This is a genomic window from Iodobacter sp. CM08 (assembly GCF_033446605.1).
In the GTDB taxonomy this organism is placed as follows: domain Bacteria; phylum Pseudomonadota; class Gammaproteobacteria; order Burkholderiales; family Chitinibacteraceae; genus Iodobacter.
In genome coordinates, this window is the sequence record NZ_JAWQUO010000017.1 from 1 (window position 1) to 112,612 (window position 112,612).

Annotated in this window: 91 protein-coding genes and 1 pseudogene; 46 read left to right on the forward strand and 46 right to left on the reverse strand. The window is 48.0% G+C overall.

Features of this window, described 5'->3' with window-relative positions; translation table 11 throughout:
• Positions 1–281: 281 nt before the first annotated feature.
• From asd (R6242_RS11295) to R6242_RS11310, 4 genes are all read left to right on the forward strand, one after another.
• The gene (gene asd / locus R6242_RS11295; protein ID WP_318426833.1) at positions 282–1,385 is read left to right on the forward strand and encodes an aspartate-semialdehyde dehydrogenase; all 1,104 of its coding nucleotides are present in this window, start codon (positions 282–284) and stop codon (positions 1,383–1,385) included.
• 296 nt (positions 1,386–1,681) lie between these two features.
• Positions 1,682–2,446: a sulfite exporter TauE/SafE family protein gene (locus tag R6242_RS11300; RefSeq protein ID WP_318426835.1), complete on the forward strand. Its 765-nt coding sequence runs from the start codon at positions 1,682–1,684 to the stop codon at positions 2,444–2,446.
• Between the two features lie 42 nt (positions 2,447–2,488).
• Entirely contained in the window at positions 2,489–2,950 is a 462-nt protein-coding gene (locus tag R6242_RS11305; RefSeq protein WP_318426837.1) for an EVE domain-containing protein, read from the forward strand.
• Entirely contained in the window at positions 2,944–3,744 is an 801-nt protein-coding gene (locus tag R6242_RS11310; protein WP_318426839.1) for a sulfite exporter TauE/SafE family protein, read from the forward strand. The genes R6242_RS11305 and R6242_RS11310 overlap by 7 nt, the downstream gene beginning before the upstream one ends.
• 145 nt (positions 3,745–3,889) lie before the next feature.
• Here R6242_RS11310 and trhA read toward each other — a convergent pair whose 3' ends face one another.
• Complete coding sequence (gene trhA, locus R6242_RS11315) at positions 3,890–4,507, reverse strand: PAQR family membrane homeostasis protein TrhA (protein ID WP_318426841.1); 618 nt, start codon at positions 4,505–4,507, stop codon at positions 3,890–3,892.
• A gap of 253 nt (positions 4,508–4,760) precedes the next feature.
• On the opposite strand from trhA, the gene R6242_RS11320 reads away from it, so the two are divergent.
• On the forward strand, positions 4,761–6,428 hold the full coding sequence (locus R6242_RS11320) for an LTA synthase family protein (protein ID WP_318426843.1): 1,668 nt from the start codon (positions 4,761–4,763) through the stop codon (positions 6,426–6,428).
• A gap of 251 nt (positions 6,429–6,679) precedes the next feature.
• Here the strand turns inward: R6242_RS11320 and R6242_RS11325 are convergent, their stop codons facing one another.
• The 5 genes from R6242_RS11325 to R6242_RS11345 all read right to left on the reverse strand — a co-directional run bounded on the left by R6242_RS11325 (position 6,680) and on the right by R6242_RS11345 (position 13,725).
• Positions 6,680–7,960, reverse strand: coding sequence for an EAL and HDOD domain-containing protein (locus tag R6242_RS11325; RefSeq protein WP_293933575.1), 1,281 nt, complete (start codon positions 7,958–7,960; stop codon positions 6,680–6,682).
• Between the two features lie 182 nt (positions 7,961–8,142).
• On the reverse strand, positions 8,143–9,021 hold the full coding sequence (locus R6242_RS11330) for a phosphoribosylaminoimidazolesuccinocarboxamide synthase (RefSeq protein WP_318426847.1): 879 nt from the start codon (positions 9,019–9,021) through the stop codon (positions 8,143–8,145).
• 218 nt (positions 9,022–9,239) lie between these two features.
• Positions 9,240–9,860, reverse strand: coding sequence for an FMN-binding negative transcriptional regulator (locus tag R6242_RS11335; protein ID WP_318426849.1), 621 nt, complete (start codon positions 9,858–9,860; stop codon positions 9,240–9,242).
• A 187-nt stretch (positions 9,861–10,047) separates the two neighbouring features.
• Positions 10,048–11,787 (reverse strand): ABC transporter ATP-binding protein, encoded by a 1,740-nt coding sequence (locus R6242_RS11340; RefSeq protein WP_318426851.1) that lies wholly within the window; start codon positions 11,785–11,787, stop codon positions 10,048–10,050.
• A gap of 198 nt (positions 11,788–11,985) precedes the next feature.
• Positions 11,986–13,725: an ABC transporter ATP-binding protein gene (locus tag R6242_RS11345; RefSeq protein WP_318426854.1), complete on the reverse strand. Its 1,740-nt coding sequence runs from the start codon at positions 13,723–13,725 to the stop codon at positions 11,986–11,988.
• A gap of 211 nt (positions 13,726–13,936) precedes the next feature.
• Here R6242_RS11345 and R6242_RS11350 point away from each other — a divergent pair, with 211 nt between their 5' ends.
• A complete protein-coding gene (locus tag R6242_RS11350) occupies positions 13,937–14,938 on the forward strand; it encodes an NAD(P)/FAD-dependent oxidoreductase (protein WP_318426856.1) in 1,002 nt (333 codons plus the stop codon).
• Between the two features lie 226 nt (positions 14,939–15,164).
• Here R6242_RS11350 and R6242_RS11355 read toward each other — a convergent pair whose 3' ends face one another.
• The 3 genes from R6242_RS11355 to R6242_RS11365 form a co-directional block, all read right to left on the reverse strand.
• Entirely contained in the window at positions 15,165–15,662 is a 498-nt protein-coding gene (locus tag R6242_RS11355; protein WP_293933587.1) for a hypothetical protein, read from the reverse strand.
• 303 nt (positions 15,663–15,965) lie between these two features.
• A complete protein-coding gene (gene fdhD / locus R6242_RS11360; protein WP_318426859.1) occupies positions 15,966–16,754 on the reverse strand; it encodes a formate dehydrogenase accessory sulfurtransferase FdhD in 789 nt (262 codons plus the stop codon).
• Complete coding sequence (locus R6242_RS11365; RefSeq protein ID WP_318426862.1) at positions 16,751–18,973, reverse strand: FdhF/YdeP family oxidoreductase; 2,223 nt, start codon at positions 18,971–18,973, stop codon at positions 16,751–16,753. The genes fdhD and R6242_RS11365 overlap by 4 nt, the downstream gene beginning before the upstream one ends.
• Positions 18,974–20,294: 1,321 nt before the next feature.
• Between R6242_RS11365 and R6242_RS11370 the strand changes: the two genes are divergently transcribed.
• Positions 20,295–21,653 carry a hypothetical protein gene (locus R6242_RS11370; protein ID WP_318426864.1) on the forward strand — a complete coding sequence of 453 codons (1,359 nt, stop codon included), beginning with the start codon at positions 20,295–20,297 and terminating at the stop codon, positions 21,651–21,653.
• Between the two features lie 566 nt (positions 21,654–22,219).
• On the opposite strand, the gene mnmE is transcribed toward R6242_RS11370, so the two are convergent.
• From mnmE to rpmH, 6 genes are all read right to left on the reverse strand, one after another.
• Positions 22,220–23,554 (reverse strand): tRNA uridine-5-carboxymethylaminomethyl(34) synthesis GTPase MnmE, encoded by a 1,335-nt coding sequence (gene mnmE / locus R6242_RS11375; RefSeq protein ID WP_293933610.1) that lies wholly within the window; start codon positions 23,552–23,554, stop codon positions 22,220–22,222.
• Between the two features lie 19 nt (positions 23,555–23,573).
• Positions 23,574–23,972 carry a hypothetical protein gene (locus R6242_RS11380; protein WP_293933591.1) on the reverse strand — a complete coding sequence of 133 codons (399 nt, stop codon included), beginning with the start codon at positions 23,970–23,972 and terminating at the stop codon, positions 23,574–23,576.
• A 68-nt stretch (positions 23,973–24,040) separates the two neighbouring features.
• Positions 24,041–25,708: a membrane protein insertase YidC gene (gene yidC / locus R6242_RS11385; protein WP_318426866.1), complete on the reverse strand. Its 1,668-nt coding sequence runs from the start codon at positions 25,706–25,708 to the stop codon at positions 24,041–24,043.
• Positions 25,709–25,732: 24 nt separating this feature from the next.
• A complete protein-coding gene (yidD, locus tag R6242_RS11390) occupies positions 25,733–25,942 on the reverse strand; it encodes a membrane protein insertion efficiency factor YidD (RefSeq protein ID WP_318426868.1) in 210 nt (69 codons plus the stop codon).
• Entirely contained in the window at positions 25,930–26,256 is a 327-nt protein-coding gene (gene rnpA, locus R6242_RS11395) for a ribonuclease P protein component (RefSeq protein WP_293933598.1), read from the reverse strand. The genes yidD and rnpA overlap by 13 nt, the downstream gene beginning before the upstream one ends.
• Positions 26,257–26,319: 63 nt before the next feature.
• Positions 26,320–26,454: a 50S ribosomal protein L34 gene (gene rpmH / locus R6242_RS11400; protein WP_293933600.1), complete on the reverse strand. Its 135-nt coding sequence runs from the start codon at positions 26,452–26,454 to the stop codon at positions 26,320–26,322.
• A 231-nt stretch (positions 26,455–26,685) separates the two neighbouring features.
• Between rpmH and dnaA the strand changes: the two genes are divergently transcribed.
• The 9 genes and pseudogenes from dnaA to R6242_RS11445 all read left to right on the forward strand — a co-directional run bounded on the left by dnaA (position 26,686) and on the right by R6242_RS11445 (position 38,797).
• The gene (dnaA, locus tag R6242_RS11405) at positions 26,686–28,059 is read left to right on the forward strand and encodes a chromosomal replication initiator protein DnaA (RefSeq protein ID WP_293933602.1); all 1,374 of its coding nucleotides are present in this window, start codon (positions 26,686–26,688) and stop codon (positions 28,057–28,059) included.
• 210 nt (positions 28,060–28,269) lie between these two features.
• Entirely contained in the window at positions 28,270–29,376 is a 1,107-nt protein-coding gene (gene dnaN, locus R6242_RS11410; protein ID WP_293933604.1) for a DNA polymerase III subunit beta, read from the forward strand.
• A gap of 218 nt (positions 29,377–29,594) precedes the next feature.
• Positions 29,595–32,006, forward strand: coding sequence for a DNA topoisomerase (ATP-hydrolyzing) subunit B (gene gyrB / locus R6242_RS11415; RefSeq protein WP_318426874.1), 2,412 nt, complete (start codon positions 29,595–29,597; stop codon positions 32,004–32,006).
• A gap of 227 nt (positions 32,007–32,233) precedes the next feature.
• A complete protein-coding gene (locus R6242_RS11420) occupies positions 32,234–33,049 on the forward strand; it encodes a helix-turn-helix domain-containing protein (RefSeq protein ID WP_318426876.1) in 816 nt (271 codons plus the stop codon).
• A gap of 35 nt (positions 33,050–33,084) precedes the next feature.
• Positions 33,085–33,693, forward strand: a complete 609-nt coding sequence (locus tag R6242_RS11425) for an ATP-binding protein (protein WP_318426878.1) — start codon at positions 33,085–33,087, stop codon at positions 33,691–33,693.
• 164 nt (positions 33,694–33,857) lie between these two features.
• Positions 33,858–34,205: pseudogene (gene gyrB / locus R6242_RS11430) on the forward strand (DNA gyrase subunit B); the annotation flags it as partial.
• A 152-nt stretch (positions 34,206–34,357) separates the two neighbouring features.
• Positions 34,358–35,944, forward strand: a complete 1,587-nt coding sequence (locus R6242_RS11435) for a site-specific DNA-methyltransferase (protein ID WP_318426880.1) — start codon at positions 34,358–34,360, stop codon at positions 35,942–35,944.
• A complete protein-coding gene (locus tag R6242_RS11440; RefSeq protein ID WP_318426882.1) occupies positions 35,898–37,865 on the forward strand; it encodes a hypothetical protein in 1,968 nt (655 codons plus the stop codon). Before R6242_RS11435 ends, R6242_RS11440 begins: the two co-directional genes overlap by 47 nt.
• A gap of 38 nt (positions 37,866–37,903) precedes the next feature.
• A complete protein-coding gene (locus R6242_RS11445) occupies positions 37,904–38,797 on the forward strand; it encodes a DUF5655 domain-containing protein (protein ID WP_318426884.1) in 894 nt (297 codons plus the stop codon).
• Between the two features lie 303 nt (positions 38,798–39,100).
• Here R6242_RS11445 and R6242_RS11450 read toward each other — a convergent pair whose 3' ends face one another.
• Both R6242_RS11450 and R6242_RS11455 read right to left on the reverse strand, forming a co-directional pair.
• Positions 39,101–40,171 carry a methylated-DNA--[protein]-cysteine S-methyltransferase gene (locus R6242_RS11450; RefSeq protein ID WP_318426886.1) on the reverse strand — a complete coding sequence of 357 codons (1,071 nt, stop codon included), beginning with the start codon at positions 40,169–40,171 and terminating at the stop codon, positions 39,101–39,103.
• On the reverse strand, positions 40,155–41,342 hold the full coding sequence (locus R6242_RS11455; protein ID WP_318426889.1) for an isocitrate lyase/phosphoenolpyruvate mutase family protein: 1,188 nt from the start codon (positions 41,340–41,342) through the stop codon (positions 40,155–40,157). The genes R6242_RS11450 and R6242_RS11455 overlap by 17 nt, the downstream gene beginning before the upstream one ends.
• 151 nt (positions 41,343–41,493) lie before the next feature.
• Here R6242_RS11455 and R6242_RS11460 point away from each other — a divergent pair, with 151 nt between their 5' ends.
• The gene (locus R6242_RS11460) at positions 41,494–42,279 is read left to right on the forward strand and encodes an MFS transporter (RefSeq protein WP_318426890.1); all 786 of its coding nucleotides are present in this window, start codon (positions 41,494–41,496) and stop codon (positions 42,277–42,279) included.
• A 6-nt stretch (positions 42,280–42,285) separates the two neighbouring features.
• Positions 42,286–42,741: an MFS transporter gene (locus tag R6242_RS11465; protein ID WP_318427001.1), complete on the forward strand. Its 456-nt coding sequence runs from the start codon at positions 42,286–42,288 to the stop codon at positions 42,739–42,741.
• A gap of 6 nt (positions 42,742–42,747) precedes the next feature.
• Here R6242_RS11465 and R6242_RS11470 read toward each other — a convergent pair whose 3' ends face one another.
• The gene (locus R6242_RS11470) at positions 42,748–44,040 is read right to left on the reverse strand and encodes a methyl-accepting chemotaxis protein (RefSeq protein ID WP_318426892.1); all 1,293 of its coding nucleotides are present in this window, start codon (positions 44,038–44,040) and stop codon (positions 42,748–42,750) included.
• Positions 44,041–44,319: 279 nt separating this feature from the next.
• Here R6242_RS11470 and R6242_RS11475 point away from each other — a divergent pair, with 279 nt between their 5' ends.
• On the forward strand, positions 44,320–45,264 hold the full coding sequence (locus tag R6242_RS11475) for a rhodanese-related sulfurtransferase (protein WP_318426894.1): 945 nt from the start codon (positions 44,320–44,322) through the stop codon (positions 45,262–45,264).
• A gap of 279 nt (positions 45,265–45,543) precedes the next feature.
• Here R6242_RS11475 and R6242_RS11480 read toward each other — a convergent pair whose 3' ends face one another.
• From R6242_RS11480 to R6242_RS11495, 4 genes are all read right to left on the reverse strand, one after another.
• Positions 45,544–45,894 (reverse strand): 5-carboxymethyl-2-hydroxymuconate Delta-isomerase, encoded by a 351-nt coding sequence (locus R6242_RS11480; protein WP_318426896.1) that lies wholly within the window; start codon positions 45,892–45,894, stop codon positions 45,544–45,546.
• 57 nt (positions 45,895–45,951) lie between these two features.
• Positions 45,952–46,809, reverse strand: coding sequence for a mechanosensitive ion channel family protein (locus R6242_RS11485; protein WP_318426898.1), 858 nt, complete (start codon positions 46,807–46,809; stop codon positions 45,952–45,954).
• 110 nt (positions 46,810–46,919) lie between these two features.
• Positions 46,920–48,317 carry an aspartate aminotransferase family protein gene (locus tag R6242_RS11490; protein WP_318426900.1) on the reverse strand — a complete coding sequence of 466 codons (1,398 nt, stop codon included), beginning with the start codon at positions 48,315–48,317 and terminating at the stop codon, positions 46,920–46,922.
• Positions 48,318–48,819: 502 nt separating this feature from the next.
• Entirely contained in the window at positions 48,820–50,148 is a 1,329-nt protein-coding gene (locus R6242_RS11495; protein WP_318426902.1) for a glutamine synthetase family protein, read from the reverse strand.
• A gap of 140 nt (positions 50,149–50,288) precedes the next feature.
• Between R6242_RS11495 and R6242_RS11500 the strand changes: the two genes are divergently transcribed.
• Complete coding sequence (locus tag R6242_RS11500; protein WP_318426904.1) at positions 50,289–51,065, forward strand: type 1 glutamine amidotransferase; 777 nt, start codon at positions 50,289–50,291, stop codon at positions 51,063–51,065.
• 22 nt (positions 51,066–51,087) lie between these two features.
• Here the strand turns inward: R6242_RS11500 and R6242_RS11505 are convergent, their stop codons facing one another.
• A complete protein-coding gene (locus tag R6242_RS11505) occupies positions 51,088–51,843 on the reverse strand; it encodes a gamma-glutamyl-gamma-aminobutyrate hydrolase family protein (protein ID WP_318426906.1) in 756 nt (251 codons plus the stop codon).
• Between the two features lie 440 nt (positions 51,844–52,283).
• Here R6242_RS11505 and R6242_RS11510 point away from each other — a divergent pair, with 440 nt between their 5' ends.
• Positions 52,284–52,829, forward strand: coding sequence for a cupin domain-containing protein (locus R6242_RS11510; protein WP_318426908.1), 546 nt, complete (start codon positions 52,284–52,286; stop codon positions 52,827–52,829).
• Here the strand turns inward: R6242_RS11510 and thrH are convergent.
• The 3 genes from thrH to R6242_RS11525 all read right to left on the reverse strand — a co-directional run bounded on the left by thrH (position 52,826) and on the right by R6242_RS11525 (position 54,948).
• Positions 52,826–53,449 (reverse strand): bifunctional phosphoserine phosphatase/homoserine phosphotransferase ThrH, encoded by a 624-nt coding sequence (gene thrH, locus R6242_RS11515; RefSeq protein WP_318426910.1) that lies wholly within the window; start codon positions 53,447–53,449, stop codon positions 52,826–52,828. The genes R6242_RS11510 and thrH overlap by 4 nt on opposite strands.
• Before the next feature lie 81 nt (positions 53,450–53,530).
• Positions 53,531–54,148, reverse strand: coding sequence for a LysE family translocator (locus R6242_RS11520; RefSeq protein ID WP_293931980.1), 618 nt, complete (start codon positions 54,146–54,148; stop codon positions 53,531–53,533).
• A 17-nt stretch (positions 54,149–54,165) separates the two neighbouring features.
• Positions 54,166–54,948, reverse strand: coding sequence for a 2OG-Fe dioxygenase family protein (locus R6242_RS11525; RefSeq protein WP_318426912.1), 783 nt, complete (start codon positions 54,946–54,948; stop codon positions 54,166–54,168).
• Between the two features lie 140 nt (positions 54,949–55,088).
• Here R6242_RS11525 and R6242_RS11530 point away from each other — a divergent pair, with 140 nt between their 5' ends.
• A complete protein-coding gene (locus R6242_RS11530) occupies positions 55,089–55,991 on the forward strand; it encodes a LysR substrate-binding domain-containing protein (RefSeq protein ID WP_318426914.1) in 903 nt (300 codons plus the stop codon).
• A gap of 47 nt (positions 55,992–56,038) precedes the next feature.
• On the opposite strand, the gene arcC is transcribed toward R6242_RS11530, so the two are convergent.
• From arcC to arcD, 4 genes are all read right to left on the reverse strand, one after another.
• Positions 56,039–56,968: a carbamate kinase gene (gene arcC / locus R6242_RS11535; protein ID WP_318426916.1), complete on the reverse strand. Its 930-nt coding sequence runs from the start codon at positions 56,966–56,968 to the stop codon at positions 56,039–56,041.
• 569 nt (positions 56,969–57,537) lie between these two features.
• Entirely contained in the window at positions 57,538–58,548 is a 1,011-nt protein-coding gene (locus tag R6242_RS11540; RefSeq protein WP_318426918.1) for an ornithine carbamoyltransferase, read from the reverse strand.
• 413 nt (positions 58,549–58,961) lie between these two features.
• Positions 58,962–60,218, reverse strand: a complete 1,257-nt coding sequence (gene arcA, locus R6242_RS11545; RefSeq protein ID WP_318426920.1) for an arginine deiminase — start codon at positions 60,216–60,218, stop codon at positions 58,962–58,964.
• A 13-nt stretch (positions 60,219–60,231) separates the two neighbouring features.
• A complete protein-coding gene (gene arcD / locus R6242_RS11550; protein ID WP_318426922.1) occupies positions 60,232–61,659 on the reverse strand; it encodes an arginine-ornithine antiporter in 1,428 nt (475 codons plus the stop codon).
• 1,531 nt (positions 61,660–63,190) lie between these two features.
• On the opposite strand from arcD, the gene R6242_RS11555 reads away from it, so the two are divergent.
• Genes R6242_RS11555 through vioE form a run of 5 tightly spaced genes read left to right on the forward strand, consistent with a single transcriptional unit; the run spans position 63,191 to position 70,560 of the window.
• Positions 63,191–64,471 carry a flavin monoamine oxidase family protein gene (locus R6242_RS11555; RefSeq protein ID WP_318426924.1) on the forward strand — a complete coding sequence of 427 codons (1,281 nt, stop codon included), beginning with the start codon at positions 63,191–63,193 and terminating at the stop codon, positions 64,469–64,471.
• A gap of 57 nt (positions 64,472–64,528) precedes the next feature.
• Complete coding sequence (gene vioB, locus R6242_RS11560) at positions 64,529–67,555, forward strand: iminophenyl-pyruvate dimer synthase VioB (RefSeq protein WP_318426925.1); 3,027 nt, start codon at positions 64,529–64,531, stop codon at positions 67,553–67,555.
• Positions 67,556–67,558: 3 nt separating this feature from the next.
• Positions 67,559–68,848, forward strand: a complete 1,290-nt coding sequence (locus tag R6242_RS11565; RefSeq protein WP_318426926.1) for an NAD(P)/FAD-dependent oxidoreductase — start codon at positions 67,559–67,561, stop codon at positions 68,846–68,848.
• Positions 68,848–69,978: a tryptophan hydroxylase gene (locus R6242_RS11570; protein WP_318426929.1), complete on the forward strand. Its 1,131-nt coding sequence runs from the start codon at positions 68,848–68,850 to the stop codon at positions 69,976–69,978. The genes R6242_RS11565 and R6242_RS11570 overlap by 1 nt, the downstream gene beginning before the upstream one ends.
• On the forward strand, positions 69,979–70,560 hold the full coding sequence (gene vioE, locus R6242_RS11575; protein WP_318426931.1) for a violacein biosynthesis enzyme VioE: 582 nt from the start codon (positions 69,979–69,981) through the stop codon (positions 70,558–70,560). It abuts the gene before it with no gap.
• A gap of 116 nt (positions 70,561–70,676) precedes the next feature.
• On the opposite strand, the gene R6242_RS11580 is transcribed toward vioE, so the two are convergent.
• Positions 70,677–72,071 carry an MATE family efflux transporter gene (locus R6242_RS11580; protein WP_318426933.1) on the reverse strand — a complete coding sequence of 465 codons (1,395 nt, stop codon included), beginning with the start codon at positions 72,069–72,071 and terminating at the stop codon, positions 70,677–70,679.
• A gap of 467 nt (positions 72,072–72,538) precedes the next feature.
• On the opposite strand from R6242_RS11580, the gene R6242_RS11585 reads away from it, so the two are divergent.
• Together R6242_RS11585 and R6242_RS11590 are read left to right on the forward strand one after the other, a co-directional pair.
• A complete protein-coding gene (locus tag R6242_RS11585; RefSeq protein WP_293932002.1) occupies positions 72,539–72,922 on the forward strand; it encodes a DUF6394 family protein in 384 nt (127 codons plus the stop codon).
• Positions 72,923–72,932: 10 nt separating this feature from the next.
• The gene (locus R6242_RS11590; RefSeq protein ID WP_318426937.1) at positions 72,933–74,633 is read left to right on the forward strand and encodes a potassium channel family protein; all 1,701 of its coding nucleotides are present in this window, start codon (positions 72,933–72,935) and stop codon (positions 74,631–74,633) included.
• A gap of 130 nt (positions 74,634–74,763) precedes the next feature.
• Here R6242_RS11590 and yaaA read toward each other — a convergent pair whose 3' ends face one another.
• The 7 genes from yaaA to R6242_RS11625 form a co-directional block, all read right to left on the reverse strand.
• Complete coding sequence (yaaA, locus tag R6242_RS11595) at positions 74,764–75,525, reverse strand: peroxide stress protein YaaA (protein WP_318426940.1); 762 nt, start codon at positions 75,523–75,525, stop codon at positions 74,764–74,766.
• Positions 75,526–75,691: 166 nt separating this feature from the next.
• The gene (locus tag R6242_RS11600) at positions 75,692–76,306 is read right to left on the reverse strand and encodes a response regulator transcription factor (protein ID WP_130106433.1); all 615 of its coding nucleotides are present in this window, start codon (positions 76,304–76,306) and stop codon (positions 75,692–75,694) included.
• Positions 76,307–76,421: 115 nt separating this feature from the next.
• Entirely contained in the window at positions 76,422–78,668 is a 2,247-nt protein-coding gene (locus R6242_RS11605; protein ID WP_318426943.1) for a PAS domain S-box protein, read from the reverse strand.
• 151 nt (positions 78,669–78,819) lie between these two features.
• The gene (locus R6242_RS11610; protein WP_318426945.1) at positions 78,820–79,815 is read right to left on the reverse strand and encodes a 2-hydroxyacid dehydrogenase; all 996 of its coding nucleotides are present in this window, start codon (positions 79,813–79,815) and stop codon (positions 78,820–78,822) included.
• Between the two features lie 57 nt (positions 79,816–79,872).
• Positions 79,873–80,130, reverse strand: coding sequence for a hypothetical protein (locus tag R6242_RS11615; protein WP_318426947.1), 258 nt, complete (start codon positions 80,128–80,130; stop codon positions 79,873–79,875).
• 36 nt (positions 80,131–80,166) lie between these two features.
• A complete protein-coding gene (locus R6242_RS11620; RefSeq protein WP_318426949.1) occupies positions 80,167–81,102 on the reverse strand; it encodes a complex I NDUFA9 subunit family protein in 936 nt (311 codons plus the stop codon).
• Between the two features lie 12 nt (positions 81,103–81,114).
• Positions 81,115–83,013: a lytic transglycosylase domain-containing protein gene (locus tag R6242_RS11625; protein ID WP_318426951.1), complete on the reverse strand. Its 1,899-nt coding sequence runs from the start codon at positions 83,011–83,013 to the stop codon at positions 81,115–81,117.
• 334 nt (positions 83,014–83,347) lie between these two features.
• Here R6242_RS11625 and R6242_RS11630 point away from each other — a divergent pair, with 334 nt between their 5' ends.
• The 7 genes from R6242_RS11630 (at position 83,348) to R6242_RS11660 (ending at position 92,950) form a co-directional block, all read left to right on the forward strand.
• Positions 83,348–86,986, forward strand: a complete 3,639-nt coding sequence (locus R6242_RS11630; RefSeq protein ID WP_318426954.1) for a response regulator — start codon at positions 83,348–83,350, stop codon at positions 86,984–86,986.
• 121 nt (positions 86,987–87,107) lie between these two features.
• Positions 87,108–87,998: a glycine--tRNA ligase subunit alpha gene (glyQ, locus tag R6242_RS11635; RefSeq protein WP_130106439.1), complete on the forward strand. Its 891-nt coding sequence runs from the start codon at positions 87,108–87,110 to the stop codon at positions 87,996–87,998.
• Positions 87,999–88,007: 9 nt separating this feature from the next.
• Positions 88,008–88,487, forward strand: a complete 480-nt coding sequence (locus R6242_RS11640) for a hypothetical protein (protein ID WP_293932018.1) — start codon at positions 88,008–88,010, stop codon at positions 88,485–88,487.
• 180 nt (positions 88,488–88,667) lie between these two features.
• Positions 88,668–90,740, forward strand: coding sequence for a glycine--tRNA ligase subunit beta (gene glyS / locus R6242_RS11645; protein WP_318426959.1), 2,073 nt, complete (start codon positions 88,668–88,670; stop codon positions 90,738–90,740).
• 256 nt (positions 90,741–90,996) lie between these two features.
• A complete protein-coding gene (gene gmhB / locus R6242_RS11650) occupies positions 90,997–91,545 on the forward strand; it encodes a D-glycero-beta-D-manno-heptose 1,7-bisphosphate 7-phosphatase (protein WP_293932021.1) in 549 nt (182 codons plus the stop codon).
• Between the two features lie 96 nt (positions 91,546–91,641).
• Positions 91,642–92,280: a lysophospholipid acyltransferase family protein gene (locus R6242_RS11655; protein ID WP_318426961.1), complete on the forward strand. Its 639-nt coding sequence runs from the start codon at positions 91,642–91,644 to the stop codon at positions 92,278–92,280.
• Positions 92,228–92,950 (forward strand): SprT family zinc-dependent metalloprotease, encoded by a 723-nt coding sequence (locus tag R6242_RS11660; protein WP_318426964.1) that lies wholly within the window; start codon positions 92,228–92,230, stop codon positions 92,948–92,950. Before R6242_RS11655 ends, R6242_RS11660 begins: the two co-directional genes overlap by 53 nt.
• Positions 92,951–93,294: 344 nt before the next feature.
• Here the strand turns inward: R6242_RS11660 and R6242_RS11665 are convergent, their stop codons facing one another.
• From R6242_RS11665 to R6242_RS11680, 4 genes are all read right to left on the reverse strand, one after another.
• Positions 93,295–94,749 carry an NAD(P)H-hydrate dehydratase gene (locus tag R6242_RS11665; protein WP_318426966.1) on the reverse strand — a complete coding sequence of 485 codons (1,455 nt, stop codon included), beginning with the start codon at positions 94,747–94,749 and terminating at the stop codon, positions 93,295–93,297.
• Positions 94,746–95,519, reverse strand: a complete 774-nt coding sequence (locus R6242_RS11670; protein ID WP_318426969.1) for a flagellar brake protein — start codon at positions 95,517–95,519, stop codon at positions 94,746–94,748. Before R6242_RS11670 ends, R6242_RS11665 begins: the two co-directional genes overlap by 4 nt.
• 103 nt (positions 95,520–95,622) lie before the next feature.
• Positions 95,623–96,213 carry a hypothetical protein gene (locus R6242_RS11675; RefSeq protein WP_293932028.1) on the reverse strand — a complete coding sequence of 197 codons (591 nt, stop codon included), beginning with the start codon at positions 96,211–96,213 and terminating at the stop codon, positions 95,623–95,625.
• A gap of 91 nt (positions 96,214–96,304) precedes the next feature.
• Entirely contained in the window at positions 96,305–98,608 is a 2,304-nt protein-coding gene (locus R6242_RS11680) for a penicillin-binding protein 1A (protein ID WP_318426972.1), read from the reverse strand.
• A 233-nt stretch (positions 98,609–98,841) separates the two neighbouring features.
• On the opposite strand from R6242_RS11680, the gene R6242_RS11685 reads away from it, so the two are divergent.
• From R6242_RS11685 to aroB, 7 genes are all read left to right on the forward strand, one after another.
• The gene (locus R6242_RS11685) at positions 98,842–99,915 is read left to right on the forward strand and encodes a pilus assembly protein PilM (protein WP_293932032.1); all 1,074 of its coding nucleotides are present in this window, start codon (positions 98,842–98,844) and stop codon (positions 99,913–99,915) included.
• A complete protein-coding gene (locus R6242_RS11690; RefSeq protein ID WP_318426974.1) occupies positions 99,912–100,508 on the forward strand; it encodes a PilN domain-containing protein in 597 nt (198 codons plus the stop codon). Before R6242_RS11685 ends, R6242_RS11690 begins: the two co-directional genes overlap by 4 nt.
• 1 nt (position 100,509) lies before the next feature.
• On the forward strand, positions 100,510–101,142 hold the full coding sequence (locus R6242_RS11695) for a type 4a pilus biogenesis protein PilO (RefSeq protein ID WP_318426976.1): 633 nt from the start codon (positions 100,510–100,512) through the stop codon (positions 101,140–101,142).
• Positions 101,139–101,684 (forward strand): pilus assembly protein PilP, encoded by a 546-nt coding sequence (locus R6242_RS11700; protein WP_318426978.1) that lies wholly within the window; start codon positions 101,139–101,141, stop codon positions 101,682–101,684. Before R6242_RS11695 ends, R6242_RS11700 begins: the two co-directional genes overlap by 4 nt.
• Entirely contained in the window at positions 101,681–103,801 is a 2,121-nt protein-coding gene (gene pilQ, locus R6242_RS11705; protein ID WP_318426980.1) for a type IV pilus secretin PilQ, read from the forward strand. Before R6242_RS11700 ends, pilQ begins: the two co-directional genes overlap by 4 nt.
• A 64-nt stretch (positions 103,802–103,865) precedes the next feature.
• The gene (locus tag R6242_RS11710; RefSeq protein ID WP_130106453.1) at positions 103,866–104,402 is read left to right on the forward strand and encodes a shikimate kinase; all 537 of its coding nucleotides are present in this window, start codon (positions 103,866–103,868) and stop codon (positions 104,400–104,402) included.
• Between the two features lie 96 nt (positions 104,403–104,498).
• Positions 104,499–105,581, forward strand: coding sequence for a 3-dehydroquinate synthase (aroB, locus tag R6242_RS11715; protein ID WP_318426983.1), 1,083 nt, complete (start codon positions 104,499–104,501; stop codon positions 105,579–105,581).
• 52 nt (positions 105,582–105,633) lie between these two features.
• Here aroB and R6242_RS11720 read toward each other — a convergent pair whose 3' ends face one another.
• Positions 105,634–106,845 (reverse strand): YihY family inner membrane protein, encoded by a 1,212-nt coding sequence (locus R6242_RS11720; protein WP_318426986.1) that lies wholly within the window; start codon positions 106,843–106,845, stop codon positions 105,634–105,636.
• A 62-nt stretch (positions 106,846–106,907) separates the two neighbouring features.
• On the opposite strand from R6242_RS11720, the gene wrbA reads away from it, so the two are divergent.
• Positions 106,908–107,507, forward strand: a complete 600-nt coding sequence (gene wrbA, locus R6242_RS11725; protein WP_318426988.1) for an NAD(P)H:quinone oxidoreductase — start codon at positions 106,908–106,910, stop codon at positions 107,505–107,507.
• Positions 107,504–107,878 (forward strand): DUF2069 domain-containing protein, encoded by a 375-nt coding sequence (locus tag R6242_RS11730; protein WP_318426991.1) that lies wholly within the window; start codon positions 107,504–107,506, stop codon positions 107,876–107,878. Before wrbA ends, R6242_RS11730 begins: the two co-directional genes overlap by 4 nt.
• 260 nt (positions 107,879–108,138) lie before the next feature.
• Here R6242_RS11730 and R6242_RS11735 read toward each other — a convergent pair whose 3' ends face one another.
• Both R6242_RS11735 and pssA read right to left on the reverse strand, forming a co-directional pair.
• A complete protein-coding gene (locus tag R6242_RS11735) occupies positions 108,139–109,932 on the reverse strand; it encodes a 2-isopropylmalate synthase (protein WP_318426993.1) in 1,794 nt (597 codons plus the stop codon).
• Between the two features lie 310 nt (positions 109,933–110,242).
• The gene (gene pssA, locus R6242_RS11740; protein ID WP_318426995.1) at positions 110,243–110,989 is read right to left on the reverse strand and encodes a CDP-diacylglycerol--serine O-phosphatidyltransferase; all 747 of its coding nucleotides are present in this window, start codon (positions 110,987–110,989) and stop codon (positions 110,243–110,245) included.
• 73 nt (positions 110,990–111,062) lie between these two features.
• Here pssA and asd (R6242_RS11745) point away from each other — a divergent pair, with 73 nt between their 5' ends.
• Positions 111,063–111,944 (forward strand): archaetidylserine decarboxylase, encoded by an 882-nt coding sequence (asd, locus tag R6242_RS11745; RefSeq protein ID WP_318426997.1) that lies wholly within the window; start codon positions 111,063–111,065, stop codon positions 111,942–111,944.
• Positions 111,945–112,047: 103 nt separating this feature from the next.
• Here the strand turns inward: asd (R6242_RS11745) and R6242_RS11750 are convergent, their stop codons facing one another.
• Complete coding sequence (locus R6242_RS11750) at positions 112,048–112,518, reverse strand: hypothetical protein (protein WP_318426999.1); 471 nt, start codon at positions 112,516–112,518, stop codon at positions 112,048–112,050.
• Positions 112,519–112,612 lie beyond the last annotated feature (94 nt).

Genomic DNA, 112,612 nt, shown 5'->3' on the forward strand with positions numbered 1-112,612 from the left:
CGTTTCAATCGTCGAGCAGACCTGTGCGCTCTGATTCCTCGATTACTCAAAGCCGTGATGCAGGCTAAACCTTGTCCAAGAGGGGTATTTCAAGCCTCAATTGAGCAAGAGACATAATCAGGTAGATTTATGAGCATGATTGCAATATCGTGAAAGTATTGTGTAATTATATACTGTTGTTTAATTGAGGAAAACATCTATTTACAGGTAAGAAACAGAAGGTCTGGCAAAGGGGCTAAATATTCAGTATTCTGGATCATTTTACCGCTAGGGATATGGCCATGAAAAAAGTAGGTCTGGTTGGCTGGCGCGGCATGGTGGGTTCTGTCCTCATGCAACGCATGCAGGAAGAAAAAGATTTTGACGTGATTGATCCAGTATTTTTTACCACTTCGCAAGCAGGCCTTGCCGCTCCGAACTTTGGTAAAGACGCAGGTACACTGAAAAACGCCAATGACATCGCCGAGTTATCTGCGATGGATGTGATTATTTCGTGCCAAGGCGGTGATTACACTTCAGATATTTTTCCTAAGCTGCGCGCTGCGGGCTGGGATGGTTATTGGATTGACGCGGCTTCAACTCTGCGCATGGAAGACAACGCAGTGATTGTGCTAGATCCAGTTAATGACGATCTGATTCGCGCATCGCTGGCAAAAGGCGTTAAAAACTATATCGGCGGCAACTGTACCAATTCCATCATGCTGATGGGGATGAGCGGCTTGTTTAAAGCAGGTCTGGTGGATTGGGTGAGCTCCATGACTTACCAAGCGGCATCCGGCGGCGGCGCAAATCATATGCGCGAGCTAATTAAGGGCATGGGCGTGGTTTATGGCTCGGTAGCGGATGAATTGGCAACGCCTGCTTCGGCGATTTTAGAAATCGATCGTAAGGTTGCAGAAACAATTCGCAGCGATGTGCCAACTGAATTCTTTGGCGCGCCATTGGCTGGTGGCTTGATCCCTTGGATTGATGCGCAGCTCGATAACGGCCAGACTAAGGAAGAATGGAAAGGTCAAGCTGAGGTGAATAAAATCCTTGGTAATGAAGCAGCCATTCCTGTTGATGGCCTCTGTGTGCGGATTGGCGCAATGCGCTGCCATAGTCTTGCCTTAACCATTAAACTGAATAAAGACCTGCCGCTAAGCGAAATTGAAGCGCTGATTCAGTCTGGCAATCAGTGGGTTAAATGGGTGCCAAATGATCGTGCAGTTACGGTTAAAGAGCTAACTCCCGCTGCAATCACCGGCAAAATGGATATTGGCGTAGGCCGTGTGCGTAAGCTGAATATGGGCCCTGAATATATCAGTGCCTTTGTGATTGGTGATCAACTGCTCTGGGGCGCTGCCGAGCCATTGCGCCGTATGTTGCGGATTTTGTTAGGCTAAAAGCTTGGCTGTATTTACATGCATGAATAATGTGGGGCGGGCGTAACCCGCAGCAATGCTGAAAAATACGTGGGTTTTACTAGGATAATAATGTAGGGTGGGCATGGGGTTGTGCCTACACGTTGGAATAGTGAAGTGGCTACTCGCGTGGGTATAAAGGCATGCCGACCTTAAGAAATAGAGCACAACGGTGCTCTATTTTTTTGCCTGTTACGGTGGATGTTAAAGAAATCTGCCTCTGTTACTTATCCAAAGCTTGCACGATAATAGTCCGCTATCTGCATCTGCGAGTCTCTATGCTTACTGATTTAATTCTTCTGCTTCCGCTCGCTTTTACTGCCGGTTTAATTGATGCCGCCGTGGGGGGCGGTGGGCTGGTGATGATTCCTGGTCTATTTGCTATTTTGCCGCGTGAAATCCCAGCGGCATTGTTTGGCACCAATAAACTAGCATCAATGATGGGTACGGCTTCTGCCGCCGTTCGCTATGCGCGGCGGGTTAAGCTGCCGTGGAATATCTTATTGCCAACCGCTGCTGCTGCCTTTGTTGGCTCCTATCTGGGGGCGCGCTCCTTACATCTTTTGCCGCTGGAATGGGTGCGCCCGTTGGTGATTGGCCTGCTGGCAGTTATGTTGGTCTACACCTGGCTTAAGCCTTCTTTTGGGCACGAAGACGCTGAGCGTGAGCTGACCCGCCGCGATTTATACATCGGCCTACTGATTGGCGTAGTGATTGGGTTTTACGATGGCTTTTTTGGCCCCGGCACTGGCTCATTTCTGATTTTCTTATTTGTACGGCTGTTTCATTTTGATTTTTTACGTGCTTCGGCATCGGCCAAAGTGGTCAACCTAGCCACCAATCTGGCCGCGCTGATGTTTTTTATCCCCGCACAAATGGTGATCTGGGGCTACGCCATTCCTATGGGCCTTGCTAATATCGCTGGAGCGCAAGTGGGGAGTAAAATGGCATTAAAAGGCGGCAACGTCTGGGTACGGCGGTTATTTTTGATTTTGTCAGTTACGCTGATTTCTAAGTTGGTATGGGATACGGTTAGGGTTTAGCTCAATAAACCACTCGGGAGTGCTTACAAGTTGGGGCTAATTATGAATTATTGGTTAATGAAATCTGAGCCGGATGAGGTGTCGATTGATGATCTGGCGGCTTGCCCAGAGCAGACGGTGGGCTGGTATGGGGTGCGTAATTATCAGGCGCGTAATTTTATGCGGGATAAGATGCAGCTAGGTGATCGAGTGTTTTTTTATCACTCCAGCTGCAAAGAGCCGGGTATTGCAGGCCTTGCCAAGGTTGATAGCTGCGCCTATCCAGACCCAACTCAGTTTGATACCCGCTCTGAGTATTTTGATAGCAAATCGACGCAAGAATCCCCACGTTGGCAGCAAGTTGACGTGCGTTTCATACAAAAAACCCGCTTGCTCAGTTTGAACGAGCTACGAGGCTACCCGGAGCTGGCTGAAATGCTGTTGCTGAAAAAAGGCTCGCGCTTATCGATTACCCCTGTGGCTGCACAAGATGCCGCATTTATCTTGGAAAAACTAGCATGCTAACTGCAATTTTGGCCTATCTCTGCGTAGGACTGGTGGCGGGATTCTTAGCGGGCTTGCTGGGTGTGGGCGGTGGCCTCGTGATTGTGCCTGCGCTGCTGTATGTTTTTGTTTTGCTGGGCCTGCCTCCCGAGCATCATCAGCATTTGGCGCTAGGCACATCAATGGCGACGATTGTCTTTACCGGCATTGCCAGCTTGAAAGCACATCATGGGCGTGGAGCGGTGCGCTGGCCCGTGGTGAAGATGATTACTCCAGGGATCTTATTTGGCACTTTTGCGGGCGCGCAGCTGGCGGCGTTTGTGCCTGGGCTAGGCTTGCAGTGGTTTTTTGTGGTGTTTGCTTATTTGGTGGCGGCGCAAATGTTGCTAGATTTCAAGCCTAAGCCATCCAGAGCATTACCTGCCGTGGGCGGCATGAGCGTGGTGGGGACGACTATTGGCCTTGTTTCCAGCTGGGTGGGCATTGGCGGCGGTTCTTTGTCAGTGCCGTTTATGACGCTTTGCAATGTGCCGGTGAAAGAAGCGATCGGCACATCGGCAGCGATAGGCTTGCCGATTGCGCTGGCCGGTGCGCTGGGTTATATCGTCAGTGGCTGGTCTGCAGGTGGCTTGCCACAAGGGGCGCTAGGGTTTGTTTACTTACCCGCACTGGCGGGCATTGTGCTGGCGAGTTTCCCCATGGCAAAAGTGGGTGCTGCAGCAGCACACCGCCTGCCAGTGCCGGTGCTGAAGAAATGCTTTGCAGCATTATTAATTGTGCTGGCAAGTAAGATGCTGTGGAGCTTATTGCAGTAGCTCGTCAGCGACAAAACTTAAACCTTGAACCACAGAGGGCACAGAGGACACGCAGCTCCACGGAGAGAAGTCATATAGGGTGGGCAAGTTTTTATGCCCACGCGTCTGTGCTACCCGCGTGGGTACGATAAGGCGTGTACCCACCCTACACTACATAAAACAAGATGCTGATAAATTGGCATAAGCTGCCACCTAGCACAAATAAATGCCAGATGCCGTGCCCGTGCGGGATGCGGGTGTCGAGCACATAAAAAACAATTCCTAGCGTATAGACTACTCCGCCAGCTGCCAGCCAAGTCATGCCCGCTGCAGGCAGGGCAGCTGCTAAGGGCTTGATGGCAAAAATAATTAACCAGCCCATCACTACGTAAATCACGAGCGACAAGGCGCGGGTGCGTTTGCCTAGAATATTTTCTTGCACGATGCCGATGATTGCCAGTGCCCAAATCACACCAAATAGCGTCCAGCCTAAAGGGCCGCGCAGGGTGACCAGTGCAAATGGCGTATAGCTGCCTGCAATGAGCAAATAAATGGCGCAGTGATCCAGCCGTTGGAAAACCGCCTTAGCTCTACCTGTCAGCGAGTGATAGAGAGTGGAGATCACATACAGCAGCACCAGCGTACTGCCATAAACGGTGACGCTAGCAATTTTCCACGGGTCGCCGGTCATGGCTGCAAAGGTGATTAGCAGAATCAGCCCACTGATCGCGAGGGCCGAGCCGATCAGATGGCTCCAGCTATTAAAGCGCTCTCCCTGATACATCTTTATCCTTTATGTGTATATCGCTTATGCCCGAGGATAACGGCTATATGGATAGCGTGTCTGGTATAAATGCCAGATGAATGATGTAGGTTTTTATTGCCAGAATAGGAAGGCGGGCGCTTATAAAGTGTGGAATACACTGTAAATATTGTTCTTCATGACAATTTTAAGACGCTAATCTCTTGATTTTATGCTAGATTTGCCGCCCTTCTGGATGATGTGTACTCGTTTATTTATGACTATGTCGTACTCTGTGAGTCTTAATTCTTTTAAAAAAATCAGCGGCCAGTTGGTTTTGATTGCTGGGCCGCTTGCCCTGCTTTTGCTCGGGCGTTATTTGGTGGATAGCAACTGGAGCCCACAGCGCCTCTTGTTTTCTGCTTTGCTATTTGCGTTGCTTGCGCTGCCCTTGAATCGCTGGGCTGCCGCTGTGGCCGCCATCAGCTTTGAAGGCTTGCTGTGTCACGCTAGCTGGTTAAAAGAAGGCCAGACAGGCGAGCCGCTGTTAGCCAGAGATTTATTTGAAGTCTCGCAAGGCGCGTCACTGGCTAGCTATTTAAACTGGGAAATGATTGTTTTTGCTCTGCTTGCCATGCTGGCAATTGGCCTTGGTATTTGGAAAAGGCCGCGCTTTGCTTGGTGGCGTTTGGTGCTGGCCTTGCTGCTGCCCGTACTGTTATTGGTACGTATTTTTGATCACGGTATTTTAACTAAGACCATCTCAAACAATCTAGTTGATCATTTTAATGCACCTTACCTTTCCTATAATTTTATCCAAAATACCCGCCAGAATGGGCTTTTAGTCCATCTTTACCAAACCGCTGAAAGCGTTAAGCTACCTGCCGCAGGGCCACACACTTTTTATCAGCTGGGCGCGCTTAAAACACAGGAAGTAATAGAGCCTGATGTGGCGTTAATTTTGTGTGAGGCTTGTTTTACCAGCCTGAATGACGAGCGTTTTACTACCCCAATCGCCCGCTTAAAAGAAAAGGGCTTTAGCGCCAGTATGATGCTCAGCCCCGTGTATGGCGGTGGTACTGCCGAGGCCGAGTTTGAAATGCTGACCGGTTTATCCTCGGCAGTTCTGCCAGGAATTGATTATCAAAATTACGCCAGCAGCTATCGCAGCAACGCGGCAACCTTGGTATCCCGATACAAAGATGCCGGATACCGAACGATAGGTATGCATAACTTTCATGGTAATTTTTGGAAGCGGCGTGATATTTATCCAAGCTTTGGCTTTGATTCGACGCGCTTTGTAGAAGAAATGTCATGGAAAACCAGAACCTGGCCGGACGATGGTCTTTTGTACGGTGCTGCACTGAAGGCTTACGCGGAAGGCCCCGCCAAAGGCAAAACTATGTTGTCGCTGGTGACGGTGATGACACACGGTAATTACACCGACAGAGATTTTGACGGCGGCCTTGGAGATTACAATCAGCGCTTGGATGCGGCAGTGACGCATCTGGAGAAATTTGTAAAACAGCTGGAAGCGCAGGCAAAAAAACGCAAACGCCCGCTAGTGATTGCTCTGATTGGTGATCACAAACCCTCATTAACGGCCGTGTTTTACCGCAAGGGTGTGTTTGATGACGGTTTCTTCCGGGAAAAAGGTGAGCGCAATGACAAATTTAGATTTGCCTACAATCTGACTCCGGCGCAGTGGCGTAAACGCGCCGAAGTGCCGCTGTTTATCAAGGCCAGCACGCCAGAGCTGGCAGCCAGTATGGCGAGTAATCTAGCGGAGAAACCGATGTTTTGCTTACCAGGGGAGCTGGCTCAGCTGGTGTCTGGGGATGACCCGTTCTGGGGGGCCTTATCTAGCCTATGCAGCCGTGCGCCTGATAAGCTTGTTCCAGCGCACCAGCCAGAGTGGCGCAAGGTATTTGAACCCGCATTGTTTGCTGAGCGATTGTTTTAGTTACTGACTGATATTGCGCACAAAAACTATTTATCCACGAAAAACACTAAATACACGAAAAAAAACGGATCAAATAGGGGTAATCTCCCTCTACTTTTTTATCATAATGCGTAGATGAGTTGCTTAATAAGCACTTGATCTTAAATACAATGATCTAAATCAATCAGAAAGTAATGGTCATGCGGTATCTGTTCGTGCTTTTTGTGTTTTTAGTGGACTGCGTATTTTTTGATCTTGCTGCGTAACATCAGTTACTGGTGTTCTTCACAAGCTGCCTCAACGCTAAGCAGGGCTTCATAGTAAAGGGTGAAGTAGTGATTGGCGTTGATACCGCACTCAACCAAGAGTTTTCCATCTGGGCACTGTGCTGATTCGCTGGCGATGGCTAAGTTGAGAAAAGGGGCGTAGGGGCCTGTGCCTTTGAGTAGGGCTGCACAAATGGCCTCTGGTAGCTTGAGTAGCCCAACAATTTGGGATAAGGGCCGGTGTATTAATTGCTCTAGCACTGAAAATAGGCCGAGTAGATATAAATGATCTTTTTCCTGTGGCCAGCGCTGGCTACCTAAGCGCTCAGTGAGCTCGGCACGTAATAGGGCGTGTTCTAAGAGAGAAGGATTGGGTTTTTCTTGGCCAGGTAAAGAAAACAGCAATAAAGATAACCAGCGATAAAGCCGCTCCCGGCCTAGTGCTACTAAAGCTTGATCTAGCGTATCAATTTTTTTATTTCTAGCTTCGGCGGCAGAATTGGCTTGCGCCAATACTCGGAAAGAGAGCAGTGGATCAGTTTTAAGTGAAAGGGCAATATCACTATTGCTGGCATCTTGGCGTAGTAGATTAAGTAAATCCATCACACGTAAAAACCCTGCCTCAATTGGCCCTTCTTGCCAGGTGTTTTGATGAAATAAGCGCCCTGCGGCATAGCTGATTTCTAGTTGTTGGCAGAGTTGAAACTCATCATGCCATGCTAGATCAAGCATCAACACAGGCTTGTTTGGGCCCTGTGCCTTGATACGGCGCACCAGCCTTTCTATGTCAGGGGCAAGTTTGCCATTTACAGAAAAAGCGAGCCATTGCGCTTGGGCGATGATTTCGGAAGACCAAGTGGCAGGAAGCTGCAGGGCTACTCCTAGGCCTGCTTTTTGTAGCTTTTGTAAGGTAATTAAGCCGCCCTCTGGTAGCGCGGTATTGGTATTGAGCAGCAGCATGCCGTTTTGTGTAGCAAATTGAGTGAGCTCAGGCTGAAGCAGGCTACCCGCAGAAATTTCCAATAGTCGTAGACGTTTTTTCCCCATGACCGTCCCTAGGCGTACCGTATGGCAAATTAATGCAGCCTCTTCGGCTAAAATTTGGGCAATGCTTTCTTTATTTTGCTGCCGTCTGCGTAGCAGGCTGCCAACAATTCTGCTGCTGCCATCAATAATATTGACATGCTGTAGTTGCAGCGCAATGGCTGGCGTTGCTTGAATGGGTTTACTTGGAGGGGCGGGAGCTGGAGTGGGCTTAGCAAATAATTTTTGTAAGAATTTAAGCATATTGGCTTAACACTAGACACGGGAATGCCTAAGTTTAGCAGCCGCGCAGGCTTTATACCGTCTTACTATTGCAAGGCATGTTTGGCGTAGTGAATCGCTTAAATTTTAGGCAGAATTTAGCTTTATGCCAAGAGTATGGCGTGGAGGAGCCGCCCCAGCATAGCTAGGGCGGCTAATACGGCTTATTTAGTCAGCTTATCCAGTGCTTCGCGATATTTAGCTGCGGTTTTTTCCGCTACTTCTAAAGGCAGGGCAGGGGCTGGCGGGGTTTTATCCCAGCCGGTGGTTTCCAGCCAATCACGTACAAATTGCTTATCGTAGCTAGGTGGGTTGCTGCCCGGCACGTATTGATCAGCAGGCCAGAAGCGGCTGGAATCTGGCGTTAGTGCCTCGTCCATCAGGCACAGCGTGCCATCGGTATCTAGACCAAATTCAAACTTGGTATCGGCGATGATAATGCCGCGCGTTGCAGCGTATACGCTGGCGGCTTTATACAGGGCAATGGCGGTATCGCGCACCTTGGCGGCAAGCTCTACGCCGATTACTTCTTCGCAACGCGCGTAGCTAATGTTTTCATCGTGATCACCCAATTCTGCCTTGGTTGATGGCGTGAAAATAGGCTCAGGTAATTGATCGGCTTCGCGTAGGCCAGCGGGTAAAGCCATGCCGCAAATGGTGCCGTGCTGCTGATATTCTTTCCAGCCCGATCCTGCGATATAGCCACGAACAATTGCTTCAACCGCAACGGGTTTCAGGCGTTTTACCACCACGGCACGGCCTTCAACTTGGGGCAGATCTGCTGCGCTGACCACGTCTTCTGCACGCTCGCCGGTGAAATGGCTAGGTACTACGTCTTTTAGTTTATCAAACCAAAAGTTAGAAATAGCGGTGAGGATTTTGCCTTTTTCTGGAATTGGCTCGGCCAGAATCACGTCAAAAGCGGAAAGCCGGTCGGTAGCGATCATCAGCATGCGTGCATCATCAATCGCATACAAATCGCGCACTTTGCCCGAGTAAATCTTAGTCAGGCTGGTCAGGTTGGTTGTGGTAAGGCCGGTCATTGCAAATCCTCAAGGCTTTTATGGCAATAAGCCGCTATTTTGCCCGATTATTGATGGCTTTGCATAAAGCTTGGTTGGATGGTTGGGTATCAAAACCCAAACCTTGAACCACGGAGGACACCGAGAGCACGGAGTTACACGGAGAAAATCTGAGCAGGCAGCATTATTTAACTATTAGCATTGATTGTTTTTCTCCGCCCCCTCCTTAGTTCCGTGGTTCAAGCTTTGGCTTTGTCCAGAAGGGATGAGCAAGAGTATTTTTGCATAAAGCGGGCTAATTCTTGGTCGGATAGGCTGCCGCTGGCCAGTGCTTGGATCACGCTATCTTGCACCTGTGTGGGTTTATTTTGCGAGAGTTTGAATTGTCCTTCCAGCGATTCGATCTGTATTTCAAAACCAATAATCGCAGCTTGTAAGCGCTGAATAAATTCGGCGGGCATGATATCGGGGCTAGCATAGGGCTCGCCCTCGTACTGGGCGATCAGGCTGGCCAGTGCCAAGCTGGGGCTATCCGTAATCTGAATACAGCCTTGCACATGCACTGCAGTGTAATTCCAAGTGGGCACTTGCGGGCCGCTGGGATAGTAGCGGTGTGAAATATAAGCATGTGGCCCCTGAAAAATCACCAACACCTGCGAATCATTTTGCCATGCCTGCCAGTGTGGATTAGCCCGTGCAATGTGGCCGACTAGCGTGCCCTCATCAACCAGCGTTAATGGTAGGTGGGAGGCAAAAGCCTTGCCATTGACTTGGCTAATCAGCGTGGCAAAACCGTAGTCACGGATAAAACCATGCAAGCTGCTAGCATCGTTTACGGCAAAGGCAGAGGGGGAGAACATGTGGATTCCTCTCAGAAAATTTAGGGTGGGTGTGCCCAACAACGATCGTTGTTGGCTCGCGTGGGCACGTTTTTGTGCCCACGCATCAAGTATGAAATATCCGCGTGGGCACGATAAAACGCTGTGCCCACCCTACATAAAATTTGTGTTCTCTGTAGTTCAAGATTTGGGTTTTGATGGGATGGGTTTAAGCCCCGCCATCCAGCTGCTGCAATAGATACAGCCGCTGATAGATGCCGCGATCGATCAGCATGAGCTCGTCGTGATGGCCTTTTTCTGCGATGCGGCCGTGGTTCAGTACGATGATCTGGTCGGCGTCGCGGATGGTGGAGAGGCGGTGGGCGATCGAGATCATAGTGACTTTGCCGTGCAGGCGGGTCAGTGCCTGCTGGACGATTTGCTCGGTTTCGCTGTCGATATGCGATGTCGCTTCGTCTAGCAGTAGGATACGTGGCTTGCCTGCCAATGCACGGGCGATGGCGATGAGCTGCTTTTGGCCGGTAGATAGCCGCGTGCCGCTCTCGCCCATATCGGTGTCGTAACCGTTTTCTAGGCTTAAAATCAGCTCGTGAACATTGGCTGCGATGGCCGCGGTTTGGATTTCTTCAAAGCTGAGGTTGCGGCCCATATCGATATTGTCGCGGGCGCTGGCGGCCAGCAGGAAAGGGTCTTGCGGCACTAAGCCCACACCAGCCCTAAACGCTGCGTCGCCAATTTCTAATAGCGGGAAACCATCGATTTCAATTTTGCCAGCCTGCGGCGTATAAAAGCGCAGCAGCAAAGAGAGCAGGGTGGATTTACCGCTGCCCGTGTGGCCCACAATGCCGTAGAACGCGCCGGCTGGAATATTCAGCGATAGGTCGTGCAGCACTGGGTGCTTGGCGTCATAGCCAAAGGCCACGTCTTTAAACTGCACCGCACCTAGGCGAACTGAGCCTGCACCTTCCCCGTTGCTGGCTGGTTTTTCACTTAGCAGCACATTCACGCGGGCGGCAGACACCACGGCTTGTTGAATCTGGCTAAATTGCATGGTGATCTGAATCAGCGGCTCCACCACGCGGGCGATATAGCTCACAAAGGCATACAGCACACCAATTTCTAGGCCGCTAAAGCTTTGCCGGCCAAACATCCAGATAACGGTGACAAGCAGAGCCACGTTTAAGAAATCTAGCGCAGGGCGCAGCAGCCAAGCGTTGGCGCGCAGCTCAGCCATGCGGGCGGCGTAGAGGCTGTGGTTGGTTTTTTCAAAGCGTGCGCTAAAGCGTTGCTCAGAGTTCGTTGCTTGCACCACGCTCATTCCAGCGATGGATTCGGCCATTTGCGCATTGATATCGCTGCGTAATTGGCGCGCCCTAGTGACCGAAGGCGCACTCCAGCGCTGATACAGCCACACAATTAGAACCACGGCAGGAATCAGGATCAGCACGATCAGCATTAAGCGCCAGTTTAGCCACGCCATAGCCGCCAAGGTGCCGAGCACCACAATCAGGCTGTCTAGCATCACAAACAGCACCTGCACATAGAGTGCTTTTACGGATTCGGTATCGTTGGTCACGCGGCTAACCAGTTGGCCGGTGATGGCTTTATCAAAAAACGCCATCGGCAGGGCTAAAACATGGCTGTAAACCTGTTCACGTAAGCGTTTGACCGAGCGCATCGCCACACCGGCAAGGCGCAGCAACTGCCAGTAGCGCAAGATAGATGCCGCCCAGCCGCAGGCCAAGCCGCCACCTAGCAACATAAAAATCTGCGGCCAGTTTAAAACCTTGGGCAATAAGTGCTGGTCGATAAATGCCTTACCAAGCAGCGGCCCTGCGGCTTCTAAGAGCGCAGCACAGATCAAAAAAAACAACCCCAACCACAAATGGCGTCGCTCCGGCAGGGCAGCTTGGTTAAGAAGCGAAATGGCCTGTTTACGTTCGGACATTCAATAAACCTTTTTGGTTAATGCCAATATCAAATCTTTGGGGGCAAATTTAGTGTAAGGCTTAAAAACCCAAATCTTGAAACACAGAGGACACTGAGAACACGGAGTTTCACGGAGAAAACCTTTTATCGAATGTTTTTCCTCCGTGGCCCTCCGTGTTCTCCTTTACTCCGTGGTTTAAGGTTTGGGTTTATTCAATTACTCTTCCAAGCTTGCTTCCAGTTGTTGATAGCGCCATTGGCTGGCGTACCAGCCGTCTTTTTCGACTAATTCCTGATGGCTGCCGCTTTCTACTACCTTGCCGTGTTTCAGTACCGCAATATGGTTGGCGTTGACTACGGCGGAGAGGCGGTGGCTGACGATGATCATGCTACGCCCAGCCTTCGCGTCATTCAGATGATCCAGAATTTGCGTTTCAGTCTGGGTATCCACCGCCGATAATGCATCGTCAAGTAGCAGCAGCGGCGCGTCAGATAGCAGGGCGCGGGCGATGGCGACGCGCTGGCGCTGGCCGCCAGAAAGCGACACGCCTTTTTCACCGACAGGGGTGGCATAGCCATCCGGCAAGCGCAGAATATCGTCGTGCACCGCCGCTAGCTTGGCTACGTGTTCGATCTCTGCCTGCGTGGCGTCTGGCTTAATCAGGGCAATGTTTTCTGCCACGGATGCCGAGAATAAAAACGACTCCTGCGGCACCCAGCTCATACTGCTGCGTAATTGCTGCAGCTTATAGTCTTCAACATTAATGCCGTTCCAGCGGACCGCACCGCTTTGTGGGTGGTACTGGCGCAGCAGCATACGCAGCAGGGTAGATTTGCCCGCGCCAGTTGGCCCAACCAGTGCCAGTGTTTGCCCTGCGGCAAGGGTGAGAGAAATACCTGCTAGCGCTGCGCTGTTTTGTTCTGGATAAGTAAACTCAATGGCATCAAAATGGAGCAAACCACTGGGGGGCGCTGTAACGTTGCCATGATCGTCTACGGTCAGTGGCTGGCTTAACAGCGGATCAAGCCGCTCCCATGCCGCCTTACCGCGCTCTAAGAGGGAAAGCACCCAACCTGCGGCAAACATTGGCCAGATCAGTTGGCCTAAATACATACTAAAGCTGGTTAGCTCACCAATGGTGAGCTCGCTATGCCAAACCAGATAGCCGCCTAAAGACAGCGTGAATACGCTGGCGGCGGTTAGTGTCATGCCGACTACCGGCTCAAAGGCCGCTTCCCAGCGCTGCGCATCTAAGCTGGCTTTGGCTGCGTTGGCGGCTAAATCAGACAGCACCTTGCTATTGCGCCCTTCTAAGCCCAGCGCGCGCAGTGTTCTTATCCCTGCCAGTGTTTCTTGTACATGATCGTTCAGTGCCGAAAAACGTTGCAGGGAATCGGTTGATGCCTGATGCACCTGGCGGGATAGCCGCCAGAAACCAAAGGCCATTAGCGGGAAAGGCAGTAACGCTACGGCGGCCAAGCGCCAGTCTATGCCCAGAGTCATCATGGCTAGCACCAGGATCAGCGTCATCGAGCCATCAAAACCGGCCAGCATGGCCTCGCCTGCGGCCATTTCTACTGCGTCGATATCATTAGTGCCACGCGCCATTAAATCGCCAGTGCGCTGGCGGTGATAAAACGCTGGGCCTTGAGCCGCTAATTTTTGGTAAAGCTGCACCCGCAGCTCAATACCTAGTTGGTAGGCCGCAGTAAATAATTGCAAGCGCCAGCCAACGCGCAGGAAATAAATGGCGAGGCCCATCAGCAGCAGTTCAGCCAGTTGCCATAGCATGGCGTTATTGCTCATCGATTTACTGACTAGGCCATCGATGAGAAACCCCACCTTGCGCGGAATCCATACCGTGAGCACCGCCACGGCAAACAGCATTAACGCCGCCAAAATATAGGCACGCCAGTGGCGGCGGACAAAATCGCCCAATAATTTAAACAGCGTCATGTGTGTGATCTCGAAATGGCTAAGTGATATTTTTGCTTTAAGTGCAAGAGTTTATCTGGGAAACAGTAAGCTGAGAAGCCAGTAATTACGCTGGTTTGTGGCTTAAATGTACATAGGCTTAAGCTATGTTTATTGTGGTTGGCGCGGTTTTTTAGGTGCAGGCTGTTAAGATTCGCCTGATCAGTAAATCATTTAATTTAAGAGAGAATTCATGTCTTCCCATTACGACGTCCTTATTCTTGGTGCTGGCATGGCGGGCTTAAGCTGTGCACGACGTTTGCACAACGAAGGCAAAAAAGTATTACTGCTCGAAAAAGCCCGCGGCCTTGGTGGTCGTATGGCTTGCAGGCGCACAGAAAAAGGCGCTTGGGATCATGGTGCTCAGTACTTTACCGCCAGTGATGCTGATTTTGCGGCGCAAGTAGCGGCTTGGCAGCAGGTAGGCTGTGTTGCGGAGTGGGACGCTAAGATTCAGGCTTGGGATGGCCAACGTTTCACCAAGCCTAGCAAGATGCAGCGCTGGGTAGGTGTGCCTGCGATGAATTCGCCGTTACATGCTCTGGCTGATGGGCTGGATATATTGTTTGATGTAAAAGCTGAATCACTGGCACAGCAGGATGGCCTGTGGCAACTGAAGGCTGGGGATCAAAGCTGGCAGGCTAAGCAGGTGGTGCTGACCACGCCGCCAGAGCAACTTAGCAGCTTACTACCTGCAGAGCACGCACTCACTACCTTGGCGGCATCGTGCCAGATGGAGCCATGCTGGGCGCTGCTGATTCATTCTGCTAGAGCTATAGATTTGCCTTTTGATGGCTTGTTTATTAATCAGGGGCCGTTTACTTGGCTGGCCAAAAATACCAGCAAGCCAGGCCGTGGCAGTGAAGAAAACTGGGTAGCGCATGCTTCACCAGCATGGTCGCGCGAGCACCTTGATTTAACGCCAGATAAAGCCTGTGCCATGTTGACCCGTGCTTTTGGCGATGTGTTCCACGATATGCCGCTCGAGCATTTACCGGTGTTTAAGCTGCTAAAAATGAGCGCCCACCGCTGGCGCTTTGCAAGTGGAGCCTTGGCAGAAGGCACAATGCCGTATGCAGTGAGTGCAGATGGCTTAGCGCTAGCTGGGGATTGGCTGGCTGGGGGCAAAGTGGAGGGCGCTTACCGCTCAGGCTTTGCACTGGCTGGCGCTTTGCTAGCGGCCTGTCGGACTTAGGACTGACCTACTGCAAAAACGCCGGATTCGGCCATATTCCACGCATTTTTTCGTTACACGCTAGCTATTTGCCTCAAAAATGCGTGTTGCTGTCTCGAACCGGTCATTCTTTCGCTACGGTCGCCAAAGTCCGACAGACTGCTAGCGGCGTAATACCGGTTTTGTGGGGTGGGCAAAAGCTTTATCTTGCCCACGCGCACATCCAATCAACTCAGCATGTTTAAATCTAAAACGGCATATCGCCGGTTCTGAATTCCACACCGAGCTCTTCTGAAAGGCTAAGCATTTCTTCGTCATCCGTGCTTTTGGCTAGCCAACCGCCGTAGCAATCGCCTTCGGTGGCCCAGTTCCAAAGTGTATAGCCTTGCGATCTAAGCTGCCCGTAAGCGGCTTCCATCAGATCTGGCACGCTGGTGTTGTCTAGAAAATCATCATCGTCGGTGTCTTCAACGCCCCAATCAATGCTGATCTCTACCCGCTCTGCCAGTGCGTCTATGCTGGCAATAAATGACTCGGTGTCTTTCCAATCGACAAAGAAACCAGATTCCCAATCGATCACATCTTTGATAATCCAGATGACTTCGGTTTCCTCATCATCTTCACTATCGTCTAAGTTAGCGACTTCTTCCTCAAAGGCGGCCCATTGAGCTTCTACAGCGGCAAGGTCATCAAGGTTAATGAGTTCAAAAAGTCGCTTAACGGATTGTTCCTTTGTAGTGCTCATGGAGGGCTCCTTTGCTGCAGTCGCTGAAATAAAAAGAAGGTATGGATTGCGTTATACGTTGAATGACAAGTAAATACAGTGATAGTTTCTGCTGTATTGATACTTACTGTTAGCATAATAATACGTTCAAGGCATAGCTTGCACTTTGCTTGTATATATCTGTCAGCGAGATGCTACATTGCTTTGTTTAAGCCTATGTTAATCGTTTTTTGCTTTTCTGATGGGCTTAGGGCTGGCAAGCATCATCATGGGGTTTCGCCATAAAAAACAGAGCAAATACCTGGCTGAATTAACTTACAGAGCTCAAGTCAACACTCTTTCCGGATGCGTATAAACCGTAAAACGCTGCTCGCGCACAAAGCCTAGTAGGGTGATATTAGCCAGCCTGGCCTGTTCAATAGCCAGATGGCTGGGGGCCGATATCGCGGCGATGATGGGCATTTGGGCACGGGCGGCTTTTTGGATCAGATCGTAAGAAAGGCGCGAAGTCATCAGCAATACGCCATCCGGCCTTTGCCGCTGGCTGGCCAAATGGCCGATCAATTTATCTAAGGCATTATGGCGGCCCAAGTCTTCAAAAACTGTTAACTGCCCCGCCGTCCACCAGCCTGCAGCATGTACGCCGCCTGTTTGCTGATTCATGGTTTGCAGCTCACTTAAAGCTCGCATGCCTGCCAAAATAGCCTGCGACTCAATTTGAAAACCTGACGCAAATGGCTGCGGCGCACGCATCACCTCGGCCAGCTGCTCACTGCCGCACAAGCCACAAGCGGTACGGCTTTGCAAATTGCGGCGACGGCTGCGCAGCTTGGCGGCAAATTCATTGGGGATTTGCAAATGCGCTTCATAACCATCGTGGCTGGCTCTGATTTCTACGGCCAGTATTTGGTAATAGGCAGCAACAATGCCCTCGCTTAGGCTAAAGCCAATCGCCAGTTGTTCCAGATGAAGCGGGCTACACAGCATCACCAGATAGGCCACGCCGTTGTAGACCAGGAGCAGCGGCACTTCTTCTGCCACCTGCTGCTCCAGCTCTTGTAAGGCATCATCGACATAAAAATGCGCTGTTACGGTTTGAATACCCTTGCTCATGCTTGCAGATACACCACTAAGGCTTTGCTGGCGGGTGTCATCGCGCCAACAGCGTAGTAATCCAAGGGCACTAGCGGATTGGTTTCTGGAAAATAAGCGGCCATACAGCCCCGTGGAATATCAAAAGGCTGCAGGCGGAAATCATTCACTTGCCGCTCGCGATCAAACCACACCGAAACGATATTTACATATTGATCGGCTTGCAAACCCTGCTCGGCCATATCCTCTGCATTGATAAACAATACTTTTCGCTCATTTTGAATACCGCGATAGCGATCATTTCTGCGGTAAACCGTGGTGTTGTACTGATCGTGGCTGCGGATCGTGGTGAGTGTCAGCAGCGGTTGCGTGGTTAAGCCTTGCAGCTGATCACGAATAGATGCTTGCAAGGCATGGACTTTAAAACGCGCCTTGCCCACCACCCAACGCCGCTCTCTTGCCGTATTGCCCAGATAAAAACCACCAGGCACGCGCACGCGCTGATTAAACTCGGTAAAGCCTGGAATTGCGACAGAGATTAAGTCGCGGATCAAATCGTAATCCTGAATCAAGGCTATAAAATCTACGGGGCTATTGCTCAGCGTGGCGGCCGCCATGCGTGCCACTATTTCTGGCTCGGACAATAAATGCGGGGACGCAGGCGTTTTAATGCCGTGCGTCAGGTGCACCATACTCATCGAATCTTCAACAGAAATGCTTTGCGGCTGCTCATTTTGCAGATCGATTTCTGTGCGGCCAAGACAGGGCAAAATCAGCGCATCCAGCCCCGGCACAAGGTGAGAACGATTAAGCGTGGTGGTGATATGCACCGTTAGGTTTTGCTTACGTAATGCAGCATGCGTGCGTTCAGTATCCGGCGTGGCAGCAGCAAAGTTACCGCCCATGGCGATAAACACCTTGCCAGCACCTGACTCCATCGCGGCAATGCTTTCCACCACATTGCGGCCCTGTTGGGCTGGTGGCGTAAAGCCACAGGCCTTGCCTAACTGCTGCAAAAAGGCAGCGCTGGGGCGCTCATTAATCCCCATGGTGCGGTCGCCCTGCACATTGGAATGCCCGCGCACTGGGCAAACACCCGCACCAGCTTTGCCGATATTGCCTTTCACCAGCAGCACATTGCAAAGCATTTGGATGGTGGCCACCGCATGCTGATGCTGGGTAATGCCCATGCCCCAAGTAATAATCGTGGCTTTGCTCTGGATATACACATCGCCAAGTTGCTTTAATTCGGCGAGTGTTAAGCCGCTATGGCTGACCAGATCTTCCCAAGAAGTGGCGGTAATATCGGCCACCAGCTCGGCAAAACCATCGGTATGCTCAGCAATAAAAGCTTGATCCGCAGCGCCTGCCTCCAGCACCGATTTAAGCAGTGCTTTTGCAATCGCCAGATCGCCGCCCAGCTGCGGCTGCACATACAGCGAAGCAATCGGCGAGGCCGAATTACTCAACATCTGCAGCGGATTTTGCGGGTCCTGAAACAAGACCAAACCACGCTCTTTCAGCGGGTTAATCACCACAATCTGGCAGCCCCGCTGCGCCGCTTCATGCAAAGTGCCCAGCATGCGCGGATGATTTGTGCCGGGGTTTTGCCCAAAAATAAAAATCGCCTCGGCGTGATCAAAGTCTTCCAGCGTCACCGTGCCCTTGCCCACGCCAATGCTGGCGTTCAGCGCCAAGCCGCTGGGCTCGTGGCACATATTTGAGCAATCGGGCATATTATTCGTGCCATAAAGACGCACAAATAACTGATATAGAAATGCCGTTTCATTGCCAGTCCGGCCCGAAGTATAAAAATGTGCTTCGTCTGGCTTGATCTCTTTCAAATGCCTTGCAATCAGCTGAAATGCATCATCCCAGCTAATCGGCAAATAGCGGTCGCTTGTTGCATCAAAGCGCATCGGCGCGGTTAGCCTGCCCTGCTGCTCCAGCGAATAATCATCCCATAGCTGCAAATCGCTGACGGTATGCTCTGCAAAAAAATCAGCCTCAACCCGCTTAGATGTAATCTCGTGACCAATCGCCTTGGCACCGTTCTCACAGAATTGCACACGGGTATTAGGCTTGTCCGGCCAGGCACAGCCAGGGCAATCAAAGCCATCGGGCTGATTGGCGTTAGCCAGTGCAATCACGGATTTGCCCGCATGATTTGGCTCGATGGTGGCAAGCGTCGCTTTAAGTGCGCCCCAGCCGCCCGCTGGCGATGGATTTTTCTGTGACATTCTGGCGTTCCTAAGCTCAATTGCATATTGAGAACAAAACACAGCCCCGATGTGGATAGCGTGATCTGCACTGGGCCATCCCTTGTGTAATCTTACGTAAGCCAGACATTTCAATACAGCTATATTTCAGCCAATATTCACGTAAGCATTTAAACAGCAGCAAACCGCCTTCTTTGATTGTAACAACTTGATCAGCTTGGCCTCTCAAATCCGCTTCATTCAAATAACTGTGTTCGCCCACAAACGATGGCATTAGAAATAGCGCCCATAAAAATGATTCTTAATTAAGGTTAACAATATGAGTTTGGCTGCAAGCTTCTTTCGCTGGCATCGCTGGATAGGCTATCGGTGGCATTTCAAGTTTTGGCGTGGATGCTTGGCTGCTTTTTCAAGAATGGATTAAACGCGGCGAAGTGATGGGTAATCCCCTCATTTTTAAGCTCACTTCAAAGTAGAGGCTAGGCATGTAATGCCAGTTATTCTTGAAAATCACGGCTTGGAAATCTGCCCCGACTTATGACATGACGCGTTTCAAACGTTACGTAGCTGCTGGCTTAGTGGCTAAGATCGATGCTGTGGCAGAAAGATGAGCAATGAGCACCTCACTTCGGCCTAAGCGCCGAAAAAGGTGGCAATTAACGCCAAATTGAATCAAATAGAGGCAAACGCTTGTCCAAAACAGGGTAACCCTAGTGTAAATATGCTTTTGGTATCTTAATTTGGATCGATATAAATATGCAAAAGTGTTGGAAATAAATCGTGGAATCAATAATTTATTGATTCCAGGTGTGCTTAATGTTAATTTGCATCTTTCTTTTTTGGAAAGTATTTTGTAAGACTTTTTAAGCTATTGTTGCGCTGTTGATGCACCGATATGGGCTGTGAAACTCGTCATTTGGCGGGTTTCGGGTAATCGTTTCCCTGTTCGTGGCGGGCCCTTTTTTCTTGCAAGAGGCATCATGCATGATCGGATTTTGTCACGTTTACCTTGCATCCACATGAGCAAGACTCACTCTCAAGCCCGCACAACCCCATGTGTTCGTGCTGAAATGCAGTCCTCCCCGCTCTCTGCTCATGCCTTGAATAACCGATGCAACGCGATTGTCGGGTTTCAGATCATTCTATTTATGTACGTATCTACATCGTGGGAGCGGCTTTAGCCGCGAAAGCGCCAGTTGTAAATCTGTGCGGCCCAAGCTGCGTTTACGAAAAACGTGATGTTTTTGTATTTTTTTAAGTGAATAGAATTGCTTTCGAGGCGGCCCAGCAATAAACATCCGGCTTTGTCGGAGGCAGTTTAACTTTAGCAAAGGAAAAAGTAATGAATATCATTAAACATGTATTTGAATTTATGCTTATTGAATCCATATATTTTCTTGGTTTTTTTAATAACAAACTAAAAGTTCATCTAATAAAAAAAATAAAAACAAGAAAAATGAGAGCAATGTGTACTTATGCTTTTCACAACTCGTTATTTTATAGAAAATCATTCTTTGCTCATGGTATTTTAGAAAAAGATCTTCGAAGTTTGACCTTTGAGCAACTTCCTGTAGTTAAAAAAAGTGATATTGTAGAAAATATTCAGGATGTTTTTACAGACAAGACACTGAATAAAGATGAGGTGTTTGATTATATTTATAATGGCAGCACAGAAAAAGCGTATCAGAATAAATATATTTGCTTTACAACATCAGGCACATTAGGTTTAAAAATGCCTGTTTTACTGGCCATTAATGATTTTAAGACGCTTGTATTTAATACTTTTTTATATAATTCTAAACCATTTAAAATACTTTTAGGGAGAAAGACAAAAATAGCAATGCTGGGTGCGGTGGAAGGCCGTAGTGCAGGTGTCGCATTTATTAAAAATCTGCCTAAATCAATTTTTGAAACTAAAGAAATTTCTCTTTTGTTGCCAATAGATAAAATAATTCATGAGTTGAATGAATTTAGTCCTGAACAGCTTATTTCATATCCCGGTGTGTTTTGTTCCTTGATTCCATATAAAGAATCAGGTGTGCTTACTATTTCTCCTAAAAAAATAGTGTTGTCGGGTGAGATATTAACAGAGGAAAATGCTGAAAGAATTAACAAAGCATTTAATTGTGAAGTTAGTAATTCTTATGGTGCTTCTGAATGTTTAATTATGGGGGTGAAAAAAAATAAAAATCCCTATCGTTTATATCATAATATTTGTAATGTTGAAATTTTGGATAAGAATAATGAGCCTGCTAAAGATGGCGAGTTAGGGCGGATTGTGGTTACTAATTTTATTAATTATAGCCAGCCTATTATTCGGTATGATATTGGCGATCTTGCTGTCAGTAAAATGAATAAGTATGGAGAAATGACGTTTGATGGTGTTTCTGGAAGAAATAATAAACCTATCTTTTTCAAAGGAAATAAAGGCGAGCAGGTAGAGCTATTTTATTTGGCTCTGTACTCGTTGTTTTTATTTTCTTCCGGAATATATAAATCTCAAATGCTTATCGGAGAAAATTCGATAAGGGCATTGATTGTGGGAACGAATGAATGCATTGCTAAGTGTGAAATTAACATGGAAAAACTACTACGAAGCAATGGTGTTGATCAGACGGTTAATTTCTTCATCGAAAAAGTTGAAGACATCCAGCCAGATTCCAATGGAAAAATTCCATTTATTAAATTCCAGCCCAGTTAATTAGCGCGAATCAATAACTGGCAAGTTTGCATACTCCGTCGAGACTCCGGTTATGGCAGGTTTAGCGAGGAACTCACATCAGGCGTAATGTTTGTTTAGTTCACTATGCTTGAATTAATCCACCAAATATTCCGATTAGCCCAGCAATTTTGATTAGCGAATGGGCGGCTCTAAAAAAGTCAATGATTTGGCCGAGGCCAATTGCTAGCCCTTCGCTATCGCCAGCACCGCCGCTAAAAAGCCAGCGTCTTCTATTTGGGCAAACAGAAACACTTTATCTTCATGTGAGCATGCTAAAAAGTCCGCAATAATATTCAGCACTTGCCGCCACACCAGCCGCACCTCTCGGCTGAGGACCGGAAGTAGGAAGGCTAGTTTTAATTAAGCAGGTGGCAGGGCCTTTGCAGGCGCAGACAGGAACGCAGCCACAGCGCCCGCTGGTGGAGTTTCGCTTAAGCCGCATTCTGGCTGGGCAAAGAGGGCGAACGGTCTTGAACGATGAGGTGGCGTAAATACTGGATTTTTCAGGGATTTATGAACGGTGGCGAACCCCCGAAAACCTCTTTCTATTTTCCAATGCAAAAGCGGCTAAAAATCACACCAAGTAAATCGTCGGAAGTGAATTGCCCTGTGATTTCGCTGAGTGCGTTTTGGGCGAGGCGTAGCTCTTCGGCAAAGATTTCAATTTGCAAATAAGCGATATCAGCGGTAGCAAGGTGGGCTGCCGCGCGGCGAATGGCGTTGAGATGGCGCTCACGGGCGATAAACACGCTGTCGTCATTGCCGTGCCAGCCAACCAAGGTGAGTAGCTTGCTACGCAGCTCAGTTAAGCCAATGCCGGCTTTGGCCGAAACGTGGATTTCATTATCGGCCACGATGCCTGGCACATCACCGGTTAGATCAATTTTGTTGAATACCCGTAGCACCGGTAGTTGTGGCGGCAGTTTATCCAAGATGGCTTGATCGTCTGCAGTGATGCCTTCGCGGCTGTCGATCAGCAGCAGGGCGAGTTCGGCCTTGGCAATGGCTGCCCAAGTGCGCTCAATGCCGATTTTCTCAACGGTATCGGTGGTGTCACGTAAGCCTGCGGTATCAATAATATGTGCAGGAACGCCATCAAGCTGGATCAGCTCTCGCACCGTATCGCGGGTGGTGCCAGCAATGGCGGTAACAATGGCGATTTCTTCGCCTGCTAGCGCATTCATTAGGCTGCTTTTACCTACATTTGGCTGGCCAATGAGCACAACATGCACGCCTTCACGCAGCATTTTGCCTTGGGTGGCGGTGCCAAGTACCCGTTGTAGCTGGCTTTGTAGCTCTAGCAATTTGCCGTGGGCATTGGCGGCTTCCAGAAAATCGATATCTTCTTCAGGGAAGTCTAGCGTGGCTTCAACTAGCATGCGCAGGGTGATGAGCTCGTCAACCAGTACATGAATCTCACGCGAGAATGCACCATCCAGTGATTTAAGCGCTGATTTTGCCGCTGCGGTAGATTGGGCGTCGATCAGATCGGCAACGGCTTCGGCTTGGGCCAAATCCATTTTATCGTTTAAGAAGGCACGTTTACTGAACTCCCCTGCTTCGGCAAAGCGTGCACCCAGCTCAATGCAACGTGCTAACAGCATTTGCATCACAATCGGCCCGCCGTGGCCTTGTAGCTCGATCACGTCTTCGCCGGTAAAAGAGTTGGGGCCAGGAAAGTACAGCGCAATCCCTTCATCCACTACGCTGCCATCTGCTGCTTTAAAGCGGGCAAAGTGGGCGTAGCGGGGTTTAAGTGGCTTGCCGATCAGTTGATCGGCGATATCGCCCAGATTGCGGCCAGAAATACGAATAACGCCCACACCACCTCGACCGGGGGCGGTGGCAATAGCTGCGATGATATCGGGGGTGTAGAGCATGGCGAACTCGGTGTGGGGATTAAGTGAAACTTTCTTCATAAGCGGTACAAAGCAGGATGCGCCAGCCTTGTGGTGTCTGAATCAGATTATACGTGGTATGGAACTGCCACGGCGCTGGCTGTTTGCGCTCAATTTGCCAATCGATATCTACAATGGCGTGTTGAGTGCCCTGCAAAAATAGCTGATTAATTTTAAAGCTAGCCTTTAAAAAGCCTTGCTCTGTATACCACTGGCAAAGTTCTTGCATATTGTTTGCCGTGGCATCTGGGCTAGAAAAATGTGTGTATTGCCCATGCTGAGCAATCCCTGAAGGCATGGCAAATAGCGCCGCAATGCTCAGGCTATTCTGCTGATTGTAAGCAAGGCAGTAGCTATTAAAAAATTGCTCAATTTCGGCATGGATGTGCTGTGTTGTCATCACAAAAACTCGACTGCTCTGAAATGAAAACGCCGCCCGAAGGCGGCGTTATTGAGGCGAATGGCTTATTAAGTTTTAGCTAGCTTAACAGGCTTATCGTTATCTGCTTTTTCAATCTGGCGCGTGATAAACCATTGCTGAGTAATGGAAATCACGTTATTAACGACCCAGTACAGTACCAAACCGGCAGGGAAGAAGAAGAAGAACACACTGAACATCAGCGGCATAATCTTCATCATCTTAGCTTGCATCGGATCCGGCGGTGGTGGCGATAACGATGTTTGGATATACATCGAGATCGTCATCAATACTGGCAGTACGTAGTAAGGATCTTTCACTGATAAGTCAGTGATCCAGAACATCCACGGCGCTTGGCGTAATTCAACCGATGCCAGCAGTGCCCAATAGAGTGCAATAAACACAGGAATTTGCACCAGCATCGGCAGACAACCACCTAGCGGGTTCACTTTCTCGGTTTTATACATTTCCATCACGGCTTGCTGGAACTTCATCTTATCGTCGCCGTGCTTAGCTTTAAGCTGTTCCATGCGCGGTGCAAGCTTGCGCATTTTAGCCATTGAGCGGTAGCTGGCGGCGGCGAGTGGGAAGAACATCGCTTTGATCAGCATGGTCAGTAGAATAATCGACCAACCCCAGTTGCCTACTATCTTGTGAATGAAATCCATCACGGCGAAGATAGGTTTAGAGAAAATGGTGAAAATCCCATAATCTTTAATCAGATCAAAGCCTTGCGATACGGTTTCAAGTACGCGTGTTTCTTCTGGGCCAACAAACAATGGCACGGTTGTTTCGTACTTGGCATTGGCCGCAACCGCTGGCAAATCGACAATTACACCCGCAGAGTACAAGCCATCTGGCAGCTTTTTCAGCTCGTAGCGAACGCCATTTGCACCGCCTACAGCAGGTGCACCCACTGGGGATACAATCCATGCAGTAGCAAAGTAATGTTGCAGCATGGCAACCCAGCCGTCTTTGGCAGTTTGCTCATAATCGCCTTCACCCTTATCTAGCTTGCTGAAGTCCACCTTTTGGAATTTCTTCTTATCGGTGTAAACAGCGGGGCCGGTAAAGGTGGTTGCGCCCATATGGCCGCCGCTACCTTCAGGTGTTTTACCATCACGAAGCAGACGGAAGTAAGCCGATGCGGTTAAAGGCTTGCTTGTGCCGTTAACGATTTCGTACTTCACATCAATCAGATAGCTATTACGCTTAAAGGTGTACACCTTAGCGATTTTTACGCCATCTGGGCCCGCAGCTTCCAAACGAACCGCAACTTCATTTTGACCATCGGCCAATTGGTAAGCGCTTTGGGTACTGGTGAAGGTGCTTTTATGCGTAGGCAGGCCAGCACCGATCAAGCCGGTTTGGGCTACATAGATATGCTCGCCTTCGTCTTGTAGTAGTGCAAATGGCTTTTTAGCATTATCAATCATGCCATGCTTAAGCAGCTCTACACGGCGAAGATCGGCACCAGTGGTGTCGATTTCAGCATTGAAGAGGTCGGTTTTTACCGTAATGCGCTGACCGCGTTGCAGTCTGCCAGCATCTTGAGGTGCTTGGCCTGGGGCAGCTTGGGGTGTAGAGCCATTGGTGGCGCTTGCTGTAGCAGCAGGCGTGGTTTTTATTTGAGGGTAACGCTGTTCCATCCACTTCTGCCAGAAGAAGAGGATGCCGAATGACAACGCGATAAAGAGGATGAGTCTCTTGGTATCCATTGGTGCTCGAAATGGTATGCGGATTTATGGTACCGGATCATGGCCGCATCCACCCCAAGGGTGGCAACGGCACAGCCGGCGAATAGTTAGCCAGCTCCCTTTTATCACACCGTAGCGTGTAACAGCTTCAATGCCGTATTGGGAGCAAGTTGGCGTGTAGCGACAGCGGGGCCCAAGGAGCGGGCTAATAGTAAACCGATAAAGTGTCAGTAGTGCGACGATTATTTTCGACATTTGTGAATCTTGCCGAGCAGTGAAATAAGTGCTTCACGTGCTGCAGCGCCTTCTTTTCGCCCAAATGGTCGACGTGCACGTACCACCAGATCGATGCCGGTTACTTTATTTGCGTTCAGGCGAAATGTTTCTCGCACTGTGCGTTTGATGTAATTGCGGCCAACTGCCCGTTTGTCTGTTTTTTTTCCGACGACAACGCCAAGCCTAGCGTGATCTAGCCCGTTGGGCTTGCCAAGTACTTGAAAGAAATCGTTGGAAGAAGAACAGCGCAAACTAAAAACGGATGAAAATTCATCCGCTTTTAGCAGGCGCATATTGCGCGCAAAACCAGTTTGGGAGTGTCCCAACAAAGCTTAGCATCAAGGTTATGCCCGCAATTAAGCGGTCAAAACCTTGCGGCCCTTTGCGCGGCGAGCGTTAACAACGCGAACGCCGCCAACTGTTTTCATGCGGGCACGAAAACCGTGAGTGCGTTTGCGTTTGATAACTGAAGGTTGAAATGTACGTTTCATAATATTGGATCCCTGCCAAACAAAATCGAAGTAAACCGCCGTTTATATGCCTTCTATGGCCTTGTGTCAATGTATTTTATTAAGCGGCATCATAATCGGGCTGTGGATAAGTCGTGGGTGAAGCGGTACAATCGCCCCTCGTTCTCTTTTGAAAACATCACCGCTTTCGTCGTGAGCCCCAGTGTGGGGCTGTTTTGTATCTTTGCAGATCACGGCGAACAGGATACCCCTATGTCTGTGCTGGAAAATTGCTGGCCCCACTGCCTTGCTGAGTTGGAGCGTCGTTTGGGCGCGGACCAGTTTCGTATTTGGATTAAACCGCTTACGGTAGAAATGACCGATGAGGGTTTAAACCTGATCGTGCCGAATCAGATCTTTTTACAATTTATCCGTGATCGTTATCTTGGAATGATTGAAGAAGCCGCGGCAACTTTTGCCATAGGTGGCGATGCGCCAGTTATTGCTTTGCGTGTTGGTGTAATGCCAAGGCCGGTGGCTGCCTTACAAGCCAGCAGCCAAGAGGGCGGTGTTGCTAAGCCTGCGCCCGCCAAGGCCGTGATCAGCGCTTCGGCGGCTAATCATGAAACCACGCGGCTTAATCCTAATTTTACTTTTGAAACGCTGGTTACCGGTAAGGCCAACCAGTTGGCACGCGCTGCGGCCATTCAAGTGGCAGAAAACCCAGGCGTAAGCTACAACCCGCTGTTTGTATACGGTGGCGTAGGCTTGGGTAAGACTCACTTGATTCAATCGATTGGTAACTATGTGCATCAGCGCAATCCTGGTGCAAAGATTCGTTATATTCACGCCGAAAAATACGTGCAAGACGTGGTGCGTGCCTACCAGCACAAAGCGTTTGACGAATTTAAGCGCTACTACCATTCGCTAGATTTACTGCTGATCGACGATATTCAGTTTTTTGTGGGCAAAGATAAAACCCAAGAAGAATTCTTCTACGCCTTTAACGCCCTTGTTGAAGCGCACAAGCAAATTATTATTACCTCGGATCGCTATCCAAAAGAAATTGACGGCTTGCAAGAGCGTTTAACCTCGCGTTTTTCATGGGGCTTAACGGTGGCGATTGAGCCGCCAGAGCTAGAAATGCGCGTGGCGATTTTGATGAAAAAGGCCGAGCGTGAAAACTTTAAGCTCGATGCCAATGTGGCGTTTTTTGTGGCCAAACATATCCGCTCTAATGTGCGAGAGCTAGAAGGTGCGCTGAAACGGGTATTGGCTTATTCGCGCTTTACCAATCAGCCGATTACACTAGATGCAGCTAAAGAGGCGCTGAAAGATATTTTGGCGTCTGGCAGCCGTCAGGTATCGGTCGAAAATATTCAGAAAACGGTCGCAGATTTTTATAAAATCAAGATTGCAGATATGCACTCTAAAAAGCGCACTCGGGATATTGCAAGGCCAAGGCAAATTGCCATGGCCTTGACTAAAGAGCTTACCCAAATGTCTTTACCGGCAATTGGTGAAGCTTTTGGCGGGCGCGATCACACCACTGTGCTGCATGCCTGCCGTACCATTGAAGAAATGCGCGGTAGCGATAGCGAAATTGCTCACCAGTACGGTGTGCTGCTGCAAATGCTGCGTAGTTAATCCTTAGCGTGGCGGCTGATGCTGCCACTGCTGCACTACCGCTTGTTTAAATACAATGTGCGTTTATGCGTTTTGTATAAAAAACGGCGGGTTTTGTAAGTTTGGATGTTGCTGTGCTTATTTAACATGGCGAAGCGCCATTCATTCCCTACACATGCTGTAAATCGGTTAGAATCCTGCGGTTAAACCCATTTTTCGGAACGAGGCGCCATGCAACTCTTGCAAGCCGAACGCGATGCGCTCCTGAAGCCGCTGGCCACGGTCACCGGTATTGTTGAGCGCAGGCACACCCTGCCCATCCTCTCGAACGTGTTGATCAGGAAGGATGGTGACGCCCTGTCTTTTACCGGCACCGATCTTGAAATTCAGATCAGTAGCCGTCAGGCGGAAGGCTTTTCTGGCGATGATTTCGCCATTACAGTTGCGGCTAAAAAGCTGTCTGATATCTTGCGTGCTATTGCGGATAAAACCGTGGTTAGTATGGAAGAGGCTGATGGCCGTCTGACGATTAAGGCAGGCAAAAGCCGCTTTAATCTACAAACGCTGCCCGCGGCTGATTTCCCGCAGCTTGCGGTAGATACCAATTTGCGCGCCACGATCCGTATGCCACAGGGCCAGTTAAAAGCCTTGCTTGGGCGTACGCAATTTACGATGGCGCACCAAGACATCCGTTATTACTTGAACGGCTTGTTTATGGTTACCGAAGGCAATCTGCTGAAACTGGTTGCCACTGATGGCCACCGTTTAGCCTTTGCCTCAGCTGAAATCCTTGGTGATTTTGCTAAGAACGAAGTGATCTTGCCGCGCAAAACCATTTTAGAGCTGTACAAATTACTGGCCGATTCGGATGACGAAGTCACCATCGATATCGCCAGCAATCAAGTGCGCTTTGCTTTTGGCAATATTGTGATTCACAGCAAGGTAGTGGACGGTAAATTCCCCGACTATAACCGCGTGATTCCACAAAACAATGATAAAGGCCTGTTGATTGAGCGCCAGATGTTATTGGCCTCTATGCAACGCGCTGCGATTTTATCGAATGAAAAATTCCGTGGTGTGCGCTTAGTGCTTACCGACGGCCTGCTTAAGATCATGTGTAATAACAATGAGCAGGAAGAAGCCCAAGAAGAAGTTGAAGTGGCTTACAGCGGTGCGCCACTCGATATTGGTTTTAACATCCAATATCTGCTGGACGTACTGACCAATACATCGGTTGAAACGCTGCATTTCTCCTTTGGCGATGTCACTTCTTCGGTACTGGTTACTATTCCAGATAACGAGCATTTCAAATACATTGTGATGCCAATGCGTATCTAGCTTCGGTAAGTTTACGAGTAAGGTCGGGGTTGCCCCGGCCTTTTGCATTTGTAAGATGTTAGATTTAGGCCTGTTGCGAAGAATAATTCGCACTGTTTTTATGATTTTGATTGGCTTTGCTTCAAGCTTTTGGGCTTGAACACACTGCGTACATCTTTATAAAAATTTAGCTTGGCCAAAAATGGGCCAAGCTCGTATGTTGATTTAAGGAATTAGCAATGTCTGAGCAACAAGAATATGGCGCCGATAGCATTAAAATTCTGAAAGGTCTTGAAGCCGTTCGGAAACGTCCGGGCATGTATATTGGTGATACACAGGACGGCAGCGGCCTGCACCATATGGTGTTCGAAGTGCTGGATAACGCCATTGACGAGTCGTTAGCAGGGCATTGCGACACTATTAAAGTGATTATTCATGCCGATAACTCCATTAGCGTGGAAGACAACGGCCGTGGTATCCCAACGGATATCAAAGAAGACGACGAATTTAAGCGCTCTGCCGCCGAAATCGTCATGACAGAGCTGCACGCCGGTGGTAAGTTTGACCAGAATAGCTACAAGGTATCTGGCGGGCTGCACGGTGTGGGTGTATCGGTGGTGAATGCACTATCTGACTGGCTGAAGCTGACTATTCGCCGCAATGGCAAAGCGCATAGCATGGAGTTTCGTCAAGGTGAAGCGGTTGCGCCGCTGGCCGTGATTGGCGACACCGAGCGTCGTGGTACCGAAGTACACTTTATGGCTTCGATCGAGACTTTTGGCCTGGTTGAATACCACTTCGAGATTCTGGCAAAGCGTATTCGCGAGCTGTCTTTCCTGAATAATGGTGTAAAAATCCAACTGCTAGATCGCAGCCACGGTAAAGAAGAAAACTTTGCCTATGAAGGCGGTGTAAGCGGTTTTGTGCAGTATATGAACCGCAATAAATCCGTATTGCACCCACATATTTTCCATGCGGTTGGCGAAAAAGACGGCATGATTGTGGAAGTAGCGATGCAATGGAATGATTCTTACCAAGAATCCGTGCAATGCTTTACCAATAATATCCCGCAAAGGGACGGCGGCAGCCATATGACGGCGCTGCGCCAGGTGATGACGCGTACCCTCAATCAATATATTGAGCAAAACGATCACGCCAAAAAAGCCAAGGTAGAAACCTCAGGCGACGATATGCGCGAAGGCTTGACCTGCGTGCTATCGGTGAAAATGCCTGATCCAAAATTCAGCAGCCAGACTAAAGATAAGTTAGTTTCTAGCGAAATTGGCCCAGTTGTCAGCGAAGTCATCAGCCAAGCCTTGGCCGATTTCCTCTTAGAAAACCCAAGTGACGCCAAAATTATTTGCGGCAAAATTGTGGATGCCGCCCGCGCCCGCGATGCAGCCCGCCGTGCCCGTGAGCTAACTCGCCGTAAAGGCGTATTAGATGGCCTAGGCCTGCCGGGTAAACTGGCGGATTGCCAAGAAAAAGACCCCGCAAAATCTGAAATTTACCTCGTTGAGGGTGATTCTGCGGGTGGCTCGGCCAAACAAGGCCGCGATCGTAAGTTTCAAGCGATTTTGCCTTTGAAAGGTAAAATCCTAAACGTAGAACGCGCACGTTTCGATAAAATGATCTCTAGCCAAGAAGTAGGCACACTGATCACCGCCCTTGGCTGCGGGATTGGTAAAGACGATTTTAATATCGATAAACTGCGCTATCACCGCATCATTATCATGACCGATGCGGACGTGGATGGCTCGCACATCCGCACCCTGCTGCTCACCTTCTTCTATCGCCAACTGCCAGAGCTGGTAGAGCGCGGCTATATCTATATTGCCCAGCCGCCACTATTCAAAATCAAGCATGGCAAGAGCGAATCGTATCTAAAAGACGAAGCCGAGTTAAAACAATACCTGCTGCGCCAAGCCTTAAACGGCGCATCGCTATTGCCAGGCTCAGACAAGGAAGCGATTGCCGGGGAAGTGCTAGAAAAACTGGCCCGTCAATACTTTGCCTCTGAAGCCGTTATTGATAGGCATAGCCGCTTTATCGATGCCGCAGTACTGCAAGCCATGATCTCGCTGCCAGTCTTAATGCTAAGCACCGAAGCCGATGCACAGCGCAGCGTTGATTTATTGACGGCGGCACTGGATAAAGTGGCCACGCCAAACAGCCCACGTTACACCTTTAGCTTTAATCGCTCGGAAGAAGCGTTTGTAGTGAAAGTATCGCGCCGCCAACACGGCGTAAGCACCATTCAATACCTAGACGAAGCCTTTCTGCTCTCTGGCGACTACGCGCAAATGCGCAAAACCGCCGACCTGCTCGAGGGCCTCTTGGGTGACGACGCTAAAGTAAAACGTGGCGAGCAAATCCAAGCAGTAACTAACTTTAAAGACGCCATCGAATGGCTACTGGGCCTCATCCGCCGCAACGTAGCCATCCAGCGCTATAAAGGTCTGGGCGAAATGAACCCAGAACAACTCTGGGAAACCACCATGGACGTCACCGTCCGCCGCCTGCTGAAAGTAAACGTAGAAGACGCGCTAGGTGCGGATGCGGTATTCACTACCCTGATGGGCGATCAGGTAGAACCACGACGTCAATTTATCGAACAGAATGCGCTGATTGCGCGGAATGTGGATATTTGATGGGGGAGAGGCAATTGCCTCTGAGATAAGTAAGGCCACAAAGACTCCATTTGGGGTCTTTGTGCATATAGGGCTTCTGAATAATTAATGCTTCCGTGATAGGGGGTATTTTTTAGTAACTAATATAAGCAGTTTTTGGGCTAGGTCGGGGTATGCGTGTTTTATCTCGATAGCGTAATCATGTTGATGATATTCGCTGAGTAATTATGCAAGGATATGGTGCTGATATGACTCGGGATGAGCAGTATTTACAGAGCTTGGTTCGTGAGCTGATTGGTTTACCAAGTGAAACAGGCTGGTTAGAGTTTAAGCATAATGATGCTGAGCCTCAGCGCATTGGTGAATATATTTCCGCATTAGCTAATTCAGCGGCCCTTGATGGAAAGGCATGCGCCTATATGTTGTGGGGCATCGATGATGTTAGTCATGCTTTGCTGGGTACTACCTTTAACCCGAAGACTAAGCGCAAAGGAAATGAAGAGTTAGAAAGCTGGCTGTTGCGCCAACTTTCACCAAAAATTGGCTTTCGTTTTTATCAGGTCCATCTGGATGAGGTGGATATCGTGATTCTTGAGATTGACCGAGCGTTTCGGCATCCCGTGCAATTTGAGGGCTCATCGTTTGTGCGGATTGGCTCTTATATGAAGCGCTTGAAAGATTTTGCTGAAAAAGAGCGTGAATTATGGCGAATACTGGATGCAACTCCTTTTGAGATGCTGCCAGCTGTAGAGAAAGTAAGTGCTGATGAAGTGCTTAAACTGCTGGATTACTCTGCTTATTTTGATTTGCTTGATAAGCCATTACCAAATGGCCGAGATGTCATTCTTAATGCTTTGGCTGCTGATCGATTGATTGAGTCAATGGGCGGAGGGTATTGGCGGATTTTTAATTTGGGGGCGGTGCTGTTTGCTAAAAAGCTCTCTGAGTTTGGTCGTTTGCAGCGCAAGGCTGTTCGGGTCATCGTTTATCAGGGTATGGGGCGTATTACCACTTTACGAGAGCAAGAAGGAACAAAGGGTACGCTGCCGGTTTTGAAGGCTTAATTGAGTATATTAATGGCTTACTAGCTGTTAATGAGGTGATAGGGCAAGCTTTACGTAAAGCGGTGCCGGTTTATCCTGAACTGGCGATTCGTGAGTTGGTGGCAAATGCGATTATTCATCAGGATTTCAGTATTTCTGGTAGTGGCCCCATGGTAGAGATTTTTGATGATCGTATGGAAATCACCAACCCTGGCATTCCATTGCTCGATCCAACGCGCTTGTTAGATAGCCCGCCTCGGTCACGGAACGAAAGCCTTGCTTCATTGATGCGAAGAATTGGGATTTGTGAAGAGCGTGGCAGTGGTGTTGATAAAGTTGTGTTTCAAACCGAGTTTTATCAATTGCCTGCTCCGGCCTTTGAAATTACGGGTGATTCAATGCGTAGTACCCTATTTGCGCCGAGGGCGCTAACCAAGATGGATAGTGAGGATCGTATTCGTGCAGTCTATCTTCACGCCTGTCTGCGCTATGTTAGGCGTGAATTTATGACGAATACCTCGCTGCGTGAGCGGTTTGGGATTGAGGCAAAAAATAGTGCAACTGCTTCGCGCTTACTTAAAGAGGCGCTTAGTGCTCAAGTCATTAAGCTGCATGATGAATTGGCCCCGCCTAAGCTACGTAAGTATGTTCCATGCTGGGCTTGATTTACTTGATGGGTATTTGATAGGCAGAGCGTTAATGGCGGGTTAAATATTAAAAGTTATTTAAAATCAATTGGTTGCATTTTATTTTGTACTTGATGGGTATTTGATTATTTACTTCATCCACTGGTAGCCATTGGTGGGGCTGTTCGAGTTATCTGGCGGTTTTGCGCAAAACCGCCTACCTGCTTGATGGTCTGTTGGGTGACGGCGCTAAAGTAAAACGCGGCGAGCAAATCTAAGCTGTGAGCAACTTTAAAGACGCTATCGAATGGCTACTCGGCCTAATCCGCCGCAATGTAGCCATCCAGCGCTATAAAGGGCTAGGGGAAATGAACCCAGAACAACTCTGGGAAACCACCATGGACGTCAGCGTCCGCCGCCTGCTGAAAGTAAACGTAGAAGACGCTCTTGGTGCGGATGCGGTGTTTACCACCCTAATGGGTGATCAAGTAGAACCGCGACGTCAATTTATCGAACAGAATGCGATGATTGCGCGGAATGTGGATATTTGATGGGGTAGTTTGCTAAACCTATGATTTTAAAAAGGGGCGCATATTGCGCCCCTTTTTGTTGGCGCTAAGAATGCCAAAATCCATATAGAGCTTGGGTTGGCGGGGCTTTTCGATTAGCATTGCTCATCGTTTTTCAATGCAAGTAAGCCAAAATGAGCAAGCAGTCCCTGTTAGAGCAACTCGATCAATTTAATGAACAACAATTACGCCGATTGCTGGTTGAGCATCTTACCGAGCGCAAGCTAGGCTTGCGCTGGGAGGCTAATTTGATCGAGCGCGATGCCGCAATGAATGCCGATCTGGTTTTTCCGCGACTGCTGCCCGAACACTCGCACGCCTTGCCTGAAGCAGGCGTGGTGCCCCACTTGATTATTGAAGGCGATAATTTCGACGCGCTGCGGCTATTGCGCGCCACGCACCGTGGGCAAGTCCGAGTGATCTATATCGACCCGCCCTATAACACGGGCAATAAAGACTGGGTTTACAACGATCATTATGTGGGCGCGAATGATCGCTACCGCCATTCGCAATGGCTGGAATTCCTCTATCAACGCCTGTGTTTGGCCCGTGATTTGTTGACGAGCGATGGCGTCATCATGCTGTCGATCAATGACGAAAACCGTTCGCGCTTGGAATTGTTGATGGAAGAGGTGATGCCAGGTCGGAGAGTAGGTTCTTTCGTTTGGAAAATACGCCAAGGGTCAAATGATGCTAAAGGCGCATTTATTTCAGTAGATCATGAGCATGTCCTCATTTATGCGAATAGTGGCTTTGCTTTTGCGGGAGCCCAACGTAGTTATGCAACATATTATAATGAGGATAATGATCCAAATGGTGATTGGTCATCCGACACATTGTCTTGTGCAAAAGATTTTATTGAAAGGCCTAATCTTTACTATCCGATACAAGATCCTGCAACGGGGATATGGTATCCCTGCAACCCCGAGCGAGTTTGGGTTTATAGCTCGGAATTGAAAAAAAAAGCAGCGGAATTACGTTCAAAAACAATGGAGGAATTTATTCTTGATAAAAGGGTTTTGTTCCCAAAAAAACAGCAAGTGGAAGAGTGGCACTCAATAGAGGATTTATTAGAAGCAATCGACTCTGGAAATGTACCAGGAACAGGGGCGACAAAAATGCTCCGCCGAGATTTGCCCGATCTTTCATTTTGGGTAGGTAAAAAAATTGGCTTTGGAAGACCAAGATTCAAACGCTACAAAAAAGACCTAGCTGGTGAGACAAAACCAATCTCCAGTTGGATCCAACCATCTTCTGAAAAAGATAATGATGAAGCAGATAGTCTTATTGTGGGCAGCAACCAAGAGGGGGCACGCGATATTCTGAGTTTCTTTGGAACTAAAGTATTCAACTACGCCAAACCACTTTCGTTAATCAAAAATCTATTGCAGCAAGCTACCCGCCCCAATGACATCGTGCTGGATTTCTTTGCCGGTTCCGGTACGACTGCGCAGGCGGTATTGGAGTTGAATGCCGAGGATGAGGGCAAGCGGCGGTTTATTCTGTGTTCCAGTACTGAAGCTACGACTAAAGAGCCAAACAAAAACCTCTGCCGCGATGTGTGCGCGGAGCGCGTGCGCCGCGTAATGCAGGGCTATGGTAATAAACCTGCTCTTGGCGGTAGCTTTGCTTATTTGCAGCTGGATAAATATCAGGAAGCCGATATTCAGTTCGGTGGCCGATTTAAAGCAAACCGTGGTGCGGCAGGCTTGGGCGCGTAATCAATGGTTAAAAGCTGAGCTGGCCAAAGCGGGGATTCCGCTCACGCCGTTGCTGTTGATTCAGGTTGCTAACGGTGAAAAAACCATCGACGACGTTGAGCGTGAATTGATTGAGCTGTGCAAAGTGCCGCCCGCTGCCATTGGTAAGCACTCTGCCGACGCGCCAGACCCTGTATTAATGGCGGCGATTGCTGCTGATGCAAGCAAGGAAGTGCTGATCTTTAAGCAATCTGCTGGGACAGGATTTGATGCACCGCGCGCGTTTGTTTTGGCATCGACTAAAGCCGTGAATGACCCTGATTTTGCAATGCAATTTATTGGCCGTGTTATGCGGGTTGCATCTGCCATCCGTAATCGTTATGCCAAGCTGGAAGATATTCCGTCATGGTTTAATACCGCGTTTGTGTATTTAGCTAATGCCGATGCACAACAAGGCTTTGCTGCTGCTGTTGCAACGGCTGGCTTGGTGAAAAGTCAGTTGGAAGGGGAAACCACGAAGCTGGTTGAGCGTAGAACGAGTTCTGGTGCGATTGTATTGACTAATACGCCAAGCTCTCAATTGCCGATCAGCTATGACATTACTCCGGTTCGAGATTTTCCTTCAGCAGAGCCTGTTGGGCCATTAAGCACGCCAGCCACCCCGCAATTAGATTTGTTCTTAGATACAGAGCTGCCAGAGCTGGATCTGGTGATTGTTGCGCCTGACAGTAAACCTACAGTTCAAGCTGCGATGCCAGTGAACCCCGTTGAGTTGATGGCGCATTTTGCAGGGCATGAGATTAAGGCTTATCACCGGCGTGAAGATGTAAGAAATTTACCCGCAGCTCTGAAGCGTGAGGGCCGCCCACAGTTTTTGGCAATGAGCGAGTTAAGCCGATTGGTGGCTCAAGATATTGTTTTGAGTGACAAGGTGGTGGCTACTGCTATACGTGCATCATTGAATCAATTGCAGGCGCAGGAGCTGCATACTGAATTGATATCCGGTGTGAAGAACTCGGAAAGCATTGAAGTCATTACCGATCGTGCGGCGCTGGCAAGGGAAGCGCGTAGCAAGTTGCTTAATATGTTGCCGCAGACCGAAGAAGCGGATGTCGTCATTATTTTGCAAACGTTTGTGCAGCGTATTACACCTGCATTGCTGGATGCTCTGTCCGCTCAACATTTAGTGCTGGATGAGCAAAACCTAAAGCGAGTGATTCGAGATGCTGCTAATTGGGTTGCGCGCAGCGAGGCTGATCGACTTGCCGTGGATTTGCATAAAATTGTTAGCCAGCAAGCTCAGTTAGAAGAAGCTGGCCGATTGCCTGATGCAATGCTCTTTCCGATTGCACTGCCGCTACAGGCATCCCCTAGAAATATCTATGGGGTGCTGCCCCCTAGCATTGACGAGCTAAGCAAAATTGATCAGTTGTTGTTGCCTGATGCGATGCGCTTACTGCGTGATCAAGAATGGCCGCTTACTGAAGATGCTTATATTACTGGCAAATATGACCAGAGCTTTTCGCTGAATACAGAAGAACTCGCATTCGCTAAATCTTTAGATCGAAGCGATTTTGTAGCGTGGTGGCATCGTAATCCTCCTGGCGAGGGTAAGCGGTATGCAGTTCGTGTTGTGCGTGCGGAGCATAAGCACTTTTTCTACCCAGATTTTATCGTTTGCTTAGAACATGATCCGGGTGATGAGCCACTGATTCGCTTGGTAGAAACCAAGGAAAGTTTGAAAGATGCCGAGCGCAAAGCACGTCGCATTCCTTTGTATTACGGCAAAGTGCTTTTCTTAACCAAAGACGATCAGCGACTGAAGTGGGTTAAGGATGACGGCACGATGGGCGATGAGGTTGATCTTGCCGATCTACAGGAATTGCGTGATTGGCTGAAGAAGCACTCCCCTGAGGATCAAAAATATAGCTGCCATTCGTGATTTAAATAAACAGCATTCAAGCACAATAGGAAACAAGCATGAGTGATATCCAGCTTTTTCAACTTTCCCAGCATAAAGCGCTGCCTTTAAAAGGCCATGCTTCAGATTTGGAAAAGCCGCTACAAACACTGATAGAGCGTAATTTAGAGGTTTTATTGGGGGTGCGTTTTATTGCTTCTGAATATGCAACGGGTAAAACGCATGGTGGGCGGATTGATACGCTGGGGCTGGATGAAAATAATTGCCCGGTGATTATTGAATACAAGCGTTCGCAATCTGAAAGCGTGATTAATCAGGGTTTATTTTATTTAAATTGGCTGATGGATCATCAGGCTGAATTTAAGTTACTGGTCATGGAGCGCTATGACAAACCGTTGGCTGATGCTATTGATTGGAGTGGGCCACGGGTGATTTGTATTGCTGCGGATTTTACTAAGTACGACGCCCATGCAGTGCAGCAAATGAATCGGCAGATTGAGTTGGTGCGCTATCGCTTGTTTGGTGAGGATTTATTGCTGCTGGAGGCGGCGAATACGCCCAATGTGCAGGCTGCCCCAATGGTGAGTTTGGCGAAAATTCGGGGCAGCGATAAAAGTGTTGCGGAGCTGTTACCAGAGCTAAGCGATGAGATGCGCGAGCTGTTGGCTTCTTTAGAAGACTATATTCTGTCGCTAGGGGATGATGTGCAGCGCAGGGAATTAAAGCTGTATTACGCATTTAAACGGCTAAAAAACTTTGCTTCCATTGTTTTGCAAAAGGGCCGTTTGTTATTGTTTTTGCATTTAGACCCTACTTTGCATTCCATGCCTGCTAATGGCCGAGATGTGAGCGCTATTGGCCATTGGGGGACGGGTAATCTAGAGCTGGGTATTGCAAATCAGCAAGATTTTGAGATAGCCAAGCCCCTTATTTTGAAGGCTTATGAGCAGTAAATGCTGCTGATAAATACTCCGTAATAAGTTCTCTAATAATGCAAACCTTGGGCGTCATGCCCGCGCAGGCTAGAATCCTGCGGCACTGCTGGATCCCCGATAAAGCCACTCGGGGATGACGCTTTTTTAGCCGGATTAAAATACAAGAAAACTTATGTTCAGCGAGTGCCAAGCCAGCATCGTTTCACAAAGCATCGTTGCCCGCTTTGCTAAGCGCTGTACCGTGCCACTCAGCATCAGCGCAAACCCAATCCCCAATTTCTATATACCACCTCCCCCATATGCTCCGCCGCCCAAATTCACTTAAGACGTGGCAGTGGGCGCTGCGTGTTGCTGCTCGTGTGCGATCAACCAGCGCTTGCGCTCTAGCCCACCGCCATAGCCGGTGAGCGATCCATCTTTGCCGATAATGCGGTGGCAAGGAATAATAATTGCGATGCGATTGTGGCCATTGGCTGATGCCACCGCCCGCACGGCCTGTGGATTGCCAATGGCATTGGCTTGCACTTGATATGATGCCGTTTGCCCAAAGGGTACGGTGAGTAATGCTTGCCACACTGCTTGTTGAAAATCCGTGCCTGGCGTATGGAGCGCCACCGAGAAAGTCTGCCGTGTGCCGGTAAAATACTCGGCCATTTCACGCTCGGCTTGCTGGGTATGGTGATTTTCTCCTGCAATAATTTTGGCTTTGAGTCGGCGCTGTAAATCTTTGAATTCGGTTTCCAACATACGCCTATCTACAAACTCAAGCAGGCATACCCCTTGCTGGCTGGCGCACACAAACATTGGCCCCAATGGCGTGGTGAAGCGGTGAATCAAGATCACCGCGGAATCGGTGTTTTGCATGGGGCTGGTTCCGATGAGTTTTTTATAGGTATAGGCAAAGCCGCTCAGTGATTCGTAGCCCGATTCATACGCGGTTTCCAGCGCTCTTTTGCCGATTTTTAATTCTTCCAGCGCGGTGTTGATGCGCAACATGCGTTGAAAGGCCTGAAAAGTCATGCCGTAGTGTTTGCCAAACCAGCGGCGCAATATTTCGGGGCCAATCCCCAGTTCGCGCAGCTGATCGTCACTTATTTTTTTCTTTGGATTTTGCCTTAGCAGCTGCAAAGCTTGCTGTACTTGCGGTGGCGCGGAATGCGCATTTTCGGTGGGGCGACAAATTTTGCACGGACGATAACCCGCATCAAGCGCGTCTTTAAATCCAGTGTAAAACTCAACATTTTCGCGCTTGGGTTTGCGGGCGCGGCAGGTGGCAATGCAAAACACCAGCGTGGTTTTTACACCAACAAAAAAGCTGCCCACATACTCGGGCGAGCGATCGAGCAAGGCTTGGTAGTAGCGGTCGATTTGCTGCTCATCCGCAATGCGCATTTTCAAACACCTGCGTAAAAGATTGAGTTGAATTGATCTGGCTAAATAGATGGCTAAGTTGTTGCTGCGCTTGGGCAAAAACAAAATTACCCATGCTAATCCGCTTCACGCCTAAAGCTTGCAGTGTTGCAAAATCGGGCAATTCTGGCATGCACATTACATTGAGCGGCAAACTTACCGCCGCCGTGATGGCCGCAATATCGGCGGCGCTGCTAATACAAGGTACAAACAAACCATCGGCTCCCGCCGCCTGATACGCAAGGCCGCGTTGTATTGTTTCCTGCAAGGCCTGCTTTTTGCCCAGCAAAAAAGTATCGGTACGAATATTAATAAACAGGGAGCAGTTTTTAAGCTGCAAAATGCGGCGTATTTGGCTTAAATTGGCGCAAAATTCATCAATAGAGAGCAAATGTCGTTGATCTGATACGATGCTGTCTTCCAGATTAATTCCTACCACGCCGCGAGCTGCCAGCGCGAGAATATGCTCGGCAATCTGCGCCGGATTACGGCTATATCCTGCTTCGATGTCCACTGTAAGTGGTAAATCGCAAGCCGCAATCATTCGATCGACGATATAACACAATTCAGCGAAAGTCAGAGCCTCGCCATCTGGATAGCCGAGCATTGCCGCGATCGCCGCGCTGGATGTGCCTATCGCTTGATAATTAGCTCGCTGCGCCGCTTGGGCGCTGGCTGCATCCCATACATTGCATAATAAAAGTGGCGTGGCTTGCTGGTGTAAAGTATCAAAATTCATCTGCATCTCCATGTATGCCGCATACAGTACGGAAATCGAACGCAGAGCACCAACCGAAAACTGAACAAGTATTTTTTTTGTCTGAAGCTGGGCGTTTACGCTATACCCCCCCCCGATATGCACCGCCAGCCAAATTGCGCCGTCGCTGACTTCCAGCACGGTATGTGGGGTAAGGGCTGGGATAAACAGGTAATCGCCGCTTTGCAGTGCGATGGTTTCGCCCGCTACATCCAGCTTGGCCTCGCCTTGTAGCAGCAGTACCCATTCGTCTTGGGGCTGGCTGTATTCGGTGTGGGCGATGCGGGGCGAGCTGATGATGCGCTCTATCGTTAGGCCGGGCTGGCTGTGTAATGGCTCAAAGCGCTCGCCCGTTGGCGGTGGGCTGCTGTGGTCAAAGATGTTTTTAATCTGCATGGTGTTTGCTCTGCTATAGGGATGAAATGCTGTGTTTCTGCTGGCTCTAATCTGAATCCTCCCCCTGTATTTCCTGATAACACCTGAATTGTATATTTATATGCCGTAAGCATCGGCGTAGTATGCAGGTCTATCTTGGAGGGCCTGCCTTATGCTGCTTGCTTCATTTAATTCGTTTAAAAACCGCTTATCGGGCTTGCCGGTGATGGCTTGGGGCTTGGCGGGGGCGATGTTTGTGAATCGGCTTGGGGTGATGGTTAAGCTGTTTATGGCCTTGTATTTGCGAGAATCGCTGGGGTTTTCGATTGATACTATAGGCTGGTTGTTGGCGTGTAGTGGGGCGGGTTTATTGCTGGGTTCTTACGCGATTGGTGTGCTGAGCGATCATTTTTCAACGGGTAAGCTGGCCGTGCGGGTTATGTTAGCCAGTGGTGTGGCGCTGCTTTGCCTTACATTGATTCATTCGGTGTGGCTGTTGGCGCTGGTGTTGTTTTTGGGCGGGGTGTTTGATGGCGGGGCGCGGCCGCTGTATCAACGGCTGGTGATGGAAAACTGCGCTGTAGAAGAGCGGCCACGGGCGCAAGCTTTAAACCGAGTGGCGGTGAATTTGGCGGTGGCGATTGCTGGGGTGTTGGGTGGGGTTCTGGCGCATTGGGATTATCGCTTGGTGTTTGTGGCCAGCGCCATGATGTCGTTTTCTGCCGCAGCGTGGCTGCTATGGGCCTTGCGCCACTGGGGCAGCTTGCCTTTGCCAAGCGTGGGCGGGGCAGAGGCCGCGCAAGATACGGCGCAGCAATCACCCTATGCCGATGGGCCATTTATGGCGTTTTTGCTGGCGGGTATGATGCTGGGGCTGGCTTATGAAACGGTTAACAGCATGTTGGGTAATTATCTGCTGGATTTTTACCACATGGGCGCGGGGGCTTTGGGCTGGTAGTTTACGATTAATGGCTTGCTGGTGGTGACTTTACAGATTCCGCTCACCAGCGCCACCCAGCACTGGGGCGAGCGTGGGCAATTGGCGGTTGGGGCCATTTTGCTGGCGTTGGGTTTGGGCATGTTGCCGTTTGGCTCTGGCTTGGCATACGTTTGCATCTCTACGGTGATTTGGACAATAGGCGAGATTCTATTTATGCCCACCATGAGCGTGTTGGTGATGCAGCGTGCCGAGGGGCGCAAAAGCGGGCATTACTTTGGGCTGTATGGTGTGTGCTGGAGCAGCAGCATGCTGATTTCACCGGTGTTTGGCAGCCAGCTTTACAGCCATTTTGGCGGGCATAGTGTGTGGTTTGGCTGTGCGGCGCTGGCAATTTTGGCCGTGCCAATGATGGATAGGGCGGCCATTAAAATGATGGAAATCCCAGTGCCTGAGCTGGTGTTGTGTGCTCAGCTGAAATAGCGGGCTTTATTTCATCTTAAAAAATCCAATCACATCCTCCAGCTTTTGCGCGTGTAAGGATAGCTCGTCCGACGTGGTGGATAAACTCTCTGCGGCCATGGCGGTGGCTTGGGTGACGATATTTAATTTGGTGGCGGATTGGTTAATTTGCTCGATACCAATAAATTGCTCACTGGATGCGGCGGCGATTTCTTGGACTAAGTCAGCGGTTTTTCTAATGGATGGCACGATTTCATTCAATAGCTTACCGGCACATTCGGCTTGCTCTACGCTGTTGCTCGCTAAAATACTGATTTCTTGCGCGGCAGTTTGGCTGCGTTCGGCCAGTTTGCGTACCTCGGCAGCCACCACGGCAAAGCCTTTGCCTTGCTCGCCTGCGCGGGCGGCCTCGATGGCGGCGTTCAGTGCCAGCAAATTGGTTTGATAGGCAATATCATCAATAATACGGATTTTGCTAGCAATCTCTCGCATCGCTTGCACGGTTTTTTTAACCGCCTCACCACCGGCAATGGCATTTTTGGATGAATGAGTGGAGATATCTTCGGTAATGCGGGTGTTTTCATTGTTTTGTGCCACGGTGGCGGTCAGCTGCTCTAAATAAGCACTGGTGGCTTCGATACTGGTGGCTTGCTCCATTGCGTTATAAGTTAAGTCTTTGGCCGATAAATTAATGATATGCGCTGTTTTTGCTAGCAAATGCGATGTTGCCGAGATATCTATCAGCACTTCATTGAGCTTTTCAACCATGCTATGCAGGGCAAATAGCAGGCTGTTTTCATGTGAGGATGAAAATTGACCACGCAAATCACCCGCTACCACATCCAATATCAAGCGCCGCGCTTCGCCAGGGCCACAGCCAATTCTATTAATAATTCCCAGATAGGTTTGTGAAATAAGTATTAATGAAAAAACACCAGTAAGTAGCGTGGCTAGGCTAACAATATAAAATAAATTTTGTTTTTTGCTATGTAATTGGGCAATGTTAGGTCTATTTTGAGCATTTTTTATTAATTGCTCAGATAAATTGGCTAATCCTTTAATATCTGATTTACTTATCGTTTGAATTAAATTTATTTCTTGTGCGCTAAAGCCCGTTTGTTGAATAAAATTGTCCCCTCTGCTTTTTTCTATTTGCTGTGGATCTATACGTAATTGCTGGCTAAAAAGAATTGCTGAATTTTGCTGCTGCTGGGCAATAAAAAGCTGCTCGCCCGCTTGGTTAAAAATATAGATACACACATAAAGCAACAGCATAAGCAGTACAAAAAATAATGCTCTAGAAACAAAGATCTTTTTCATGCTTGGCATGGCCATTTTTATCCCCCCAGATTATAGACGCCAAGCCATCTATCACAGCTCACCTGCTTAATTTGCAGTGTCACTCTATAAAGTTAGCTCCTGTGCATGGCTTATAGCAAGGCCAGATTGCGCTTGTTGCTTGTTTTGCCTGCCCCACTTAGCCGCCGCTTGGCAAGTAAAAAGCGTTATAGAGGGTGAGATCAAACCCTGCATCGGGTAAACTCCGCCCTCAAATTGACGGTCCATCCTTTACGCGGATGACCACCTGGAGATAAAGCAATGACCCAAACCCATACTCAGCCGATTGTGGTGGCTGCGCTGTATAAATTTGTAACGCTGGCTGATTTTGAAGCGCTAAAAGAGCCTTTACTGCAATCCATGCTAGATAACGAGGTTAAAGGCACTTTGCTGCTGGCGTTGGAAGGGATTAATGGCACGGTGGCGGGTACGCGTGCCGGTATTGATGGCCTGTTGGCGTGGTTAAAAAGCGATGCGCGCTTTATCGATATTGATCATAAAGAATCGTATTGCGATGAGCAGCCGTTTTACCGCAGCAAGGTAAAGCTAAAAAAAGAAATCGTTACCCTAGGCGTGCCAGGTGTGGATCCAAATCTAGCCGTTGGCACCTATGTAGAGCCGGAGGATTGGAATGCGCTGATTAGCGATCCGACCGTACTGCTGATCGATACGCGTAATGATTATGAAGTGGCAATTGGCACGTTTGAAGGCGCTATTGATCCTAAAACGGCGAGTTTCCGCGAATTTCCAGATTATATTAAGCAGCATTTCGACCCCGCTAAGCACAAGAAAGTCGCCATGTTTTGCACCGGCGGTATTCGCTGCGAAAAAGCCTCTAGCTATATGCTGGGTGAGGGTTTTGAAGAAGTATTCCACCTAAAAGGCGGCATTCTTAAATACTTGGAAACGGTTAAGCAAGAAGAAACCAAGTGGAATGGCGATTGCTTTGTATTTGATAACCGCGTCACCGTTCGCCACGATTTAAGCGAGGGCGATTTTGACCTCTGCCACGCCTGCCGCCAGCCAGTATCAGAGCAAGAGCGCCAATCGCCACATTATGTCGCGGGAATTAGCTGCCCACATTGCTGGAATTCACTCAGCGAGAAAACCCGCAATGGCGCGCGTGAAAGACAAAAACAGATTGAGCTGGCAAAACAGCGCAATCAGCCTAATCCGCTTGGCCGAGTAATAAAGAAGGGTGAATAAAGATCTGGCCGTGATTTGATCGTTATTTTGGGATTTACTTCGAGTCCCTCCCTAAATATATTATGCAATTTGGGTATTTCACGAGTTCTATTAACGTAAGCAATATGCCATTCGTAGGGCGGGTGAAACCCGCGTTTTTTCAACGTCGCTCGCGGGTTTTACCCGCCCTACGATGTTTCAAGGCTTGCAATAGAAAGATTAAATCTAAAGCCAGTTTGATGATCAATATCATGCCCTTAGCTTGCTAGGGCTGGGTATTTCCCCCACCTTATGCTTAGCTTAATTTATATCCTTTTTGCCATACGATTCGCGGTCGATATCGATAATTTCGGTGCGAATCTGAATGCTAAGCTGGTTTGGATGATCAATTTGAATGGCATTGAGTAGTGCGTCTGAAAGAGATTTTTTAATCTCGGCAGAGCGGCCACTCAGCATACGCAGCTTAATATGAATAAAGGCACGGCCCTCACCCACATTGCCTATTAAAAAGTCATCAAAGCCTATGGCACGGCTTTGGATTTCGTCTTCAATAAAATGGCCAGATTCAATGAGCGCAGTATTTAATTGCAATAGAGCAGCTTGGGCGTTTAATGAAAGATTATTGCTGTATTCAAGATTAAGGTGGGGCATGAGCTGGCCTATATCAGGGCAGGCTAGAAACTAGCCAAACCCTGATCATATCGCTATTTATTCAATGTGCTCAAGTTGGGATGTTGGCAATGGCTTGCCGCTAGTATTCGCCGTATGTTGAATATGGTGCACTGTGCGCTGCGGAAATGGAATAGAGATTTTTGCCACATCAAAAGCTTTTTTGATGTTTTCAGTGGTATCAAAAAAGATAGGCCAGTAATGTTCGCTATTGCTCCAAACGCGTACTGTGAAATTAACCGAACTTTCGGCTAAGGATGACACCACCACCATTGGCGCTGGGTCTTGATGAATGCGGCGGTCTTTATTGAGCACCGATAAAATAACTTGGCGGGCGTGATCTATATCATCGTCATAGCCAATACCAAATACAAAATCTACACGGCGAGTTGGCATGGCTGAATAATTGGTTAGATTGCCGTTGGCTAATGGGCCATTGGGCACCACAATTAATTTATTGTCACCGGTGCGCAAGCGTGTGGTGAAGATTTGAATCCCTTCTACCGTACCTGCTTGCCCCTGCGCTTCAATATAGTCGCCCGCTTTAAATGGCTTAAACATTAAGATTAATACCCCTCCAGCAAAATTAGAGAGGCTACCTTGTAATGCCAAGCCAATGGCCAAACTGGCCGCACCTAAAATAGCGATAAATGAAGTGGTTTCAATACCTATCATTGAAGCGGCACTAATCAGCAGCAGCGCTTTTAATGCCACATTGGCAAGGCTGCCTAAGAAGTGGCGCAAAGTGGATTCAACATTGCTGCGAGCCAGCATTTTTTCTAGTAATTGCGTGGCAATGCCAATGAGTTTCCAGCCGATAAAAAGTGTGAGCAGGGCAGAAAATAATTTTGGCGCGTAGCTGATTGCTTGTGCTTGCAGTATTTCAATCCAATTCATTCGATACTCATCTATTTGGGTGACAGTTCCTTTTAGTGTCACAGAAATGGCGCTCTATTCGAAGTGAATAAATTACGCTTTGAATAGGAAATGCTGCACACATTATCTTGTTACCTGCCAATTTCCCGCGCATATTCATCCACGCATTGCAGTGCTAGCGCTACAAATTCGGCGGCTTGTGCACGGCTCATAATCAACGGTGGGGCGGCGATCATGCTATCGCCGGTGGCGCGCATAATCAGTTTGTTTTTTAGGCAGATATCGCGGCAGCGCAGTGCCATTTCGCTGCCGTTGCTAAAGCGCTTGCGGCTGGCTTTGTCTTCTACCAAGGTGAGCGCAAAGAAAAATCCTAGGCTGCGCACATCGGACACCAGTGGGTGATTGTCGAAAGCGTCGTGCCAGAGCTGGGCGGCATAGGGGGCGACGTCTGCGTGCATGCGCTCGATGATCTGTTCATTTTGCAGGATATGAATATTGGCGACGGCAACGGCGCAGGCAACAGGATGGCCAGAATAAGTAAACCCGTGGTTAAAATCGCCGCCTGCTATCAGCACATCGGCCACTTTATCGTGCACAAGCACGCCGCCAATGGGGATATAGCCCGAGCTTAAGCCCTTGGCGATGGTCATCAGATGGGGGCGAATGCCGTAGTGCTGGCTACCAAACCATGAGCCGGTGCGGCCAAAGCCGCAGATCACTTCATCTGCAATCAGCAAAATTCCATAATGATCGCAAATGCGCTGGATTTCTGGCCAGTAAGTGGAGGGCGGAATAATAATCCCTCCCGCGCCCTGCACTGGTTCGCCAATAAAGGCGGCAACGTTTTCAACGCCTAGCTCTAAGATTTTATCTTCTAGCGCTCTGGCGGCTTTCAGCCCGTATTCCTTGGGGCTAAGCTCGTCGCCATTGGCGAACCACCAAGGCTGCTCAATATGGGCAATGCCTGGGATGGGCAGATCGCCCTGCTCGTGCATATAGTGCATGCCACCTAAGCTGGCCCCGCCTATGGTGGAGCCGTGATAGCCGTTGATGCGGGCGATGATGGTTTTTTTGTTAGGCTGGCCGAGTGTGGCCCAGTAATGGCGAACCATGCGAATAATGGTGTCGTTGCCTTCGGAGCCTGAGTTGGTATAAAAAACGTGCTTAAAGCCATCGGGGGCGACTTGCGCCAAGAGGCTGGATAGCTCGATCACCGGTGGGTGGGTGGTTTTAAAAAAGGTATTGTAAAAGGGGAGTTGCAGCATTTGCTGGTAAGCCGCATCCGCCAGCTCACGTCTGCCATAGCCGATATTGACGCACCACAGCCCGCTCATGGCATCAAAAATTTTATTTCCGTCCGAGTCATATATATAAACCCCTTCACCACGAACAATCACCCGCGAGCCGTGGGCATTGAGCGCGGCGGTATCCGAGAAGGGGTGGATGTGGTGGGCGGCATCGAGTGACTGATATTCCGCCGTGCTGCGGCCAAGCTTAGAGTGGCTTGGGCCGATGGGATTCGGATTCATCGAGTGTCTCCTGATGCTGCATAAATTGTGTAGGGTGGGCAGGTTTTTATGCCCACGCGATGGTTTGAATAGGGTGTGTTGCTTGCAAATCAAAGCAGAAGCAGAAGCAGAAGCAGAAGACATTTAGTTAGTGCCTTCGGCACGGTGTTTTGGTGCGGGAATCCCCCGCGTGGGACTTACTTTCTTGCTTCGCCAAGAAAGTAAGCAAAGAAGGCGACCCCGACCAGCACGAAGGCCCCTCACTGCGGATAATCGGCTCGGCGAAAAAGGCTGCGCGCTCGCTGCCTCGCTACCCCTTTTCCGAAACCCCGATCCGCTTATTCCTCGCTTCGGCGTGCTTCAAGGGGGATTGAAGCCCCGTGCCATGAGTAGCGATAAAAATTGCTGAGTTTGAAACATACTAAAAAACTCAAAAAACAGGCCTAAATTCAAAAAAGGTTTTCCTCCGTGAAACTCCGTGTTCTCTGTGCTCTCCGTGGTTCAAGGTTTGGGTTTTGCAACATCAAACATGCAGCAGCAAATGCTTCCTTTCCCATGGGCTGATGACTCTTGCGTATTCGACGTATTCGGCTTCTTTTACTGCGCAATAGGCTTTGATAAATTGCTCACCCAATACGGCGGCTATAGGGTGGCAGTCGCTGAGTATTTGTGTGGCGGCATCTAGCCCTCTGGGGAAGGCGAAGGGTAGGGTGTAGGCGTCGCCGGTGAGGGGTTCGGTGGGGGTAAGTTGTTCTTCTATGCCTAGATAGGCGCAGGCGAGTGTGGCGGCGAGGGCCAGATAGGGGTTGCAATCCACGCCGGGCAGGCGGTTTTCTATGCGGCGGGCGATGGGGTCGGAGTGCGGCACGCGGATGCCGCAGGTGCGGTTATCAAAACCCCACTGCACATTGATGGGCGCAGCGTAGTAGCGAGTTAGGCGGCGGTAGCTGTTTACAAAGGGGGCGAATAGCGCGATCACTTGCGGGAAGTATTTTTGCATGCCGGCTACCGATTGATAAAACACCTCGCTGGGCGTGCCATCCACATTAGAAAATACATTCTGGCCGCTGATTTCATCTACCACGCTCATATGAATATGCATGGCTGAGCCTGGCTCGTTTTCCATCGGCTTAGCCATAAAGGTGGCGTACATTCTGTGGCGAATCGCCGCTTCCCGCACCGTGCGTTTAAATAGGAATACCTGATCGGCTAACTCCAAGGCATCGCCGTGCAGAAAGTTGATTTCCATCTGGCAAGCGCCCACTTCGTGGATTAGCGTATCGATCTGCAAGCCCTGCGCATCGCAGTAATCGTAAACATCTTCAAATAGATCGTCGTATTCATTGACCGCGTCAATTGAATACGCTTTGCGGCCGGTTTCTGGCCGACCCGTGCGGCCTAAGGGCGGCTGCAGTGGCAGATCGGGATCGCGGTTGATATCAACCAGATAAAATTCCATTTCTGGCGCAACAACCGGTTTCCAGCCTCTATCTTCATAGAGTTTGAGCACGCGGCGTAATACATAGCGGGGGGACAGCTCAACTGGGCTGCCATCAAAGTAAAAGCAATCGTGAATTACCTGCGCCACTGGGTCTTTGGCCCATGGCACGATGCGGATAGTGTTGGGGTCTGGAATCAGAATCATGTCCGGATCGGTGATCGGCGTGATGTGTTGCGCGTATTCGCCGGTCACGGTTTGCACCAGCACGGTAATAGGCAGGCGCATGCCTTCTTCTTCACTGAATTTTTCTTTAGGCACAATTTTACCGCGGGCTATGCCGGTGAAATCGGGCGTGACACATTCCACTTCAGTGATTCGACGTTCTCGCAGCCAGTCGCTGATTAAGCTCATGGTGCCTCCCTTTTTGATTTGTTAAGACGGGGCGGGCCTACATCTTTATATAAATTTAATACTGGCCTGCTGTGTTTTTACAGTTTCTTTCCTTTGGAATGCTTAGGCTTAATACGTCGATTACGCCTAGGAGCTTGCCGGTGAAACCCATTGCCATTTGTCGTCATGAGGCCACTCAGGGGCCAGGCTATTTACAATCTTTTTTAGATAAACACGGCGTGCCTTATCGGATTTTTGCCATTGATGCGGGGGATACACCTCCTCGTTGTGCTGCTGAATTTAGTGGTGTGGTGGTTCTGGGCTCTAATGCCGGTGTGAACGATGGCCTAGCTTGGATTAAGCGGGAAGAGGCGCTACTTAAAGATGCTTTACGGCTGGAGCGCCCCATTCTTGGCCATTGTTTTGGCGGGCAATTGCTATCCAAAAGCCTGGGGGGCAAGGTACGTCGTAATAGCGTGCCGCAAATCGGCTGGGGCAAGGTGCTGGTGACCAAGTTTGATGAGGCGCGCCACTGGCTGGGCGATAAGCGCGAGCTGGATCTGTTTCATTGGCATTTCGATACCTTTGAAGTGCCACGCGGTGCCAAGCGCACGTTGTTTGGCTATTACTGCATGAATAAGGGCTTTGCGCTTGGCCCGCATTTGGGCTTGCAATCGCATTTGGAGGTGACGGCGCAGAGTATTCGCCAGTGGTGCGCTGAGGATAGACAGGTGTTGCAGCAGTGGCAGGCGCAAAGCTCGGTGCAGAGCGAGGCGCAGATTCTGCATCGCTTGGATGAAAAAGTAGCCGCCCTGCACCAAGTGGCCGATCATGTTTACCGGCAGTGGCTGGGCGGGGTATCGGGTGCACTGCACGCACATTTGACCAAAACACAGCGTCCACATGGTGGTGCTGGCTGGTTGGAGGCGCTGAAATAGGGGCTGGATAGGGCGCATAGGCTTACCTTTTTTTAGCGCTAAGTTGGTGCTGCGTACAAGCCGCCGCAAATGCAGTCAGCATGGCCATAGAGAGTGGATTATCTTGGAATCTCCACTCTGGGTGCCATTGCACCGCCAGTGCAAAGCGGGCGGCATGGCTAACGCTAAAGGCTTCGATCAGCCCATCGGGGGCCAGCGCTTCTATCTGCAAGCCCGCCCCTAATTTGGCAACGCCTTGATGATGTAAAGAGTTAACTCTGGCGCTAGTCTGGCCGTATAACTGGTGTAGTAGCCCGCCGGTGACCAGCTCAATTTCATGCGCTGGGCCGTACATTTCATCAAGGCTGCTGCCCTGCTCACGATGATCGAGCTTGCCTGCTTGCTGATGCACGGCTTGCTCTAGTGTGCCGCCAAACGCCACATTGACTTCTTGTGCGCCTCGGCAAATACCTAAAACCGGTACACCCAACTCAACCGCCGCTCTAATCAAGGGCAGGGTGGTGTCGTCTCTTTGCGGATCATTAAAATCGTTCGCGAGCACTTGGCCTTGGTAGTGCTGTGGCTCGATATTGGATTGGCTGCCGGTGAGTAGCAGGCCATCGATGCTGCTTAAAATTTGCTCAAGCTGGCTGGCGTCCCCCAGCGCGGGGATCAGCAGCGGTAATCCGCCAGCGGCTACGGCCGCCTGAATATATTTCTCCCCTACTAGATGAAAGAAATGGCCATCTTCTTTTAAGCGCCAACGGCAGCAAGTGATTCCAATAATGGGCTGAGCCATGATACGTCTCTGCTGATATGGGGCGAGATAGTGGAGTTACAGGCTCCGCTCTGAGTACTAAGCTGGCTGGCGGGTTTTACCCCAGTCCTATCAACTTAGATCTATCTAATTGCAAGTATTGAAACATCGTAGGGCGGGTGCAACCCGCGTTTTTTAGCATCGCTCGCGGGTTTAACCCACGCTACAAAACCAAGTCTTTGCTCTAAAGAAGGGCGCTGCGCCTTATTTTTTGTGTTGTTTGAGGGGGATGCTTGCAGATATGCACGCATGTCACCTTATGTATTAAGACTAGCCTGTTAAATATATTTGACAAGGTGAGGCTTTGCGCTTGGGCTAAGTAAATTCCTGTAGCGCAAAAAAATGCAGCATTGGCCCGCTGGCTTATTCTTCCTGCATGACATAGTTTAAGTGGGTGTTGATTATTTTGAACGGGGCTGGCTATGGACGTTGGCGCAAGGCTAAAACGGGTGCGGCAGCGCTTTGGCTTATCGCAGCGGGAGCTGGCAAAAAGGGCCGGCGTTACCAATGCTACCGTTTCATTGATTGAGCAAAATCGGGTTAGCCCATCGATTAGCTCCTTAAAAAAACTGCTGGAAGGCTTTCCGATGTCTTTGGCGGAGTTCTTTACCTTTGAGCAAGATAGTATTGTGCCTAGCTATATTTTCCCCGCTGGCGAGCAACCCAATCTGGGCAATGCCGCTTTGCAAATGCATTTGGTTGGATCTGGGTTCCAGGACCGGCACATCGGCTTATTGCGGGAGCAATACCAGCCGGGGGCGGATACCGGCAGTGAAATGCTGCAACATGAGGGGCAGGAGTGCGGTGTGCTGGTGAGCGGGCAGATGGAGCTGACTATTGCTGGGCAGGTGCATCATTTACAGGCAGGGGATGGTTATTACTTTCCAAGCAATTTGCCACATCGTTTTCGGAATATCGGCGCTGGCGCTGCCGAAGTGATTAGCGCCAATACGCCGAGCTCTTTTTAATTCACCGAGCTTAATACGGCGTTATGCTCGAGGATGATGTCATCCAAAATCTCTTGGTAACTTAGCGCCACACGTAAGTCAGGTGCGGCTTGCCTTGTTTCTACAGAGGGGCAAAATAAATAGCTCTGCGTGGCTTTGCGCAGCATGCTGAGATCATTAAATGCATCGCCTACGGCTAAGGTGCGAGCGCCCATCGCTGCAAATTCTTCGATCACTTCATGCTTACCATGAGCGCGGCTATAGCGGGCGAAGCGAATTTGGCCGTTTGGTTTGCAAACAAAGCGATGGCAGCGTAGCTCTGGCTGGCCCAGCGTATGCCATAGCGGCGTGAGCATTTCTTGAAAAGCATCAGAAACCAGTACAACGCGGTAGTGTTTTTGTAGCTGATTTATAAAATTAATCGCGCCAGGTAAGGGCGCAAGTTTGGCAATCATATGTTCAATATCGGCAATACCTAAGCGGTTTTCATTCAAAATGCAGATGCGTTTTGAAACCAACTGTACATAGTCAGGCTCTTCACGCGTGGTAATCGCCAGCGATTTAATCCCAGTATATTGGGCAATATGTGGCCACATTTCTGGAATCAACACGCCTTCCATATCGATGCATGCAATTTTCATTTGCTTAGCCCCTTGGGATAAAAGTGTGGATAGAGTAAAGCCGGAAGATGCACTCCATCAGAGCAAAGTGCATTCTTTGGCTTAATGTGTGAGCGGTGCAAAGGCAAGCGATACACCCAGCCCAAGCAGGGCGCTACCAATGATTTTATTGAGCACACTTTGCCCATTAATCATGGCGGATCTTAAGGTTTGGTGAGAGAAAAACAGCGCCACAAGCGAAAACCAAATACCGTGCGCTAATGACATAAATAAGCCATAGCCAATTTGCTGCGTTAGCGGGGTGCTTGGGTTAACCACTTGGGTGTAGGTGCTCACCACGAAAAGTGTGGTTTTAGGGTTAAGCACATTGGTTAAAAAGCCGTTTCTTAGTGCAGATAAAGGGCTTAAAGCTGAATCAGCGCTTAAATCTATATCGAGCTTACTTTTACTGGTAAAGGTTTTGTAGCCGATATAAATTAAGTAAATCGCCCCCGCTATTTTGATCACGGTAAACAGCGCTGGCGATTGCGAAATGATCAGCCCTACACCCAACATGGTGTACATCACATGGATTTGCACACCCAAGGCAATCCCCAGTGCGGCCAATAAACCGGCTTTGCGGCCATAGAGGTAGCTATTGCGGGTAACCATTGCAAAATCAGCGCCGGGGCTGATAACGGCCAGAATGGTGATGAGCGCGACGGCAAAAATTTCGTTCATTGGATTTATCCTTTAAATCAATCGGCAGTCGTTGGAGATTGCGTTTTGCGGCGGAAGGTAATAACCAGCACATCACGAGCAGCTAGCCGATCACTATCGAGCTGCATGATGGGGGTGACGCCATGGAAAACTTGCTCATCATTGACGAGCGCCATATCTAGCGGGTTGGTTAAAACAAACTGGTCTAAGCGGTTTTTGTTGAGGTCATAAATAGTGGTTGCGCCATTCACCATATTGGCGCGCTGCACCATCAGCATCATCACAAAATTAACGCCATCTCTATGCACGCCTTCTGGTGTGGGCAGGCCTGCTTGCTCTGCATTAGCTTCAATGCGAAATTGGTGCGCTTCAATATGCCAAGCATGCTCTGGCATCAGTTGGCCAAAAATATCGCAAGCCAAGGTGAGCAAGTTATTCATGCTGTGGCTTTGCATTACCGCATCGCTAATTGGTGCGTAGTGGCGAGCAATTCCGCCATTCAAATTGTTGTAAGTTAAACTTTGGTAATGCGGCTGGTGGGCTTCTTTTTGCCAAAGGCGGCTGGCTGCAGGGGCGCTCAGTGTGGCGTGTTTACGTTTGCGATAGCTGCCTTGGTCGGCCATATAGGTGTCTAGAGCCAGATCAGACCAGCTATTTTGAAAAGTACTCCAGTCTTGCAGTGCGCTAGCTTGCTGCTGTTGCAATAGTGATCTGACCTGCTCTGCAGGAATAAAACAGAAGTTTTTTTGAGCCATTTGCATACGAACTTGCTCTAGATCTGAATACGCTTGCTTGTCATCACGGTAAGGTGTTTGCAGCATTTGAAAGCCTATTTTTCATGTGTTGATTTATTGATGGAAGTTGCGAGTCAGCTATTGCATAGCCTGCTGCTATTTTGTCTATCTTGCTCGTTAAGCAAAATCGATTTATGCTCAATAAAATCAATGAGAAAAAGTCAACGATGAGTCTCCGAATTCCTTCACTCAATGCTTTACGGGTATTTGAGGCCGCTGCACGGCATCTCAGCCTGATTCGTGCTTCAGAAGAGTTGTTTGTGACGCAGGGAGCGGTTAGTCGCCAGATTAAGCAGCTAGAAGAAAGCTTGGGTGTGTTGTTATTTGAGCGCCGGAACCGAGCTATTTTTCTGACCAGAGAGGGCGAGCTATTAAAAAACACTTGCCAAGAGATGCTGGCGCAATTGGCGCTTACATTGCAAAAACTCAAGGGAAATCCTTACGACAGGCCTTTGGTTGTATCGTGTGAGCCAACCATTGCCATGCGCTGGCTTATTCCTCGCTTAAGCGATTTTCATAGCCGCTACCCAGCAATTCAGCTGCATTTATTTACAGCAGGAGGCGTGGTTGATTTTCAAGGCGGACATATTGATCTAGCGATCAGACGCAATGATTTCAACTGGGGGAAAGATTGCTATTCAGAAGAAATAGGGCAAGAAAAAGTAGGGCCGGTGTGTGTGCCAGAGCAGTTGCAAGATGGGCGCTTAAACCTTGAGCAGAGTAGTCTTTTGCATACCCGCACCCGAGCAAATGCTTGGGCGCGTTGGGGGGAGGAGGCGCAGCAGGCGGTAACGAGCCGCCAAAATTCATATTTCGAGCATTTTTATTTAAGCTTACAGGCGGCGAGCGCTGGCTTAGGCGTGGCGATTGCTTCGGCCTATATGATAGAAGAAGAGCTAAAAAATGGCCGCCTAGTTGCGCCATTTGGCTTAGTGCCCGATGGCTCACGGTATTTTGTTTTGTCCGCAGAGCCGTTTGCCCAAGATGAGCGGCGTTTAGTGTTTTTGGATTGGATTAGGCAGGAGTTTCAAAAATCGGATGAGGTGCTGGGGCGCTTGCTGGCGGTTTAGACGCCGTAACGCATGGCGCTACGGCATGGGGTGGAAAATCATTGATCTCAACGATAGCTTAACTCTGATGTTTGGGTTGAAACCCGTGTGCCTGCCTTGCCTTGCACAATCGCTTCGATATCACTGAGCGAGCCGATCACCGCTACCTTGCCGGTATTGCGGGCAAATTCGCAGGCGGCTTGCACCTTGGGCCCCATCGATCCGGCGGCAAAGCCTAGGCGTTCTAATTCATCAGGGTGGGCCGTGGCGATGGCTTTTTGGCTAGGTTTGCCATAGTCGATAAAGGTGGCGCTGACATCGGTGGCAATCACTAGTAAATCGGCGTTTAACTCTTCTGCCAGCAGGGCGGAGCAGAGGTCTTTGTCGATCACCGCTTCAATGCCGTGCAATTTTCCCTCTTTATCGTAGCAAGTTGGAATCCCGCCGCCCCCCGCACAAATCACGATGGTGCCGTGCTCTAGCAGCCATTTTACTGGGCGAAGTTCAAAAATACGTTTGGGCCTTGGGCTGGCCACCACGCGGCGAAATTTATCGCCATCTGGGGCAATAGCCCAGCCTTTTTCGGCGGCGAGCCTATCGGCATCTTCTTTGCTGTAAATAGGGCCAATGGGCTTGGTCGGGTTTTTAAAAGCAGGGTCGGCCGCGTCGACTTCTACTTGGGTCAGAATGGTGGCAAACGGCGTTTCAACCGGCAGCAGATTGCCTAGCTCCTGCTCAATCATATAGCCAATCATGCCCTCGGTTTCTGCGCCGAGTACATCGAGCGGGTAAGGGCTTACTTGGCTATAAGCCGCGTTTTGCAGTGCGAGCAGCCCCACTTGTGGGCCATTGCCGTGGGCGATAACCAGCTCATGGCCGGGGGCTACTTTGGCGATTTGTTTTACGGCGATAATGACGTTTTCACGCTGATTTTCTGCACTAAGGGCTTCGCCACGGCGAAGCAGTGCGTTGCCGCCTAGGGCGATCACGATACGCATAATGAATCCTTTATTGCGGCTTACACCGCCATTTTTAGTGCCTGCGGCACGTCGGTTTTTGTGCGGCAGCTGCTACACGTTTGCAAGCATTGAATCATCGTTGGGCGGGTGAAACCCACCGTTTTTGTAGCATTTCATAGCGACTGGTTTTGCTCGATGTGCGCAAAGCAAAAAAGATCTTTTTAGTGCCTGCAGCACGTTGGTTTCGGTGCGGGCGTCCCGCTGGACCTTCCTTTCTTGCTTCGCCAAGAAACGAAGCCAAAGAAGGCGACCCCTAAAACACGAAGGCCCCTCGCTGCGGACAATCGAGGCGGCGTCAATTCAACTCGCTTCGCTCAAACACGAATTGACGACTACCCCGCCCCGCTTGTTCCTCGCTCGGCGTGTTTTCAGGGGAGGGTAAAAGCCCTGTGCCATGAGTAGTGACAAACTACAGATTGTTGAGTTTTAACATGTTCAGAACACAAAAATGACTTAATTCATCACCTGTTTTCCTCCGTGAAACTCCGTGTTCTCTGTGTCCTCCGTGGTTCAAGATTTGGGTTGTGCTATGCCTGCGTCGGGCAGAATCAGATATCCCCCAAGGTTGAAACCAGAATGGCTTTAATCGTGTGCATGCGGTTTTCTGCTTGCTCGAAGGCGATGTTGGCTGGGGATTCGAACACTTCTTCGGTGACTTCTACACCGTTGGCGAGGAAGGGGTATTGCTCGGCGATTTGCTTGCCCATTTTGGTATCGCTATTGTGAAAAGCGGGCAGGCAGTGCATAAATTTGGTACGCGGATTGCCGGAGGCTTTCATCATGGCGCTGTTAACTTGGTAGGGCAGTAATTGTTTGATCCGCTCGGCCCACGCTTCAACCGGCTCACCCATCGATACCCATACATCGGTATGGATAAAATCAACTCCTTTTACTGCTTCCAGCGGGTCTTCGGTTAGCGTGATTTTTGCGCCGGATTCTTGTGCAAAATGGCGGCATTGTGCAACAAAATCTTCATGTGGCCACAGCGCTTTAGGTGCGGCAACGCGCACGTCCATGCCTAGCTTTGCGCCAATTAAGAGCAGTGAATTGCCCATATTATTGCGGGCGTCGCCCAAATAGGCGTAGCTGATATCGTGCAGTGGTTTGTCGCTGTGTTCACGCATGGTGAGCACGTCGGCCAGCATTTGGGTGGGGTGATATTCGTCGGTTAAGCCGTTAAATACCGGCACATCGGCAAAGGCGGCCAGCTCTTCTACGATTTCTTGGCTGTAGCCGCGATATTCGATGGCATCGTATAGCCTGCCCAGCACGCGGGCGGTGTCTTTCATGCTTTCTTTATGACCAATTTGCGATGAGCTTGGGTCGATATAGGTGACGTTTGCGCCTTGATCGTAAGCGGCCACTTCAAAGGAGCAGCGGGTGCGGGTAGAGGTTTTTTCAAAAATCAGCGCGATGTTTTTGCGTTTTAGATGCTGCTGCTCGGTGCCGGTGTATTTAGCGCGTTTTAGATCTCGGGATAAATCTAGTAGATAACGTAGCTCACGCTGGGTGTGGTGCATTAGGCTAAGCAGATTACGATTATGCATATTGAAGGACATGATTGATTCTCCGGTAAACGAAAAAAAATACTGATATTTGTTAAGTGCCTTCGGCACAGTGTTTAGGAGCGGTAGCCACCCCGGGGGCGTTCTTTTCTTGAACGGCCAAGAAAAGAACCAAAGCCGCAACCTCAAAAGCACGAAGGCCCCTCACTGTGGATAATCGGCTCGGCGAAAAAGGCTGCGCACTCGCTGCCTCGCTAACCCTTTTCCGAAGCCCCGAGCCGCTTATTCCTCGTGTCGCGGCTTCAAGGGGAGAGTAAAAGCCCCTTGCCCCGTGCCAAGAAGAACCAAAGATTGTGGTGTTTGAAAAAAATCAAAACGTAAAGAAAACGATTTTTCTCCGTGAAACTCCGTGTTCTCTGTGCCCTCCGTGGTTCAAGATTTGGGTTTTTCTAATAGCGCTCAACTAATCAGTAATCAACCGGATCCCGAATAATTGGGCAGGTCATGCAGTGGCCACCGCCTCGGCCACGGCCTAGTTCGGCGGAGCTGATGGTGATGACTTCTACGCCTGCTTTGCGTAGTAGGGTGTTGGTGTGGATGTTGCGGTCGTAAGCTAAAACCACGCCGGGTTGTAGGGCGACGACGTTATTGCCGTCGTCCCATTGCTCACGTTCAGCTTCAAAGGAGTTGCCACCGGTTTGCACCACGCGTAGCGCAGGTAATTTGAGCGCTTCGGCGACCACATCTAGGAAGGGTTTGCTTTCGCGGCGCAGATCAATGCCATTCGGTTTGCTTTCATCGGGGCGCAGGCTGAAGGCGACAATTTGTTTGACCACTTCGGGGAAGATGGTGACCAAATCCCGATCGCAAAAGCTAAATACAGTGTCGAGATGCATGGCAGAGCGGGATTTAGGCAGGGCGGCCACGATCACGCGTTCCACGGCACCGGCTTTAAATAGAGACATCGCAACTTGGCCGATGGCTTGGTGCGAGGTGCGCTCGCCCATGCCAATCAGCACAACGCCGTTGCCAATCGGCATTACATCGCCACCTTCTAGTGTGGCGCTACCGTGATCGACATCGGGATCACCCCACCAAACTTTGACATCGGCGGTGGCAAAATCGGGGTGGAATTTATAAATAGCGGTAACCAGCAGAGTCTCTTGTCGCCTTGCTGGCCAATACATTGGGTTAAGCGTCACGCCGCCGTAAATCCAGCAGGTGGTATCGCGGGTAAATTGGGTGTTCGGTAGCGGTGGCAAAATAAAGCTGGCATTGCCGAAGTTTTCACGGAAGATACTCAGCACTTCCGATGGGGTATCGGCAGGCAAATCAGGAGCAACTACGCCGCCCATTAAAAACTCAGCCAAATGGCGTGGCTCTAAGGAATCTAGCCAGCTGCGCACTTCTTCTAGTAAGCCAATGCCGACTAAATCTGCAGTAATCTTGCGATCAAGTATCCATTTTTTGGCTTCAGGAATCGCTACGGTGGTGGTAAGCAGATTGTGCATCTCTATCACATCCACACCGCGCTCACGCATTTTGGAAACAAAATCAAAGTGATCGCGTTTGGCTTGGCTAACCCACAGCACATCGTCAAATAATAAAGAATCGCAGTTATTGGGTGTCAGCCGCATATGCGCCAACCCTGGCGAGCAAACCATCACCCGCCTTAGCATGCCTACTTCAGAATGCACACCCAATTGTAGATTTTCGGTACTCATCACATAGCTCCTATTAAAGCTTTAGAAAACCGGTGTAAAGGCCGTAACTTGCCGCGATGGCCCCGATTACAGCGGCTGCAAAAATGAATTTTTCAATGGTGGTAAAGATAATCTGGCCGCATTCTTTACGCGCCTTGGCATAAAGAATGGCGCCTGGCGCATACAGCAGGGCGGATAGCAGTAAGAATTGCACCCCAGCTGCGTAGATCAGCCATACGCTGTAAAGCGCCGCAACGGTTGCAATCAGCAGGTCTTTATTGCGATTGCCGCCATTGGCCTCGTAGCCTTCACCCTTGTAAGCCACTATCACGCCGTAAGCGGTGGATAAGAAGTAGGGCACTAAAATCATCGAGGTGGCGAGCAGCAGCAGGCTGGTGTAAGTGCTGGCTGCAAACAGGGTAATAATGAGGAAAACCTGCACCGCGCTATTGGATAACCAAAGTGCATTGGCCGGCACGCCATTGGCGTTTTCTTTATGCAAAAAGCTGGGCATGGTTTGATCGCGGGAGGCAGAGAACAAAATCTCGGCACAGAGCAGTGTCCATGAGAGCAAGGCACCCAGCAGTGAAATCACCAGCCCGATAGAGATAAAAACCGCGCCCCAGTGGCCCACAATATGCTCCAGCACATAGGCCATGGATGGATTTTTTAGCCCTGCCAGTTCTGGCTGGCTCATTACCCCAAGCGACAACACATTCACCAGTACCAAGAGCAGCAGGGTGCTAAGAAAACCAATCACGGTAGCGCGGCCCACATCGGCACGTTTTTCGGCACGGGCGGAATAAACACTTGCGCCCTCAATGCCGATAAACACCCAAACGGTGACCAGCATCATATTGCGCACCTGATCCATCACGCTGCCCAGCTTAAGATTGCCCTTACCCCAAAAATCGGCAGTGAACACATCTAGCTTAAAAGCCACGGCGGCCAGAATAATAAACATCACTAAGGGCACAATCTTGGCCACGGTGGTGACCTGATTAATAAACGCAGCTTCTTTAACGCCGCGTAATACTAAAAAGTGCACTGCCCACAGCAAAATGGAGGCTCCAATAATGGCGGCTGGGGTATTGCCATCGCCAAATAGGGGGAAGAAATAACCTAAGGTGCCAAATAGCAAAACAAAATAGCTAACATTGCCCAGAAAGGCGCTAATCCAATAACCCCAAGCCGATGAAAACCCCATGTAATTACCAAAGCCTGCTTTGGCGTAGGCATAAACACCGGCGTCTAATTCTGGCTTTTGATTAGCCAGGGTCTGAAACACAAAGGCCAGCATCAGCATCCCCACCGCCGTGATAGCCCAACCAATCAGCGTGGCACCCGCACCAGCGCTCTGCGCCATATTCTGTGGCAAAGAGAAAATCCCCCCGCCTATCATTGATCCGACCACCATCGCAGTGAGCGCGGTGAGCCTTAGCTTATGGGACGATTGCGTCATGATTAGAGCCCTCGGTGCGGTATGAGACAAACGCTACTCGTGCTGGCTTTTAGCTCAATTTTGTAAGTAATGTAGATACTTAAATGATAATATTTACCATCATTATGTAAGCTTATCTTTTGAGTTTGAGCATGGGTCACAGCAGTAGGTGTTTGTAGTTTGATCTTTTGCGACTACGTGTTTTTTGATAAAAAACAAAATTATTATTATTTGTTAAATTTAGAAGTATTTAGAAAAACAAAACGTATTGCAATCATTAGCTTAGCGATATTTTTAATCTCACTATTAAAGTAAAAAATATTATGATTTCATTCTTTTTTGTAAATTAATTAAAAAATTTACAGTGGTTTTTTATGTAAAATCAATTATAAACAAAGACTTAATGCTTATTTTATAGGCTCTACCAATAATTTTATTGATTGGATGGATTTGGTTTTTCATTGCAATACAGTGTTGTTCTTATTGATTGAGTCTATTCTTGAGAATTGACGATGTATAAGTAAATAAAACCAAAAGTATTCTGGCGTTATTAAGGAGTTTTTCGTGGTTTGGGTTGGCGGACTACAATTTTGCCATTGGTATAAAAAGCCTTTACTTGCTCGCCCACGAAGGGGGTGTCCCTCTTTGTTGTGCTTTCTGACAAGTTTGCTGGCAAGCATTAGTAGTGTTTTATCTTGTTTTTGTAAGTAATAAAGGGGGAGGGGCAGGGCTTAAATCGAACAATTTAAGCCTGATTATTGGCATATGCGCGAGTGGGCCTTCGGGCATATCGTGCAGCCAGTTTCTTGGTTGCCTAAACATGAGCTAGCAGCTTCCCTCAATGCGTAAGTACATCCGCAAGGCAGGCTGTCGAGACGTATTGCTTGCTTAAGTCATAGGGGCAGAGAAGAGCAGTTAAAACGACAGTACGTTTTTTGCTTGTTTTATAGAGTCTGTGTGTTAAATGGAAATTTTTAGGGAAGAACTTTTGCCTCTTTCAAATCGCTAAGGGGAGTTATATATCGCTCTGGGGCAGAGCAAAGGTTGCTCGCTGGTTTATAAACTGGTGCATAAGGCTATTTTTTTAGCAGGTCATACCATTTTTAGCGCGTATGCTTACTAAATAATTACACTTTCTTTTGTTAACCTTTTGTTAAGTTTTCGTTGTATTTACAACAATCTACTCTACTTATGTTTACAATTGCTGCGTTGTTGAATTACATTCACACAATATTATTTTATTCTAAAGTAATAAAAGTGAAGTTTTATCCTGAATTTTACATATTTGCACCAAGATGCAAAATCAAATGAAATAGACCACACCTAGGCGGTGGTAAATAAAAGCTCGCAATATTTTGCAGCTAAGTGCTATTGCTACGCCTAATGTTATGGTAATTATTTTTACCAGAATATAAATGATATAGATCATTGCAACTTATATAAATGGATCTATTACGATTCAACCTCATATTTTTTGCAGCTTGGTTATCAGTATTTTAATTAAATACTAAAAGATAGATATTCCTTTTTATTTACATTGAGGTATTTTAAAGTGTTAAACGACAAAGTAATCTCTATAGTAGGTGCTGGGATATCCGGGCTAAGCTGCGCATTAAAATTAGCCGGCTCCAAACTCACTAAAGGCCATACCATCCGCATATTTGAAAATGGGGACAGAACGGGAGGCCGGGCTCACTCAATTAAAGTAGATGATTTCAGTATAGATTTAGGAGCAGGGAGATTTTCGCCAGCTTTACATCCAAATGTTTCAAAACTTATTAATGAGCTAGGCGAGAAAATAGAGGTATTTCCTTTTACAAAAATTGCATGTCCGCACCCACATCATGTTGGCCTAAAAGAAATACTGGCACAATTAAAGCCAAAAATGCTAAGTAGTTATAATGAATCATTTTTTCAATTTCTATGCAATCATATGGGAAATGAAAAATCCCATGCAATTATTAATGGCTTGGGCTATGACTCCTTATACTTGCTGCAAATTTCACCAAAAATTGCATACGATATTATTGAAAAACATCCAGAGATTCAGTGTTTCTCAGATAATGAAGGATATGAATGGTTTAATTTAGTAGATGGTTTTTCTGCTCTTGTGAAAAGCTTGTACGAAAGAGCTGCCGTATTGGGTGTTGAATTTTATTTCGAACATAAATTAGTCAATATACAAACCAAATCAAATAGTACTTTGCTTGAGTTTTCTGGCTGTGATCAGCAGGAGATATGGAACAACAGTAGCTACACCGTACTAGCGCTTCCGCCAACAGCAATGTCATCACTTAATGTAGATTTCCCAAATAGTTGGAGTGATTTTACTTATGGTTCTATCCCTCTTTTTAAAGGATTCATATTTTTTGATAGCCCTTGGTGGCAAGATTATAATTTAGAAAATAAAGTAACTATCGTGGATAATCCATTAAGAAAATTATATTTTAAAAGTGATAAATATATTTTCTTTTATACCGATAGTGCCTATGCTGATTTTTGGCATGAAGAAACAAAAAAAGGTGATAAGGAATATATAAATACCGTAATGAGATTGATTGGTATGGCCTTAAATATTTCAATTAAAGAATTGCCTAGGCCAAGTAGTAATAAATTTAAGTACTGGCCAAGTGGTGTTGAGTTTGCTTTAGAGACTTACCCTGAGCACCCCCCTGTTTTATCTAAAAATAACGGCACAATAATTGCCACTTCAGATGCCTATACCCCGCATTGTGGCTGGATGGAGGGCGGTATTATTGCTGGCCGAAATGCGGCAGAACATATATTAAAGCAATTAGAAAAATCAGGGGTTACTGAGGAAAAAATGAATTAATTCACAAGAAGATATTGAAAAAACCTCCTTTTTAATTCTAATTGGTATTTATATTTAATGAGTATTTTGAATTTTCCACGCATTTACTTTAAAGGTGCTGCACGGCTTAATGTGCCAACGGGGAATAGAAATATTGCCGGTACTTTAGATATCACAAAAAATAGTGTGTACCAGGATGGCGCGCTATTTGATTTAAAAAAACACCCAAGTGAGTTTCATCAGTACCTAAGGCAACTACCCCCAAGGTTTAACTTACAAGGCTTACCTGATGATGAGGGTGTATTTAATCAAGCTGCTGGGCATAATTTTTTAGGGAATAATCATTTCTCTTGGGAAAATACACAGATTACCGCGCTGCAAATTCAGCCTGGTGTGCTATTGGAAAATGACTCATTACTTGCCTGCAAACTAGAGCTATGGGGGCATTACAATGAGTATTTGCGCACAACATTTAATCGGGCAAGATGGGTAGATATTGATCCTAGTCGTGACGATACGTCGCAAATTTATGCAGGGCAACTATGTATTAAAGAAGCGGTTGCCACTGCAAATGCCCCCTATATATTTTCATCAGAGATAGATTGTGTGCATTCGGTTCGTTGTTATGGTGAAAACCATATTCAGCAAAAACAGCCTCACTTTTTAGAGCCGGAATTTTCTAAGACAAGGGTATTTCAATTTTCTATTGCTAAAGATTCGGAGCATTTTATATTCAAACAACTGGATATAAAATCTGAGTTTATTGAATATTTGCAGCAAGAGCTAAAAAGAGATGATGTATTAGGCTTAAGTATTCAGTATAGCGTTTTTAATATGTCTACTCCGCAGCAGCCAGATACGCCGGTATTTTATGATTTAAGCGGCACCATTGGTTTATGGTTAAAGCAAGATATGGCAACTTTTGCCAATGATAGAATTTTATATCCAGATAATCATCAGGGATTTGGCCCTGTGGGGATTAAGATTCAAGGTGAATGGGCAAGTATCAGCATGCCTTGCAGTATTCCATTTATTAGCCGTGAAGCCAAATGTGCTGGGCAGCAACTCACTCATGCCTTGGGGCCAAAATACTCGCTAGGCGGATTAGAGCTAAGGAGTAAAGGTGGCGTATTATTGGCAAAAATTCCCGAGTCGGTTTATTTACCATACTGGGAGACGGCAGGGGTTTTTGATGTCCCATTATTAAATAACTCTACAGATGATTCATTAATATTGCATGGTGCAGGCAATCAATGGGAAGAGTCTGATTGGTTGATTCAAGCAGAGCAAAATGTTATTTCATTAGAAGCACCAGATAGAAAAAACAATAGCTTCTTTTCTAAAGAGCTAAAAATATTTAGCTATTACCGTGGCAAGCCAAAAGAGAAAAAAGACATTAGTGTCTTTATTGAGAACAAATCAATTGTTAGCACTTCTCAATTAATAATTTCAAGCAATGAAAGTGGCCAGGCATCCCTTACCATTACTAGCCAAAATCCAGGTGTCAGTGAGGTATTTGTAGGAGATTACAGGGGGAAGATATTAGTTCGTGTGCTCTCTGATGATTGGGCTCTCTTGGATACTCCTGATCATCAGGTGGACTATACTTTTCTATATGAACAGGTAATGAGTTATTACGAGCTGATTTACCCATTTATGGCGGATAAAGTATTTAGCATGGCGGATCAATGTAAATGTGAAACCTATGCACGATTAATGTGGCAAATGTGTGACCCATTGAATAGAGATAAAAGTTATTACATGCCAAGCACTAGAGAAATGTCTTATGCTAAATCGATATTATTTCTCAAGTATTTAAGTAATGTTGAAGCATCTGCCTTAAGTAGCCAAAAAAGTACGGCCGTTATTTCAAATGTAAAAGATGCTGAAATTAACAGCAAAGAAGAATTAATTCAGGTATTAAAGCAAGCCGTTAATTTAGAATTATCTATTATGCTGCAATATCTTTATGCCGCATATTCATTGCCTACCTATGCTGCAGGTGAGCAATTAGTGGCCAGTAAAAAATGGAGTGTAGAGCAATTGGCTTTAGTTTGCGGTGGCGCAGATCGAAGGCAGCATTCTGGATGGCGCGGCACGATTTTAGAAATTGCTCATGAAGAAATGATTCACTACCTGATTGTGAATAATTTATTAATGTCTCTGGGGGAGCCATTTTTCCCAGGAACGCCTCTGTTTGGTTTAAAGGCTGCTGAAGAATTTGGTCTTGATACAGATTTTTCTTTTGAGCCTTTTTCAGAAAATGTACTTGCTAGGTTTGTTAGGTTTGAATGGCCTCATTATTATCCTTCTACAGGAAAATCGATTGCTGATTTCTATGCCTTAATTCGTAAGGCATTTGAAAATATACCTGATTTATTTACCAGTGAATTAGCTAAAACAAGTGGAGAGCATCATTTGTTTTTAAATGAACTGACGAATAGAAAATTCCCTGCTTATCAATTAGAAGTAAATAATCGGGAAACCGCGTTATTTGCAATTGATTTTGTTACCGAACAAGGCGAAGGGGCCGCTGCAGATTCACCTTACTATGCACAAAGTCATTTTAATCGATTAAGGGAAATATCCCGTACTTTACTCGCCAGTGAAACGCCATTTGAGCCAGCAATTTCTGTTTTAAAAAATCCTGTGTTAGACCCAACACCGGGTTGCAATACTGTATTAAACCCTGAGGCTAGGCAGCTCATGCTTTTCTATAAAGGGTGTCATGAGCTGACTTTTAATATGATGATTCAACATTTTGGACAAAAACCTTTAGGTAGCTTGCGTCGCTCAAGAGTAATGAATGCAGCTATCGATATTATGGCTGGGATATTAAGGCCATTGTCAGTGCAAATTATGTCCACCCCTTCTGGTATTCCTGGCCGGAATGCTGGGCCACCTGTGCCGCAGGCGATTCAATTTAGCCTGATTGCTGATTATCAGACGGGTTGTGCTGAACTTGCAAGGCAATGCAGGGCGCTTGCAGAATATGCAAGAGGAATTACATTAATAAAACCAGCAGTGGCGCAAATTGAATTACTTGAATTTTATGATAAGCAAATGATGAATCTTGCAAGCGGACAACTTTCACGTGAAGGCTAAAAAATGAAAAAAATCATTATTGTCGGTGGTGGTTTAGCTGGTAGCTTAACCGCTATTTATTTAGCTAAACGCGGCCATGACGTACATGTTTTTGAAAAGAGGGGTGATCCGTTTATTGCGTATTCAGATTATATAGATCAAGTCAGCTCTCGTGCTATTGGCGTCAGTATGACCGTGCGTGGGATTCAGGCGGTTTTAAATGCAGGTGTCCCAAAGGAAGAGCTAGATTTATGTGGGATTCCTATCTCAGGGATGTCTTTTTGTATTGCTGGAAAATTTAAAGTCAGAGAATTGCCTCCTATAGATTATCTATCTCCTCTTTCATTAAGCAGAGCTGATTTTCAAAAATTATTAAACAAATATGCTGCAATAAATAATGTTCATTATCACTATGGGCAGCGTTGTTTGGAAGTTAACTTAGACGATAAAACAATCACCACAAAAGATAATGACGGGCTAATTGTTGAGCATAAGGGTGATTTATTGATTGGCGCAGATGGTGCGCGCTCTTGCGTACGGCAAGCCATGCAAAATAATTGCCGCAGGTTTGAATACCAGCAATCATTTTTCAAGCACGGTTATAAAACGCTGGTTATTCCTGATGCCAGCCAGTTAAATTTAAGAAATGATTTAATCTATTTTTTTGGTATGGATTCTGGAGGCTTATTTGCAGGGCGGGCGGCTACTATTCCTGATGGTAGTATTAGCTTTGCAGTTTGCCTGCCTTATCAGGGAGATATTAGTTTACAAACTAAAGATACCGCAATAATGGGGCGCTTTTTTGATAAGTATTATGCAATGCTGCCTGAAGAAACAAGAAAAGAAATGTTATCGCAGTTTATGGAAAAACCGAGCAATGATTTAATTAATGTTAAATCCTCTGTTTTTCATTATAAGCAGAATGCCCTGATACTGGGCGATTCTGCCCATGCCACTGCGCCTTTTCTGGGGCAGGGAATGAATATGGCATTGGAAGACGCTTATATTCTGGATAAATTGTTTGAAAAACATAGTGAAGATTTTGAAAAAATTCTGCCTGCATTTACGCAGTTAAGAAAAAGAGAAGCCGATGCCATGCAGGATATGGCCATTAATAATTATGAAGTGTTGTGTAAGTCTAATCCTATTTTCTTTATGCGCTCTAAATATACCCGTTATATGAGTAATAAGTTTCCTGCCAGCTACCCTCCGGATATGGCTGAAAAGCTTTATTTCACCTCAATGGCTTATAGCGAGCTAAGAGATATTCAACAGAAACAAAATGTTTGGTACAAACTAGGGAGAGTAAACTAATGAAAATTTTAGTCGTTGGAGCCGGGCCAGCGGGCCTTATGTTTGCCAGTCAGTTAAAGAAAATTAAACAGGATTGGGATATCGCCATTGTAGAAAAAAATACAGTGGATGAGATTGTAGGTTGGGGTGTGGTTTTACCTGGCAGGGCACCTCACCATCCTGCAAATCCACTCAGCTATTTGTCAAATTACGCCGATATTGATGCGCAGTATATTGATGAATTTTGCCTCGTTCACCAAGGAGAACAGGAAAAGGCAAGCACGGGTATTACTTTGTGTGGAGCAGAAAGGCGATCTTTAGTAGGCGCATTAAGGGGGCTTTGTAGTGATTTACATATTCCAATTACCTATTCTTCCCCATTGTTTGATGGAAAAGATCTAGATACAGAAGCATACGATTTAATCGTGATTGCTAATGGAATTAATAATATATCTAATTACTTTAATGAAGCTTTAGTGCCTGATGTTGAGTTTGGTAAAAATCGTTATATGTGGTATGGCACGCCACATATTTTTGATTCGATGAACTTGATTTTTAAGGCAACAGATCATGGTGTATTTATTGCGCATGCATATAAGTATTCCAGCACAAGGAGCACCTTTGTTGTTGAGTGCAGTGAGGATACATATCATTCCTCCGGTATTGAATCTTTATCAGAAGAAGAAGCAAAAGCATTTATTGCCAATATTTTTAGCGCTGAGCTTGATCAGCAGCCGGTTGAAGTTCAGCCTGGTTTGCAATGGCGAAATTTTGTAACGCTCAGCCATGCTAAAGCGTATGAGGGCAATTTAGTGCTGATTGGTGATGCATTACAAACTGGCCATTTTTCTATTGGCCATGGTACGACAATGGCGGTGGTTGCTGCACAAATGTTAGTAAAAGCACTTTATGACCATGCACAAGTAACTAGCGCTTTAGAAGATTTTAATGCAAAGGTTATTCCGCTGATGCAATTATTTAGCGGGCACGCCAGTATTAGCCGCAGCTGGTTTGAAACGGCGGCAGAAAGAATGGATTTAAGCGCTGGCGAATTGGCAAAGAGTTTTGCTGAGCGCCGCGAGCAGCTTCCCCCTTTGCCTGCTGCTCTGGCACAGGCGCTGGGTGCGGCGTTGTCGCGTAAGGAAGCTTAGATGCTTGCAGAGAAAATTGTGCCGCCACGCTTACCTGAGCAATGGAGCAGTAGCTATGTTTCTTACTGGCAGCCTATGCAAAAAGATGACCAGATTACTTCTGGCATTTGCTGGTTTGATTATGAGCAAAACCGCTGCCGGATTGATGGCTTATTTAACCCGTGGTCAGAGGAAAAAACGGGCCATCGCTTATGGATGTCAGAAATTGTGACGGCCAGCGAGGGGAAAACAAAAAAGTCTAAAATTGCTTACTATCGTGAGCCCGCTCAGAGTGAGACGGAGTATGAGGCAGTTGTACTCGATGATGATCTAGATGTTTGCCACGACGTTTTATTAACACAGGATGTTTTATTGCAATACCAGGCCAGCTATGCGGGCAGCCAACATTTGCTAGGTAGGGAAACTGAAGCTTGGACTTTTACTAAGCCAGGTAAAGGCCCTTCAACCTATTACTTTGTAAAAGGCACTAATCAATTGATTAGGATGGTGACGGGGGATCCTGAAGTGCATGCTTCTATTCGTGATTTTCCTAATTTTACAACGCATGCCATTGCTGATGAGATATTTTCAAACGGTGCTTAATTACTATTAAGTTAATTAAAAAGGCAGAGCAATTATTGCTCTGCCTTTTTAATTTTACTATTTTAGCCTAAGCGGGCATATTGTACTTATATTACATGCCTGACATAGAATCAGTGTTAGTTTGTTTTTATTGGTTTTGTGAGTTTTATTAAATAGCGGCTTGAGAACGTGAGGGCTATTGCTCCACCAATAAAATCAGCAATCGGGAAAGATAGCCAGATTCCCGTGCTATGAAAAAAGAGTGGCAGTATAAAAATAAGAGGAATAAGCAGAATATATGTTCTAGCTGCATCAAGAAGCATGGCAGGTAGTGCTTTTCCCATTCCTTGAAATAAACCGCTAGACATCATACATACGCCCGAAGCAAGAAAACCAAGAAAACAAATTGCTGCAATCTTTTTGCCTTCATAGATAATTTCATTGCTTTGTGTAAAGAGCTGTAACAGCCATTCAGGATTAAAGCAAAGCAATACTGTAACGAGTAATCCCCATGTTGTACTACAAATAAGGGCAGAAATATAAGCCTGCTGTACTCGTTTAAATTGGCGTGCGCCGTAGTTAAATGCAGATAGAGTTTGTAAAGCGATCATCATGCCAATAATGGGCAGGAATAAAAACATATAGCAGCGCATTAAAATACCGTGCGCGCTAATCAGTGTGCTAGATTGCTCTGGTACTACAACAGAAATAGAGTATACCGATATGGCCATGATGATTGAAAAACCACCATGTGAAAGTAAAACAGGCATGCCAAAACTGATTATATCTAAATAAACTTTTAATTTAGATACAAGATACTGTGGCTTGAATTTTGCTGCATTCTCGCCTTTGCGTTGTAGGTGTAATGCTAAAACTAAGGCTAAGGTCATGGCACAAGCGGTGGCCCATGCCGCGCCAGCAACGCCCCATTTAAAAACAAAAATAAAGAGGGCATCAAAAATAATATTTAGAATAGATCCAGTAGATAATACCTGCATCATTGCTTTTGGGTTGCCTGATGCGCGAAAGCTTTCGGTGATTTGATTGCTAATAAATCCAACGATAGAGAAAATAAGTACCGGTACAAGGTAGCTATCTGCCTCTTGTATAAAATCATTAGGTACGGCCAATAATGCATAAATGGATGGCCTGAAGATCATGAGTAAGGCTGAAATAATAATTGCGCTAGTAATGGCAAGTAAGAATGATGCAGAAAAAACACGAGAGGCTTCTTCGTATTGTTTAGCCCCTAAATGCCTTGAAATAATTGAGGCCATTCCACTGCCTTGCATTGTGCTCATTGCAAGTAAAAGCATTTGGATAGGGAAAACAGCAGAGACGGCACCCATTGCATGATAGCCAATGCCGCGTGATATAAATAAGCCATTTACAACAATATACATGCCGTTAATAACCAGGCCCACAATGGTGGGGAGCGCCATATATAGAAATTGTTGAAAAACGGGCGATTTTAAAAGAGGAGATTCACTGTTTATATGGTTATTATCTATATACGCCAATTCCATTGACATAGTGGGCCTTTGTTGTGTAGTTTTGTTTCGGAGATAAAGCGACTCTGCTTATGATGGCTTATCTAAGATGAAAAATATAAGCTAAAACTATAGCTGTATCTTATTAAGATGCAATTACACATCATAAAATATAGGGTTAAAATTGTCGTGAAATTTAAGTAAAGCGTTGTAAAAATGTAATTTTTAAATTGATGATTGTAATTGTTTGTGTAAGTATTTTTATTTTGTGTCGGAGAGTGTTGTTTTTAAAAAGAAGCTGATTAGTAAGCTGCTTAGCAGCGTGTAGTGCTTACAAAATATCAGCTAATTAATCTTGGTCGCTGTCAAGCCGATGAGTGCATTTTTAGTATTTACTGCTGAATGAAGCGAGATAAATATCGAAAGATATTACAAAGTAAAGATATACATTGTGATATATATCCTATGATTTATCATGCTTTGATTAATTGCGATGGATAAAATGCAGCATGAATATTGAAAAAGTAGTATTTGGATTTTTTATCCTGTTGGCATTTACCCTTAATTTTGGCTTTGTGCTGGGGCCAATGGATGTTGCGCATCAGCATGATGTATTTGAGCTGTTTTTGGCGATAGTGGTGAGCTTGATTGCTACCGTGATTAAATTTGGCGATCGTACCCAAGTGGGGGCTTTGCATTTGGCAACCAGTTTAGTTGCCGATTTACAATTAATTGCTGCAGCTTTAGTTTGGGGGCACGCGATGTATGTTACCCAAGTTGGGATGACGCCAGATGTTACCTCGATGGTGGTGTCTTTTTCTGCCGGAGCACTCGCCGCCAATGTGGTTTCGGTGGTATTGCTGATTGGCGAAACCTTGCAGCATCGGCGCTAGGCTATTTCTGATGCCTAATATCTTTTTTATGGTGATGCGGCGCATGCGTGCGCCGATTATTACGCTGATTCTTATTTATGCCATTTCGGTTTTAGGATTGGTGCTGATTCAAGGGATTGATGATCAGGGCCGTCCTTATCATATGGATTTTTTCCATGCCTTTTATTTTATTAGCTATACCGCAACCTCTATTGGCTTCGGTGAAACGCCTTACCCGTTTTCTTATTCGCAGCGCTTATGGGTTTTATGCTGTATCTATTTGTCGGTAACTGGTTGGGCTTATAATTTAGGATCTATTTTTACTTTATTTAATGATCAAACATTAAAGCGGGCAGTTCAATACGCTAGGTTTAAAAATAAAGTACATCGTTTGCGTGAGCCATTTTATTTAATTTGTGGCTATGGGCAAACAGGTCGTTTGCTCTGCAAAGTACTGGATGATTTAAATATTCGCTTTGTAGTGGTGGAGCAAAAAGAAGCGCGGGTGAATGATTTATCTCTGGCCGGTTTTCATTCAGATCCTGTTTATTATGCGGGGGATGCCTCTAATCCTGAATTACTAAAAATAGCCGGCATTCAGCACGCCATGTGCCGAGGGGTGTTGGCTATTACGGGGGATGAAAACGTTAATTTGGCAATTGCGATGGCGGCCTTTGTTTTACAGCCTAAATTAGTTTCTATTTGCCGCTGTAAGAACAAGGCGGTTGCAGACAATATGCAATCGTTTGGCGCAAATAAAGTAATTAATATGTTTAATGCGGTGGGCAAGCAATTTCAAATGCTTTTACACGCACCGCATACTTATCGCTTATGGAATTTACTTTCAGATTTTCCTGGGCAGCCCATTGCTGGATTAGTGCGCCCTCCTAGCGGGCATTGGGTGATTGTGGGGTATGGCCGTTTTGGTATGTCCATGCGCGCGGCTTTGCTACAAGAGGGGGCGAGCGTTACCGTGATTGATCCTGATCCGCAGCCTGATTTATTGCCAGCAGAGTTTGTGCAGGCCCTAGGCGTAAATGCCCCCGCTTTAATTGCAGCAGGCATTGAGCGCGCTTCGGGCTTATTGGTTTGCCATGATCACGATATTAATAATTTATCGGCATTGGCTACGGCCAGATCGATTAACCCCAAGCTATTTGTGGTGGCAAGGCAAAATCTGCGCGATAACCATTTATTGTTTGAAGCTTTTAAGCCTGATATTACGTCGATTCGTAGCGAGATTGTGGCGCATGAATGTTTGCGCTCGATTGAAACGCCATTATTAGCGCAATTCTTAGATTTAATAAAAGATGAGGATGAAGCTTGGGCTAAGGCCTTAATTGATCAATTGACTAATTTATGCCATGGTAAAGTGCCAGAGATTTGGAGTATTACCCTAAATGCTAAAAGTACTGCGGCGGTGCACGCATTTTTAGCCAATCCGGTGCCGTCTTTGCGCTTAGGGCATTGGATTAACGATCCTTTTGCCGAGGGAAAATTAAAATGCCAAGTGTTATTGCGTTTGCACGATGAAGAAGCGCAGCTTTGGCCAGCATTAGATACGCCGCTGCGCTTTGGCGATCAATTACTATTTGCTGGGAACCATGATGCTTATCTTGCGCATATAGCGATGCAAGAGGCGACGCATTTATTAGATTTTGCCCGTACTGGCAAAAGAGAACCGCAAAGCTGGGTATTCAGAAAGTGGGCAGAACGCAGGCAGCATAATTAAGTGATAGGGTGGGTTACGCCAAGCAAAAATCGCTCGTCTAACCCACCCTACCAATAATTGGGCTTAAATTGATGCATATAGCTTGTAGCTGGAGGGCGTAGTAATAAAAAACAACAATATGGCGATATTTCTATTCAATATTACGTCTAAATACCCAGCTCATACCATTTGATACGCTAGGGGTGAATTGATAGCCTTCGCTATTAAAGGCCTTTAAATATTCGGCCTGATTAATGTTATGGCTGGCGGCCCAGCGTACCATTAGGCCTCGGGCGCGTTTGGCGTAGAAGCTGATGATTTTATATTTACCGTTTTTATAATCTTCAAATACCGGTGTAATCAGCGGGCTATTTAATAGCTTGGGTTTAACAGATTTAAAGTATTCGGTAGAGGCTAGATTGACCACCACCTTAGGCTCTAGCTGATTGATTGCCTTGGTAATCGTCTCGCCCCAAAAGGCGTAGAGATGATTGCCCGCAGGATTGGCTAAAGATGTGCCCATTTCTAGGCGATAGGGCTGAATTAAATCTAAAGGGCGTAGCAGGCCGTATAGGCCGGATAAGATGCGCAGATGCTTGGATAGATAATCTAGCTGAGTTTGATTCATTTCCCCCGCATTCAGCCCCTCATAAACATCACCCATAAAAGCCAGTACGGCTTGCTTGGCATTGCTTGGCGTGAAGTTTGGATGCCATGCTTGATAACGCCCAACATTAAGCGCCGCCAGTGGATCAGATAGCTTCATCAGGCTGGCAATTTGTGCTGGTGATTGTTGCTTAAGCAGCGCGATCAGCTGGGTGGAGTGATCTAAAAAATCAGGCAGGCTGAAGTCAGAGGTGACCGGCGGAGTAGTGTAATCCAGCGTTTTGGCTGGAGAGAGCAGCATGAGCATGGCGGACTTTGATGGCAGGATGAACGTTGAAAAACTAAATGCGGCAAAAAATATGTGGTCTGTAGGGTGGGCACCCGTGCCCACGCGTTCAATTTAGCAAAACGCACCCACCGCGTGGGCACAAAAACGTGCCCACCCTACATGATTGCTTTAGGTTCTTGAAGTATTAAGGCTCAACCCCAGATCCGCGCAGTAGGGCTGCGAGTTCCATGGCGGTTTTGACCTGCATCTTTTCTAAAATCCGTGCGCGGTGAACTTCAACGGTTTTCATGGAGATGGATAAATCATCGGCAATTTGTTTATTTAAACGGCCGGTCAGGATCAGCTTCATCACTTCACGTTCGCGCGGAGTGAGTGTGCCAAGGCGTTTGGTGATTTGCATTTTGATTTGCCACACACCACGCTTGGTGGCGTCGTTGGCAAGGCAGCGCTCAACCAGATCAACGATATCGTTATCATTAAACGGTTTTTCAACGAAATCGGTTGCACCTTGTTTTAAAGCGCCAACAGCCATCGGTACGTCACCGTGGCCGGTTAAAAACACCACAGGTGGGCAATAGGGGTGCTCTTTAATCCGATCAAACAGCTCTAAGCCGCCCATGCCGGGCATACGCACATCCAGTAGCAGGCAGCCATAGCGCTCGGGTGAGTAATCCGCAAGCAGCGCTTCGGCACTGGCGTAGCTATCGGCACGATGATTGCGGGTGGAAAATAGCCAGACGAGGGCATCACGAATAGCGTCATCGTCATCAACAATTGCAATGCGGCGATCAAGGTTCATTAGCGTGGGTTCCTCTGATGGGGCAGTAAAATCTACCGTCAGTTTAAATATTAGGTGGAAAAAAGCGCTGCATCCCGCATAGCACCATCGTCAACAGCGATTGCAAGAGCATGCGTCAAGGTTCATTAGCCTGAGATTCCTCAGAGAACGGAACAGTAAAGATAAAGCGGCAACCGCCGCTAGGGTTGTTTTCTGCCCAAAGACGGCCTTGGTGGTATTCAATAATCGAGCGACAAATATTCAGCCCCATCCCCATTCCCGTGTCTTTGGTGGTGTAAAACGGTTTGAACAATTGTTCCATTTGTTCGGCGCTAATACCAGTGCCACGATCCGCAATGATAACTTGTAAGTAATCATGCTCGCGGCTGAGCATAATTGCTAATGTTCTTTGTTCGATCGGGGTATCGCTCATGGCTTCCATGGCGTTTCGGATCAAATTGAATAATACCTGTTCCAGCATAATGGGATCGACATAAAGGTCTGGCAAGTCGCTCGATTCTGAAATACTAATCGCAACTTGCCGTCTAACCGCTTCGTGCGATTGCAAATCCAGCACGGTATCGAGTAGGCCAGTAATGGTGCAGCGGCGGCGATGCGGCGCACGGCGCTGCACAAATTCCCGAATACCACGAATAATCTGCCCAGCGCGTCTGGCCTGCTCGCCCATTTTGTCGATAGCTTGGGATAGCTGCTGCAAATTGGGCGTGGGGTTGCCCAGAATATTGCGGCAGCCAGAGGCATAGCTGGCAATTGCGCCCAGTGGCTGGTTAAGCTCATGCGCAAGGCTAGAGGCCATTTCGCCCATCGAGATTAAGCGGCTGGTTTGCTGCAGTTTTTCGTTTTGTAGCCGTTCGCGTTCGGCGGCAGATTTTAGCGCGGTAATATCGGTGGCCACTTCTAGCCAAACATCGGAATCATCCACCCATAAATTATGGCGGCTTTTAATCTGAAACCAGCGTTTATGAAGGGCGTCATACCACTCGGAATCAACCGGAGTATCAAAGCGGCGGGCGCTAAATGGCACGATGCAGCAGCGGCCACGTCGATCTGGCAGATTAAATGAGCGATCAAATTGCCGGTTGCTCATGAGCAGCTCGCCACTATCGGCGTCGCTCACGGCCACGGCGGTGTCTAGGCCGTCGAGTACCGTGACAAAGCGTTGATGTGAGGCTTGCAATACTTCGCGCTCACGTTTTAGCTCGGTAATATCGTAGAGCGAGCCCATCCAGCCAATATGCCGCCCTTCGGCATTGATTAAGTTGGAGCCGTGCAGGCTCACATCAAAGCGCTCACCATTCTTACGCATAAAGCGCACCGCTTGGCCGTTCGGGTCGGCTCTACCTTGACGAATAGCATCAAAGGCGGCATGGCAGCGTTCTAGTTCTTCAGGCGGCCAGTAAGGCAGTGGCGGTTGTTGGCCGAGTAATTCTTCGGCGCTAAAGCCGGTCATTTCGCAAAAAGCGCGATTCACATAAATAAGGCGGCCATCCTTATCCATCGCCCGCATCCCACTCACCAGTGAGTCTTCCATCGCTTGACGTAAGGCGGTTTCGGCCCTGAGCTGCGATTCGGCAAAGGAGCGCACGCGCATCACGCGGTGCAAGAGTGCGGTGGAGGCCAGCATGCCAATCGCCAGCACGAGCAATAACCAAGGCAAAGATTCGGTAAGCTTATGCCTTGGCACATGATATAGCTCGGCCTGTATTGCAAGGCCTAGCGGAGGGGAATCGAGGGCGATACGGGTTTTTAGGCCGCTGGGATCGAGTTGACGGCTAGATTTTGCGGCAAGGGTAATAAAGTTGTGATTCAGCAAGAGCACCTGATAGCGCTGGGCAATCCACCAGGGTACTTGTTGCTGAAGTAGACGATCAAACGATAGCGTGGCCACAATAAAATGCTGGCCATCGGCCATCGGCATCGCAAATTGGGCAAGAGGGGGCTGCTCTGGCGCGGTGCGTAAATAGCTCCAGCCACTTTCGCCGTTAAAAGGCAGCGTTTTTTGTTGCGGGGCGGCCCACCAAATATTGGAATCGTCTTGATTTCTGATGACGAGGCTGACAATTTCAGGGCTGTTTTGAATTAAAGATAAGGCCCGTGCCTGAAATAGCGCGGATTGCTTGCTGTAATCGGTGGCGGCTAAGGCGGTGATCGCGTCGGTATCGGCGATAATTTGTTGGGTAATGGCTTGTTTTTGCCAGAGCAAATCTTGCTCTAGCTGATTGCTACGCTCTTTTTTGCCTTCGTCGGTGGTCAGTAAAATCCAGCTAGCAAAAGCGAGCGTAAATAACGCGGCAATCAGGCCTGGTAGCAGTTGTAGCCAACGGCCAAATTGCGGGGAACGGGTGATGGAGTGGAGAGTCAATCTGCTAAGCCAAGGTATCGTCCCGAGAAGGTCGGGAATCTTTACAGAAGGCTAATACGGATGTCAGGGATTGTCTAGCTGGCTATAGGATTAGAGCGCGTTGTATAGCAAGACAAGGCCTACACAATGAGTGTGTAGGCCTTGCAATGACTTACGCTGTTACAGGGTTAATCAAGGGCTTGCCATGCGCAAAGGCGCTGACTTCATCGAGCACAGCCTCGGCGATATTTTCTAAGGCTTCGGTGGTTAAAAAGCCTTGATGCGAGGTGATCATGACATTGGGGAAGGTGGTGAGCCGCGCCAGCGTATCGTCTTCTAGCGCAAAGCCAGATAGATCTTCAAAAAACACGCCTTCTTCGTATTCGTAGACATCCAAACCGACACCGCCCACTTGGCCGCTTTTGAGTGCGTCGAGCAGGGCGCTGGTATCGATTAAGCCGCCTCGGCTGGTATTGATTACCACGGCGCCGTGCTTCATTCCTGCCAGTGTTTCGGCATTAATCAAGTGCTTGGTTTCTGGGGTGAGTGGGGTGTGCAGCGAGATAATATCTGATTGCGCTAATAGCTCGGGCAGCGATACAAACTCGCAGCCCATCTCCGCCGCGCGCTCTGCCGTGGGGTTGCGATCAAAAGCCAGTACTCGGCAGCCAAAGCCATGCGCTATCGACATGGTGGCGGCACCAATCTTGCCCGCGCCAATCACGCCAAAGGTGCGGCCATGCAAATTAAAGCCAACCAAGCCATCGAGTGAGAAGTTGCCTTCCCTAACTCGGTTATAGGCGCGGTGGGTTTTTCGCACCAAGGTGAGCAGCAGGGCAAATACATGCTCGGCAACGGCTTCGGGCGAGTAAGCCGGAACTCGCGTCACGCTGATGCCGCGCTTTGCTGCTGCATCTAGATCAACGCCGTTAAAACCAGCGCAGCGCAGAGCGACTAATTTAACGCCTAACTTAGCTAATTGCTCTAAGGTGGCCGCATCAACACGATCATTTACAAATGGGCAAACCACTTCAAAGCCCGATGCCAGCGCCGCAGTTTGGATGTTCAGGCGGTCTTCAAAAAACACCAGCTCATGGCCATGAAGAAGATTGGCTTGGCTAAGGGAGGCTTTATCGTATTTTTTGCTGTCAAAAACGGCGATGCGCATTGTGAGGCTCGGTTTATATTTGATTTAAAACTGCGGCTAAGTCCGACAGGCTGAGGCCTAGTCTTCTTTAAACATATGGGTGTGGCTACTGGTGAGCTCTCGACCATTCCAGTGAAAACCTGAAATTTTAGCGGTGAGCACGTCCGCTGCTGCGGCACTATCTGTGTGAAGCTGGACCAAGGCCAGCGCATTGTCTGTACCACCCTCTGTGATCGTGATGGCACCAAATTCGCCTAAACCAATTTCATTGCTAAGCAGAGCTTGCACGTCTTCTACGCTAATTTCAGGAGGAAGATTGCCGATAACGATTTGCATGGTTAAATCCTTTTAATTTAGAAAAAAAGTGCAGGCTTATTGTCTGCCTGCATGGCTACGAAAATGGTTGTAGCGATTGGTTTTACCCCTCGCTAAATAGCTGGGGGCGATGGCTTCTAAGGCCATTGGCCGCCAAGCTAGCTCTGGGGCAAGGCCTGCTAAGTCGATATTGTCGACTTGCAGTGAGTCAAGATTGTCGTGGCTAAGTGGAGGATGAGGCAAGAGGCTCATTAAACTAGCTTGCGCCCTTGCCGCCCAATTGGGTAAGGAAATAATAGGCCGACATACACCAATGGTCTGAGCGGTATAGCTGACTAGCTCTTTTAGCGTGTAAACCTTGGGGCCAACGAGACTAAGCGTGGTGCCGATCAGGGCCCTATTATTCACGCCTTCAGCAAAAGCACGAGTGACATCCTGCACCCATACTGGTTGAAAACGCGTATCGGCCCCTGCCAGTGGCACAACGGGCGCTATTTTAAGCAGGGATGCAAATAGATTTAAAAACTGATCTTCCTTGCCAAAAACCACCGATGGGCGATAAATCGTCCAGTCTAAGCGGCTGGCTAAAACTCGGGCTTCTGCCTCGCCTTTGCTGCGCTGATACATGGATGGGCCATGAATATCCGCACCCAAGGCGCTCATATGCAGATAGCGACAAACATTTTGCTCGGTACAGGCGGTAATGATTTTTTCGGTGAGCGTGATATGGGCACGTTTAAAGCTGGCTTCAGAGCCTTGCAAAATACCCACTAAATTGATGACAACATCTTGCCCAGCCACCAGCCTTGCCAAGGTGGCCGGATCATGAACATCGGCATTGATCAGATTAAGGTGGGTGAGCAGTAGTAAATCAGCCCGAACCTGTTCGCGTTGGCGGGTGGGCAGGGTGACTTGATGCCCTGCCGTAGCGAGCTTAGCGGCCAACTGGCGGCCAATAAAGCCGCTGCCTCCTATCAATAGAATCTTTTGCATCTTGCGGCCTTGTTATGGTGCTTCGGCAGAGCCAGCCTTGGCGTTAATATTGGCCAGCCTTTGCTTGAGCGGCATGCCTTGCCCTGAAAATGCGTGAGCGTAATGAATGGCGTTGGCCATCACTTTTTTCACGTAATCACGGGTTTCATCAAAGGGAATGGTTTCGATATAAATCACGCCATCCAGTGTTTGTTTGCCTTGCCATGCACGGGCTCGCCCTGGCCCTGCGTTGTAGCCTGCCGTCGCCAAAATCTGGTTATCGTCTAGCTGCTCCCAGATATAACGCAAATAGAATGTACCAAACGTGACATTGGTCGAAATATCGTGAACTTCTGCGGTATTAAAGTGCTTATTGCCCATTTTTGCCGCAATCCACTTGGCGGTGGCAGGCATTATCTGCATCAGCCCGCCTGCGCCAACCCCAGAGCGGGCATTACTGATAAAGCGGCTTTCTTGGCGCATTAGGCCGTAAACCCAAGCGGGATCTAAGCCCTCATTTTTAGCCGCAGGCTCGATCAACTCACGGTAGGGAGTAAGGTAACGCAGGCTAAAATCATGTAATTGCTTGGTGCGTTCAGCCGAATAAATGGCGCGGTCAAACCAATTTTGTTTGAGTGCTAGCTCGGATGCGGCTAGTAATTGCTGATCGCTAAGGCCGCGCATCGCCCAATTCCACTCGCGGATGGCCTCGATGCGCCAATCTTGGTCGATCAGGGCTAATGCACGCTGCACGCCAGGCAGGGCGCGAACTTGTTTAATTTCTTCGCTGCTTGCCTTGTAGCTCACATTGGCGGAGGCGATGCTATTGCCTAATTCTTCCCTTGATAATAAGCCGTAAAAATCGTGGTTCTCTGCGGTGCTGGCCCAGAGTTGATTCGCCTCAAGGGTTTTATTTTGGCCTTTAAGAATACGTGCCTTCCAATACATCCAGCTGCTTTCTTGCTGCTCCTTGGCGGGCAGTGCTTCAATGCGGGCGAGTGCGGTATTCCAATCAGAGAATCGCAGTGCCGCGCGAATCGCCCAAGCGCGATCCTCACTTTCCATACCTTGGCCATCGCCCTTGCTCAGCCAGTTGGAAGCGCGTTCGTGTTGTTTTTTTGCAGCAACTAGGCCGATCTGCTGCCAAGCATATGCTTTATCTTTGGCGGGTAATTGCTCCTCTAGATCACTTAATAAGCTAGCTGCGCGGTCTGGGCTTGTCCTGGCAATTCGGCCTAAGGCATAGATGGCTAATTCGCGGCCAGCGGGGGTGGCCAACGAGAGCTTATTGAGCTGCTTATCGGGCGAGGCAGCAACGGCATTGATATGTTTAACGCCAAATTCAGCAGGAAAGCCCACGCGGGGCGCTAATTGGCGGGCCAGCTCGGTACGATTACCGCTCAGTGCAATACGAATACGAGCCCAAGCATCCGCCTTATCTAGATCATTGCTATTGAATAAGGCATCAAACACGGGGTTACAGGCTTCAGCTTGTGGCTTGGATGAAAACCATAGTGCTTTGGCTTCTAGTAAAGGGCCACGTTCATTATTGGCTAAGCCGGCTTGCGCACGCAGGCAGACTAATTCATTGCTTGGGTTATCAACCTTTGCGTACTCGGTTTCAAAACTCCCCCAGCTTTTACGACGCCCCAATTCTTTGAGCCATTCCCCTCTAAAACGCTCTGCGAGTGGGCTGTTGTCGTAATTTTTTAAAAAGCTTTGCGCATCACTTTCGCTGGCGCTGGAGATCTGTGTACTGAGCCAGTAATAACGTGGATACATTTCTAGCGGCTCGCCAGCGCTTGAATCGGCCATTTTTGCGATGCTGGGTAAATCGCGGCTGCGGGCGGCTTCACGCAGCTGAGCAAGATCTAGGCGAGCTTGAGCACTGGCAGAAAGCGTCAGGGAAGCAATCAATAATAGTTTTTTCATAGTTCTTTTAAATGTATTGAGCAGGCAGGCGTAGCTTAAGCATAACTTAGGCTTGTTGTTATTCGTAGGTTAGTAATTGTAAAAAATGGAAAATATTTGTTTTAGCTGCACAATGTGATGTGCAATAGGGGCGATGGCTAACAAGTGCTGGCCGTGCCGAGCGCTGCCAGAGGCTTTTCTTTTAGGCTAAGGCCTGCATGATATGGGTTTTGTGTATTTCTGCTTGCGATTGCACATGGCACGATGTTCTTGGGCGGTCTATTTTTAAATATCACTGGCCTTGCTAACGCACTTTTTAACTAAACCTTTTATATTTATTCGGGATCAATGCCTGATGCCGCAACGAATTTTCCAAGACCTTCTGGGAAGGCTAACTGCGTTTCAGCTTAGGCTTACTTATACGCTGATGATAGTGGCGGGTGTGCTAGCTATTGCGCTGTGGCCCCAGTCATTTTGGCTTCCCAAATTAGTGCTTAGCGGATTATTGCTGGCTCTGCTATTGCAGTGGCAAAAAATACGTCGCTCGCAAGCTGCAATAAGGCAGCAGGCCAAACAATTGGCCGCTTTAATTGCAAAAAATGAGCAACTTAGCAATACAGAACTCACCATCGCTAAGGCGCATCAACAAGTGTTGGAAATGTCCAACGCCCTTCCTTTTGCGGTATTTCAGTTGCAAACCTTGGGCAAAGGCAAGTATCGATACAACTTTATTAATCGGCGGGTTGAAGAGGTGCTTGGCGTTTCAGCTGCGGAGTTAAAAGAAAATCCAGAGCTATGTTGGCGCTATGTTGAGGAGCAAGACCGGCTTAGTGCGCTCAAAAAAATAAAAGAAAGCTCCGTGCAATTAAGGGCAAGTGGTGAGCCTCAGAGTATTGAAGTTTCTGTGCGGCTTACTTTAAATGGCCAATTGCACTGGGTGCTATTAAGCGGCTTTTCCTCGCCACTTCAAGCAGATGGGTCGGTTATTTGGAATGGCTATTATCAAAACATCACCGAGCGTAAGCATGCCGAAGATGAGTTAAGAGAGAGCGAAGACTATAACAAAATGCTGTTTCAAGAGTCGCACCGTCCTTTGGTGGTGCATGATCCTCTTATTAATGGCTTTATTGATTGCAATGCGGCGGCGGTAAAAATATATGGTTTTTCAAGCAAGGAAGAATTGCTAGGAAAAACACCGCTAGATGTATCTGCCGCTTTTCAATATGACGGCACCGATACTAAAACCGCGATGGAGCGGCAAGATCATTCCGCGCTTGAGCATGGAATTGAAGCCTTTGAATGGCGGCATCAGCGGGCTAATGGCGAAATTTGGGATGCCATGGTGTATTTGATGTTGTTTAATTATCATGGCCGACAATTACTGCAATTTACGCTTGACGATATTACTGAGCGCAAACGGGATGAAAGAAAAATTCTGTTTAATCGATATGTTGTAGAAAATGCGGGCGCTATGCTGTGGCTAGATTCTGAAACGTCACAAATAAAATATGTAAATAAGGCAGCAATTGAATATTTGGGTTATTCCGCTGAGCAGTGTTTAACGCTCACCGTGCCTGATATTGATCCAGATTTCGATCTAAATCGTTATCATCTAGCCGTACAAGCTTTACGGGAGACGGGTAAGCCACGGACGTTTGAGACTCGCCATCGCTGTGCCGATGGCAGAATCTTAAATGTAGAAATCACCTCTTCTTTGGTGGAAGACGAGGAAAGAATGTTGGTTATTGCCAGTAGCAAAGATATTACCTCGCAAAAGCAGGCAGAAGCCGCCATGTTGCGTGCTAAAGAAATAGCCGAAGATGCCACACAAATGAAGTCTGATTTTCTCGCCAATATGAGCCATGAGATTCGCACGCCAATGAATGCCATTATTGGCTTAAGCCACTTAGTGCTTAAAACTGAATTAAATCCTCGGCAGAATGATTATTTAAAGAAAATTCAACAATCAGGCCAGCATTTGCTTGGAATTATTAATGATGTACTGGATTTTTCAAAAATTGAAGCTGGCAAGCTGACGGTAGAGACGAGTGAGTTTAATCTGGAGGATTTGCTAGATAACGTGGCAAATCTTGTTTCTGAAAAAGCTTACACTAAAAATTTAGAGTTGATTTTTGATATTGGCTTGGATGTGCCTATTCATTTAATTGGTGACTCGCTGCGTTTAAGCCAAATATTAATTAACTATGCCAATAATGCAGTTAAATTTACCGAACAGGGTGAAATAGATATTGTTATTCGCGTGCAAGCACATGATGAGGGTGAAGTGCTGCTTTATTTTGCAGTGAAAGATAGCGGCATTGGTTTGACTGCCGAACAAGTTAGCCGTTTATTCCAAAGCTTTCAGCAGGCAGATAGCTCCACCTCCCGCAAATACGGAGGGACGGGCTTAGGCTTGGCTATATCCAAAAAACTGGCTGAGTTAATGGGGGGAGAGGTTGGCGTTGAGAGTGAATACGGGCATGGCTCCACCTTTTGGTTTACTGCAAAACTAGGCATCAGCCAGCTAAAAACACCGAGTAGCTTGCCAGCTATTGATGCGTGCCGTCGCCGTATTTTGGTGGTGGATGATAATCACACTGCGCGTACGATCTTGGCCGATATGCTAAACAATATGGGCTTTGTGGTAAGCAAGGCGTCGTCTGGCCCTGAGGCTATTGATGCGGTTATGCAGGCCGCTCCCTCTCATCCTTTCGATGTGATTCTTCTTGATTGGAAAATGCCTAATATGACTGGCATTGAAACGGCTGAATTAATTCAAGCTTTAGGACTGCAACCCATGCCTAAAATCGCGATTGTGACGGCTTATGGCCGAGAGGATGTTTTGCTGGACTGCCAAAAGCTTGGGATTGAACATATCTTGGTAAAACCCATTAATGCCTCCTTAATGCTGGATACCCTGATGCATCTCTTGGGCGATCAACTGAGTGAGCGTGCTACACAGGTGCATGTTTCTCCTCCTTTAAGGGCACTGGAGAGTATCCAAGGGGCGCGCATTCTGTTGGCTGAAGATAATCTGATTAACCAAATGGTGGCGACTGAGTTACTTAAAGACGCAGGTTTTGTGGTTGAGGTGGCGGCAAATGGGCGAATTGCCGTTGAGATGGCGCAAGCCAAACCATATGACTTGGTGCTGATGGATATGCAGATGCCAGAAATGGATGGCTTAGAGGCAACACGTTATCTTACTGCTTTGCCACAGCTTGCCCATTTGCCCATTGTGGCGATGACGGCTAATGCGATGCAGGCAGATAGAGAGCGTTGCCTAGAATCAGGGATGGTGGATTTTGTTAGCAAGCCGATTGAGCCAGATGATTTATTTAAAACCATATTGCGCTGGATTAAGCCTCTACAAAGGGGGGGAGATCTTGGCGCTCCAATGCCAGCACTTTCGGTCTTACCTGAGCAAATATTGGGTTTGGATCGCGTTGTAGGCTTGCGGCGAGTTTTAGGCAAGGAGGATCGATATATTGCGATGCTGCAAGGGTTTGCACTAAATCAAGCCCATATTGTGGCTGATATTCGTGCTGCCTTAGCCAAAGATGATAGGGTGACGGCAGAGCGTTTGGCGCATGCTTTAATAGGCTGGGCCGCCAATATTGGGGCGGCCAGCTTGCAGCGGGTGGCTGTGGCCGTGGAGCAGGGCATTCATATGTCCACACTGAGAGATGAAACTCTATCGGTGTTGCAAACCTCACTTGCCAAGCAAATCGAGTCTATTCATAAGGCTTTACCTACGGCGGTAGCGAGCAATGATGTGCCGTTTGATCCACTAAAGCGTGATTTGCTTTGCTTACAATTGGTGGCGCTGTTAGCAAATGCAGATGCACAGGTCGAGGCGCTGATGAATAAAAATAAAGTTTTATTGCAGGCGGCATTTCCCAAGCATTTTTATCAAATAGAAAACGCCGTGCAACAGCAGGAGTTTAAGCAGGCACTTCAGTTGCTTGGTGAAGCAAACAAATCACTTCAATGAGTGCTTACACAGCAAAATACTGTGATTAGCATAAGCTGAGGATCCATCCTGATCTCCCGATAAAGGGTAAAAGCAAGTAGAATCAGGGCGTTTAAGAATATTAAAGAACGAGAATGGGAATATGCTGACTTTCCAAGAAATTCTGCTCACGCTGCAAAACTACTGGGGCCGTAATGGTTGCGCGCTATTGCAGCCTTACGATATTGAAGTAGGTGCGGGTACATTCCATACCGCAACCTTTCTGCGCTCCCTAGGCCCAGAGCCTTGGAATGCCGCCTATGTGCAGCCTTCACGCCGTCCTAAGGATGGTCGTTATGGCGAAAACCCAAATCGCTTGCAGCATTATTACCAATTTCAAGTGGCTCTAAAGCCATCGCCAGACAATATCCAAGATCTCTATTTGGGTAGCTTGCGCGAGCTGGGCATTGATACCAGTGTGCACGATATTCGTTTTGTAGAAGACGATTGGGAAAGCCCAAGCTTGGGTGCGTGGGGCTTAGGTTGGGAAGTGTGGTTGAACGGGATGGAAGTCACTCAGTTCACTTATTTCCAACAGGTGGGTGGTATTGATTGTAAGCCAGTGCTGGGCGAAATCACCTACGGCGTTGAACGACTAGCCATGTATTTGCAAGGCGTGGAGAACGTTTACGATTTAGTGTGGACAGTTTATCCAAATGGCCAAAAAGTAACTTACGGCGATATCTACCATCAAAATGAAGTAGAGCAATCAACGTATAACTTTGAACACGCTAATGTGCCGCTGCTGCTCGATTTATTTAATAAATTTGAGAGCGAAGCCGCGCGCCTAATGGAAGCAAATCTGGCTTTACCAGGCTACGAGATGGTGATGAAGTGCTCGCACGTCTTTAACTTGCTGGATGCGCGTGGCGCGATTTCGGTGACAGAGCGTGCAGCATATATTGGCCGCGTACGGACGCTTTCGCGCTTAGTAGCAAGGGCGTATTACGATTCGCGTGAAGCATTGGGTTTCCCAATGTGCCAAGTTAGCTAGGTGATGGTTATGATCCGCTATCTCATCTTGATTGCTTTGCTGGCTGGCTGTGGAAAATTTGAAGATGAGGTCTATGGCCCGCTTGAAGTTCCCAAAGAGGGCGATTGGCGCAGTTATGGGGTGATGGCGGATTATGAAATGCTCGTCGATGTGAAATCGATTACTCACGATGACGATTACGCGCCGACTAAATACACCTACGTTTGGTTGCAACAAAAGTTTAATGAAGATCAAACGGATGAAGTAACTAAAAAGCAATTTCGCGTGAAGTATTCGCGCCATGCCATTGATTGCCCATCTAAAAAAATGGCCGGCACTTTGAGCGATATGCGTGATACAGAAAACCGGCAGGTGGCACGTTATGATATTCCTGGCTATCAGTGGGAATTCGATGAGCCGCTAGCCAATAGCTTTGGCGGTGATTTTGTGCGTCAAGTCTGCAAAATTATGGCAGAGAAAGAAGCTAAAGCTAAATTAGAAGAAAATTAACAGATGTTACAAAAACATCTTTTATCCGCAAAAGACACCCACAATGTGTGGCAAAATCGCCTGTATTTGCTGCATATTGCCGACTAAATATGGGCGAAATCAGTGGCTCAGCTTTCGTGATTTTTGTGGGCGAAACCTTTTTCCAAAATGCCACTGCGTCATATCAGAGAATTAAATCCCATGTCCAATTCTGTATCTCAAACACTGCTAATAGAAATTTTTACCGAAGAATTGCCACCTAAAGCACTGCCTAAATTGGGCGCTGTATTTGCTAGTGGTATTTTTGATGAATTAGCCAAATTGGGTTTTGTCGCCAAAGACGCCGAAGTGGAATCCTTTGCTAGCCCACGCAGGCTGGCGGTATCGATCTCCAATGTGCTGGCGGTGCAGCCCGATCAAGCCATTGAGCGCCGCGGCCCTGCCGTGGCTTCTGGCTTTAAAGATGGCGTGCCAACCCCTGCCTTAGCAGGCTTTGCACGTAGCTGCGGTGTGGATGTGGCGCAATTGGCGCAAGGCTCAGATGGTAAGCAAGATGTCTTTGTCTTTTCCTCGGTCAAAGCTGGTGAAGCCTTGGTTAAAGTGCTTTCGGCGATTATCGCCGCCACACTTAAAAAACTGCCTGCACCTAAAATGATGCGTTGGGGCGATAGGGACGGCCAATTTATTCGCCCAGTGCATGGCCTAGTGGTGCTGCATGGTAGTGAAGTTATTCCTGCCCAGTTCTTGCACCTAGAAGCCGGCCGTAGCACGCTGGGGCATCGCTTTTTATCCACAGAAGCCATTGAGCTGGCTAATGCGGATGAATACGCCGCCCGTTTGTTTGATGATGGCTTTGTTGAAGCGAGCTTTGATGCCCGCCGTGCCTTGATTGCAGATCAGCTTAGCAATGCCTGCCTAGAGTTAAATGCACAAATCGCACCATCCGATGGTCTACTGGATGAAGTCACTGCGCTGGTGGAATGGCCTGTGGTCTACACCGGCAACTTTGATGAAAAATTCTTAGCTGTGCCACAGGAATGCTTGATTTTATCTATGCAGCAGCATCAAAAATACTTCCCGTTGCTGGATCAAAACGGCAAGCTACTGCCTAAGTTTTTGGTGGTTTCTAACTTAGAAACAGCCGATCCTAGCCATATTATTCATGGCAATGAGCGGGTATTGCGCGCACGTTTATCCGATGCTGAGTTCTTTTTTGAACAAGATAAAAAGAAAAAGCTGGATTCCCGTGTGCCGCAATTGGCCAATGTGGTTTATCACAACAAAATTGGTAGCCAGCTTGAGCGTGTTGAACGTCTACAAACCATTGCTGGTGCAATTGCCTTAAAACTGAACGCCAATGTGGCCGATTGCAAGCGTGCGGCTTATCTAGCTAAGGCAGATTTGATTGCCGATATGGTGGGTGAGTTTCCTGAGCTGCAAGGCGTAATGGGCATGTATTACGCCCGTATTGATGGCGAAAACGAAGCCGTTGCTGCCGCAATTGAAGGGCATTACCACCCACGCTTTGCGGGCGATAGCTTGCCGGTGGGGGCTGTAGCACAAGCCGTTTCTCTAGCTGATAAGCTGGAATCCATTGTGGGAATTTACGGCATTGGCCTGATTCCAACAGGGGATAAAGACCCATTTGCCTTACGCCGTGCCGCACTGGGCGTATTGCGTATGGTGCTGGATCTACCGTTGGATCTAAAAGAGCTGCTAAGCATGACCGCCGCTAGCTTCCCTGACGGCGTAGTGGCAGAGGGCACGGTAGAAGGCGTGTACGGCTTTATGCTGGATCGCCTTAAAAACTACCTCGCTGCAGATTACCCCGCTGCGGATATTGACGCGGTGTTGGCGCTGAAACCAACGCTCTTAAATGAGATGGTGATTCGCTTGCAAGCGGTAGCGGCATTTAAAGCGTTACCAGAAGCCACCGCCTTGGCTGCGGCCAATAAACGTATTCGTAATATTCTGAAGAAGGTCGAAGGCGATTTGCCTGAGCTGAATGCCGCCTTGCTGAGTGATGCCGCTGAAATGGCATTGCACGCCGAGCTATTAAAGCTGCAGCCTGTGGTGAGCCGTGCTTTAGCTAGCCAAGACTTTACCGGTGCATTGAAAGCGCTGAGTGCTTTAAAAGAGCCAGTCGATGCTTTCTTTGATTCGGTCATGGTGATGAGCGATGACCTAGCCGTACGCGGTAATCGTCAAGCCCTGCTCGCTGCTTTGGCAAGCCTGATGAATCGAGTTGCAGAGCTGTCTTTACTGGCGGAGTAAAAAATAACCTGATTATGTCTCTTGCTCATTTTTTGTCGTTGGGCTGGAATATCAACGTGAATCGAGTTAACTCGTAGGGGCGCTGCTTGCTGCGCCCTCGCTGAACAGGGCGCAGCAAGCAGCGCCCCTACAGAATATTGGCCTACATGTCATATATGGCTTTTTTTGAGCAAGAGACATAATCAGGAAAAATAATGCAGGGTGGGCACAAAGACGCGCCCATCCTAAGCTTGTTAGATGAAAAACGGAGTCGCGTATGAAGTTATTGATTCTCGACCGCGACGGCGTAATCAATGAAGATAGCCCTGACTATATCAAAACGCCGGAAGAGTGGATTCCCGTTGCTGGCAGTTTAGAGGCGATTGGCGAATTATCCCGTTCGGGCTGGACGATTGTCGTGGCCACCAATCAAAGCGCAATTGGCCGCAAGATGATTAGCGTGGATGCCTTGAACCGCATTCATGCCAAGATGCATCGTGCCATTGCCGAGCAGGGTGGGCATATTGATGCAGTGTTTTTCTGCCCTCATGCACCGGACGCTGCATGCGTTTGTCGTAAACCTAATCCAGGCATGCTCTTAGATATCTCTAGCCGCTTCCATGTGCCGAGCGCGCAATTGGTGATGGTGGGCGATTCGCTACGTGATTTGCAAGCCATTGCGGCTGTGGGTGGCAAGCCTGTCTTGGTGCGCACTGGGAATGGCATTAAAACTGAACGAAAAGGTCTGCTGCCCGATGGTACGCAGATATTTGACGATTTGGCGGCCTTTGCCGCGCATTTATTGGCCCCTGAAGGTGTGGATTAAATGATTTGGTTGCGCTCCATTTTGTACTGGTTAGCTGTGCCTATAGTAACTCCGATTTTTTGTGTAATTGCGATCCTCATTTTGCCGCTTCCACCTATGCTGCGTTACCGTATTATTCGTGGCTGGTCATGGATTATGCTCAAATGGCTTAAATTTACCTGTGGCCTGACTTACCGTGTGGAGGGCCTTGAAAACCTGCCTGCCAACCCCGCCGTTGTGATGAGTAAACACCAATCGGCTTGGGAAACGCTGGCACTGCAGCATGTGTTTCCACCGCAAGTTTGGGTGCTCAAAAAAGAGCTTTTAAAATTGCCGATTTTTGGCTGGGGCTTGGCTACTTTATCGCCAATTGCGATAGATCGCTCTAACCGTGCCGAGGCGCAAAAACAGTTGATTTCTCAGGGCAAAGATCGCTTAGCTAAGGGTTTTTGGATTGTTATTTTCCCTGAAGGCACACGCGTACCATCCGGTGCTTATAAGCCTTATAAACAAGGTGGGGCGCGTTTGGCGCTGGATTTAGAAGTAGCAATTGTGCCAGTTGCGCATAATTCGGGTGAGTATTGGCCGCGTAATTCCTTTTTAAAATGGCCAGGCGAAATTGTGATGGTGGTGGGTAAGCCGATAGATCCTGCAGGACGCAGCCCACAAGATGTCACCCAAGAGGTTGAAAACTGGATTGAGGGTGAAATCCAGCGTTTTGGCGGTGTTGGCCCCTGCTATGCACCCAAAAAATGAAGCCTATTTATTGCGGCTGGCCAATCAAGAAATCGCTTATCAAATAGAGCGTAGCAGCCGTCGCCGCTCCATTGGCCTGAAAATCACCGCCGATGGGCTGACGATCGTTTTGCCTGCACGCGCTCCAATCAAAGAAGCTGAGCGGGCGATTCAAAGCAAATTAAAGTGGATCTTAGCCAAGCTGGCGCAGCCTATGCCATCGGTTGTGGCTTTGGCGGCGGGAAGCAGCGTGCTGTGGCAAGGCCAAGCTAAGTTTGTGCAGCTGGCTGCGGGTAGGACACGGCTAGAAGAAGAAATTTTATATGTTTCCGAATTGGCCCCTCTTTCAACTGCGCTCACTCGTTTTTACCAACGCAGTGCTAAAGCTTATTTTTTGCAAAGACTCGGCTTTTGGAGCGAACAGATGGGCTTGCAGCCACGGCAGCTATTTTTAAGCTCGGCCAGAGGCCGTTGGGGGAGTTGTACTGCTTTAGGTGATATTCGGCTGAACTGGCGCTTAATGCAGGCCCCGCCGCAGGTGATTGATTATGTGGTGATCCACGAGCTAGCGCATTTGGCTGAGCTTAACCACTCCTCTCGGTTCTGGGGCATTGTTGCAGCAGCATGCCCAGATTGGAAAACGCAGCGGCTTTGGCTCAAACAAAATGGCGCGCTGCTGTTTGCGTGGTAAGCGCCACTCTCTATTCTCTGCAAATAGATTGTACGTATAAGTAATCCTGATTGTGTCTCTTGCTCAATCTCATTATAAATATCGTAGGGCGGGTGAAACCCGCGTGTTGATTCAGCCTTGCTTGCGGGTTTCACCCGCCCTACATATTCCAAAACTAAGCCTAGCACTCAAGAAACCCATCTATACAGAGCCCATTGAGCAAGAGACATAATCAGGTAAGTAATTGTTGGACGCACAAAGGCATACGTCTAGCCAATAGGGAATGACAACGCGTCATCTATGCGTGCTGTATGTGTTTTTCGTGGATTAGGTATTAATCTTACTGCGTAATATCTAGTTAGCAATCACTCGCAATCCGCCAAAGCATGATTCAACGCCGCTCTGGCATAGATGATGGTTTCGCTGGCAGTTAACCCGATCCCGCCTACATTTTCCCTGTACCAGTTATCTGCGGCTTTGCCGTGTAGCCAACAGCCGCTTTGTACTGCCGCCAATGGCGCTAGGCCCTGTGCGATGAGTGCGGCGATGATGCCGGATAACACATCGCCTTGGCCTGCACTGGCAAGTGCGGCATTGCCGCTACCGTTGATGCTCCACGCTTGCCCATCTGCACAGATTGATCCCGCGCCTTTGAGCAGCACTGTGGCGTGATAACGCTTGGCAATGGCTTGAGCTGCTTCTATGCGATTGGCTTGTACCGCTATGGTGCTGGTTTGCAGCAGCCTTGCCGCCTCGGCTGGGTGTGGGGTAAGAATGGTGCTGGCAGTACGCTGAGTGATCGTCGCAGTTAGCTGACTTGAGCTTGCCAGTAGATTAAGCGCATCTGCGTCTAGTAGCAGTGGCAGCGGGCTAGCAATGCTTTGCTGCACGAGTGCCATCGCCTCTTGGCTTGTGCCAAGCCCTGGGCCAATTACTAGCATGGTGAGTGCGGGGTGTTGTAGCGCTTCTGCTGCAGAATGCAGCATAAGCTCGGGCTGTGTGGGGTCGACGCTCAATACTTTATCGAGTAAGCCAAGCACTACTCTGCCTGCGCCTAATTTTAAGGCGGCGCGGCCAGCAAGTAGCGTGGCTCCAACCATCCCTGTTGCACCACCAATAATCCCAACTGTGCCGTAACTGCCTTTATGGCTATCGGCTTTGCGCAGTAAATTGGTCATGGCGCTGGGTGCTGTGCTTTGTAAATAGCCATCTGGCTCAGGGTAGCAAGACTGGGGTATTTGTAAATCTAGCAGGTGGATGTCACCGCAGGCATTACAGCCTTGGCCGGTAAATTGGCCAGGTTTATGCGCCATAAAACTGAGCGTGTGATTGGCTTGAACTGGGCTGCCTGTGCCGCTATCGCTGATTAATCCACTGGGAGTATCCAAAGCAATAACAGGGCAGGCCAGCGCCTGCAGTTCTTGGATTATTTGGCTATCGCGGGCAGATAGCGCGCGATTTAGCCCTATACCATAGAGGCCATCAATGGCTAAATCGGCATGTAGAGGGGTATGGTTCTGGGTTTGTCCGCCGCAGGCCAACCATTCGGCCAAAGCCTGCTGTGCGCCGGGTGGTACTGCTGGCGCACTAAGCCGTAAAAAAATATTTTTACCGGCAAGATGTAGCTGTTTTGCGGCGAGTAAAGCATCGCCGCCATTATTGCCTGGGCCTGCCAATACATAGATATTTTGCGCGTTGGGGTAATGTTTCAGCACCCATGCCGCGCTGGTTTTGCCCGCTCTTTGCATGAGCGATAAGCTGGCCGCAGCGATTTCGATTTGCCTTAAGCCATGATTAAAAAAGAGCGGGATGTTTTTCATTCGCGGGAGATTCTTTGGCGCTCAATCTTATTAATAAAACGCTGGATCTGCGTTTGCATTTTTCCTGATAAATCAAAAAAACGGCAGCCTACGCGCTGGGTCTTGATGCCGTTTTTAAGTGTTACATCAATCACAATGCATATCTGCATATCGATCTCAATCAGCCCAACGTCAAGTAGTTGAATTCGACAATTGTGCAAGGTATCTCCAACCACCATGGGGAGATCGGGAGACACTCCCAGTAAACTTAAACCGCCCAAGCTAATATCTGTGACCGATAACTCGGTGTGGCCGCCATTGGCTAAAGGGATGGTGCAGTCCATTCTTTGTGACATTGGAATATCTAGGCGATAAAAATCTCGTCTTTGCATTCGCAATGTTTGTACAGGGCCTGAACTACGGATTGCGGTTCGGCCATCAAAGAGAACTTGCTGGGCATTAGGTAGCTCGAATTGAATTTTTACTTTATTCACCACACCCACAAGAAAAATGCGATTTTCTTTAGTCAGGGCGTCGTTGGTTCTGCTGTCATTACTACCGTCAAACAACAGGCCTTGATCATCAATAGCCAGTAAGGTGCTGATTGCAAAAGGCTCACGCTTACCTGCAGGGTACAGGCAAATAATCTCACCTTTCTCTAGTAATTGGCTAAGTAGGTATTTGATTTCGATGCTAGAGGTAACTAGATAAGGCCCTGGGTCAGAAACAAAGACCGGCTCTAGTGTTGGGGGTTGTTGCATTGTGTAATCAGCAAATAAGAGATAAGCCACTTTATATCATTGGTGGCGGTTTAATCCTAGGATATACGCGTTGCTACTTAGTTATGGCTAGGGGCTATTGATGTTTAATTTGTCATTTATAAATATAGGCTGATTAAATAACCATGCCATTAAAGGAGAGTAATGTTTCTAGCTCATCAAGGCGCATTCTTTCTTCTTTAATTCTTTCTGCGGCCCTTGGTTTTACATGCAAACTAACCTGAGTATTGTCATACCAAAAAGAAAGTGAAGGATAATCAGCGAGTTGGCGGCCATTAGCGGCGGGGAGAAGGTCGTAAGCGATGTGCTGATTGAGTAGAAAAATCTCTGCAGATTTAGGGTCATCTAAAAATAGCAGCAAATTAATATCAGAATTAGGACCCGCCACGCCAGAGAGTACAGATCCCGCTAGATAAGGATGAAATTGCGCCAAGATACGCATGATTTTGAGTGCTTTGAGCCGTAAATGATTCAGGCTATCGTCGTGTTCAGGCTGATAAACCGCTCGATAGCTGGCTAAAGCGATTTCAATTTCTTGATTGGAGGGCATCATTCGCCCTTCACTAATCCCAAGTTGCTTCGCGGCTTTTTTCTTGGCTAAGGCAAAATCATGCAAGTGATCTTCAGCAATTAAGCGTGCGGCACGTTCACAAATCTGTGCGCGTAAATGGGCATACTGGTGGTCGAGAACGTGTGGCTTGCTCATGATTAGGCATCCCTAAAAGAGTACTCCTTGATCTCGCTATGAGGGTGGGCCAAGTAGTGCTCAGCCCACCCTCACCTTATGCGTTGCAATCTTAAAACAGTAATTCTTTAATCTCATCCAGTGGCTGGGCTGCCCCTGTCCCACCGCCCAATCCTAATTCTGGATTGGTTTGCAGAAATTCGCTGAAGAAATATTCAGTGTATGAGCCACGCTCGGTTTGTATGGTCTGCGGTGTTACGCCTTCAGGCACAGGATAGCTGACATTTTCCACGCCTTTTAGCGCTTTATTCATAAAGTTGACCCAGATAGGTAGCGCCGCCACGCCACCATACTCTCTTGCACCCAAGGAGCGGGGTTGATCAAAACCTACCCAAGAAATAGCCACTAAGCCAGGTTGATAACCGGCAAACCACGCGTCATTAGCATCATTGGTGGTCCCCGTTTTACCGGCCAAATCACTGCGGCCTAAGCTATTGGTTTTGGCACCAGTACCCTGTGTCGCCACATCGTGCAGCAGGCTATTCATTACAAAAGCATTGCGAGCATCTAAAGTACGGGGTGCATTTTCACCGGCAACTTCAGGCTGGGTCTTAGCCAGAATACGGCCATGGCTATCTTCAATTCTATCCACATAATAGGAGCGAACTCGATAGCCGGTGTTAGCAAATACCGCATACGCCTCGGCCATTTGCAGTGGCGTCACACTGCCCGCACCTAGCGCCATCGTTAAATAAGCGGGGTGTTGCTTAGGGCTAAAGCCAAAGCGGCTGATGTGCGCCTGTGCATAATCCACGCCAATCGCTTGCAATACACGAATGGTAACTAAGTTTCTGGAGCGTGTAAGCGCAGTGCGCACACTCATCATCCCTTCGAATTTACCATCGCTATTTTTAGGCTCCCAACTTTGCCCTCCTACTTGAGCTGGGTCTATCACCAATGGCGCATCGTTCATTTGAGTGGCAGGGGTTATGCCGCGCTCTAAAGCTGCCGAGTAAATAAAAGGTTTAAAGCTGGAACCAGGCTGCCGCCAAGCTTGGGTGACATGGTTAAAGGAGCTACGGTTAAAGTCAAAGCCACCTGCTAGCGCTCTAATTGCCCCATTTTGTGGATCTAATGCAACAAGTGCCCCTTCAACTTGAGGAAGTTGTGAAATAGTCCAACCTTTTTCCATTTGCTTGATTCGCACAATGGCACCTGGGCGAATTCTGATCGCTGGGGCTACCTTTTCAGAAAGCATGGCCTTGGCAAATCGTAAGCCTTCGCCTTCAATTTCTAATTGCTCGCCGCCTTTTTTATAGACGCGAACCAATTGGGGGCTGGCACTTAAGACAATCGCCGCTTGCAAATCGCCCGAATCTTTCTGCTCTGAAAGCGCTTCGTCGAGCAGCTCTTCTTTGCCGGGTAAGATGACTTCAGGGGCAACAAAGCCTTCTGGCCCACGATAACCGTGGCGAACATCATAGTCGACTAGGCCTTGTCTTAGTGATTGATAGGCAGTTTCTTGGCTATCGCTACGAAGGGTGGTGTAAACTTTATAGCCTTCGGTGTAAGTTGATTCTTTGTAACGCTCTAGCATCATTTGCCGCACCATTTCTGCTAGGTATTCGGCATGGACGGCGTACTCTTGCTGGCCTCGCTTGAGTACGAGCGGGGCGCTCTTAGCGATCTCATAATCACTATCATTGATGAACTTAAGCTCATGCATACGTCTTAGAACGTATTGCTGCCGCAGCTGAGCTCGTTTAGGGTTTACAACTGGATTATATGCGGAAGGGGCTTTAGGTAAGCCAGCAAGCATAGCCATTTCAGCTGGGCTAAGTTGTTTTAGCTCTTTGCCGTAATAGGTTTGTGCTGCTGAGGCGAAGCCATAGGCGCGTTGACCTAGGTAGATTTGGTTGAAGTACAGTTCAAGAATTTGATCTTTAGAAAGATTGTGTTCAATTTTAAACGAGAGTAATGCCTCGTTAAACTTACGTGTAAAAGTTTTTTCGTTAGATAGGTAGAAGTTGCGTGCTACCTGCATGGTGATCGTACTGGCTCCTGATTTGGATTGCCCCGAGCTTAGGTTACTGACCATGGCTCTGAGTACACCAAGGTAGTCGATACCACCATGTTCATAAAAGCGCTCGTCTTCTGCGGCCAAAATGGCTTGTTTCATTAACAAGGGCACTTGGTCTATTGAAGTAAAGGCGCGACGCTCTTCGCCAAATTCACCAATTAACACGTTATCACTGGTGTAAATGCGGAGCGGGATTTTAGGGCGGTAATCTGTGAGTGCTTCTAGGGAGGGTAGGCGCGGATAAGTGATTACCAGTGCAAATGCACCCAAGCCTGCGGCAAGGATCATCAGGCTGATTAAAATACCGGCAAAAATAAGTAGGAGGCGTTTGCTCATCGCTAAAAGTATAGATATTAGAAGTGCTGCTAATTTACGCGAATATGAGAATGTATGTTTGGCATTTATTTTTTCGCGCCAAATATTAAAAAAGCACTAATGTTAGTAATAATGTTGCATAACAATCGATAATGAGCTTCTTGCTTTACAGGTATATGTTGCACTGCTACGATCTACAGAAAATTAGCAAATGCTTACATTTAAGAAATCTATTTTATTAAAAGGAAAGTGAGTTGAATCTCGATTTCCTCAAACCCAAAGCACCTGCGCTGATTGGGGTTGATATTAGCTCTTCGTCCGTAAAAATGGTCGAGTTGAGCCTATCAGGAACCACCTACAGCCTTGATCGCTATGTGATTGAGCCCCTACCTAAAGATGCCGTAAGTGATGGCAATATCGCCAATATGGATTTGGTGGTGGAAGCCATTAGACGCGCGTGGCGGCAAATGGGCTCTAAAGTTAAAAATGTAGCGATTGCCTTGCCGCCAGCGGCAGTGATCACTAAAAAAATCTTGGTGCCAGCAGGCTTGACCGAGCGTGAGCTTGAGATGCAGGTTGAGACTGAGGCAAATCAGTACATTCCCTTCTCTTTGGATGAAGTGAATCTCGATTTTCAGGTGCTGGGTATTTCTCCTATTGCTCCTGATGAAGAAGAAGTACTGATTGCGGCCGCTAAAAAAGAGAAAGTTGATGAGCGCGTAGCAGCAATTGAAGCTGCAGGATTACGCGCGTTGGTGCTCGATGTAGAGTCTTATGCCACACAAGCCGCTTTTGAATTGATGCAGCCACAATTGCCTAATAACGGCGATAAACAAATTGTGGCCGTGGTGGATATTGGTGCCACGGCTATGCATATGAATATCTTTAAAGATGGTCAGTCTATCTACAGCCGTGATCAGGCTTATGCCGGTAATCAACTGACGCAAGAAATTCAGCGCAAATTCAATATGTCGAGTGACGAAGCCGAGCAAGCTAAGAAGCACGGTGGTTTGCCAGAAAATTACGAGCCAGAAGTACTGCAGCCCTTTATTGATACTTTAGCGCTAGAAATCTCTCGCTCCTTGCAGTTTTTCTATACATCCAGTAACTACAACGCGGTAGATCATATTCTGCTGGCCGGTGGTTGCAGTGCTATTTATGGCCTAGATGATGCGGTATCTAGCCGCACCAATGTCAGTAGCGCCATGCGTGCCAATCCATTCCAAGGAATGGCAACGGGTAAGGTGCGTGGAAAACAAGTGCAAGTTGATGCTCCTTCTCTTTTAATTGCCTGCGGATTGGCGATGCGGAGGTTTGACCCTTCATGATTCGGATTAATCTGCTTCCACACCGCGAGCAAAGACGTGTTGCACGTCAAGCTCGGTATTTAGCTTTGCTTGGGGTAACTGCCTTGGCGGCGATTGCCGTGATTGTGGCGGGCTACCTTTTTTATGCCGCACGAATTGAAACCCAAAATCAGCGCAATCAGTTTCTAAGCGATGAAAATACCAAGTTAGATCGTGAGATTTCTGAAATTGAGAAATTAAAATCAGAAAAACAATCGCTACTTGATCGTAAAAAGATTGTTGAGCGCTTGCAGTCTGGGCGATCAGAAGCGGTTATCGCGATGGATCAACTGGTTCGGCAGACGCCTGATGGTGTTTATTTGAAAGAAGCAAAGGCGCTTAATGATCAAATTACTCTAGTGGGTTATGCGCAATCCAATGCCCGTGTTTCTACTTTAATGCGTAATTTGAATGACTCAGAAATTTTTGAGCAGCCTGTGTTGATTGAGGTGAAAGCCGCACAAGTGGGTAATCAAAAATTATCGGAGTTTACCCTTACGATTAAAATAACGCGGACTGTGGATGAGGCGGCTAATGCTTCAGCGCCAGCTTCGCGTAAACGGCAGGGGAGCTAACATGACTCTCGACGAATTACGGAATTTAGATCCTAAAGACATCGGCAATTGGCCAATTGCCGCACAAATTGGTTTGATTGTTTTGCTGTTTGTTACGCTGACTTTGGGTGGCTATTTCTACGTCTGGGGTAGCCAGATGGATGAGTTAGAAACTGGCAGGGCAAAGGAAGAACAGCTTAAAACTGATTTTGTAGAAAAAAAACGTAAGGCAATTAACTTGGATGCTTATCGCCAGCAGTTACAAGAGATTCAACAATCTTTTGGTGCTTTACTGCGGCAATTGCCTAATAAATCAGAGATGGAATCATTGCTCACCGAGATTAACCAAGCGGGGGTTGGCCGTGGTTTGTTTTTTGAGCTATTTAAACCAGGTACTGAAGTAAAAACGGCGGAGTTTGCCGAATTACCGATTGATATTCGTATCTCTGGCAACTACCACGATTTAGCGGCTTTTGTGAGCGATGTGGCGCAGCTCTCGCGTATCGTTACTTTAAGTAATCTATCTCTTACTGCAACGAAAGATCCTGAGGTGATTTCAATGCAAGCGATCGCAAAAACATATCGCTCGCTGGATGAGGCCGAGGCACAAGCGTTACATCAAGCTGCATTAGACGCTAAGAAGAAACAGAAATGAACATTCGACCTAGCTCAATCAAATTAAGCGCGCTGATGATATTCGCCGCATTTTCTTTAAGTGCTTGTTTTGGCGAACAAAATGGCGATTTAAAAGACTGGATGAAAGAAAGTAGTGAAGGCTTGCGGGGTAAAGTGGAAGCACTGCCTGAGGCAAAGCCTTATGTTTCATTTGAATATAAAGCGTTTGATTTAAGTGACCCATTTCGTGCTGCAAAAATGGAGTTAGCCAAAAAAGGCTCAGGTGGTGGGCTTGCGCCCAACACTAGCCGTGCCAAAGAAATCTTGGAAAACTACGATTTAGAAAAACTACGCATGGTAGGAACCATCACTCAAGGTAAGACGGTGAATGGTTTAATCCATGCCCCCGATGGCAATATTTATCGGGTAAAGGTGGGCAGCTATATGGGTCAAAATTTTGGCATGGTGACGGCCATTACTGATATCGAAGTTCAACTCAAAGAAATCGTTGAAGACAGTGGGGGTGATTGGGTGGAGCGCACCACGAATTTATCCCTTGATGAAGCGGAGCAAAAAAAATGAAAATACTCAATGTCATCAAGCTGGCAAGTCTTTTGTGCATAGCTTGCCTTGCCTCTTTTGCTGCTGCGGCAGCGAGCATTACTGCCATTGATGTCAGCAATGTATCAGCAGATAAGCAGGTTATTCGATTAAGTTTTAATGGCCCTGCACCCGTTCCTACTAGCTTTTCTGTGAATACGCCACCTCGGGTTGCTTTTGATTTTGCTGATACTACAAATACAGCGGGTAAAAGCTCGGTTCAAGTGAATGGCGCTGCGCTGCGCTTGATTAGCTTAGCTGAGGGCTCAGGGCGCACGCGCGTTGTGCTGAATATGCAAAAGCAAGCGGCATATCAAACCAGAGTGGAAGGGAATGATTTTTATATTACCGTAGATGGCACCAGTAGTGCGGTGACCGCTCAGGCAAGAAACACGCATTTTGCTGAGAGCAAAGCGCCTGAGGCAAGCAGCAAAAACAAACGGGATAGCATCGAGAACATTGATTTTCGCCGTGGTAAAGATGGTGAAGGTAAGGTGGTTATTGATCTATCCAGCCCCAATGTGGGTATTGATATCCGGCAGCAGGGTAAAACCTTGTTGATTGATTTTAATAAGGCGGTTTTACCTAAAAAGCTAGAGCGCCGGATGGATGTCAGTGATTTTGGTACGCCGATCCAAAAAGTGGATGCGTATAGCCAAGGTGAAACCAGCAAGATGATTATCGAGCCTAAGGGCAACTGGGAATACTCGGCTTATCAAACTGAAAATCGTTTTATTGTTGAAGTGCGTGAGGTAAACGACGAGCGCAATAAACAAGCGGGGATTAAGCCAGCATTTAAGGGCGAAAAGCTCTCGTTAAACTTCCAGAATGTTGAAATTCGCGCTGTTTTACAAGTGATTGCGGAGTTTACCGGTCTGAACTTTATTACTAGTGATACCGTAACGGGCAATATCACCCTACGTTTAAAAGATGTGCCTTGGGATCAGGCGCTGGATATTATCTTGCAAGCTAAGGGTCTAGATCAGCGTAAAAATGGCAGCGTGCTGTGGATTGCGCCCCGTGAAGAATTAGCCAGCAAGGAAAAGCAAGAGCTGGAAGCGCGTAAGCAGATTGATGAGCTAGAGCCTACTCGTACGGAGTCATTCCAACTGCGTTATCAAAAAGCAGAAGACTTAAAGAAAATGCTCACCGATGAGAAGCAGCAAATGCTTTCTAAGCGTGGCAGCATTGTGATTGATGCACGTACTAATACGTTGTTTGTGCAAGATATCTCTAGCAAGCTAGAACAGGTGCGCTCGGTTATTTCTAAGATCGACGTAGCAGTGCGTCAAGTGCAAATTGAAGCACGTATTGTTGAGGCCAACGATGGCTTTAGCCGTGAGCTTGGGGTGAAATTGGGTTGGGGCTCACGAGGCCACTTAGGCAGTACGGATTTAGGCTTGGGCAACAGCTTAGATAATGCAGGTAAAGGAATTGGTGTTATTCCTGCAACGGTTGGGACTACACCGAGTGCAACAACCCCTGTTAATAATATTTTAACCATGGGTAATAACGTTAACTTCCCTGCGATTGGTTCTGGGGTAGGTGCACCGGGTACTTTTGCGCTGATTGCTGCTAATGCAAATTGGTTGCTTGGCCTAGAAATCAGTGCTTTGGCTGCAGACAATAAAGGTAAGATTATCTCTAGCCCACGCCTTGTGACGGCTGACCAAGTTGAAGCCTCTATTGAAAGCGGGGAAGAGATTCCTTACCAAGAAAGCTCACAAAATGGGGCTACAACCATCTCGTTTAAGAAAGCGACCTTGTCATTAAAGGTGACGCCGCAGATTACGCCTGATGGCAATGTGATCATGAAGCTGAACGTGACTAAAGATAGCCGTGGCACTGTTACTCTGGGTATTCCATCGATTAACACCAAGCAAATCAATACTACGGTTTTGGTTGAAAATGGGGGTACGGTGGTGATTGGTGGTATCTACACGCAAGAAGTGGGTACGGATGTAACTAAAGTACCGTTGCTAGGAGATATTCCTTATCTGGGTAATCTATTTAAAAACACCCTAGAAAAAGACCTACGTCGCGAGTTATTGATCTTTATTTCACCTAAAGTAATTCAATCAGACCTGTCATTACGCTGATAATTTAAAATTATTAGTCAGATTAGCGGGGCGCAAATCGCGCCCCGCTCTGCTTTCCGCTACAATGCTTGGCATGAAACTGCCAGGCAATTTTTTTCTGGTCGGCATGATGGGTGCCGGCAAAACCACCGTAGGACGAGCGCTCGCTAAAGTCAGCGGTAAGGTTTTCTATGATACGGATCACGAGATTGAATCTCGGACCGGAGCAAAGATTCCAATCATCTTTGAAGTAGAGGGTGAGGCCGGATTTCGCCGCCGTGAAGTGGCGATGATTAAAGAGCTGGGTGCACAAAAAAATATCGTATTGGCAACGGGCGGCGGTGCGGTGCTTAATCCTGCTAACCGTGCGGTGCTGAGGCGCGAAGGGTTTGTGATTTATCTGCGTGCCAGCGTAGATGAGCTGTACTTGCGTACCTGCCACGATAAAAACCGCCCACTCCTGCAAACTGAAAACCCAAAACAGCGCTTGCATGAGTTTTATGCCATTCGAGACCCCCTCTATTGCGAAGTGGCTGATCTGGTGATTGATACCAGTCGGCAGACTGTGCATTCGCTATTGCAACTATTGATGAAAGAGCTGGAGCTGCACGCCGATCGCTAATCCCTCTGCAGCCGTTTTTAGCCTATGGCTATAGAGTGGCATAAAACCTTGCCCTTTCTACAATCCACAAGCCGTTAATTAGAGAGTTGGAGCACCATGCCGATCGTTGAATTAAAGCTTGACCACGCCGCATACAATATTCATATTGCCCGCGATCTATTAACTCAGGTTGAGCTGATTAAGCCTCTATTGCCTCAGCCCAGAGTTGCAATTGTCAGCAATGAAACGGTTGCGCCACTCTATTTAAAAGCCCTGCAAGACGCGTTAGAAGCCGCAGATATTCAATGCCACAGCATTATTTTGCCTGATGGCGAAGTAAATAAAAATTTCGAAACGCTTAACCTGATTTTTGATGGTTTACTGACTGAGCGCTGTGAGCGTAAAACCACGCTGATTGCCTTGGGTGGCGGCGTGATTGGGGATATGACGGGCTTTGCGGCTGCGGTTTATCAGCGCGGTGTGCCGTTTATTCAGATCCCTACCACGCTCTTGTCACAGGTTGATTCATCGGTTGGCGGCAAGACCGGCATTAATCATCCGCTGGGTAAGAATATGATAGGCGCGTTTTATCAGCCTCAGCTGGTGCTGGCTGATTTGGCGACGCTAGATACCCTGCCAATGCGTGAATTATCCGCAGGCATGGCCGAAGTGATTAAGTATGGTTTGATTGATGATTTGGCCTTTTTTGAATGGTTAGAAGCCAATATCGAGCGGCTGATGGCGCGCGAAACTGATGCGCTTGCCTATGCGGTAGAACGCTGCTGCCAGAATAAAGCGCGAATTGTGGCTGGGGATGAAAAAGAGCAGGGCCAGCGCGCCTTGCTTAATCTAGGCCATACCTTTGGTCATGCCATTGAATCGGGGCTTGGCTATGGCGTTTGGCTGCACGGCGAGGCGGTTGCTGCCGGTATGATGCTGGCCGCTTATGCATCGCGTGAGTTGGACCAGATCAGCGATGATGATATTGAGCGGATTAAAGCCCTGCTGCTTAAGGCGGGTTTGCCGGTTACAGCGCCGGTATTGGGGCATGAGCGCTACTTAGATTTAATGGCGCAGGATAAAAAAGTAGACGCTGGGAAAATAAAGTTTGTATTGATGCAATGCCTTGGCGAGTCTTATATCGGCGAGCTGAGCCGCGCTACGATTATTGCTGCATTAGAGGCTGGCTGTAGCGAGTAATCATTTAATTGCAGTGCGGGGTGATGGGCAGATAATTTTGCCCACCCCGCCATTATGTTGTCTTATTCTTTTCTGAATATTCTGCCAACGTCATCTCTAACACCCCTTTCAGCTCTTGGTGAATTGTCGTCAGCCCTTGTTCTAGGCGGGCGGATAGGGGGGTGACCATGGTTTCAAATACATCTCTGAGTGTGATTTTCTTTAGGTCGACGGCTAAAATCCACTCCCCATCACGGGTTGATTCCACCCAGTTTTTTAAAGCCATTTCTTCAAGTAGGGAGTAGCTGGCATCTAAGCCCAGCTGAGTGCGTCGGCGTAGTTTATCGATGTGTAAGACTTTGCCTTGGCTATGCGCTTCAGCCAAAACCAGCAGTAGGCGGATAGATTGTTCTAAACGTGTGCCCTGATGGCCCTCCCAGCGCCATGCCGATGCGTGCCAGTAAGAAAGACAGGCAGAAAGTACCGCGCCACCTAAAATAATCACCCAACTGACATATAGCCACATCAAAAAGATGGGGAAGCTGGCAAATGCGCCATAAATCAGCTTAAACGTGCCAAATTGCTGGATATAAAGCCCAAAGCCACGCTTCATTAGCTCTAATGCAGCGGCGACTACCAAGGCTGCGATCAGGGCATGGCTGCGTGGCACATAGCAGTTGGGCACAGCCAGATACAGCAGGGTTAAAGAGCCAAGCATCAAGAGCAAGGGGCCAAGCTTGAGCAGCATCAGGTTCAGTAGATTGGTATCACTGTGCAAACCGGTCTGGGCATAGAGCCAAGAGGTGAGTGAGATACTAATGCCGATTAATAGCGGGCCAAGCGTGAGCGCTGCCCAGTAGATAATCGTTCTTTGTAGTAATTTTCTGGGGCGTTTTATTCCCCAGATTTCATTGAAAGTTTTTTCGATAGTAAAAATTAGCAGGAGGGCGGTGACTAGCAGACCGATCATCCCCAGCGCCGTTAGGCGCTCGGCGTTATCAGAAAACTGCCGCATATACACGCTGATTACCTTGCCGGATGCATCAGGCACCAGATTGGTCAGCAAAAATATTTTAAATTTACTACTGTAGTCGCCAAACATGGGGAAGGCAGAGAAGAGCGATAGCACAATGGTCAGCAGCGGAATCAGCGCTAGTAGCGTGGTGTAAGTTAGGCTGCCGGCGGTTTCCAAGCAGCGGTCGGCGATCAATCTACGGCCAACAAAACGGCCAAAGCCAAATAGGCGATGAAAAATGCCAAGATCAAAGCGGGGGATTAGGTTCATCTTATGCGATTAAATGAAGGATGAGCTTTATAATACCGCAGCCCCACTATTTTGGAATTGTAATGCCAGAGATCCTTGTCCTTTATTACAGCACACATGGTGCTACCCGTCAGATGGCGCAGCTCATTGCCCGAGGGGTGGAGTCTGTGGCGGGAGTCACCGCCCGTATCCGCACCGTGCCGCGTATTTCAACGGTTTGCGAGGCGATAGAAGCCGTGGTTCCTGATGCCGGAGCACCCTATGCGGAGCTGGCCGACTTAAAAGAATGTATCGGCCTGGCGCTTGGTAGCCCCACTCGTTTTGGTAATATGGCCGCGCCAATGAAGTATTTTTGGGATGGCACCGTGGGCGATTGGCTGCAAGGATCTCTAATCGGCAAGCCTGCCTCGGTGTTTACCAGCACCGGCTCTATGCACGGTGGTAATGAAGCCACGCTGCTCACCATGATGTTGCCGCTGCTGCACCACGGCATGCTGATTGTGGGCACGCCTTATTCAGAAACCGCGCTGAGTAACACCACCACGGGTGGCACTCCGTACGGGCCTAGCCATGTGGCGGGTAGTGAATCTAATCAGCCGCTCTCTGCAGATGAAAAACAACTGTGCATCGCCCAAGGCAAACGCCTAGCGCAGGTGGCTTTAAAGCTGGCGGTGGCGTCATGAAAGATCAGCGTTTAATTACCCTTAGCCATTGGGCTTCCGTCATTAGCCTAGTGGCCTTGATTGCACTATGTATTTCTTGGGAGCTATGGCTTGCGCCGATGAAAGAAGGTGGTTCTTGGCTGGCCTTAAAGGCGCTGCTGTTACTGCCAATGCTAATGGGCGTTTTGAAAGGCCGTCGTTACACCTATCAATGGGGCTCGATGTATATCTTGCTGTGGTTTGTAGAAGGCGTGATGCGTGCTTGGGGCGATCATGGCCTATCGCAAATTCTGGCAGGGGCAGAAGTCGCTTTGGCTAGCCTGTGCTTTGCCAGCTTTGTTGCGTTTGCTTGGTACACGCGGCCTTCTTTGGGGGAAGCTGTGCAGGCTTGATTTTTCTGTGAATGGTATTGGGCGGGGGTAAACGCGTGGGCATAAAGGCCTGCTCACCCTGCATTGACACCAAAAAGGCCAAAAACCAGAGGCTTAACTTTAGCTCTGGTTGCTGGCCTTTTGTGTTGAGTGTCTGTCCAACACAAGGCTTGTGGCCCTGCTGTGGCAGATTGGGGTAGGTTTGAGTAAAACCATCCCGACGGCGGGGCTGATTGGCCTGCCGTATCTCGGTCTTATATTTTGATAAGCGTGGCTGAGGGTTAAACCGGGCCCTGCGCGTTAATGCGCGTTTCCTTATTATGCAGCTTATTCAACGCAGAGATATAAGCCTTGGCGCTGGCGGCGATGATGTCGGTGTCTGCGCCTTGGCCATTGACGATACGGCCCGTTTTTTCTAAACGTACGGTCACTTCCCCTTGGCTATCGGTGCCTTGGGTAATGGCATTCACGGAATAAAGTTGCAGCTCTGCGCCGCTATTGGCCATACTTTCGATGGCTTTAAACACTGCATCCACAGGGCCTGAGCCGCTAGATGTCGCTTGTTTTTCTACGCCGTCTTCGCTTATTACAATGTGTGCAGATGGCATTTCGCCAGTTTCTGACATCACTTTAAGTGCGGTAAATTTGAAATATTCATGCTCAATGGCAACCATTTCATCCGAAACCAGCGCGTGCAAGTCTTCGTCAAAAATCTCGCGCTTACGGTCGGCTAGCTCTTTAAAACGGGCAAAGGCGGCGTTTAAGGCTTCTTCACTGGCTAAATCAATACCCAGCTCGTGCAATTTGGTTTTAAAGGCATTGCGGCCAGATAATTTACCCAGCGTCAGGCGGTTGGCGCTCCAACCTACCGATTCTGCACTCATGATTTCGTAAGTTTCACGGTTTTTTAGCATGCCATCTTGGTGAATGCCTGATTCGTGGGCAAAAGCATTCGCGCCTACAATCGCCTTATTGGGCTGCACTGGGTAGCCGGTAATGGTGGAAACCAGTTTGGAGGTCGGCACAATCTGTTTTGGGTCGATGCCGGTTTCTAAATTAAACAGATCGCGACGGGTACGCACCGCCATGACGACTTCTTCTAAGCTAGCATTACCCGCACGCTCGCCAAGGCCGTTGATAGTGCATTCAACCTGACGTGCGCCCGCTTGCACGGCGGCTAAAGAGTTTGCGACGGCCATGCCTAAGTCGTTATGGCAGTGGGTAGACCAGATCACGCTGTTTGAATTAGGCACGCGGGCAATCAGCTCGCTCATTCTAGCGGCCCATACCGATGGAATGCTGTAGCCCACGGTATCGGGTACGTTAATGGTTTTGGCACCGGCCTGAATCACCGCATCAAAGATACGGATCAAGAAATCCATATCCGAGCGCACGGCGTCTTCAGCAGAGAATTCCACATCATCGGTGTATTCCAGCGCAATTTTAACGGCTTTCACTGCTGCATCCACCACCTGATCGGGGCTCATGCGCAGCTTGTGTTCCATATGAATCGGGCTGGTTGCAATAAAAGTATGAATACGGCCACGTTTAGCTGGCTTGATGGCTTCGCCTGCGGCACGCACGTCTTTCTCATTTGCGCGTGCCAAAGAACAGACGACAGAGTGTTCGATAATGCTGGCAATGGCCTTGATCGCATCGGCGTCGCCTGGGCTGGCCGCAGCAAAGCCCGCTTCAATAATGTCTACGCCGAGTTTTTCTAGCTGGCGAGCGATACGGATTTTTTCTTCTTTAGTCATCGAAGCGCCAGGCGATTGCTCGCCGTCACGCAAGGTGGTGTCAAAGATGTACAAACGATCGCTCATGCCGGAGTTTCCTTGTATCAATGGCTTAGGGCTGCTGCCCAAGAAATAGTGCTGAATGTTGAAGCTCTTACCCTGATGGGCTGCTAGCAGTGCTAGTTTATTAATCGCACCGAGCGGAATACTGCCGCGTTCGCGCCATTTGTAGACCGCTGCCCGCGAAATCAGATCGTCTGGAAACAGACTATTGATTGCCTCGCTTAATACGCTTGGTCCACCAAAATCAGCGATTAGACGTTCAATGTCTAATTCCACGGTTATCTCCTCAGGGTTTATATGCTCAAGATTAGCTATTGAACGACAATATGTCAAATTATTTGGAATAAAAAGTTGGTGCGGGTATATTTTTTGTATTTTATGCAAAAATATTAGACATATTGTCTGATATTTTTGGTTTTGAATGTAATGCTGCGTGCAAGAAGCGTAGGGTGGGCATCCGTGCCCGTGCCCGTGCCCATGCCCATGCGCGGGAGGGGAACAAAGACATGCGTGGTCTGCTCACGCTAAAGGGAAAGGGAGGCTGAAGAAGGGGAATGGAGATCTTTACGCGTGGGCTGTGCCCACCCTACTCTTTATTTGGTTTAATCCAGCGATATAGCCAGTAAACATAGCCCGATATGCCGTAGCCAATAAACACGCAAAACAGCATCAGGGGTGGTTTGGCAACGATGATTAATAAGATCAACGTGGTAATTAATAGGGCAAAGAAGGGCACGGTTCTACGCATATGCAGCTCTTTAAAGCTCCAAAAGCGTACATTAGAAACCATGGTAAGCCCTGCAAACAGGGTAAACATGAGGGCCAGATAAGGTAATGCACCACTGATAGGGGTGAGCTCCTCTGCGTATTCATGGCTAATCCACACCAACCCCGCCACCATGGCCGCAGCAGCAGGGGATGGCAGGCCTTGAAACCAGCGCTTATCCACCACCTCAATATTGGCATTAAAGCGCGCCAGCCGCATTGCAGCCCCTGCACAATAGATAAACGCCGCTATCCAGCCCAGCTTGCCAAAATCACGCAACATCCATTCATACGCCACTAGCGCAGGGGCCACGCCAAAGCTCACCATGTCGGATAGCGAATCAAACTGCGCACCAAACTCCGATTGCGTATGGGTTAAACGCGCCACTCGGCCATCCAGACCATCCAGCACCATGGCAATAAAAATGGCGACGGCGGCTTGATCAAAATTCTTATTCATCGCCTGCACAATGGCGTAAAAGCCAGCAAACAGAGCGGCAAGGGTAAACAGATTGGGGAGCAAATAAATGCTTTGGCGGCGTAGATTATGTGGGCGTTGGAATTGCATTCAGTGATGCCTCGCAAAAATGAGATCTAATTGTAGCTGAGGAAGCCGCGAAGCAAGTTTTGCTTGGCAAGCTATGCGTTATAATCTGCCGTTTAATGTCTGCTGGGGAATGCCTGTGTCAGAGCGTTTGTTTGTTCTTTTGCAACACGTACTACCCAAAGTCGCACTGACGCAATTATTGGGCCTATTTGCTGGCTTAAAAGCAGGCGGTTTAACTCAGCGGGTGATCCGCTGGTTTATTGGTCAATATAAAGTCAATATGAGCGAGGCGGCTGATTCTGATCCGATTGCATTCGCCACCTTTAATGATTTTTTTACCCGAGCCCTAAAGCCGGGTGTGCGCCCTATTCATACGACGCGCTTTGTTAGCCCGGTGGATGGCGCAATTAGCCAGCTTGGGGCGATTAAACAAGAGCAAATTTTTCAAGCTAAGGGCAGGGATTACTCTGCCACCGCCTTATTAGGTGGAGATCCAGCCTTGGCTAAGCCGTTTATCAACGGCAACTTTGCCACCATCTATCTCAGCCCACGTGATTACCACCGCATTCATATGCCTTGTGATGGTTGGTTGACACAAATGATTTATGTGCCTGGCGAGCTGTTCTCTGTGAACCCCGCTACTGCACGTGGTGTTGATGCGCTGTTCGCTCGCAATGAGCGTGTGGTTTGTATGTTTGAATCCGATTTTGGCCCCTTTGCGCTAGTACTGGTGGGGGCAACCATTGTGGGGAGTATGGCCACATCCTGGCACGGAGTGGTGAACCCACCGCGCAGCAAAACGGTACGCCGCTGGGATTACACTGGGCAAAATATTGAGCTGAAAAAAGGCGAAGAAATGGGCCGATTCCTGCTTGGCTCCACCGTGGTGATGCTGTTCCCCAAAGGCAAATGCCGCTTCAGCCCATTCTGGGTGGCAGAACGCGCGGTGCAGATGGGCGAGAAGATGGGCGATTGATGGGCTGATTATGCCCATATTGGGTATTGTCATGCCCAATATGGGCATGTAGGGCTTAAAACTTACTGAGTGATTCGGCATATGCGCTGGTTTTAAGTCCAAATCATTTCAAGGTGCATGCTTGTTTTTCTTCAGCAGTTCTATTATCTACATACTTAATACCTTGATACTCGCCACTATGCTCGGTAATAGTGATTTTTCCCGATTCAAGCCAAAAAATCATTTTTTTTGCTTCATACGCAATAGCTGGATATAGATCGCCTATTAGCTCTGATTGTTGTTTAGAATTGAGTTCGTACCATTTATCCACCTCATACTTCTGGTGAGGGACGGTGATGGCGAGTCCATATCCCAAACCAATACTGTCTAAGAAATTGTAGCCATCACAGTAGAGTTCATAGAGTTGTTTAATATATTTATGTACGTCGCAAGGGCGATCTATAACATTTTGAAGAACGTTTTTTAAAGACCACTCATAGCATTTTCCAATATCAATATATTTACGAAGTATTTTTTCTGCTTCGTATAGGGATGATTGAGTTTGATTGTTCACGCCGATTGAAATTTGACCCACCCTGCCGATCGAATTTTGACCCAGGGCCGAGCGTTGCTTTTTATCGGAGCAACTGTGGATAAGTCTAGCAAATAGCGGGCCACTCACCCGCTAT

What these genes read in the sequence shown, in the direction of transcription:
- R6242_RS11420 (WP_318426876.1), top strand. Translation starts at nt 32,234, where the DNA reads ATGACTCGGGATGAGCAGTATTTACAGAGCTTGGTTCGTGAGCTGATT.
- R6242_RS11305 (WP_318426837.1), top strand. Translation starts at nt 2,489, where the DNA reads ATGAATTATTGGTTAATGAAATCTGAGCCGGATGAGGTGTCGATTGAT.
- R6242_RS11480 (WP_318426896.1), bottom strand. Translation starts at nt 45,894, where the DNA reads ATGCCCCACCTTAATCTTGAATACAGCAATAATCTTTCATTAAACGCC.
- glyS (WP_318426959.1), top strand. Translation starts at nt 88,668, where the DNA reads ATGTCCAATTCTGTATCTCAAACACTGCTAATAGAAATTTTTACCGAA.
- fdhD (WP_318426859.1), bottom strand. Translation starts at nt 16,754, where the DNA reads ATGAGCAAGGGTATTCAAACCGTAACAGCGCATTTTTATGTCGATGAT.
- rnpA (WP_293933598.1), bottom strand. Translation starts at nt 26,256, where the DNA reads ATGCGCCTGCTAAAAGCGGATGAATTTTCATCCGTTTTTAGTTTGCGC.
- yidD (WP_318426868.1), bottom strand. Translation starts at nt 25,942, where the DNA reads ATGTCGAAAATAATCGTCGCACTACTGACACTTTATCGGTTTACTATT.
- pilQ (WP_318426980.1), top strand. Translation starts at nt 101,681, where the DNA reads ATGAAAATACTCAATGTCATCAAGCTGGCAAGTCTTTTGTGCATAGCT.
- yidC (WP_318426866.1), bottom strand. Translation starts at nt 25,708, where the DNA reads ATGGATACCAAGAGACTCATCCTCTTTATCGCGTTGTCATTCGGCATC.
- pssA (WP_318426995.1), bottom strand. Translation starts at nt 110,989, where the DNA reads ATGCAATTCCAACGCCCACATAATCTACGCCGCCAAAGCATTTATTTG.
- R6242_RS11475 (WP_318426894.1), top strand. Translation starts at nt 44,320, where the DNA reads ATGACCCAAACCCATACTCAGCCGATTGTGGTGGCTGCGCTGTATAAA.
- glyQ (WP_130106439.1), top strand. Translation starts at nt 87,108, where the DNA reads ATGCTGACTTTCCAAGAAATTCTGCTCACGCTGCAAAACTACTGGGGC.
- R6242_RS11505 (WP_318426906.1), bottom strand. Translation starts at nt 51,843, where the DNA reads ATGGCTCAGCCCATTATTGGAATCACTTGCTGCCGTTGGCGCTTAAAA.
- R6242_RS11600 (WP_130106433.1), bottom strand. Translation starts at nt 76,306, where the DNA reads ATGAACCTTGATCGCCGCATTGCAATTGTTGATGACGATGACGCTATT.
- R6242_RS11365 (WP_318426862.1), bottom strand. Translation starts at nt 18,973, where the DNA reads ATGTCACAGAAAAATCCATCGCCAGCGGGCGGCTGGGGCGCACTTAAA.
- R6242_RS11470 (WP_318426892.1), bottom strand. Translation starts at nt 44,040, where the DNA reads ATGAAAAAGATCTTTGTTTCTAGAGCATTATTTTTTGTACTGCTTATG.
- vioB (WP_318426925.1), top strand. Translation starts at nt 64,529, where the DNA reads ATGAGTATTTTGAATTTTCCACGCATTTACTTTAAAGGTGCTGCACGG.
- asd (WP_318426997.1), top strand. Translation starts at nt 111,063, where the DNA reads ATGCGTTATAATCTGCCGTTTAATGTCTGCTGGGGAATGCCTGTGTCA.
- R6242_RS11350 (WP_318426856.1), top strand. Translation starts at nt 13,937, where the DNA reads ATGTCTTCCCATTACGACGTCCTTATTCTTGGTGCTGGCATGGCGGGC.
- R6242_RS11325 (WP_293933575.1), bottom strand. Translation starts at nt 7,960, where the DNA reads ATGCTTAAATTCTTACAAAAATTATTTGCTAAGCCCACTCCAGCTCCC.
- R6242_RS11335 (WP_318426849.1), bottom strand. Translation starts at nt 9,860, where the DNA reads ATGTTCTCCCCCTCTGCCTTTGCCGTAAACGATGCTAGCAGCTTGCAT.
- R6242_RS11615 (WP_318426947.1), bottom strand. Translation starts at nt 80,130, where the DNA reads ATGCAAATCGTTATCGGCAATCTTCCTCCTGAAATTAGCGTAGAAGAC.
- R6242_RS11355 (WP_293933587.1), bottom strand. Translation starts at nt 15,662, where the DNA reads ATGAGCACTACAAAGGAACAATCCGTTAAGCGACTTTTTGAACTCATT.
- R6242_RS11345 (WP_318426854.1), bottom strand. Translation starts at nt 13,725, where the DNA reads ATGACGCTGTTTAAATTATTGGGCGATTTTGTCCGCCGCCACTGGCGT.
- R6242_RS11445 (WP_318426884.1), top strand. Translation starts at nt 37,904, where the DNA reads ATGAGTGATATCCAGCTTTTTCAACTTTCCCAGCATAAAGCGCTGCCT.
- mnmE (WP_293933610.1), bottom strand. Translation starts at nt 23,554, where the DNA reads ATGCTCTACACCCCCGATATCATCGCAGCTATTGCCACCGCCCCCGGT.
- R6242_RS11370 (WP_318426864.1), top strand. Translation starts at nt 20,295, where the DNA reads ATGAATATCATTAAACATGTATTTGAATTTATGCTTATTGAATCCATA.
- R6242_RS11485 (WP_318426898.1), bottom strand. Translation starts at nt 46,809, where the DNA reads ATGAATTGGATTGAAATACTGCAAGCACAAGCAATCAGCTACGCGCCA.
- R6242_RS11525 (WP_318426912.1), bottom strand. Translation starts at nt 54,948, where the DNA reads ATGCTGCAAACACCTTACCGTGATGACAAGCAAGCGTATTCAGATCTA.
- arcC (WP_318426916.1), bottom strand. Translation starts at nt 56,968, where the DNA reads ATGCGTATCGTGATCGCCCTAGGCGGCAACGCACTGCTTCGCCGTGGC.
- gmhB (WP_293932021.1), top strand. Translation starts at nt 90,997, where the DNA reads ATGAAGTTATTGATTCTCGACCGCGACGGCGTAATCAATGAAGATAGC.
- rpmH (WP_293933600.1), bottom strand. Translation starts at nt 26,454, where the DNA reads ATGAAACGTACATTTCAACCTTCAGTTATCAAACGCAAACGCACTCAC.
- R6242_RS11620 (WP_318426949.1), bottom strand. Translation starts at nt 81,102, where the DNA reads ATGCAAAAGATTCTATTGATAGGAGGCAGCGGCTTTATTGGCCGCCAG.
- R6242_RS11640 (WP_293932018.1), top strand. Translation starts at nt 88,008, where the DNA reads ATGATCCGCTATCTCATCTTGATTGCTTTGCTGGCTGGCTGTGGAAAA.
- R6242_RS11530 (WP_318426914.1), top strand. Translation starts at nt 55,089, where the DNA reads ATGAGTCTCCGAATTCCTTCACTCAATGCTTTACGGGTATTTGAGGCC.
- dnaN (WP_293933604.1), top strand. Translation starts at nt 28,270, where the DNA reads ATGCAACTCTTGCAAGCCGAACGCGATGCGCTCCTGAAGCCGCTGGCC.
- dnaA (WP_293933602.1), top strand. Translation starts at nt 26,686, where the DNA reads ATGTCTGTGCTGGAAAATTGCTGGCCCCACTGCCTTGCTGAGTTGGAG.
- R6242_RS11570 (WP_318426929.1), top strand. Translation starts at nt 68,848, where the DNA reads ATGAAAATTTTAGTCGTTGGAGCCGGGCCAGCGGGCCTTATGTTTGCC.
- asd (WP_318426833.1), top strand. Translation starts at nt 282, where the DNA reads ATGAAAAAAGTAGGTCTGGTTGGCTGGCGCGGCATGGTGGGTTCTGTC.
- R6242_RS11580 (WP_318426933.1), bottom strand. Translation starts at nt 72,071, where the DNA reads ATGTCAATGGAATTGGCGTATATAGATAATAACCATATAAACAGTGAA.
- R6242_RS11680 (WP_318426972.1), bottom strand. Translation starts at nt 98,608, where the DNA reads ATGAGCAAACGCCTCCTACTTATTTTTGCCGGTATTTTAATCAGCCTG.
- R6242_RS11585 (WP_293932002.1), top strand. Translation starts at nt 72,539, where the DNA reads ATGAATATTGAAAAAGTAGTATTTGGATTTTTTATCCTGTTGGCATTT.
- R6242_RS11690 (WP_318426974.1), top strand. Translation starts at nt 99,912, where the DNA reads ATGATTCGGATTAATCTGCTTCCACACCGCGAGCAAAGACGTGTTGCA.
- gyrB (WP_318426874.1), top strand. Translation starts at nt 29,595, where the DNA reads ATGTCTGAGCAACAAGAATATGGCGCCGATAGCATTAAAATTCTGAAA.
- R6242_RS11460 (WP_318426890.1), top strand. Translation starts at nt 41,494, where the DNA reads ATGCTGCTTGCTTCATTTAATTCGTTTAAAAACCGCTTATCGGGCTTG.
- arcD (WP_318426922.1), bottom strand. Translation starts at nt 61,659, where the DNA reads ATGACGCAATCGTCCCATAAGCTAAGGCTCACCGCGCTCACTGCGATG.
- R6242_RS11665 (WP_318426966.1), bottom strand. Translation starts at nt 94,749, where the DNA reads ATGAAAAACATCCCGCTCTTTTTTAATCATGGCTTAAGGCAAATCGAA.
- arcA (WP_318426920.1), bottom strand. Translation starts at nt 60,218, where the DNA reads ATGAGTACCGAAAATCTACAATTGGGTGTGCATTCTGAAGTAGGCATG.
- R6242_RS11300 (WP_318426835.1), top strand. Translation starts at nt 1,682, where the DNA reads ATGCTTACTGATTTAATTCTTCTGCTTCCGCTCGCTTTTACTGCCGGT.
- R6242_RS11330 (WP_318426847.1), bottom strand. Translation starts at nt 9,021, where the DNA reads ATGACCGGCCTTACCACAACCAACCTGACCAGCCTGACTAAGATTTAC.
- R6242_RS11540 (WP_318426918.1), bottom strand. Translation starts at nt 58,548, where the DNA reads ATGTCCTTCAATATGCATAATCGTAATCTGCTTAGCCTAATGCACCAC.
- R6242_RS11435 (WP_318426880.1), top strand. Translation starts at nt 34,358, where the DNA reads ATGAGCAAGCAGTCCCTGTTAGAGCAACTCGATCAATTTAATGAACAA.
- thrH (WP_318426910.1), bottom strand. Translation starts at nt 53,449, where the DNA reads ATGAAAATTGCATGCATCGATATGGAAGGCGTGTTGATTCCAGAAATG.
- R6242_RS11625 (WP_318426951.1), bottom strand. Translation starts at nt 83,013, where the DNA reads ATGAAAAAACTATTATTGATTGCTTCCCTGACGCTTTCTGCCAGTGCT.
- yaaA (WP_318426940.1), bottom strand. Translation starts at nt 75,525, where the DNA reads ATGCTCATGCTGCTCTCTCCAGCCAAAACGCTGGATTACACTACTCCG.
- aroB (WP_318426983.1), top strand. Translation starts at nt 104,499, where the DNA reads ATGCCGATCGTTGAATTAAAGCTTGACCACGCCGCATACAATATTCAT.
- wrbA (WP_318426988.1), top strand. Translation starts at nt 106,908, where the DNA reads ATGCCAGAGATCCTTGTCCTTTATTACAGCACACATGGTGCTACCCGT.
- R6242_RS11695 (WP_318426976.1), top strand. Translation starts at nt 100,510, where the DNA reads ATGACTCTCGACGAATTACGGAATTTAGATCCTAAAGACATCGGCAAT.
- R6242_RS11380 (WP_293933591.1), bottom strand. Translation starts at nt 23,972, where the DNA reads ATGACAACACAGCACATCCATGCCGAAATTGAGCAATTTTTTAATAGC.
- R6242_RS11720 (WP_318426986.1), bottom strand. Translation starts at nt 106,845, where the DNA reads ATGAACCTAATCCCCCGCTTTGATCTTGGCATTTTTCATCGCCTATTT.
- R6242_RS11455 (WP_318426889.1), bottom strand. Translation starts at nt 41,342, where the DNA reads ATGCAGATTAAAAACATCTTTGACCACAGCAGCCCACCGCCAACGGGC.
- R6242_RS11590 (WP_318426937.1), top strand. Translation starts at nt 72,933, where the DNA reads ATGCCTAATATCTTTTTTATGGTGATGCGGCGCATGCGTGCGCCGATT.
- R6242_RS11495 (WP_318426902.1), bottom strand. Translation starts at nt 50,148, where the DNA reads ATGAGCTTAATCAGCGACTGGCTGCGAGAACGTCGAATCACTGAAGTG.
- R6242_RS11700 (WP_318426978.1), top strand. Translation starts at nt 101,139, where the DNA reads ATGAACATTCGACCTAGCTCAATCAAATTAAGCGCGCTGATGATATTC.
- vioE (WP_318426931.1), top strand. Translation starts at nt 69,979, where the DNA reads ATGCTTGCAGAGAAAATTGTGCCGCCACGCTTACCTGAGCAATGGAGC.
- R6242_RS11710 (WP_130106453.1), top strand. Translation starts at nt 103,866, where the DNA reads ATGCTTGGCATGAAACTGCCAGGCAATTTTTTTCTGGTCGGCATGATG.
- R6242_RS11510 (WP_318426908.1), top strand. Translation starts at nt 52,284, where the DNA reads ATGGACGTTGGCGCAAGGCTAAAACGGGTGCGGCAGCGCTTTGGCTTA.
- R6242_RS11310 (WP_318426839.1), top strand. Translation starts at nt 2,944, where the DNA reads ATGCTAACTGCAATTTTGGCCTATCTCTGCGTAGGACTGGTGGCGGGA.
- R6242_RS11610 (WP_318426945.1), bottom strand. Translation starts at nt 79,815, where the DNA reads ATGCGCATCGCCGTTTTTGACAGCAAAAAATACGATAAAGCCTCCCTT.
- R6242_RS11450 (WP_318426886.1), bottom strand. Translation starts at nt 40,171, where the DNA reads ATGCGCATTGCGGATGAGCAGCAAATCGACCGCTACTACCAAGCCTTG.
- trhA (WP_318426841.1), bottom strand. Translation starts at nt 4,507, where the DNA reads ATGTATCAGGGAGAGCGCTTTAATAGCTGGAGCCATCTGATCGGCTCG.
- R6242_RS11490 (WP_318426900.1), bottom strand. Translation starts at nt 48,317, where the DNA reads ATGAATCCGAATCCCATCGGCCCAAGCCACTCTAAGCTTGGCCGCAGC.
- R6242_RS11565 (WP_318426926.1), top strand. Translation starts at nt 67,559, where the DNA reads ATGAAAAAAATCATTATTGTCGGTGGTGGTTTAGCTGGTAGCTTAACC.
- R6242_RS11675 (WP_293932028.1), bottom strand. Translation starts at nt 96,213, where the DNA reads ATGAGCAAGCCACACGTTCTCGACCACCAGTATGCCCATTTACGCGCA.
- R6242_RS11655 (WP_318426961.1), top strand. Translation starts at nt 91,642, where the DNA reads ATGCTGCGTTACCGTATTATTCGTGGCTGGTCATGGATTATGCTCAAA.
- R6242_RS11730 (WP_318426991.1), top strand. Translation starts at nt 107,504, where the DNA reads ATGAAAGATCAGCGTTTAATTACCCTTAGCCATTGGGCTTCCGTCATT.
- R6242_RS11340 (WP_318426851.1), bottom strand. Translation starts at nt 11,787, where the DNA reads ATGTCCGAACGTAAACAGGCCATTTCGCTTCTTAACCAAGCTGCCCTG.
- R6242_RS11520 (WP_293931980.1), bottom strand. Translation starts at nt 54,148, where the DNA reads ATGAACGAAATTTTTGCCGTCGCGCTCATCACCATTCTGGCCGTTATC.
- R6242_RS11630 (WP_318426954.1), top strand. Translation starts at nt 83,348, where the DNA reads ATGCCGCAACGAATTTTCCAAGACCTTCTGGGAAGGCTAACTGCGTTT.